Origin of the sequence: Microcoleus sp. Pol1C5 (assembly GCF_036701115.1) — a bacterium.
Taxonomy (GTDB): domain Bacteria; phylum Cyanobacteriota; class Cyanobacteriia; order Cyanobacteriales; family Microcoleaceae; genus Microcoleus.
On record NZ_JAUBQE010000004.1, the window covers coordinates 1 to 115,343 of the forward strand.

Genomic DNA, 115,343 nt, shown 5'->3' on the forward strand with positions numbered 1-115,343 from the left:
TATCAAAATCAAAGAAATCATTTTCGCTTGTCTGCGATCACACTATAAGTTTATCATACCTTGATTCAGCAACGCCGATTAATAGAAAGAGCAAGGAAATTCGGGGTAAGAGCGAGTGCCATATGCTATGCTTTAAAAAAAATGAAAATTACGAGAAAAAAAAGAATTTCGTTATAAAGAAAGGAATAGGGAATAAAGAATAAAATACTACCAAACACGCTCGTAATTAATTAAACTTCATGGTAGTAAAACCCTTGTGTTTATTGATGAATCAGGATTTGAAGAGTTTCATGCTTGTGTTTATGCGTGGTCAAAAAAAGGAAAAAAAGTATATGGGGATAGACAAGGAAAACGGGGAAAAAGAGAAAACTTAGTAGCAGGAAGAAGAAAAGGAAACAAGGACTTGATTGCACCTATGGTCTTTACTGTCCGCTTAAATGCAGAAAGTTTTGAAGGGTGGTTAGCTTTATATTTATTGCCATCTTTAACAATACCATCAATATTAATCATGGATAATGCACCGATTCATCGTAAGACAGCAATTAGACTCCTGGTGGAAGAAGCAGGTCATCAGATACTTTTTTTACCAAAATACTCTCCTGACTTAAATGATATTGAGCATGATTTTAGTGCATTAAAGAGAGCTAGAATGTATTCGCATTCTGCCACATCTCTTGATGAGATTATTCGCGCTTATTGTGCAACTTAATGTCTCATTTTTATTTGAAACAACTATAGAAGGAAGTTCGGCAACGGATTCTGCAACGGATGTAAAGGATAGAAGGAAGAAGGAAGTTCGGCAACGGATTCTGCAACGGATGTAACGGATGTAAAGGACAGAAGGAAGAAGGAAGTTCAGCAACGAGCACTGTACAAGATGTAACGGATGTCAGGAAGAAGGAAGTTCGGCAACAGATTCTGCAACGGATGTAACGGATGTCAGGAAGAAGGAAGTTCGGCAACGGATGTAAGGGATGTCAGGAAGAAGGAAGTTCAGCAACGAGCACTGTACAAGATGTAAGGGAAGTCAGGAAGAAAGAAGAAGGAAGTTTCTAGAGTGCACAATGCGAACCTGTTGACGAGTGTCAGCCACTTTTTTTACTGGTGACTCTGCCCGCACGGATCAAGAGATATGGGTAGAAGAAACGGGAGCAACTGTCAATATGCTGGCTGCTGCTGCAGTTAAAAATTGATTTTTTTGAAGTCATTTAACATTGGCAATTAACCGGGATTTCCCATCTGGACAATGTATTGGAGAGCGTTTAATCACTCTCTTCCAAAAAGGTTTGTACTCGACCGCTTGGTCGCAAAACAACTCTAATTTTCGGGTTTTTGCCATTAGAAACGGCAGAAACAAACGGCTCGCCGACTAATGGCATATTAGCTTGCTCGATATAATCTGCTGCTGCTTTTCCCATCGGCACAATACTTTGAACTGACCCATTTTCATCGATCAGCACGCTGTATTCCAAAGTTTGTTCCATTCCTTCTGGAGGCTTCCAGCGTTCCTCAAAGTAAGTTCTAGCTTCTGAAACTTGAGGAATTGTATCAAATAAAGTGCGGTTTTTTTGGCTTGCCGCAGCCTGGTTGTTGTCCTCGGACTCGGTGGTTGGTTGAGCGTCCTCAAGCGGTGGGAGTTCGGTACTGGCGGGGGGGACAATCGGCTCGATGGGGCTGGGGAAGGGCTGCGGCGGGGGAACGGGAAATCGGGAAGCCGACAGGGAGGGCGGCAGGGGGGGCGGTACGGCGGGAGCTAGTCTCGGCGGTAGGGGGGGCAGCACGTAGGGTACTGGTGCGGGTGCTTGGGGGGCGGAAATGGGCGGTTCTTCGGGGGCGGGAATAGTGATTGTTTGCCCTTGAGGGAAAGCTGGGGCGCTCTGTGGGGCGCTGGCTGCGCTGCCGTTGGGGGGAAATAGCAGGGCTGGCTGCTGGATGGGGCTGGGTTTGTTGGTGGGGGGAGTTGGGGCGAGGGCGATGGGGGGCAAGCTGGGGCTGGGGGAGGCGGCGGTGTTGATGGGCGGGGGCGGCAGGGGCGGTAAAGTGGGTGTGGCGGCGGGTGTTGGTGCTGGGGGTGTCGGTAGGGCGGCAACAGGACTGGGGGAGACGCCGGCAGCTAACTGGGGGTTTCCTGGATTGGGGGCTGTGGCGGTTTGGGGGGAGGTGGCGGATCGATCGAGCATTTTGATAATTCCTGTCGTCAGGCCCGCGCTGGCAACCATCATTGCTGCCACCTTGAGCCAGGGTGAGGACAGAGGTCGTCGGGGCTCGCGGTTGAGGTTGGGAAGCGCCATCACTTCGGCGGCGCAGTCATCCAGTGCTGTGGCCAAGTCAAACAGTTGCAGGGTGCTCAAGGGAACTACTGGCCCGGATTCTACGGCGCTTAAAGAGCCTAAAAACAAGTTGTGGGCAAGCAAGCCGCGGGGTTCTAAGCGGGGGGGAACCGGAAGGTAGGAGGTTGGGAGAGAGTAGGGGTTTGAGGTTGCTAGTTCGGAACTGTTGACGGATCGATCGAATATGACGGCGTTACGCGCGACTTCTGGCGAGTCTGATCCGGCAGGGATACGGCCTGTTTGAGATGTGAGGTTGTTTTCCCAATCGCGGGATTCGCCGAGCAAGTTTTGGACGTAGTTGCTGACAGCTTCGTGGAGGGTTTCGAGTTGAATTCGATCGCCCCTGAGAGTAACGTGTTGGGTATCTGGCAGCCTGGGGTCGTCGAGTCGCAGCTCGAAACTTAAAGATTTAAACACCGGTTGGCCCGCCCAGCGAGATAGAGGCGAACTTTTGGCTGTAATTTCCAGCGTGCAAGTGGGGGGCGTGTACCGTTTGAGAACCATAGCAGAAAGTCTGTTGACTGTGGACTGTGGACTGTTGACTGGTGAGTGTTGACTGTTGACTGTTGTTTAATTCTTAGAGCCGAAAGTCTGTTGACTACTGACTACTGACTACTGAGTGTTGTTTAATTTTTAGCACGGTCTAGAAGAGCCAGCCAGAGGCGGCGGTGGCCACCGGGACTGCTGTAAAACAGCAAATCGATCAGGAGTTTGAGGGCTAAATCAGTTAGTTCTCGCGCCGATAAATTTTCTGCATCTTCCATGCGCGAGCCATAAGTGTTGCTGAACCTGTCAATATAATCTCCCAGCAAAGCGATGGTGTGAGGTTCGCGGTTTTGCTCTGCCATTTGTTCTAGCAAAGCAACAGCGCGCCGGATTAAAGCTTGGTGCTGTTTTGCCAAATGACAGCTTATCAAAACGAGCGATCGAGCTTCCTCCACATCGAGTTTTTTGCGCCCTCCGTGGCCTTTCCGCAGCGGGTTAGATTGGCGCAGCCGCCACAAAGCTACCCGATCGGCTACCATTGGCTCTAAATTCAGTTCGGCTGCTACCTTGAGCATCGCCTCGGAGCCAATTTCTGCCAGTGCTTCTAGGGCTAGCAGCACTAAATCCAGTTGGGCTTTAATGTTGTCCAACTGGGTAGGTTCTGGTGCTTTTTGGGTCAATTCTTCCCAGTTGGGAGATGGGCCCGTTTCGTTTCTGGGAGCGGAGGACTTTACGGTCGAGCGCATGGCTTCAGCACGGGAAATTAAGACTGGTTGAGGCAGGATATCAAACAGTATGCACTGATTAAAGCTTTTGGGCCTGTGGGCAACAGCACATCTGTTAAGTTGTCTCCATAGCTCGTTGCTTTGATTCCGGCAATCCTAACTGTTGGACGGAGTTGCGGGCTAAAAGTTGCGGCTTCAAGTTCGATCGATCGCGATCGGCAAAATCCATAGATTTTTACCCCTAACCATGCTACGCCGCAGAGTGACCGAAATCAAATCTGTGCTTTGAAACTATCGGGACTTATATCAATGCAAAGATCCTAGCGCTCTCGAATGCTACTTATAGTCTGTCGCTACTTATAGTCTGTCAGATTATAGTTGTCATTGCTTCATCTGGCGCCATCTATGGATATTACGGAGCAATTTGGTAAAAAAGTTAGACATTTCAGAAAGCTCAGAAATCTTTCCCAAGATCAGCTTGCAGAACTATCGGAATTACATCGCACCTATATTGGTTCAGTTGAACGAGGTGAAAGGAATATAACGCTACTTAATGCCAGCAAAATAGCCAAGGCATTATCCGTTAGTCTAGCTGAACTGGTAACTGCTGATGACTGAAAGAAGACTAGAGCAAATTTTAGCAAGATACCAAAACTCATTTACCGAAAAAATTTATGCAGAAGAGAATGAAGAACACGATATTTTAATGGATGTGTTTGGTATTTCTCCAATAATAAAAAAAGAAAATAGGCAATATTGGGGACGTGAGTTAGGTATGTGTTGGCAATTGTTAGTTACTGAAACGTGTAAAACATATTGCAGTAGCTTTCAGCCAGCATTTAAAGTTGGAAGCGATGAGCCGTGCGATCTGATTGTTGATGGGTACGCAATAGATACAAAATATCGTATTGGTTCAGGAGACTCTGGAACACTGAAAAAGTTCAAATCTTATGGCCCACTACTTCGTACTTATAATTACGAACCCGTATTTTTAATTCTCAGACAAGATAATTTGCCCGCAGCTATTACAGCGTGCCAAGTAGGGACTTGGAAAGTCTACACTGGGGACAATTCGTTTGAGTTCATAAAAACAATAAGCGGGTTTGATTTAAAGTCATTTCTTATTGAAAAAGTGGGAGAATTCCCTGTATACCGCTGAAACTATCAAGGCGCTTGTTGATAATCTCTATGTAGTCAGGTACTATTTCAATGCCAATATACCTAATGCCAAATTCTTGCGCCGCCAGCAATGTGGTTCCCGATCCTGCGAAAGGATCGATTAGAATAGAATTTTCCAAACGCGGTACAAATATTTCGACCAGCTTTCTCATTAGAGCGATTGGTTTAACGGTGCAATGGACGTTAAACTCCTCGGTTTTCTCACGCTGTATACCTTCTAAAATATTTGACTGAAAACCACCGAACTGATCTTTAGTATAAAATAGACCAGTACCATACTCCTGTAGAGTTTCCAAGTAATTATTGACCAGTGGTTTTTGAAGTACGCAGATTGCTTCCCATTCATTCCTCAGACAACTGTGCCAACCATCCCATTTTTCAGAATTTTCATATCCTTTCTTCTCTAACTGTTGTTTAATATTGACACCTTTAGGGATACCACTCGATCTTTTATAAACAAGAATATCTCTCGCATAGAAACCAGCACTTTCAAGTGCTACTTGTACGTGAGCAACAGTCCGCGTGCTGTTGAAAACTAAAACTGTCGCACCCGGTTTGCAGATCCGAAAAAGCTGCTCGCCCCACTCAAAGCACCACTTTTCATAATCCAGAGTGTTGTTACGATTCCTTTGATACCATTTTTCGTTTCTGACTCCACCTGCTAAACCACTGCCATAGGGAATGTTTTTAACAAGGGTTTTATTTCCCTTGCCATTGACTTTTTCAATACGCCTTTGAATTTCTGAGTCATCCCATTTATGACCAATAAATTCATAATTATAAGGTGGGTCAGTGATACACGCTGAAATATAATTTTCTGGCAATGTCTTCATTACTTCACGACAGTCGCCCACCAAAACTTCATTTGAGGGATGTTTTTTCATTAGTCAGGCAGTTACTAAAGTGGTAAATCAACTCTTAATTAGGCAACATTTGCAGTATAGTATTCATTCCGGTTGCATCAGTATGATGATATGTTCGTTGCGACTTGTTGTGCTGCCGAGAATTATATAATTACGAGTCAACCGGAAATGCGTAAATCCTGACTATTTCAAATAAACCACCGTCACACCTGCACCTCCTTCTTTTTGACTAGCCAACTCAAAGCGGGAAACCTGCGGATGATTCGCGAGGAAATCGTGAACCCCGCGCCGCAACTGTCCCGTACCTTTGCCGTGAATTATCCACAGGACTCCGTATTCCACGGCTTTGGAAAGAGCTCTGTCTATTTCGATTTCTGCGTCTGAGACTCTCGCGCCCCGTAGGTCGATCGTATTATTAGCAGTGCGAATGGCGATTTCGGGATTGGGTTTTGCAGGTTCCGCCGCTGCTTGTTTAGCTTTAGCCGTAGCGAGTGCTTGTGCTTGGGCGGCCGCCTTGGCTAATTGAGCTTTAGTTTCGGGTTTTTGACCGTCGAGGGATTCAATTTCTCCTAGTTTGACAGTCATTTTCATAATCCCAAACCGAACGCTCAACTCTTCGTTAGCGTCGGGGCCGCTGAGGACTTCGGCGGTTTGGCCCAAGCTGGGAATGCGGATGCGATCGCCCACTTTCGGCATAAAACCCGGTTTGGGTTTAGCCGGTTGTTGGCGAGAGGGCAGGTGTTTTTCAGAAATTTGATTTAAGGTTTCTGTCGCTTGTTGGGCATTTTGAGCCGTCTGGTTGCCCGACTGCAAGCGACGAATGATTTGAGCAATTTCTGATTTTGCCGACCCTATCGCCTCATTTACTGCCACTTCCTGAGCTATTTTTAGTTCTCGCTCCCGCTCTTGCAAAGCGGCTGCTTTTTGAGAAACTTCTCTGTGCAGTTTTTCGGTTTGGTGTAGCAGTTGAGTTGCTTCTCTGGCCTTGGTTTCCTGTTTCCGGCGCTGTGCTTCGAGTCCAGCAATCACTTGATTGACATCTTGAGAGGCTCCCCCGACATAGGTTTGAGCTTCTTCAACAATTTCTGCTAGCAAACCGAGTCTTTTGGCAATAGTGAGGGCGTTGGAACGTCCGGGAATTCCCCACAGCAAGCGATAGGTTGGCTGCATGGAATTGTCGTCAAATTCTACTGAGGCATTTTCAAAGCGGGAGTCTTGATATTTGAGGGCTTTGAGTTCGCCAAAGTGGGTAGTTGCAACTGTTAATAGGGAATGTTGGGCGAGATATTGCAACAGGGCGATCGCCAATGCACTGCCTTCTGATGGGTCTGTCCCCGCTCCTACTTCGTCTAACAAAACTAAAGATTTGGGAATTGGGAATTGGGAATTGGGAATTGGGATTTGGGGTTGGGGAATTTGTAATTTAGGTTTGAGAATTTGCAGAGCAGAAACAGTGTTCTGTGTATCTGTGACTTCTTGGTCTTGCTGTTGGGAATTAGTAATTGGAAGGTTTGAATTTTCTTCCCCTTCAGGCTGCGATTTATTGTGTAAAACTTCTAAAATGCGGCTGATGCGGCGGATATGACCGGAGAAAGTAGACAAACTTTGCTGCAAAGATTGTTCGTCACCTATATCGGCCAAAATATTGTCGAACCAAGGCAATTCTACGGGTTCGCGGGCAGCAACAAACATTCCTGCTTTCGCCATTAAAGCTGCCAAGCCCAAGGTTTTGAGGGTGACAGTTTTGCCGCCAGTGTTGGGGCCTGTGATGGCGACGACGCGGATGTGCGGCCCGATCGTTAAATCGACCGGCACGACTGGAAAGCCTTGCTCGTGCTGTTGCTGCCAAACTAATAAAGGATGGCGCAACTGGCGCAGGGTAATTGGCGATCGCAGGTTGCGAATTAATAATTGACTGTTTTCTGAGTTTTCCTCATCTTCTTTTTCCTCATCTTCTTTTTCGGGATTTTTTGGTGCTAATTCTGGCTCTCCCAATTCGATAAATTTCGGCGGATTTGCTTGCAGCCAAAAACTATAACGCGCTTTAGCTGCTGCTAAATCTAAAGTTGTAACTACCACCACCAATCTGTCTAAATCGGGTTTTACTGCTGCGACTTGCTCCGTGAGGGCGCGGCGGACTGCTTCTTCTTCGGCTTGTTCTTGCCTGAGCAACTGCCGCATTTGGTTGTTAAGATTGACTGTGCTGTGGGGTTCTACGTACAGTGTCGCGCCGCTGGCCGAGGAGTCGTGAACGATGCCCGGTATGGCATCTTTTTGGGGAGCTTTGACGGGAATGACAAAGCGGCCGCTTCTTTGGGTAATTAGCTGTTCTTGTACGGCGTTGGATTGGCGCTGCAAAATCCCCTGCAATATTTGATAAATGCGATCGCGCAACTGCCGCATTTGAACTCTAATTCCTGCTAATTTAGGAGTGGCTCTGTCTGCTACTTGAGCGCGATCGTCTATACAGCGGTGGATTTCTTGCTCTAGTTCGGGATAAGTCCGCAATTGGGATGCCAGTTCTTGGAGCGTCGGCACATCTGCCTGAGAGTCAATTATCCGGCGCAATTGCCTTGCTCCGGCGAGGGTAGTAGCAATTGCCAGCAATTCTTCGCCGCTGAGCAAACCTTGCAGTTCGGCTCGCTGCAGAGAAGTGCCGATGTCTTGGATTCCTTCAAAACTCAAAGCACCGCCAGCGCGGCTGTCTAACTGATAAGCTTCCTGAGTTTGAGCTAGGAGTTCTGCTGTTTGAGCTTGAGTTGCCGGAATTTCGAGGTCTAGGGCGGCGGCGACGCCAAGTTTGGTGGCCGCGAAGGTAGCCAAGTGCTGACACAGGCGCGGCCATTCTAATAGTTCTAGTGTTTCGGCTTGAATCAAAGTTGAGGTGGTGTTGGTAATTGGCATTCTCAGGCGCTGACCGAGAAGGTGAATTTAACGATACTATTAATTGATTTTAAAGTTTTTTATTGTTTCCTGGCGCAATTTGAGAAAGTATCTGCGATCGCCCTCAGCAGTCTTTCGGCCGAAAGCTCTGATGTAACATTAATTACGAAGGACAAAATTTGCATTTTTGCATTACTCGTCTAAAATTATACATTCTCGTGATACCAGTCCCCAAACAATATGCAACTTTAGGCAAGCTCCCAACTATTATACAGTAAGTCATTCCCAATTTCTTCCTCTAAAATATAAAATCTAAAATGGTATCAGCTATTTTGGGTTTTGAGGGAGCGGGGATGAGGTGTTTTTTGATGGAATTGAACTATTTTGGAATTTTAAATCTGTCAGCGCAATTCTGGCGGTTGTATCCTAAAAAGTAATTTCTGGAGGTGGTAGAAGTATGGCAAAGATTCTGGCGATCATCGCGGATACTGTGACTTTTCAAGTTGTCCAAGAGTTACTCAGCCAAGAGGGACATCAGGTGAGAGTTGTTCCCGACGATAAGAAGAGTTTAGAATTGGCGAGGGAATTCTCCCCCGATGCGATAATTTGCGACGGGACTTCGCCTCAAATCAACTTTTTGGAGGTGTGCCGGCTGGTGAAAGCCGATTCCCTACGGGATAGCTTCGCTTCACGAGAATTGGCGACAGCCTATTTTATTCTGCTGACAACACCGGACCAATTTGATGAAATTCAAGAATTGGATGTGCCCTTTGACGATTTTCTGTTTAAACCGATAGTTAAGCACGAATTATTGGCGCGGGTGCGCGCGTCTAAGCGATCGCACGAGTTGAGGGCGCGGCTGGAGTTAACCCGGCAAGAATTGCAACTGTCGCGCGAGCGAATTCTGCAAAGTGAAAAAATGTCTAGTTTGGGCGAATTGGTGTCTGGGATAGCCCACGAAATTAATAACCCAATTACTTTTATTTACAGCAATCTAACTCACGTCCAAAGCTACACGACCGATTTAATAGAACTGCTGCGATTGTATCAACAAGAGCTAGTCAATCCCGGAGCGGAAATTCTGCAAAAACAACAAGATATGGATGTGGAATTCGTACTCGACGATTTATTAAAAATTGTGAGTTCCATGCGTACCGGGAGCGATCGCATCCGCCAAATAATTTTGTCCCTACAGGATTTTTCCCGCAGCGATCGATCGGGCTGGCAGTTATTCGATGTTTCCGACGGTTTAGAAAATACTCTGTTGTTGTTACAGCACCGCTTGCCGGCGCGTGAGGGAAGGCGAGACATCAAGGTGATGAAAGAATTCGGCAATTTGCCACAAATTGAGTGTTATGCAGGTCTGCTCAATCAAGCTTTTCTGAATATCATCAATCACGCGATCGATGTTTTGGAAGAATCTGCTCAAGAGTTGGCAGAGTTGGAATCGAGCAAATTTAAGCCTGTGATTTTGATTAGCACTCAGGTGGTCGATGCTCAGCGAATTTCTATTGAGATTGCTGATAACGACATGGCAATTAGCAAAGATATCACAGCGCAACTTTCTGAGCCATTTTTGGTTTCCCAACCTGCGGAACCACCGATATCACCGGGACTTGCTCTCAGCTATCGGATAATTGTAGAGCAGCACAAAGGAGAGTTCAAGTGTTTTTCCGAACCGGGTAAAGGCACTAAAATTCAGATAGAAATTCCGCTGCGTCATAGTTAATTAACAGTATTTACAGTTGGTGGGGCGGGTTTTAAAATTTGTTGGTTTTAGCCGGAAATTGTTGTGAATCCGCCCCTACAATGACTGCACTTTTTTAAGGTAAAATTTTGTAGAGGGAATGGCAGAAGTTATCGAAAAGAGACTTGAGTTGATATTCAAGAGATTTGAAGGAGATAGGAAGAGAATAGAAATATGAATAATTCCATCGAGAGGGGCAACCACGGGAGATTGCCCCTACAAAACACGGTTATGTAGATGTTGTGTGTCTAGCAGTGGAATAACTAAAGGGAGACTTGCGCGCCTTTAGTATCGAGCCCGATCGCCCTTACCTCAGCCTTTACCCCAAATTCCCCCCAAGCAGCCGCCATCGCTTTCTCAACCGCAACAGCGTTAGCCACATCCGTTAAAGCTAAAAGCGTTGGCCCGGCACCGCTAATTACCATTCCACAAGCCCCTGCATTCACGGCGGCTTGTTGCACCGCTTCATATCCCTTAATCAGAGATTGTCGGTAAGGTTGGTGAATCTTGTCTTGGAGGGCGCAGCGCAGCCAGTTTTCATTGCCAGTTTCCAAAGCCCGCACTAGCAAACCGAGGTGTGCGGCATTAAAAATCGCGTCAGCCTTACAGTAATCTGCTGGCAAAACTCGGCGGGCTTCGGCTGTAGACAGTTCAAAATCGGGGATGGCTACCACGGCCACAATATTGTGATGCCAGGGAATATCGCAAATCTCCCAGGAACCCCCCTCGTGCCCCCCCTGAGTAAGGGGGGGTTGGGCGGGTGGATTGCTAGCAGCGAGGCGACAACCTCCGAGTAAAGCGGGGACAACGTTGTCGGGATGGCCTTCAAGTTCGATCGCCAATTGCATCACTTCCACTTGACTTAAAGGCGCACCGGCTAATTCATTTGCACCGACTAACCCACCGACAATAGCTGTGGCGGAACTTCCCAAGCCTCTAGCCAGCGGCACTTGCATATCTATATGTATGGTTACAGGCGGCGGCGATTGTTGGAGGCGATCGTATAACTTGAGAAAAGCTTGATAAGCGAGATTGCTGTCGTCTGTCTTGACTTTGGCGGCTTCTTCACCCGTAACAGTAATTTTTAGTTTCTCGGTTGCTGAGGGTTCTAGTCGGGAGAATTGGAAGCGGTTGTAGAGGCTTAAAGCGGCGCCGATGCAGTCGAATCCGGGGCCCAGGTTGGCGGTTGTGGCGGGTACGGTGACGGTGACGGTGGAAGTTTCGGGCATTTTTTGAATGGTGGATTTGGAATGTTTAACCGCAGATGAATGCGGATGAACGCCGAGCGCAGGTATTATACTATGTTTTCAAAAGCCATTTATTCTTGCAGCATTTCAAGGTGCTTGAGGGCATCTTGATAATCGTTGGTATTGCCGTCTTTTTGATAGAGTTCGGCTGCTTTATGATAATCGGCGATAGCCCCCGGTTTGTCTTCTAAGAACTCGCGGGCTCTGGCGCGGTTGTAGTAGGCGTCGCCGTAGTTGGGGTTGATTTCAATGGCGCGATCGAAATCTGCTTTAGCTGCTTGATAGTCTTTGAGATTGCGGCCGTGGATGATGCCGCGTTTGTTGTAGGCTTTTGCGTAGTTGGGGTTGAGGCGAATAGCTTCGGTGTAATCAGCGATCGCACCTTGAATATCTCCCGCCTCTGATTTGGCTAAAGCACTATTGAATAAATCTTCAGCAGGATTTTGGACAAAACTTCTTTGAACTATTAAAGCTGAAGATTCCGCAGAAACCGCAGGGGATACATTACCCAAGATAGTCAAGATTCCTATAGTAGCAATTAAATTGTAAAATGATGATTTCATAATTTAGGCAAAAATTTGAGCTACAGAACAACTAAAACCGGGCAACAAAGGGGAAGTTAGTTCATCATTGCTCAACATTGTAGCAATGAGCCTTAAACTTGCTTGTTCCCTGCGATAAACTTCTATTTGCTGCAACCGCCAATTCACAATCCAGTATTCCTGTACTCCTCGTACCGAATAGAGTCGGAGTTTCAAATCTCTATCCCGTCTTTCATTGTCTGCACCGGGGGACAATACTTCAACAATTAACTCGGGTGCGGCGGTTAAATGGCCTGCTTCGTCTAGCAAGATAGCCAAGCGTTCATTGCTGGCCCAAACTAGATCGGGAATAACGTTATCAGCATCCGTGAAAATGATACCCGGATTGATTCCTGCTCGTCCTAAATTAGTCTCTCGCGACCAAGTATTAAGTTCTTGGTAGAGGTTGCCTATAGCCTGTTGATGACCCCAATGCGGTGCTCTAGTCACCAATAATTCTCCATCAATAATTTCGTAACGAGCGCCGTTATCGGGCAATAGTTCTAAATCGGCGGTAGTCCAGCGTACTTTATCAGATATTATCTGGTTCATACAAGCACTCTTAATAGGTGATACAAACATTCTAAACGATCGAGCTTCTACGCGATCCACGGCTTGAAACAATCGGGCTACACAGAGTTTCGCCTGCAAAAAGCGAGACTCAGAAATAGTGAAACCCGCGCCTAGGCGGGTTTCGTTTTTGTAGAGGCGATTTCGCATCGCCGAATTGTCCGTTCGCCCAATTTAAAATTATTTAAAATTTCAAATCGCCCGATTACTTCAAAATAGTTTTAGAAGCAATCCGAGTTTTCTTGCGATCGGCTTCACTCAATTGTTCGCCAGACTGCAAACGAGTAGCAGAAGTTTGCAGCACAGTGGCGGCACTTTGATCGCCCATTTGCAAAGCAGTTTTAGCGGCAGTTTGCAGCATTGTCGCCGCGCCGGCGCGATCGCCCTGTTGCAATCGGGTTTCTGCGAGTTGAGTTTGGCGGTATTTAGCCAAAGCTAAAATGTGCTGCTGTACCATCGGGTTAATTGCCGGCTGATAAACTTTCAGGACATTAGCGGAAAGTGCAACAGGATCGGAAAGCAAACTTTGACCGACAGTCGGATCGTCGTAGCGAATTTGCAATTGCCCGATCGTCTGTGTACCCTCGGGCAACTGTCCAATATAAATATTAGCCAAAACTACTCGCTCTATATCCTTCATTAAATCTCCCAGGCGCACCATAAAGCGATCGCCCTCTTGCTGTACCGGTAATTCGATCGTATCCGGGGAAACTTGGGCGATCGGTTTGAGTTCGGCTAACCGTACTTTTGGCATTAGCGAAAATAGCAAATAAGCATTAGTCAAACCTACACCTTGGATGCGAGTAAATAGTTTGCCAAACTCGTCAACCGCATCTTCGGGACGCTGAATGTGAGCCAGAGCACCGCCGCCAGCATCAGCAATCTTTTCCAAAATATCCTGGTTCCAGTTATCGCCAAATCCTAAAGAATTTAAAGTCATGTTGTAGTCGGCAGCCAATTTAGCCAACTTCAAACAGCGGCTGTCGTCGCCGTGTTCGTTTTCGCCGTCAGTCAGCAGAAATGCTTGAGATATAGCTTCTTTTTTGCCTTTGCCCAACTCTTCAATACCTAACTTAATGCCCTCATCAATTGCTGTGCCACCGGCCGAGCGCAATTGCTCAATTTGCCGTTTAATGCTGCTGGGATCTCCTACAATTTGATTGGGGACGAGGACTTTGGCTTTATGATCGAAAGCCACCGCGCAAAAGCGATCCCCAGGCTTCAACCTGTCTAGCAACCGTCCGGCGGCTTGTTTGACGGTTTCCAAGGGGCGTCCGCCCATAGAACCGCTGTGGTCGAGAATCAGGCACAGGTTTAAGGGTACGCTGGAGTCGATCGAGCTTGCCGTCGCAGACACCGAAATCGCTAGCTGGCGCTGCGTTGAGGGCGCAGCAGCGTCAAGGTTAGGGTCGTTTAAAACCGGGAGCAAACTAACTTTCATGCGGGATACCTAAAGATTGCGTTAGTATTTCTTTAAGAATAGCTCCATCAGTTCAGGCAACATTTCGGTTATATGAACACACCAATTAAAGCTGTGCAATCGCCATACTACGGGGAAGGGAACTCTCGGACGCCACCTCCCGATTTGCCATCCCTGTTGCTGAAGGAGCGGATCGTTTATCTGGGGATGCCTCTGGTGCCTGCGGTAACAGAACTAATTATCGCTGAACTGTTGTTCTTGCAGTACGAAGACCCGGATAAGCCGATCAAAATCTACATCAACTCGACCGGCACTTCTGGTTACAGTGGCGAACCCGTCGGCTTTGAAACAGAAGCCTTCGCTATCTGCGATACGATCAGGTACATTAAGCCGCCTGTGCACACTATTTGCCTCGGTTCGGCAATGGGGATGTCTGCGATGCTGTTAGCGGCTGGTACAAAAGGCTTTCGGGCGAGTTTGCCGCACGCTTCGATTGTGTTGCACCAACCCAAGGCTTACACGCGGGGTCAAGCAAGCGACATTCAAATTCGGGCTAAGGAAGTGCTGGCAAATAAAGCGACTATGCTTGAGATTTTTGCAAGCTGTACTGGCCAACCGATCGAAAAGATTACTAAAGATATGGATCGGTTGCTGTACATGACGCCCCAGGAAGCTAAAGAATACGGTTTGATCGATCGCGTTCTTGAAAGTTCGGAAGAATTGCCGAAACCGCTGCCTGCAGGAGTCATCTAATTCGGTTATTGCTTATTAGTTATTAGTTATTAGTTATTGGTTATGGTTTAGTGGTCATTATAGCCAAAAACTAAAAAACCTGAAATAACAAGTAACAAATAACTAATAAACCAGAACCAATTGCCCGCTCACCAATTACCAACTAAACGGAGTTCCGAATTATGCCTATAGGTGTGCCAAAAGTTCCCTACAAAATGCCGGGTGGTTATGATACTCAGTGGATTAATATCTACGATCGCCTCTACCGGGAACGGATTATTTTCTTGGGCAGGGACGTTGACGATGAAATTGCCAATCAAATCATCGCTGTGATGCTCTATCTCGATTCGGAAGATTCAGGTAAGGATATTATTTTGTACATCAATTCCCCAGGTGGGATGGTGTCGGCAGGCATGGCTATTTTTGATACCATGCAGCACATTAAATCGGACGTGGTGACGATTTGTGTGGGCTTGGCTGCTTCGATGGGTTCTTTCCTGTTAGCTGCCGGTGCGAAGGGGAAACGGTTAGCTTTGCCTCACTCGCGAATCATGATTCACCAGCCTTCTGGGGGCACGCGGGGACAAGCAACGGATATTCAGATTGAGGCGAAAGAGATTCTGCGGCTGCGCCACGAACTCAATAATATCTATGCTAAGAATACTGGCAAGCCGATCGAGAAAATCGAGAAGGACATGGATCGCGACTATTTCATGTCCGCTGAGGAAGCTAAGGAATACGGCTTGATTGACAGAGTGATCGAAGAGCGTCCGTAAGTTGTTTGTTCGCCTCAGTAGTGCGGGCAACCCTCGCACTACAACCTAGTTCGCAGTAAATTTTGGCAGAATCTTTACATTTAAGGATTCTGCCATATTTAATGGTATTATAAACGCTCATTCATGCTAAATGGATATTGCAGACTATTACCGACAGTTAGGACTGAGGTCTGGCGCGAGTTTATCGCAAGTTAAGGCCTCTTATCGGCAGTTAGCCAGACAGTATCACCCCGATGTGAATCCGGGAAACGAACAGGCTAAGAATAAGTTTATTGCTATTACTGAGGCTTATAAGTTCCTGGTGAATGTTGCCCCCCACCATGTTGCGGGGTCGAAAGTTGCCAACTCAACTGTGCCGCCTACTTCGACACCGCCGGATCAGAGGGTGAAAGCTCAACCGCAGGCAGTTAAAGTGACTCGAAAAGAGGCCGCGGTTCAATCTAATGCGGATCTGTCGGCGGTGGAACAAAAGTTAAAGCAAGATGCTTATGTTGAGTTGCAACAGTTGCTGAAATATCAGAGGTTCCCGCGGGCGATCGCCTTGATTGAGGGTTTGGCCCAGCGGGTGCCCGAAGATTTGGAGGTGCGTCAGTGGCAGGCGATCGCCTATCAGCGCTGGGGACGGCATTTGATTGGAGAAAGGCAGGTTGATAAGGCGAGAATTTATTTAAAAAAGGCTGTGAAAACTGACCCTCACAATCGGGCTTTGTGGGCAGAAGTTGAGCGGGATTTTCGCCGGCTGGAAGAGATTTATTGAAGCGATGTTGCGTCCCCCTTTTTCAGGGGGTCTGCGTCGTAAATTTTTAATTTTTCTAATTTTTCTAAAATAACTTGGGTATTTTCAGGTCTGTTTTCCGGTAGCGGTTCGATCAATTCGTCGATCGAGTCTAGGAGTAACGGGTCAATATCTACAGCCTGGTTCCTCCAATTAATTTTACCAGTTTTTTCATTAACGGGAAAGTCGATCGGCTCTATGCCTGTTAATAAATGTACAAAAGTACGCCCTAGGGCAAAAAAGTCCGATGGCAAGCCTGCTTTACCTGCAATTTGTTCCGGTGCGGCGTATCCAGCAGAACCTATGGGTGCCGTCTCTATGTCTGCTTCTGTGGCGGCGCCGAAGTCAATTAATCTCAATTTCCCATTGGCTTCAACCATCAGGTTGGATGGCTTAATATCCCGATGCACTACATGATATTTGTGGATTTCCTGCAAAATATTGGTCATTTGTCGCAGCCAATCAAGAGCTAGCTTTTGAGAAACGTACTGTTTTTTAGTTAAGAATTCTGCCAAGTTTTCTCCGGTAATTTTTTCCATCACCAAACAAGACAATTTCTGGAAGTTATGGGGGAGTTTAATTGGGAAATAACCGTCAGGTTCGACTTGGGGAACTGATCCCTTTCCGACCAGCCAAATCAAAACTCGCGCTTCTTGCTTGAACACGCGAACTAAATCGGGATTGTGGGTGTGTTTCAAGACTTTTAAAATTTTGACAGTTCCCCATTCGTTTTCCCCGGTTCCCAAATCTTCGACTTCAAAAATGTCTGTGGGTCGTGCGGGATTGGGCGATCGCACTGGTTTAAGGATACGATAGCGATCGCCAATTAACAAATCCGTGCCACAAGCCTGACAATTTTGAGCAGCAGCAGGATTTTCGCGTTGTTCGCAGTGAGGATTGATGCAATAAATCATCTGTCTTGATACGTCCAGGACTGACGGATTTAACGAATTGAATCAATTATTAGCATAAAACCCAGCAGTTCTGACCTTACTACTGGGTTTATATTTACCGCCCATTTGCGCACGCTATCACATTTAAGTCAAGGATTTAAGATTAATAGCATCGCGCTCTACCGATTGAGCTACCCCCCTGCGTTTGGTAGAGGGGGCTGGATATGAGCCAGCAACCTCGATGATGTGATTTTCCTGACATTCGTTTTAGCGATCGGCGGTGAATGCTGAGTTTAGAGTAATAGCTTGCTGTTAAATTTGTACGCAATGCTGCCTCTGCCAATTGGGCTACCCCCCTATTTTGGGCCTATTTTGCGTAGGAGGGACAGGAGTCGAACCTGCACTATCACATTTGTACGGTTTAAGTTGAAGTTTTAGATTGAACTTGTACTCTGTTTATATCTTAAACCATAACTATCAAAAAAGCAAGCTCTTAGCGGAAAATAAATTGAAAAATTCGCTCTCCCACTCTCTGTTCCTCTACTTCAGAATTGTTAGCTTCTTCGCGGGCGAACATAACAGCTTGCTGCAAGATTTCCACCCTTTGCAGCAACTCATTGATCCGCCGCGCTGGCAAAGCTCCAGAAAACTTGACAGTCCGCCAATAGCCGATAGTAATATCTTCGTAATAAACATCGACTTGAGCCGGATGGTGTTCGGTAGCTTCAGCTTTAACGTGATTGCGCGGAGTTTTAAAAGTCTTGAGAGTTTGCACCGGTTCTGTGGCCCAACAGTCTGCCGAAGCATCGAAGTTCCAAGTCTCGGAAGCATCTAAGACAGGAAGTTTTTTGATAAATGCTTGCAAATCTGCTAACTGCTTTTCAATGAATAGCAGATAGCTGACGGGAACTTGGCTCAAAAGCACATTTCCGTCTACAGTTACGTCCGCGCGGGCGCTACAATTTGTCCAATCTTTGGTGGCGGTTACGTCGAAGAGTTTGGTCAAAACTTCAGTCGTTTTGCGGATAATCTCTTCGGCTTTGACTTCTACTTTTTTGGACTCTGGCGGCAGTTGTTCGCCTTCTTCGTCTTTGGGACGGTAAGTGCGGGAGATTCCAGAAAGCACAGCGGGCTTCTGGAGAGCTTTTTGAGCTTCTGCCAGTTCTTGAACCGAGCGGCTTTTAATGCCTTTTTCGATCGCAATAATCTGATTTAAGCGTGCCATTGTTCGATTTTATTGACGCTGAACTCATATCAAGCCGGGTTAATACTGATAATCAAATGTTTTGTCCTGTGGCTTTTGGGGCTTTGAGAACCCTTCGTCCTCAGTACAAACCTCACGATCGTTCTTTAACCAAACTTGCTCATTATGTAGTATGACACACTTCAAAATAAATTACAAGCTTTCTTTTCTAGGCGCGGTGCCAAGAGATCCCGTCGCTACCGTACTCAGCAGTTTATCTCTCAAAAACTCGGCAAAATCTCTAGCGTCGCTGCGGATCAAGTGAACCCCGTCATTGGTACGCCATTCTCGCTCTTTCGGGGGTGGCAGCCACTCAAAACGGTCGGACGGAAACAGCTTTTTAGCCAATTCTTGGACTTTTTTTCTCCTGATTGCAGCGTTAACTCGTGACTCTTGCGGTATGTCAAATAAAACTACTTTTGCCCCGCTATTTTTGTTGATTTCTGCGATTTGAGTTTTAATAAACTCAGCTTCTTTTTTTATAGCTTCTGCATCTTTTTCAGACAAAGGTTGACTTTGAATATCAACTATCGTTTGGATAGCTTTTTGCGATAATTCTGGAGTAAGATTTCGACCTTCCAAGCTATCTAGTGCCTCTCGCGTCATTTGTTTTAAATTCTGCTTCGAGCGACTTTTTAAAGAATCAATAAAAACGCTAATCGGACGGTATTCCTCTCTCATCATAGGCAGATACTTACGCATCCAGTAAAAAATAGGGTGATACAAAGAATCAAGTAAGTCAGCATCTCTTTTGCGAACAATAGTATCATTAATTTCTACCAAGATAATAGGAGGCTTGCTTTTACTTCTTTTAACTATTTCTAAACCTGTTTGGCTCGCTCCTCCCCCCAAAGCTATGCTTTTTACGCCCTCTCCAATTTGTTTTTCATTAAGGTTGGCAGCTAGGGAACTACCTACGATTACCATTCTCAGATCTGAATCATCCTGATATACATACCTTTGAGCTTTGACAATATTATTTTGAATCAGGCTAGCTCCGTCAGAAGCTGGCAAAACTCCGCCGCTGACGAGCACTTGATAAAAACTCATTATAAACAGAAAAATTAGTAGCGGGCGCAAAATCGGTCGCAAATGGAATTTGACAAACATAGAACACCTTCTAGAATTGGAAATAAATAAATTGTTTCGAGCTGCCACTGTTGAGGAAGATCATTGCTAGCATAATTCCTAAAGCTAAATCTTGATAAAGGCTCCAGACTTTTTGGCCGTTTTTATTTGAATCCTGTTTCATGCGATTTTGCCAAGTGGGAAAATGGGGAATGTGATAAATCACTACTGGTAGCGAAAAAATTAGCGTCGGAATAATATGACTCCAACCGGGCTTGACTTTATAGTTGCGAACTAAAGTAACTACGAAGTCAACCGCTTCTTCAAATCGAGGCAGCTTGAAAAGCAGCCATCCCACGGAAACAAAAGAGAAAATTCCTAAAACGCTAAGGCTGTCCAATAATAATTGCTGCCAGATTGGTTTGGTTTTTGCTTGATTTGGTTCTTGCAATTTATTTTTGGATTTGTCGAACCCAAAAAAGCGTTCTACTGCTAAACCTAATCCGTGATAAATTCCCCAAACTGCATAACTCCAAGCAGCCCCATGCCATAATCCTCCTAAAGTCATTACTATCATTAAGTTAACATAAGTTCTGATCTTTCCTTTGCGGTTTCCGCCGAGGGGAAAGTATAGATAATCTCGGAGCCAAGTTGATAGGGAAATGTGCCACCTTCTCCAGAATTCGGAGAGGGAACGAGAGATGTAAGGAAAGTCGAAGTTGTCAGGAATTTTGTAGCCCAAAGCGGCTGCAAAACCGATCGCAATTAAGGAGTAACCGGCAAAATCCGCGAAAATCTGTATTGAGTAGCCAAACAGCAGTGTCAGGTTGGTAATAGTTCCAAATCCTTGATAGTAGGGAAAGCTGATCCAAAAGGTATAGTCTTTTAAGTTGTCGGCGATGACCATTTTTAGGAAGTAGCCGACAACGAGCGAGCGAAAAATGAAACTCCAAGGAATATCTTTAAAATATTTAGGAGCAATCTGCGGATAAAATGTCTGAGATTTTAAAATCGGGCCTGACAGTAAATTGGGGAAAAAGCCAATAAAAAATGAAGTATTGAGCAGGTGTTGGCTAAAGTTTGGCGAGACGTAAGCGTTTGCTGCAGTTTCGCTTTTGTTTTTTTGAGTCAGTACGTCTACGATTAAACTTATGCCTTCAAAGGTGTAGAAAGAAATGCCAATTGGTAGAGGCAATTTTAAGAATAAATAAGCAATGCTGCCTTCGGAACGAGCAATATTAAAAACATCGGTAACAAAGTTAGTTAGCAAACCAGAGTATTTAAACAAGCTCAAAATTAATACATTGAGAACGACTCCCGATAAAGCCCAAAAAAATCGCTGTTTTTTGTCAGAAATTCGGGCAACTTGAAAGCTGACTGTAGCGTTGATAATAATGGAAAGTAGCAGGATCAGCAACAGTGCGGGAGCGCTCCAACTGTAAAAAATAAAGCTGGCAATTATCAGGATGGGAACCTGCACTTTTTGCAACGGAGGGAAATAATATATGGCGAAAACAATCGCAAAAAATACTAAAAATTCAATACTGTTAAATAACATAATTTATGATTTTGCTCTTTTACGTAGCCTGTGACCCACTATATCAAGCGCTTGGGACTCATGGCAAGAGTGGCCCAGAACCCGCTCGCGATCGCGCATCCTACCAAAGTGTAGCAAATATCACTCTTTGTTAGCGCTGCGACTACCTCTTGAGATAGATGCGGAAATACCTCCCAGGTCGTGTTGTCACATTGAGAAATATTTCTTAACATATAGATAACAAAGGGAATCCGAGGAGACACCAAAAATCCTTAAGCCCTTGGGGTGCCCAGGTTAATCAGATTTTTCGCAAACAAGGGCTAAATCAATGAACAAGCTGCAAAACTCCGAAGTTTCAGCATTTTTGCCCATGCTCCAAAAAGGCATTTGGCTGTTTGGGATTCTCTCCTGGATATTCGGGCTGACAGATAGAACTATTGCACTATTATCTGACGGATATTTGTCGGCGATCGATATTGTCCAGCTATTTACAGCATCCTTTTTCTTCATTAGCTGGCTGTTGTTAAGCCCGTTTTTGGGTCTTAACTCCCAGAGTCAGCCGAAGGAAGAAGCATCTCCCTAGTTTTTAATTGGTAATGTTAGTTTCTCCATCGCTCTTTGTTTCTTCTGGGGCAAAGCGGGCCGGCCAAATGCGATCGCAAAAAAACAACGTTCCCGCCGTCACGCACAGCGGAATCGCTAACAGATTCAACAGCGGAATGCTCACCAAACCCAAACAAACCAAACCAAAACTCCCGCTGGCCGGCAAACTAGCCCAAATGATCTCCAACTTCTCCTGAAAAGGTCGCCTCCGCCTCTCCAAAGGTGCATCTAAAAAGTCCAAACAGACAATAGTCGCACCCAAAGCTACGCCACCCAAGCTGCTAAGAATAGAGCCGATGCCAGGGATAAAATGCAGCAGCAGCAGCGGTATGCCGAGGCTAAACAAAATTTGTAGTTTTCGCAGTTCAAAGGCGATCGCCCTTTGAATATCCCCAAAACTACTCGCCAAATTCATTGGTTCTTCTGCGGGCAATTGACCGTTCCGCAGAAGTTCCAATTGTTCCGAAAGTTTGCCGTACCAAGGCGAACCTAAAATCACGCCAAACTGCACTAACAAAAATCCAATTATCAGCAAAAGTCCTGACACTAGGAGTACCCGCAGCAGCCAGCCGAAAGCAACTGTTAACACGCCAAGAAAGCTCAGCCAAGCTGGAAAACTCGCAATTAGAGTATTAAATCGGACGGACAAATCGGCAACCAAAACGTCTATCCCTGCCAAACTGGGAAATAGCAAGCTTAAATAAAGACCGATACCAATTATAAAATTTAGCACCACGGGAACTAATACATAAGTCCATAGCTTGGGAGTTTGCAAAATCAGCGTGAAAGCTCGCAAAGGATAGGTGAAACCTGCCAGGAGTCCAATTGGTGCGGTAATGGCGGCGTGGGCGGGGTTTGAATTGAGCTGTTTAGACATATTTTCTGCTTTTGAGGACTTGACTCTATTTTCTATTATCCACTTTCCATTATTATTAATGATGAGGATTTATCGCAGGTTGCCCAAAAGTGAAGCTTTTTATTTACCATACCCCGGAACTTACGCCAGCCGACAAAATGCCGGCTTGCGCGATCGCAGTTGATGTGCTGCGGGCGACTACGACAATGGCAACTGCCCTGAATAATGGGGCGGAAGCTGTCCAAGTTTTCAGCGACTTAGATAAGCTAATGGCCGAGAGCGAAAAATGGCCCGCAGATAAGCGGATTCGCGCCGGAGAGCGAGGCGGCGGCAAAGTTGACGGATTTGATATGGGGAATTCCCCCTTCGACTGCACGCCAGAAAAGGTGACTGGGAAGCGAATTTTTATCAGCACAACTAACGGTACTCGGGCTCTGCAGCGAGTGCAAGCTGCTGCAACTGTGTTAACGGCGGCTTTGATTAACCGCAAATCTGTGGTGCAGTTTTTGTTAAATAAACAGCCGGAAACTATTTGGATTGTGGGTTCTGGTTGGGAAGGTAGTTATTCGCTGGAAGATACGGTTTGTGCTGGTGCGATCGCCCAAAGTCTGCTAGCAGAAAGCGGTATTCCTGCGAGCGATTTTGCTGGTAATGATGAAGTATTTGGGGCTATTGCTCTTTATTTACACTGGCAAGATCGGTTGCATGAATTGTTGGAAAAGGCAAGTCACGGCCAGCGCCTCCTCGGTTTAGGTGTTATTGAAGATTTAAAATATTGCGCGCAAACGGATACTTTAGATGTGCTGCCTGTGCAGCGAGAACCGGGAGTTTTGGTTAAGTCGGATTTTAAAATTCCTCAAGCTAATTTCTGGGATCCCTCATCAGAAAAAACGGCGAATTGAAATTTTCGGCGAATGCAGTATTAGTAAGGTGCGCCTAGGCGCACCCTACAGAAATTAGTAGGTAGTTAGTGAACAATATTTTTTTTATCAAGTAGAATTAAACATACTTGGTAGGGACAAAACATTGTTTTGTCCCTAGTCTATTGCAGCCAATTGAGAATTGCTGGATTCACCGCCGAAGCGCTGAATTAAACACTCGGCAATTCTGGCGGCTGCACCGGGTTCTCCCATGCGCCGCAAGCCATTTTCAGCGATTAGCTGCAACCTGTCGGGGTCGCGGAGCAAAGACTGCACGGTGCCTGCAACTTCAGCAGGATGTTTGACTAAAATTAATGACGGGCCTAAGAGGCGACTTTGAGCTTCTGCAAAAGCTGGAGTAAATTGCGGGCCGTTTCCGGGAATGGCGATCGCCGGTTTTCCTAAACCTACAAATTGTTCTGTAGCAGTCCCGGCCATTGCTATTGCTAAATCGGCTTCGTACAAACAATCGTTAAAACTTTGCTGAGTCAAAATCATCGTGGCGTTTCTCTGCACAAATGTCAAGGGCAATAGCAAATTAGGAGATTCTTTCCGAATTTCTTGACCGCTAGAAATAGGAGGTCGCAAAATACTTCCTTCTCGCCGCTGCGTTCTAGTTTCCCCGTCTTGTCGCCAGCCGAAAAATTCTAAACTAGGTCGCAAAGCTTCTAAGTTTAACTCTGGAGAAATGGCTCCGAAAAATAACAATTGGCGATCGGCAAACAGCGACAAAATTCCGGCTACAGCCTCTACTATTAGCAGCCAATTAGCATAGGCTTCCGGCGCTCTAGAACCGGGCAGTAAGGTGATGACGAGCGATCGCGACATCTCCCGAAACTCGGCGTCAGGGCCGTAAAAACCGGCGGGGTTTTCCGGTTCGAGTCCGTCCATCATAGGGTTTCCGAGATTGTAAGCGGGAATTCCCAGCTTTTGTAAAGTCTCGGCGGTTAGCGCGTCCCTGGCAAAAACGGCCCGACAGCGCGATCGAGTCATCAACCAGCGCTCCCAAGGCAAATAAACCGATCGCGGGCAACCCCACCAACCCAAGACTCGGGATTTGCGAGCCAGAGGCCCGTTCTCGTCGCGCAAATAATACTCTGACTTGGCAGTACCGACGAACGCATAGGGCGCGCCGCTGACCCAAGCAAACAGCAGCGGTACAATATCCCCGCAGGCTAAAATAACGCCGTCTTGATTCCCAGACTGTTGTTGGGTCCGCACCCAAGCGCGGATGGCTTTAAACTGAGCGATGGTCAACTGAAGCAGGCCGCCTTTGACATCGCGCAAAAATTCCCTCCCGTCCATGTAAATAAAGCCGCCCGAAGGCATTCGCTGCACCGGGCCGATGATGCGGGCGTTTTCTAGTTGAGCGAAAGCTTGCCCTTCACCCACTAGTGGAAACACGGCTAATTCTGGCGGATGCGGGTGCTGTTGCAGTTCCTGCAAGATGCGAAGGGCGATCGCGTCTTCTCCGTGGCCGTTACTGAGGCAAAGTAATTTCAATCCCAACTCTCTCAAAAACTGTCTCTGAATATATAGAAGCAAGATTAGCCACAGGATGCAAGGTGGTATAGCCGAAGGAAGAAGTAAGTGGAGCGACGATCGCACGAGGCGGGGACTTTTTGGTAAAATAGCAGATTAAACTCCTATTTTATAGGTAAAATCGGATGGTACAAACCCTGCCAAAATCTTTGACACTCCAAGAGTTTCTGAAGTTGCCAGAAACCAAACCAGCCAGCGAGTACATTGACGGTGCAATCATTCAAAAACCGATGCCTCAAGGAGAACATAGTGTCATTCAAGGCGAGTTGACAAGTGCTGCTAATGCTACTCTCAAACCTCAAAAGGTGGCGCGAGCATTTCCCGAACTACGGTGCATTTTTGGCGGTCGAGCGATCGTTCCAGACGTGAGTGTATTCACTTGGGAGCGCATTCCCCGTAAAGAAAATGGTGGTGTGGCAAATGTGTTTGCGATCGCCCCGGATTGGACAATTGAAATCCTCTCCCCCGACCAAAACCAAACTAAAGTTACTAAAAATATTTTACATTGTCTCAAACACGGAACTCAAATGGCTTGGTTAATCGATCCAGAGGAGCAATCGGTTTTTGTATATCGACCGACTCAATCAACGGAGGTGTTTGACGAACCAGAAGAGTTATTGCCTATGACATCTTTTGCCAGGGAATTGCAACTGACAGTAGGAGAATTATTTGGTCTATTAGAGTGATATCATGTCCGATCGAGCGACCGGACATGATATCACTACTGACCACTGACTACTTCCCCTCGATATATTGCTTTAAAGTATTCCGAATTTGTTTGAGCTGAAATCCCTTAGCAAGTTGGCGCAGCTTCGAGATAAACGGTACTAATTTAGGTTCTAAACTCTCCAGCTTAGCACTCTCCTCAAAAATTTCTTCAATGTCGCCCATAGCAGCGAGTTTCAAAATTTTTGCTACCGACTCAGAAGCCGCAGGTAACAGAGAAGAATAAGCAGGAAAATCCGATGCGGGTGACAAACAGAGAGTTTTGCGCTTTTTGTTTTCCGAAGTTTCCCCGTAAATCCATTCTAGCCCCAAATGCACGCGCAACTGTGCCAAAAAGTGATTTGCTTCGATCGGCTTGGGAAGAAAATCATCGCACCCTGCAAGGAGTCTCTCTTGCTGCGCCGCATCGAAAACGCTAGCTGACATAGCGATTAACACGATATTTTTTACCTCCGGTAACTCCCGCAATCTCCTAACAGTTTCTAAGCCATCCATTACAGGCATCCCCAAGTCAATAAAAATCACATCCGGTTGAAATTCAACTGATTTGTACAGGGATTCTTGACGGTTTTGTGCTTCTGCAACTTCAAATCCCAAACGCCTCAGCAACCTGCACAACAAATCGCGATTTAGTTGATTTTCATCCAGGATTAGCACTTTCCGCTTGTTGCCAACAAAACCAACAACCCAGCGTTTTTCCCGCAAAGGAGACACCTCTAAGTACCGTTGGACTGCGAGCACTTCTAAATCCAGCCAGAAAGTGCTGCCTTTTCCCAAAGTGCTGTTTACACCAATTTGGCTGCCCATCATTTTTGCTAGTTTCTGGCTGATCGAGAGTCCGAGACCCGTACCTTCAACAAATGTATTGCCTCCTACTTGGTGGAATGGCAAAAATATTTCTTCTAACTTGCTTTGGTCTATTCCTGTGCCAGTATCCTCGACTTGAAAGCGGATTTTTAAAGTGTGTTTGGCTGCGTTCGCATTTTGGGCGAAGCGCAGATAATTTTCTTTCAGTTCCGAACTCAAAATCGATAATTCATAATTTTCGCCTTGCCCTCGACTCCAGGCCTGTGTGCCTACATAGCCGACTTTAAAAGTCACACCTCCGCTGTTAGTAAACTTAACGGCATTGCTGAGTAAATTTATGAGAATTTGGCGCAATCTTTTTGGATCTACACAAACGCAGCTAGGCAGGGGAGATACTTGTTCGTAATTGAATAAAATTTCTTTTTGCGAGGCCCGCATCTGAAAGAGATCGGCAATGTTTTTGGTGAAATTTAGAAAATTTAACTCTTCTGGGTAGAGTTCCATTTTTCTAGCTTCGATTTTGGAAAGGTCTAAAACATCGTCGATTAGCATCAGCAGGTGTTGACCGCACTGTTGAATATTGCTGAGACTTTCTTGCTGATCGGAGTTTAAGTCTTTGTCGGTTTTCAAGATTTGAGCATAACCTAAAACGCCGTTTAAAGGCGTGCGTAGTTCGTGGCTCATGTTGGCGAGAAATTCGCTTTTAGCGCGGTTGGCGCTTTCTGCGACTTCTTTGGCTTGTTGGAGGGCAGATTCTGCAAGTTTGCGATCGGCAATTTCGGTTTGTGCTTGTTGAAATAGCGTCGATTGCTGGATCGCGATCGCCAATTGCACGCACAATTGCCGGAGGGATTCTATTTCTGAGGAATCCCAGGGACGGGGACCCCTGCAATCCTGGGCGATTAGCAGTCCCCAGAGCTGATTTTTTGCGGTCAGTTCGGTCTGGGAAATGTTTTCTCGTGCTTTTAAAATCGGCACTATTAAGTTAGCTTTTACTTCCAATCCTTCGAGAAATTTAATGTGGCATTCCGTCAAATTTTCTAGGTAAATATCTTCCATCGATCTAATACCGCCTTGCTGATAAACCTCAACAAATTTCTCTTTAAAACAGCCATCAAGATTGTTAAAATTTTGCAGCGAAATTCTATTTTTTGCCACTGATTCCACAACGACAAAGCCACTCCAGTCGGGATTAAAACGGTAAATAACTGTGCGGTCTGTTTGCAAAAAGTGCCGCACTTCTTCGACAGCAGTGCTGAGGACTTCTTCTAAATTGAGAGAGGAGCGAATGCGATCGAGCATGGCAACTACCAGCCGTTCTCGCCTTAATTGGTGCTGCAGGGCCATCTCGGCTTGTTTGCGTTCGGTGATGTCGGTAATTACTCCCACTAACCCGATTAAATGACCAGTTTCATCTTTAATGCCGTCGGCGCGAAATAAAGTTGTTACCAGTGCGTTGTTTTTAGTGTTGATTTTGAGTTCGCCTTGCCAAGATTTGCCTTTACGGATCGTTTTAAAAATTTCTAACAGCACTTTAGTTTGGGGGTAAATTGCTGTTAATCCGCCTGCTGTGTTTAGTTCTTCTGCTGTGTAGCCGTACTGTTGAATAAAGGCTTGATTGTGGTAGAACGATCGCCCTGTCAAGTCAGCAATGCCGATCGCATCGCTGGTGCTTTCCACTGCTTGAGTAACTCGCAGCAAATCTAATTCTGCTTGTTTGCGATCGCTAATATCAGTAATAGTGCCGATATAGCCTTTAATCTCCTGCTTGTCTCCGATTTCTGCAATTGCCTGACCTATCACCCAGATTACCCGACCATCTGGATGCTGAAAGCGGTATTCTGATTTAAAAGGTATTTTCTCAATAATTGCGCGATGCCATTCATTTTTTACCCGCTCGACATCATCAGAATGTATGGCATTCATCCAGCCCATTTCTGCTGCTAATTCTGCCTTTAATCCCGTAATTTCGCTCCACCGTTTATTCACGTAAAGGCAATTTCCCAAGGTGTCCGTATGGAATATGCAAACTGGCGATGCTTCTGCTAAAGTCTGGTAACGACGCTGGCTCAAGCGCAGGGCGGATTCTACCTGTTTTCTATTAGTTATATCGCGGACTATAGAAATAATTTCGCCACCGACAAGCATTGTCAGCGACAATTCTTGAGGGAACTTACTACCGTCCAGGCGCTGACCGATAGCTTCTATATTGCAGTACCCTTTTTGCAGGAGCATCGGCATTATTTGTAGTTCAAAAAATATATTTTCTGCTTTGCTGTAGAGCATTTTCCATTCCTTCCCATACAGTTCGCTAGGGCTGGTCAAACCGTACATTTTGAGATAAGCGTCATTGGAATAAATACATTCTTTATTATTATTAAAAATGGCGATACCGTCATAAGCAGCGGCCATTGCTACTGCTTGTCGCTGGAGTTGGGACTCTGCTTGTTTACGAGAGGTAATATCGTGACCCACTGAGTAGATTAAACCTTCTTCGCTAAATGGCGAGGATGTCCACAGGAAGCATTTGTAAGAACCATCTTTGCAGAGATAGCGGTTTTCAAAGGAGATACTGGAGGTACCTGCTATTAGTTTGGCTCCTTCGGCTGCGGTAGCTTTTCGATCGTCTGGATGAACAAATTCGATCATCGGCTTGGCAAAAAGCTCACCACTACTGTAGCCTAGAACCGTTGACCAAGCAGGGTTAAATCGTCTAAAATAGCCATCGAAACCTACAATACAAAGCAAGTCTAAGGAGATGGTAAAAAAGTGATCGCGCTCTGTTTGGGCTTGCTTTAATTCAGTAATATCCATCACTAAACCGTCCCAGAGAATATCGCCCTCGCTGCCAGATTTGCTTTCATTATTGAGCCTTTCCGGTCTCGCCGCTCCTTGCAGCCACTTAACTTTTCCAGATGGCAAAGTCTGTCGCCACTGCTGCTGCCAAGGTTCCAAGGTAGCGGCAGAAATTTCGATCGATGATTCTAAATCTAAGAAATCGTCTGCGTGAATTCCGCTGAAAATCAGTTCCGCATTTTGCTCGATTGCTTCTGCTTCTAATTCGTACAGTTGGCGACTGCCTGAAGAGACGTAGGGCAAAGACATTTTTCCAGTTGCTGACCTTCGTAATTGATAAATTGTTCCCGGTATGTTAGCTACCAATTTTTGAAAGCGAGCTTCGCTTTGTTCCAGGGCTTTTTGTTGCTGTCTGTATTCCGTAAAATCTCTAATTGTACCCACTATTACTTTACTGCCGTCTGCTATTTGAAAGACGCTTTTTTTTGTAGAAATTATGTGTTCTATCCCGGCAGAGTCTGTGAATTTTTCTTCGGTTTCCAAGCAGACACCCGTTGTCAATACTTCTTCATCTTTTGTCCAAAAAACAGCAGCTTCTGATTGGGGGAAAAAGTCATAATCTGATTTGCCGATCAGTTCTTCCCGCGATTTGCCGACCAACTGACAAAAAGCATCATTTAATATCATCCAGCGGTGTTGCTCGTCTTTGACAAAAATTGGGTCGGGCGTAGCATTTATGGTGTGGTTTAAAAATTCTTCTGACGCTTTCAGTTTGGCTTCGTAGCGGTAGCGATCGCTCACGTCCAACACAACTTCGATTATCCGGTCGATAGACCCGTCCCGGCGACGGATGCAGCGCAGGGAAACTCGCGTGTGAACTATTTCGCCGTTTTTTCTGAGCCACCTTTTGTCTAAGATGTAACCGTCGAGCCTACCTGCTAACATCTGAGAAAAATTTTCACAATTAGCCTCCAAATCCTCTGGATGAGTCAACTCTAGCCAATTCTTTTGCACGAGTTCGTAGCGCTCATAGCCCAGCAAATTGCACAGGGCATCGTTAACTTCTATCCAGTGGCAATTTAGAGGAATTTCGCTGTCAATAATTGGAGCGATGATGGCAATGCCGATCAGGGAATTTTCCACCACCGAGCGATATTTTTCTTCACTTTTTCGCAAAGCATCTTGACTGTTCTGGCGTTCTATGGCGTAACGGAGCGATCGAATTAACAGTTCGCTGTCGATTTTTCTTTTTACCAAATAATCCTGTACGCCGACCGAAATCAACCGCAGGGCAAGTTCTTCGTCGTTTTGGGCGGTCAGAACTACGATCGGCACATTTACCCCGTACTCTTGTACCCGAGCCACCGTCTCGATTCCCACACTATCTGGCAGTGAAAGGTCTAATAAAATTATGTCAAAAGTTTCTTGATTCAATCGCTCCTGCACTTCGCTGAGGCGCTCTACTTTCGTCAGCACTATACGCTGCGCGCCGCCTATTTCAGACAGCAAATCTTCAATCAGCTCAGCTTCCTGAGGGTTGTCTTCTACTAACAGAACTTTAAAGCAGATAGGAGGCAAAGCTAAGTTAAAAACTGCTTTCATAATATTTATTAACCAACAAAATATTAAACTAACTTGAATTTTACCTTTTATTTTAAGGGCTGTCATTCAATTCACGTACACATACATCGAGCGTCAGATTGGGGAGAGTAAGCAAGCGCTACAAAAAATATGTTTTAATTAAGATTTTATCACGCACCAACTCGACTGTCAACGGAAAATATTTTTTATTCTAACTGACATTTATACCACTTAAAAAAAGAATGCAACTGTAGCCTATCTCCCCACCAGGATAGTCACAGTTCTTCCAAATTATTCAATCTTTTCATCGGCCCTATTAAATAGTATCAACTTCTAAATTATATCTTTTAGGTTAGGATTTCTAACATATAAAGTATTTAATTTTACCTAGCTTATAGATTCTACCTTTTGCATAAATTATAGCAATTCTCAATAAAATGAGGTACACACCGATCGCAACTGATGCCCTATGCCCTATGCCCTATGCCCTATGCCCTATGCCCGCGAAAACACCTCATGTTACTGAGAAAGGCTATATGTCTCAATTAAGCGAGAGTAAAGTAAAAAGTTGAACCTTGCTCCGGTTCCGATTCCACCCAGATAGATCCGCCGTGAAGTTCCACAATCTTTTGACAAATTGCTAAACCAATACCTGTCCCCGAATATTCTCTTTGAGTATGCAAGCGCTGGAAAATTTGAAAGATACGTTTTTGATGCTGGGGAGCAATCCCAATTCCATTATCGGAGACAGAAATCAACCAGTTTTCCTCCTGTTTGCAAGCGGTAATATGAACCACAGGCGGTGCATCGTGGCGATATTTAATCGCATTGCTGACTAAATTTTGAAATAGCTGTACGAGTTGAGAAATATCCCCCATTACCGCAGGTAATTCGCTGTAGGTGACAACGGCTTTAGTCTCACTGATCGCCCCTTGCAGGTTCGCGAGTGCTTGCTCGACTGCGTGATTGCAATCTGTCATTTCAAAAGGTTTCCGACTCCGGCCAACGCGCGAATATTCGAGTAAATCGTCAATTAAAGTTTGCATTCTGGTGCAGCCCTGAACAATATTGCCGATAAACTTACTACCTTGGCTGTCGAGTTGGTCTTTGTAGCGTTTTTCTAAAAGTTGAGCGTAACTGGCAATGGTTGCTAAAGGCGCTTGCAAGTCATGAGAAGCCACATAAGCAAATTGTTCTAGTTCTGCATTTGAACGCGCCAATTCTTGGTTAGATTTTAATAGAGCAGATTCAGCGCGCTGGCGGTGGGATATCTCTTTTTGGAGTACCAAATTTTGCTCTTGCAGAGCTTTTTCTACAGCGAGCCGGGTGCTGATTTCTTGTTGCAAAATTTTATTTTTGTCCTGAAGAGTTTTTTCTACTGCTAAGCGACTCGTGATTTCTTCTTGCAGCAGCATATTTTGTTCTTTTAGCTGCTTTTGTAAATTCCGTAGGCTGAGGTGACTTTCGATGCGGACGAGAACTTCTTCAAACTGAAATGGCTTGCTGATATAGTCAACAGCGCCCACAGCAAATGCGTTTACTTTGTCAAATACTTCATCTTTAGCGCTGATAAAAATTACCGGGATTTCGCGAGTTTTTGCTTCTAGTTTCAAGTGCTGACAGACTTCGTAGCCGTTCATTTCCGGCATCATTATGTCGAGCAAAATCAAATCTGGTGGATTAGAATTGCAGGCTCTTAGAGCCATTTTTCCGTTAATCACGCAGCGGGGGGTGTAGCCCCTCTGAGTCAACATCGTAGACAACAGACGCAGGTTTTCTGGTGTATCGTCTACTACTAAAATGTTTCCTAACGGCGTCCCTGGTTGGTGATTGTTCATTAATTATTTCCCAGTTCCTCTTTTCTTCACAAAAAATGTTTGCAGCTATTTTATTTAGGACTTACGGAAAACACCCGGTTTCTAGTAGGAATATTGGGGAAATAAAACGAGGAATCCGCTCATAAACCGGGTGTTTAGCCGTTTGTGAACAAGCAAGTCCTGTTATTATTCCTTTACCAATCCTCAAATCCCCAGCAGCAGAGTCAAAGCATTATTGTCCCAAGTCAATCCTTTGTCTAAAACGTTAAATCCCGCGACTTTGCACATAGCTTCTAAAGCAGTAGCTGTAGGCAGCCACCAGCACGCCGCAAAGTTGTTCATGTCAAAAACTGCTTTCTCAGTTATCCCTATAAGTTGGTTGTTGTTGATGTATGTCCGCCAATAAGCTGTTAAAATAGCTCGTTCTGCGTCGTCCAAAGCGGGAATAAACATTACTCCAGAAGCGGGAATTTCATAGCGTCCCAACTCATTTTCTATCACTTCTTGAGTAATAGCTGAAGTGAAAATTAAATGCTCGCGAGTTATCTGACGCAAAGCAACTAAAATCTGCAACGGATGGGGGTGATGGTACAAAACTCCTGCACAGTGAACTACATCGTAAGGCTCGCCAATGTCTGCAAGCTGAATCTGAGTGATATCTTGATTGATACAGTCATAATTAGCAATATTTAAACTTGTCATGTGATTGTGAAAATCTTGCCACCAGTGCATGGATGCCGGCATGGCATCAATCATTGTCAGAGAAACTGCACCGTATTTGCTAGCTACAGAAACTTTTTCGCTGACAGTTCCCCACAAGCCACCGACTTCTGCAAAAGTCTTGCCTTGGGCGACTCGGGCAATGTAACGATCGCGAATATCCTTAGCTTCTAACTCTAATAATAGAGTAGATTCCCCTGTTTGACGCTGTTTTTCTAAAATCTCCTCTAATTTTTGGGAGATTTCTGGATCTTTGGGTCTAATTTCTAATGCCATCAAGTACAACATTATGGCTTCGTTACGCCGATCGCTCTCAGCAAACTTTTGGGCGATTTCGCAGTAAAATTCAGGAGCGTGCAGCGGCTGCATTTCGTGGTGATAGTAGCTAGTTGCTAGATCTGAATCTACCGGAGTTCTTTTAATTAGAGCCTTACCTAACTTCATGTAAATTTTCGGTAGAGACGGGTCGATTTTAAGCGCACAAAGGTAGGCAGAAACAGCATCGTTCCATTCGTGACTTTCACTCAAAGCATCGCCTAAATTGTAATAAGACCAAGAAATACGGGGATTAAGTTCAATAGCACGTTGATAAGCGGTAGCTGCGGCTTTCCACTGTTGAGTTTTTAACAGCACTTCTCCTAAATTGTGGTAAGTCCAAGAGAATTCTGGATTGAGTGCGATCGCCCGCCGATAAGCGAATGTTGCTTCTGCAAACTTTTGAAGTTTAACTAAAGTCAAAGCTAAGTTATAATGAGACCAAAATAAATCTGCATTTAGGGCGATCGCCCGTTCGTATACAGCCTCAGCTTCTGACCAGTTTTCTAGTTTAAAAAGAGCATCTCCTAACTTGTGAAAAGCTGCGAAGAAATTCGGGTCTACTTCAGTAGCGCGCTGGTAAGCCGCAGCGGATTCCGACCATTGCTCTAATCGATCGCAAGCTGCACCGATGCTGTAGTAAGACCAAGAATAATCCGGGTTGATTTCCACAGCCGTGCGGTAGGCGATCGCAGCTTCTTGCCATTTTTCTAAATTGAGCAGCACGCTGCCTAAGTTGTAGTATGACAAAAAAGAATTGGGATTTAAATCAATACTTTTTCGGTAGGCAGCCTCCGCTTCGCGCCAGAGTTCCTTAGCTTGTAAAACATTGCCTAATTTGTAATAAAACTCCGAAATATCCGGCTGGAGTTTAATAGCTTTGCGATAGTTAACAATAGCTTCGTCCCACTGTTTTAAGTCGCTAGCAGCTTCTGCTATTTTACAATAAGCTTCGCAACAACTAGGGTTTAAAAAAATGGTACGGTGGTAACAAACTAGCGCTTTTTCTGGCTTATTTTGGACTAGCAAAGTATTACCTAAATCTAGATATTCTTCTGCTATTTCTATTGGTTCCACAATAAGTGCTTGATACCAACAGTCTGCTGCTTCTTCAGCTTGACCGACTTGGGTAAATATCCGGCTCAAATTACGGTAAAATCCTGCAAAGTTTGGTTGCAGGGAGATGGCTTTTTGGTAACAGGCGATCGCCTCTTGCCACTGTTCCAAAGTAGCGCAGAGAGTGCCGAGGTTAGCAAAAGCTTCGGCAAAATCGGGTTGCAGGGCGATCGCAACTTTATACCAATACCTTGCGTCTTCTAGTTTACCCTGAGCTTGCAGCGCCTTTCCCAAAGTCTTGCAAGTCTCTGCAGAGTTGGGTTCAGATGCCAAAACTTGTTGGCAAAGTGCGATCGCTCGATCGAAGTTGCCTGTAGCTAAATAAAGTTCTGCCTGTTGCTGAAAATTCACCTGCGCTGTTTCCGAATTCATTTTTTATTTTCCTTTTGAGTAATCATTCCATGTAAAATTATATGCTACACTTTGCCAAAGTTCAAGTTTTTCTAAGTAGATATACGGAAGACAAAATAATGCTGAATGTCCGCCACATTAATCTAAACTATATAATCATAGGTTAACAGCGAGCTAAATAATGTCAACAGTCAATCAAACACCGCTAATCAGCGTAATTATACCTGTATATAATGGCGATCTCTACATCGTACAAGCGGTAGAAAGCGCCCTCTGTCAAACTTTTACTAACTTGGAGATTATAGTTGTAGACGATGGTTCGACAGATCGCACGCAGCAAGTATTGCAGCCTTATTTTGACAAAATTCGCTATATATACCAGGAAAATCAAGGAGTAGCAGTCGCCAGAAATATTGCTTCCCAACTAGCGCAAGGCGAGTTTTTGGCATTTCTAGATGCCGATGACTATTTCCTACCATCCAAGCTAGAGAAACAACTAGCTTGCTTTGACGCTGACCCCACCTTAGATATGGTGCAAACAGGTTGGTCGATCGTCGATGAAAGCGGGCGAGAGATTTCTGCTGTCAAGCCTTGGCAGCAAGCGTCTAAATTAGATTTAGAAAGCTTTATTTTATATAAATGCGTGCGGCCGAGTGCGATAATGCTGCGCCGAAAGTGGTGGGTAAAATTGGGCGGTTTTGATTCTCAGTTTCCACTAGCAGAAGATTTAGACTTTGCCTTGCGTTTAGCTTTAAAGGGGTGCAAAGCAGTTTGGCTAGAAGAAACACTTACCTGTTATCGCCAGCACAATTCTAATCTCATGTCAATCGGTTTTCGCGTAATGAAGAATATAGAAATAGTGATGAAAAAATTCTTCGCTCGACCCGATTTGCCTCAGTCAATCCGGAAGTTAAAAAACCCAGAACGCTATCAATGCTTAAAGTGGCTGGCATGGCGGATGTATCGCGACGGTCATCTAGCAGAGATGGCACAGTGTTTAGAAGAGTCATTACAATATACGCCTTTTTCGCCAACAAAAACAGTTTTGAATTGGCTAGAAAGTTTTCAGATGGCTTCGGAAGAATATGGTGAAAATTTTGACGCTTATTCGCTGAGTAAGTTAGCGGAATGGCAAGAGATAATTCTGATGGTGATGACTAATCCACCCCAATCTCAACAGAGTTCTCTTCCCACAGCTTCACCACCGCATGAAGCGAAGCTATCCCGTAGGGAAACGCACATTCTACTCTACAACACCGACGATCCGGGCGTGGGAGGATTAGCGCAGTATAATCATGCCATTCTTTGTCAGTTAGCCTTGTTAGGCTATCGAGTCACTTGCGTGCAAACCAAACATTCTAGCCCCTTGCTGGAGCGAGAACGAGAGTTAGGTATAGAGCATTTGTGGCTGGATTTTAGCGGTCATAAAGATTTACAGCGTGTGTTAAGAAATACTCAGGATGCACGAGAGCTTTTTGCTAGCAATCAACCGGATATGATTATTTTTAGCGATGGTTGGCCCTTTTCCAATTTTGCAGCTAAACAGGTAGTTATTGAAATGGGAATACCATACATGATGGTGATTGGGTTAGTTATGCCAGAACACGCAACTTTTGCCTGCGGGGATGTAGTGCCTTATGTAGAAGGAGTGCTCTACCACTGCCTGCAAGCTAGAGCCTTGATTGTTGGCGCTTACGAACATTTGAATTTATTATGCCAAGATTTCAAGTTGCCAAAAGAGCGAGGACAAGTGATTTACTTGGGGCGTTCTCCCAAATATTTTGCACATCCTAATGCTGCGGCTCGTCAACGCCTGCGACAAGAAATAGACATTCCTGAAGATGCGATTGTCTGTTTCACATCGGCTCGATTGGCATCGATTAAAGGGCATCGATATCAAATCGAAGCAATCAAGCAGTTGCAGCAGTCTCCTGTGTGGTCTAAACTGTATTTTGTGTGGGCAGGAACTGGTGAGGGAAGCGCTGACAATGTAGAAATAGAATTGACGGAAACTATTAAAGAGTTAGAGGTGAGCGATCGCGTAAAGTTGATCGGACAGCGCTGGGATATCCTAGATTGGCTGGATGCTAGCGACATATTCATTTTGACTTCTCTGGCAGATGCAGCGCCTTCTCTTGCAGTCATGGAAGCGATGGCTAAGGGATTGCCGGTAGTTGCAACGGCTGTGGGCGGTATTCCTGAAGGGCTTGGCGATACTGGGAAATTGTTGCCCAATCCGAATACCGATCCAGAGGGAACCGCTAGGGAATTGGCGAAAACTGTAGAAGCTTGGGCGATGAATCCAGAATTACGGCATCAAATCGGTCAAGCTTGCAAGCAGCGGGCCGAAAAACTATTCAAAGAGGAACGGATGTTGGCAGAGTCGATGGAGGCGATCGAAAAAGCTTTAGTTTGCGATGATAACCAAACAGATCAATTTGTTACTCAAAAAGAGGTTCAGAGGTCAATAACGAAGATAGAAAGCCGGGTGCATTACAGCTCTTTAGTGTGGAATGCTTGGCAGGCTTACTGTCAAGAAGATCTAAGCAGAATGCAGAAGTCGCTTCAAGAATCTTTGAAGTACACACCTTTTTTGACTACAGAAACGCTATTAAACTGGGTCGAATATTTTGGCAATTTCTCGTCAGCTAAAGGGCATAATTTAGATACATATTCTCTAATTAATTCAGCAGAATGGCAACAATTAGTCGAGCAAGTACAGGGTATTGAATCTGTATTTTATGCACGCTAAAACACCAGATTTACCTTGAAAATTCGGATTGTTGTCAGCAGTAAAATTGCATCTGCCTTCTGCCTGACATCCGTTACATCCGTTATATCCCTTACAGAACCCGTTGCCGAACCCTTCCTTATCACCGATAAAACTCATGTCAATGCCTAATTCGACACCGCGAGTAAGTGTAATTATTCCAGCATATAATGGCGATCGCTACATCGCGCAAGCGGTAGAAAGCGTCATCAGCCAAACCTATAAAAACTGGGAAATTATCATCGTAGACGACGGCTCAACCGACGACACCCGCCAAGCGTTGCAGCCTTATGTTGAAAAAATTCGCTATGTTTATCAGGAAAACCAAGGAGTAGCTGCCGCCCGCAACCGAGGAATTCAGGAATCCCGAGGTGAATTAATTGCTTTTTTAGATCAAGATGACTTTTTATTGTCAGATAAGTTAGCTGGACAAGTTGCGTTATTTGACGCTCAGCCATCATTAGGAATTGTTAATAGTGGCTGGCGAATGGTTAAAGAGCAAGGCGAAAGTATTTTCGATGTCAAACCCTGGGAATACTTGCCTCAGCTAGACTTAAAAACCTGGATTGTTTATCTGCCACTACTTCCCAGTGCGATGATGTTTTCGCGGCAGTGGCTGGAACGAGTGGGTGGCTTTGATTCTCAGTATGATTCAGTAGATGATGCCGACTTAATCTTGCGTTTAGCACTATCTGGCTGCGAAGCTGCTTGGTTGCCTGAAGTGACAGTATGCTACCGCCAGCACGGGCAAAATGTGTCCATCCAGAGAGCGCTAAAACAGGCAAACCTTTGTATTAAATTAAAGCAAAATTTCTTCAGTAGAGCCGACTTGCCAGAGGACATCCGCCAATTAGAAAATCAGGCGTTGTATGAAGCTCTGACATGGATGGCGTGGCAACTTTACTACAGCGGCTATCCGGCAGAAATGACTGACTATTTGCAAAAATCTTTAGATTATACCCCGTACTCCCTGACAGCAACTATAGCAGATTGGGTAAAGCGCATCACTGAAATTGCTAAGACCTACGGCTGCAATATCGATGCCATTTCTCTCAGAAAATTACCAGAATGGAAACAGTTAATGGCTAGTATTATTACTCCCAAAAAAGTGCGCGTCAGTGTCATCATCCCGGCTTACAACTGCGAGCGCTACATTGTCAGAGCCGTAGAGAGTGTTCTGGGCCAGACTTATCAAAACTGGGAAATTATCGTCGTAGACGACGGCTCAACTGACAACACTCGCCAAGTTTTGTCACCTTACCTCGATTTAATTCAATACATCTATCAAGATAACCAAGGAGCAGCCATTGCTCGAAATCATGCTTGCAAATTAGCAAAAGGGGAATTTTTAGCTTTTCTAGATGCTGACGACTTCTTCTTACCTGAAAAACTAGAAAAACAAGTAGCTTGTTTTGACGCTGACCCCACATTAGATATGGTGCAAACAGGTTGGGTTATCGTTGGCAAAAACGACGAAGGCATCTATGGAGTCAAGCCTTGGGAAGAAGAACCAAAATTAGATTTAGAAGCCTTTGTTTTCTACAAATCAGTGCGTCCCAGCGCCATGATGCTGCGGCGAGAGTGGTGGGAACGCTTGGGCGGTTTCGATCATCGCTTGCCACCAACCGAAGATTTAGATTTTGCGCTACGTTTAGCTTTAAAAGGCTGCAAGTCAGTTTGGTTAAAAGAGATATTAACCTGCTATCGTCAGCACGACAGCAATATCATGTCTAACGGCTCCAAATTAATGAAAAATACGGAAATTTTGATGGAGCAATTTTTCGCGCGGCCAGATTTGCCTCAGCACATCCGCGACTTGAAACGCGCGGAACGTTACAAGTGTTTCGTATGGATAGCATGGCGGATGTATCGCGACGGATATTTGGCAGAAATGGTCGAATGTCTGGAAAAATCTCTGCATTACACTAATCTGACAGGTACTGAAACTGTTTTTAATTGGCTGGAAACTTTTAAGGGAGTTTCGGAACAGTACGGCTACCACTTTGATGCCTATGCTTTAACCAATTTACAGGAATGGCAAGACATAGTGGCGATCGCAGCGAACAATCCTTATCAGTTCCAATCGGCTCCCAGTTCGACTTCTCGGCAGCCAAGAAAGCACGTACTCCTGTACACAGAAGACTCAGGAGTCGGCGGTTTGGCTCAGTTTAACCACTCGCTGATGTGTAAATTAGCTGCGGATGGCTACCGAGTAACCAGCGTTCAAAGTCAAGCTTCTAATCCTTTAATTACCGAACAAAAACAGCTAGGTATCGAACATCTTTGGCTAGAGTTCGACACGATGAAAGAGTTTTTGCGAATAGCTTACAATTTGGATGATGCTCAAAAGATTTACGCCCAGGCTCGACCGGATTTAATTATATTTAGTGACGGGTGGCCGATGGCTAACTTTGCAGCAAAACAAGTTGCGATCGAGCAAAATATACCGTACATAATCAGTCTGGGTTATATCAATCGCAATTATGAAACTTTCGATCGCGGCGATCAAATTCCCTATTTCGATGCAGTTGCCTACCAGTACCTGGTAGCCAAAGCAGCAGTAGCAGTTTCCCACGAGAATTTAAACTTGTTCCAAAGTCTATTTAAAGCGCATCTAGAACGGGGAAAAGTAATCTATTATGGCAGACCAAATAGTTATTTTGAGCCTCCGAATCTTTCAACTCGCCAACGCCTGCGTCAAGAACAAGGAATCCCCGAAAATGCTGTTGTTTGTTTCACGGCGGCGAGATTGACTCCCATTAAAGGATATCAGTATCAATTGCAGGCGATCGCCCAATTGAAAAATCGTCCAATTTGGTCCCAAATTTACTTTGTTTGGGCCGGACCTGGGTCTACTACTCACGACAATCTGGAACCTGAATTAAGAGCAACTGTGAGCCAATTGGGAGTAGAAGAACAGGTTAAATTCTTAGGACAGCGCTGGGATATTGCCGATTGGCTAGACGCCAGCGATATCTTTATTTTATCTTCCGAAGCTGAGGGAATGCCACTAGCAATTATGGAAGCAATGGCGAAAGGATTGCCCGTAATTGCCACAGCAGTCAGCGGTATTCCCGAAGAATTGGGAGACACGGGAAAGCTACTGCCCGATCCTACAATCGATCCAGCAGGAACAGTAAAAGAGTTAATAGAAACGGTCGAAATATGGGCCGAAAATCCCGAAGCGCGCAGGCTTGCAGGACAAGCTTGCAAAGCGCGAGCTCAAGAACTATTCAAAGAAGAACGAATGCTTCGGGAATATGGAGAAATAATTGAACAGGCATTTGTAAGTGATGAGAGCGACAGTTTCTCTATAAGTCCGAAACTCCAAAAGCAGGTACAGCAAGTGGATAGCCTGCTGAAATACTATTATTTAGTGTGGAAAGCTTGGGAGGCTTACGAGCGGGGAGATATGTCCGAGATGGTGAATAATTTGCAATCTGCTTGGGCTTGCACACCTTATTTTACCACAGAAACTATCTTTGATTGGGTAAAAAATTTTGGTATTTTAGCTGCGGAAAAAGGAGTTCCGTTCGATACCAACGAGCTGATTAACTCCCGCTCCTGGCAACAAGTGATAGAATCAATACAGGGTTTTGAAGTGTTGTCATCTGTTCGTTAAAACTGAGCTATAGCAGCATTCTCAGGAACGGGCAAGATGCCCATTCCACCAAACACCAACCAAAGAAAAATATGCAACTTAAATTCAAGTTCCCACGTATTCATAAACTGCTGCCAATTGGTTTAGCTATTGTCACTGTTCTGTTAATAGCCTATTTGGCACAGCCAAGAGCGATCGCCCAACTGCGATCGAACGTGACAGTAGATTTTGGACAGCCTGCCACCGGTACAATTTCCATGAGCGGCATCCTGCACGGAATCGACACTGCCAAACCGCCGGATAGCTCGATAAAACCCTTGCAGCCGAAACTTTGGCGGGCGGGGAGACTCGATATTTACGATCGAGTAATCGCCAGCGGAGCCGAGTTTCAGTTAGTAGTCAGCGACTTGTGGGGCTACGGTAGCAATCCCAATGGCTGGCCATATCAAAATTACCCCGCGTGGGAAGCATTCATCAGACAGTTAGCCCAGCAAAATAAAGGCAAAAAAATTATTTGGGATGTATGGAATGAACCAGATTTGAAAGATCCATTTTGGAAGGGAAGCAGAGAACAATTCTTTGAAACTTACAAAAGAGCTTACAAAATCTTGCGGGAAGAATTGGGACCGTCAGCCATGATTGGCGGGCCGAGCATCGGCCGCTACAGCAAAGAATATCTCGCCGCTTTTTTGGATTACTGCAAGGCTAACAAACTTGAAGTAAACTTCCTCTCATGGCACGAACTTAACGACACGATGATTTTATTTGTTGACGATCACGTAATTGAGGCTAAACGCAATTTTCAGCAAAGTCCCTCTTACAAGGAACTGAAATTGCAAAAAATTTACGTCAATGAAATTGTGGGGAACTTAGCGCAGTACCAGCCGGGGGAAATCTTAGGTTATTTGTATAACTTAGAGTATGCAAAAGCTGACGGTGCTTGCAGAGCTTGTTGGGAGAGCAAAGGGCCAAATAAAGTTAGCAATTGCTTCAACAATACGCTGAGTGGGATGGTCACGCCTAATACTTTTGAGCCGAGAGCAGCTTGGTGGACATACAAAGCTTATGCTGAGGGAGTTAATTCGCGGGTGCGGAGCTGGTCAAATAACAATCGCCTTGTCGCTTTAGCCAGCAAGTCAAATTCTGAAGGTAAAGCACAGATACTTTTAGGTTATTTCGATCCCAATTTTTCCTCAGCAACAACGGTAACATTAACCCTCGGCAATTTGGAGCAGCTAGGTATTCAAAGGGGTCAGAAAATCAATCTAAAATTAGAAAAAATTCCCAACAATCAAGAAGGAGCCGTGCCACAGCTTGTCACCGTTAAAGAAGAAAGTTTTTCGGTGGGTAGTGGCAGCTTGGCTTATGTTATCCCTAATTTCAACGTCCACGAAGGCTACTTATTGACGGTTACTAAGTGAGCTAGCTATCCTATTTAATTGCGGACAAGTTGTAGGGACACGGCCGTGCCGTGTCCTTATAAATATATAGCCGTGTTCTTACAAATATATAGATTTTAGCTGGGATTATTCAAAGATTTTTGCACCGATTCCAACCACCCTCGGACTGTTTGATTTTCGGATTGGGGGTCGTAGTAACACCCTAATTCATCGAGGATGAATGCTTCTAAATCGGCTGGGGCGATCGGCATTTCTAGCAGTTTGCTGAGTTCTTGCGATGCAGCTTCAACACTTTCGGGTGGTTCGCTGCTGCGGTAGTTGTTCACTACCTCGCTGGGAGTGTCAGCTTCTAAAGGCCAGTCTTGGTGAAAGTAGGAACTAAAAAATTGGGTTAAATGAGGAAATTGATTGATCATTGGGGATAAGCAGTGAGAATAAAGTATCCGGGAGGTAATTTGGCGCTGCGCTGGAGGACGATTCTCAGGCTAGTTGTCGAAGTTGCTTTGGATGCGCGGCGACGCAGAGTAATGCCAATGATTCTGTTGGCATTGTAGTCGATCGTATAACGATTGCCTCGACTTTTCACCCAGGAGTCGATCGCACTTTGATTTCTGTTCATTGCTTCTGCAATAGCCGCTTCGGCGACAGAACGATCAGTAAAAGAAGATGCTGCAGAAATTCTCGTTTCGCTTGCGAGTCGCTGTGCTAGTTGTGCTTCTGTTTTAGCAACGTGTCTCTCTAAAGTGTGCCCTCCTGCTGATTCGTGAAAGTCTAATCCGCCGCCCGGTATGTTCGGAACAAAAGCTAGGGTGGTTGGTGCTATAGTTAAGCCTTCCGGTGCAACAACCGTGGCATAAACACCAGCTATTGCCGATTGGAATAATATAATTATTGAGGCGATCGCACAGAGGATACCTAAAAACTTTTTTAGGCGATCGAGTTGATTTTTCATTGCTGTTGAATCTATTTCTTATATTTAGTATAGGTACTTGTTGGTGTTTTGTCTATTTCTTAATCGACTCTTAGTAAGTTGGAAAATGCGCTGTATTCAAATATACGGTTCGCAGTACCCACCCTACTGCTAGTTAGAAATTGCGCGCAGCATTCAAATACACGCTGCGGTTGCGCGCACCCTAAAATTATTTATAATAGTTCGTGATTTCTGCGGTTTACAAAGCTTCACTCACTATGAGAAAATGTTAATAATTCTTTGAAAAAAATCCTGATGATTGATGATAAGTTACTTTATTATCTTTAAAAATGTGAAAAAATGCAAGTAGTTATCCTAGCAGGTGGCCTCGGTACTCGTCTCAGAGAAGAAACAGAATTTCGTCCCAAACCCTTAGTTGAGGTGGGGGGGCATCCGATTATTTGGCACATCATGAAGATCTATGCACACTACGGTTTCCAAAACTTTATTGTGTGCTTGGGCTATCGCGGCAACATGATTAAAGAATATTTCCTAAATTATGAAGCCATGAACAATGACTTTACTATCTGTCTGGGACGCCAACATACCATCACTTATCACGAGGAACATCTCGAACAAGATTTTAAAGTGACACTAGCTGAAACTGGCGCCGCAAGCATGACAGGAGGGCGGGTAAAACGGATCGAAAAATATATCGATCGCGAGAATTTCATGGTGACATACGGCGATGGAGTAGCCGATGTCGATATTGAAGCCTTGATGGATTTTCACAAATCTCACGGGAAGCTGGCAACTGTCACTACATTTCGCCCGATTTCTCGCTTTGGAATTTTGGAGGTAGACAGCGATAGCCGCGTAGTTCAATTTACTGAAAAACCTCAAATCGACGGCTGGATCAGTGTTGGATATATGATATTTAACCGCCGGGTATTTGAGTATTTGGGGGGAGATGATTGTATTTTAGAACAAGAGCCGATGCAGCGTTTGGCGGCAGACGGACAGTTGATGGCTTACCGTCATGAGGGCTTCTTCTTTGCGATGGATACTTTTCGAGAGTACAAGTATTTAAACGAACTTTGGGATGAAGGGAAGGCTCCTTGGAAAGTGTGGAAATAAATTAGTTTGGGGGCGAGATTTAATTTCCGCCCCACACAAGGTTGACTAAAAATTACTATAAAATTACCTCCTAAATCCGGTTGCTTCGTAGATCTTTCGTGAGTTATCGCAAAAATCGTAGTAACTGGGTTTTTATAGATCCCTATCCGTGGGAAGTGAAACTTTTCCAAATAAGGTAAAACTCACTATAAAATAATTATAAAAAATGGATTCGCAAGAAATTCTCAACAGCACAAAAACTTACCTACAAAAGTGCGTTGCACCCCACGCGGAAATTATCGACAGCGACTCGGAAGCGCTAAAAACAGCAGTTGCGGGATTGGAAGATCGATCGCTCTTAGCGTTGCGAGTTCCCCAAAAATGGGGCGGCGCTGAAATTGCACCGGAGATTTTTTACCAATATCAAGAATTGACGGCTCGATATTCCGGCGCTTTGTCTTTCCTGCAAACTCAGCACCACAGCGCAACTGCAATGCTTGCCAACAGCGACAATGAAATGCTAAAAAGCAGATACTTGCCCGCGATCTCCCAAAAAGAGTTACGCTTGGGTATTGGGTTTTCGCATTTGCGGCGATCGGGCAATCCGGCAGTCACCGCAACTCCCACAAAAGCGGGCTATTTACTGTCAGGAAAAGTTCCTTGGGTAACAGGTTTTAGATTGTTTCAAAAGTTTATTGTAGCCGCGGTACTTCCTGACGAACGCGCTGTTTTCGGTTTAGTGCCTTTTGCCAATATTGAACGCGAATCGGGGAAAATAGCTTTTAGCGAAATCATGCAGTTAATCGCCATGAACTCGACTAATACTGTGACAGCCACTCTCGATAATTGGTGGCTGCATGAATCGGAAATAATTTCAGTTAAACCGGTCGGCTGGATTTCGGAAAACGACAGCAAAAATATACTGAATTTTGTCCCCGGTACTTTTGGCTGTATTCGAGCGGGATTGGATGTAATAGCAGCAGCGGCTGCTGTTAAGAATTCACCTTTGATAGCGGCGGCTTCCGAAAAATTAGAGCAAAAGCTCGATCGGCTAAAAGAGAAGCTCCAACAATCTCAACATAGCTCGAAAGCAGAACAATTAGCCCTGCGAGCTCAAGCCATTGATTTAGCGGTGCGTTGCGGGCACGCGGCGGTTGCAGTTTCTAGCGGTGCTGCTAACGGTGTGCTACACCCCGCCGGGAGAGTTTACCGAGAAGCTTTGGTGTATACTGTTTCCGGACAAACAAAGGATGTTATGGAAGCAACGCTCGATCGACTAATCGAATTTTAGATTTTATATTTTATATTGAGCTTGCAAAAGGTCAAAAACTCAACTTTGTTTAATAAATAATAGATATATTTAATCTGATGACAAACAACTTCAACTCAAATAACTTAAAAACTATAGCCTACAGCCAAATTATAGACTTAACCCATGTAATTCATCCAAATATTCCCATTTGGCCAGGAGATCCAGCCACAGAAATTGCCACAGTATCTCAAATAGACACAGACGGGTATTTCCTGCGAAAATTCTCAATGGGAGAACACAGCGGCACTCACATCAATGCACCCAACAGCTTTTATGCAGGAGGCGCCAGCATTGATAGTTATTCCCCGCAGTCGCTAGTTTCCCCTGCAATTACGATCGACCTCCGAGATCAAAGTCTTGCCAATCCCGACTACACTTTAACAATTGATGATATATTGACTTGGGAACGGCAGCACAAACTTATAGAACCGGGAAATCTAGTTTTATTGTATACTGGCTGGGAAGAAAAATGGGATAATCAGGGAGCATTTTTCAACCGAGACGATCGCGGAATTTGCCACTTTCCCGGATTTGGTAAAGCAGCCACTCAATTTTTGCTAGAAGAACGCTCTATCGGGGGAATTGGAACAGATACCCACGGAGTCGATACCGGGCAAGATGAAAGTTTGGCGGTTAATAAATTGGTATTGGAAAAGCAGCGAATAGTGCTGGAAAATCTGGCAAATCTCGACTTGTTACCTGCGGCTGACATCACTTTAGTTATCGGAATATTGCGCCTTTTGGGAGGTTCTGGTTCGCCCGTATCGGTGTTAGCTTTTGTTGCTTAGTACGGTCAAACTTACATCTTGTACCATTCTCAAGAACAGGCAAGATGCCTGTTCCACAAAGAGTGAAGTTTCTTGTGGAACAGGCATCTTGCCTGTTCCTAAATAGGTAATTGAGAATAGTGCAATATCTCAGGTAAAATTAGAGTGAGAGAAGTCGAGTAAAAACAATAAGATTAATGACAGAACTGCCCAAGGATCTCAACGAGGCGATCGCCCAATCCCGCATTGCCACCGCCGCTGCCCTCTCGGACGGCAAAAATCTACTGCAAGTCGAATTAGTATTTCCAGAAATCGCCCTGCAAGCACAGTCTATCACCCTACAATTCCTCCCAGAATTTGAGGAAATCTACCCTGGAGTCAAAGTCTTTTTTCCCGACGCCGGTGCGGCAGCCCTCGCGCGCCGCGACTGGGGAGAAACACCGTTTAAAGTCACTGATTTGGGCAGCAGTCGCAGCCCTGTTGAAGATAAAATAGCACCGGAAGATCAACTTTTCATTTTGATCAATCCAGCAGCCGTAGAAGTTGCCCAAGTCGAAAAAATTTACATAGCTGCGGCCGGTCGCCCAGTAATTCTACTCAACCCGCGCCTGGAAGATGTTGCCACTATAGGTATAGGCTATGCGGGCCGCCAATTGCGGGATCGATTCCTCAGCAAAATTGAATCCTGCTACTACATCAGATCCCTAGACACTGCTGCTTTATTCCGCTGCTACCCCCAATCGTGGCAAGTGTGGCTAGAAACAAACAACGAATACGAACTAATTTCTGAAACTGCCCAAAAACCAGTCGGAGACGATTTAGAGCGGATTTTAGCCAAAGCTCTCGGAACCGACGATCCTGACTCCACCACACCTGCCAAACCTGTAAAAAAGAAAGGTTTTTTGGCAGAACTCCAGACATTCCTCAAAGCTTTGACTCAGTGACAATCGTTAAGGCTCGATCGTATTTTAGGGTGTGTCAGCTAGGATTATTTTCGACTTGATCGGTCGGCTAATCGCTGATGCACCCTAAAGCGTGAAATAACTCAAAGCTTTGCCTCAGTAACAGCAGTTGCAGAAGCACAATTAACAGCTTGCCTGTGTTTCTATCCGTAGCTACGCAAACAGGTAGTCGCGAGCTTTACACGACATTTATACAAAGCAGTATAATGGGTGACACCCCTCCACCGTAAAAGAGGGGAGGCAAATAGCAGCAAAATCAGATGCTATAAGCTAGAGATGGGGCTTTTGAGTCAGGGAAGCGGATAAACACAATGGAGCACCGGCGCATTGTTATCGGGGACGTACACGGGCATTACGACGGGTTAATGACCCTGCTAGAGGCACTTGCCCCCAGCTCGAACGATCGCGTCTATTTTTTGGGAGACTTAATCGATCGTGGCCCCAAAAGCGCTCAGGTATTAGATTTTGTGCAGCAAAGCCCCTACCAAACTCTGTTGGGCAACCACGAACAACTGATGCTGGAGGCTTTGTCGGGGACGCCGATGGATATGCGAGCGTGGCAATCTTGGCTCTACAGTGGCGGCGATGCGACAGTAGCGAGCTACAGAGATACAGGGATGATGCCGTACAAACACCTAGAGTGGCTGCGATCGCTCCCCACGCACTTGGACTTAGGGGACATCTGGCTGGTTCACGCCGGCGTTGACCCCCATTTGTCGATCGATGAACAGTCGATCGAACAACTGTGTTGGATTCGCAAGGAATTTCACACCATGTCGAAACCCTATTTTCCCAATAAATTAATTATCACCGGTCACACGATCACCTTTACCTTTCATGGGGTCAGACCGGGCGAATTAGTCAGGGGCGAAGGGTGGTTGGATATTGACACGGGTGCTTATCATCCCAAAAGCGGCTGGCTGACAGGATTTGACCTCAGCTACCGCAGAGTTTATCAAGTAAATGTATTTAACAATCAAGTACGAATTTTGCCGTTTGACGAAGTTGTCAGGCAATTGAAGCCGCAGCCGATTGCACCCCCGAAACCTGCGATCGATTCTGTTGTTCCACAGCAGTGTTAAATCAAGTTTTCGTTGTAGGGTATGTCAGCTTAAGTCCGATCTATTAAATCGAAATTAACTTGCTGCTGACTTACCCTAGTAACTGGATTTGTTTTTTAACGAACCCCGAAGACGCGAAGATCGGGAAGTAAGAGAAGAGAAGAGAAAATAAGAGAGTGCCTGACTGATTTACATTTGCTAGGAACCTAAAAGCCTGCGGATTTCTAGCCTGTAATCCTCATTATCCAAACCTTCACCACTAGCAAGATCGGGATCTATAGCCTGCGAAATAGCAGCAATGCGATCGGCAGTAGCCGGGTGAGTGCTCAAAATGCTCGGAGGAGAAGGCTTGTTGAGCAACTTTTTCATAAAATCAACCATCCCAGATTGAGCGTAGCCCGCTCGCCCCATAGTTTGCAATCCCAACTGATCGGCTTCATACTCAGCTTGGCGGCTGTGGGGACGCCGCAAAGCCAATTCCACCCCAATCTGAACCGCCTGAGATCGATCGAGCCCAGTCGCCGAAGCTACACCTGAAGCTATGGCCATTTGACGCATTTGTTTAAGCGCGTGGCGAGCATTAATGTGAGCGATTTCGTGGGCGATCACACTTGCCAATTCTGCCTCATTGTCCGCCGCTGCCATCAACCCTTTATTCACATAAACAAAACCGCCCATAGTTGCAAAAGCATTAATCGTGTCGTCGTCAATCACTTGAAAAGTATAAGGAATATCGGGGCGAGTGCTTTCTTGAGCGAGCCGCTGACCGATGCGGTTGATATATTCTGTAGTGTCCCGATCGCGGTCAATCTTAAACTCGCTGTTGGTTAACTGCTGATTAATTTGTTGGCCAATAGTTACCTCTTGGCGATCGGACATATTCGACAATTGAATAACTTGAATGCCCCGAAAAATCAGTTCAGGCAAAGAAAATGCTTGAGTCGGTTCCGGGGAAACCACCCCGATACCCGCAGCCACAATCAGGGACAGAAACAGATAAATCCCCCGACCGCAAGTACGCCGGCAAGTCAACCAAAAACTTTTTAACATGAGTGATACGTGCCAGAAGTTAGATAAAATTGTAGGAAAAACTCGAAAAGTCACTAAATAGGCAGACGTAATTTGAGGCTGCTTAGTTGCTATTCTAGCTTTTTGTCAATTTTGAACGGCGCCACCAGCTTTTGGGCGATCCAGCCAAGGCTAACCAACCGCCGTTAACTGCCTTCTGGGTTAAGTGCCCCAGTCATGCGGATTTTGGGCGATCGTTGTGGTAATATCTTTTAGCTTCAGGACTTACGCATCAATAAAGTATGTCATTGCCAGCGGTAGCTCAGCAATAGCAGCATCTGTTTTTCATCGATGTCTGCGTAAGTCCTGAGCTTGTAAACATACTCCTGTCGCTATCAGTATAATAGGCGATTTATGAAAATTTTGGATTCTCAAGGCCGGCTGTTCGGCAAACTCAGCATCCTAGACGTAGGTGCCGCTCTAATCGTACTGCTAGTTGCAGTCGGAATCTTCTTCTTTCCCGGCACTTCTGGCGGTTCCGTCGCTCAAGTCGGCACCAGTGTCAAACCTGTAGAAATTGATGCAATTGCGATCGGTCTCAAAGGAACAAACGTTCAAGATTTGTTCAAAGCAGGCGATAAAATCAATGTGGTGATCCGCAATCAACCCTCCGGTCAGATTACCATCAAATCTGTCAAAACTCTCACCAGAACCCTAGCAGTTCCTCAGCCCAACGGCACTCTGAAAGCTCTCCCCGATCCCAGAGAAGAAGAAGCTTTCAGCAAAAATATGATGTTTACCTTAGAGGGAAAAGGTCAACTTACTGAAAATGGCCCGGTTTTAGGTAATACGAAAGTCAAAATTGGCACTACGCTAGAGCTTGAAGGCAACAAGTACATTTTCAACGCCAGCGTTATCGACGTGCGAGTCAAAGAATAATTAGTAGTCAGTTGTCAGTTGACAGTTGACAGTTGTCAGTGGTCATTGGTGTCAAATTCAGACTAAAATTCATGATAAATCTCGCTTATAGCAGAGTCTAGATCACCCCTAGCCCCCCTTAAGAAAGGGGGGGACAAGATTATTGTCAAAGTCCCCTTTATTAAGGGGGATCTAGACTTGGATATAAACGAGAGATACAGCGGTCTTTAGGATTAAGTTGACATCTATGGGTAGTGGGAAATTAATCTTCCTTCTTCCCTCGAATCTGAAACCTCTATCCGTGACATCCGTTTGCATCCGTTAAAAAATCCGTTGCCGAACTTCTTCACCCTTCCGAAAGCAATTTTAAGTATTGCCGAATTAAGCCAATCGTGACAGCGGGAATTTCTAACTGCGGAGTCAAACCTACATTTTCCAGAGGTTGAAAAACTTTGATTGCTTCGGGGTTGAGGTTGGCCAACCGCTGGCCGATATCGGGTCCGGTAAACTGCGATTTTTCTCCCCAAATAATCGCTGTCGGTGTTGTTAGCTGAGTAATGTACAGCGACAAATCAAAGCACAAATCTCCCCGCACAAAAGACAGGGCGGCATATTCTGCATTTGGTTCCAAAGCAGATGCGAGGTAAGCATCTACAATTTCTTGGTAAACGCGACGCGAATCGGCAAATTGTCGTTGTTCTAGGAAGCTACGGATGCCGCCGTCTGTGGCGATTCCGGTACTGTAGAGCAAGCGATCTAAAATCGGCGTGTTGACTAGCTTAGCGAAGAAACTGCTGCCGTAATCTTGTCCGAAGTCAGACAAACCGCTGGGTATGGTCAAAATTAGGGATTTGAAGAGATCCGGCCGTGCGATCGCAGCTCGAATCGCGATCGCCCCTGTTAGCGAAGAAGCAACCACTTCTGTCGGACTGCCACAAGTTTTTTCGAGAAATTCGATCAAAGTTGTGATATAATCTTCTACCTGATAATTTCTTGCCGGATGTTCCGATCGCCCCCAACCGATTAAATCAGGTGCTAAAATTCGATATTCTGCCGCAAAAGCCGGATAAACTTTCGACCATTCGTAGGCACTCGACCCGCCACCAAAACCGTGAAAAAATACTAAGTTTGGTTGATTTTCCGAAGTTGAGGTCGGCAACCCCATCCAAGGCATTTTTTCAGCAGTGTAGTAGACCATTCTGCCGAGAGAAGTAACTATTGATCGCTGACCGAAGCCGAGGGGCACAAGCATAAACTAACCTCAATCGCTGTTATATTTTAGATTCTTTTGAGCCGCCCCATCTTTGTTTAAAAAACTTGCAAAGCTGGTGGCGTTTTTGTAAAGATTGAGTAATGATTTAAATCTATTTTAGTACAGGTGAAGCGTGAAACTACAGACAGCAAGTAAGTTTTGCGATTTGGGCAATTCGGCTGTGTAGTTATCCTTACCCTTGCAAACTACCGCCGATCGGAGATAATAGCAAAATGATGGGTAAGACCCCTCACCAAAATAGAGTCTGTTCGCCAACCCCGAAACCAGGCGCTCGGAAAGGAGGACTATTAGAACTCGCTTTCAGGCAGGCAGCAGGTTGGCAGACCCTGGCCAATGACAAATCATTAATCACGATATTTTGCGGAGCAGTGGCTTTTGAGGTCGAAAGTCTTTGTTGGAGGGCGGGCAATGGGGTTTCGATTCCTAATTGCAGGTTTGGCAATCACTGGCCTCGCCGTTATCAATTCCAAAACAGAAGAAACAACTAATCTCAGGGAGGTCTACTAAAATGCAACTGCTCAGAAAACGGGATCGCGAGGGTTTTATGGTTGATGCAAAAAGTCTTCAATCTGACGGGTTTGCAGAATTTGACACAGCCTGTCGAAGCATGGATTTAAACGACAAAAAGTCTTTTGTCGCCACTCCAGAACGCTCAGGTGCAGGGTCAGAGGTGCGCTCGCGCGCCACAACAGTACCTGCGATCGTCCGCGTAGCTTTAGAAGACTTGAAATGCTTTGAAGTAGTAGAACACCAGTTTGCACATTGGGGGGTGACTTTTAGCAATGCCGTCGCCATCCAACCTTCAAACCCAGCCTTTTTCACGGGTTCTGGAGCAACAGTGTTAATGGGTGCCCCCAAAAGCGGACTGATAGAAGTAACTTTTAAGTATCCAGTTCGCTGGGTTTCGGGACTTGTCACCAGTTCGCGACGAACTGTTTTATCTGCTTGTGACATTGACGGCAACCCAATTGTTCAGGATGAAATGCCGGCGCCCAATCTGGTCGGGTCTAATTCTCCGATCGCCCCTAGGGCTCCCCTGCGCGTAAAAGCTCGGAATATTCATAAAATTACTTTTTACGCTTTTGACGGTCAGCTAATAGTCGATGACTTGATGTTTGGATTTTAAAGCCATGCCATAAGTAGCATCCCAAGTCTGCAAACCTTCGAGAAGGGCATTGCGGACTAAAGCTTCTGGTTCCCGACTCAGCATCAGCCGAAAACACTCGGCAGCGCGGGAACGGGCGATCGAACTTTTGACTGAACTCACAGGACCAAACCCACCCTTATTCACCAAATCGGTCATTTGTCGCACTGCAATCAAACGCTTCACGGGGTCAGCATCAGTCAAATCCGCCAGAATGCGATCGAGCGCCACTTCATCTTTTGCGGCCCCCAGACTCAACCCTTGCCGCAGCAAAAGTCCTGCAATCGCGAGCGTGCCCAAATTCTGCAAAATCACGCTCAAAGCCATCCAGTGGCTCTCGGAGTCCGCCCAAATCGCCAAAGTCATGTAAGCGCCCAAGGTAGCAATCCCGCCCGTGCCCACGGCTAAAACGAATCGGCGGTTCGGGCCCTCCCAAAATTGCTCGCCTTTTGCTCGCAGCAATTGCCAGTCCCACGACTGCCCTCGGTAAACCAGCATCATCGCTGCTATCCCCAGACCGGTGGAAAACAGTAACTGACTGTTCCACCACCCCCAAACTGCTGCCAGGGTGACAACGGCCAGCCAACCTTTCGATCGAGTCAAATGCTCTAGCAGCCACTTGAGAAGAGCAGTAGAAACCACAGGCGATCGGGCCCAGGAGGTCTTACCATCTGCCCTCCTACGCCTTGTTTCGGCAGTCCGGCCTGTGGCTGTTGGGGTTCCCGGCGGGCGATGATCGTCCGAACTAAATTCCCTCAAAGCTTGACCATCAGTTATTTCTAAAGACAGGTCGCTCAAGGGGAGATTGCCGAGTTCCAAAGTGCGATCGGACACTTTCACAGGCGATCTATTCAGCTTGGTTGTAGTTTTTTTAACTTGATTCATACTGACTCTTTTGAAAAATAACTTAAAGTTATCCAGCCTTTTTTAGCACTGATTTAGATTCTCGGTAAACAAGAGTCTAAGACTCTATGATACCCGAAATTCAAACCCGTGACGAGTACCGCAACTGCGCGGAATTCCGAGAAATCCTTACCCAAAATAGAGCTATTGAAGATTGTTGAGAAAAGCACCACAGGCTAACAGGGAATATTTCTGCATCACTCTTGAGACAGAATGGCGCTCGGAGTTGGCATGATGGCAAAAAATCGAAATTTTTTAATTTCAGAAAAGAGGGGAATTTTGAGTGATTGAATTCGTCTGCCAAGAAATGCACGACGAAAATTTAGCCTTTTGCCCGCAGGCCCGGACTCTGGCTGCTACCCCGGTGTCAGATGAGGCTGGGCTCAGCTTGACCAGCGGGACGAACCGCAGCCTCCGGGCGGGCCGAGAATCCAGACACAGATAGTATTGTTGGATAATTAGCAGGAGCATTCCTAAACTGCTAAGATTTTTGAATTAATGGGAGTTGAGGAAGCCCATCATCCGGGTTCAAACCGGTAAAGCAGCAAGGCAAACAACCGATAGATCGTGTTCGGCAATTGCGGAGGCTGGAAAAACAGCGGCTTTTGACCAAACTCAGACAGAACTGCTGCCCCAAAGTGTGTCTGCGGAGGTTAGGCTAGTGAAGAGAGGAAAAGAATAGTTACGATCGAGACTTGATTAGTCTACCTTGTAACTTATTGCTCAGTTGTCAAGCCCAACAGTTTTGCATTCTCTGGCAAGCGAGACTCTTGGCACTTCCAACAAGTGGGGAACTCGACCGTCAAAGAACTTGGGTTTGATGGTAAAGCCCTTAGTAATATGTAAACACCTTACCGATAACTCGCCGGAACAATCTTGCAAGAAAACCCATGTCTAGTATGCAAAACCAATTCACGGTTCACTTCTGGGGCGTTAGAGGTAGCATAGCGTCTCCCGGGGCAGAAACAGTACGTTACGGGGGCAACACGCCCTGTGTAGAAATGCGAGTGGGTGACAGTCGCCTAATTTTCGATGGTGGTACTGGATTGCGGGTTTTGGGACAAACTCTCCTGTCCCAGATGCCCGTAAAAGCTCATATGTTTTTTACTCACTCTCACTGGGATCACATTCAAGGATTCCCCTTTTTTGTCCCAGCTTTTATTCCTGGGAACTGCTTTCACATCTATGGGGCTATTGCTCCTAATAAGGCTACTATCCAGCAGCGCCTCCACGACCAGATGCTGCACCCCAATTTTCCGGTGCCCCTGCAAATTATGGGGGCAGACCTGAAATTTAACGATATAGAAGTTGGCAAACCGCTGGAACTCGGAGAGATTAAGGTGGAAACTGCTTTGTTGAACCATCCGGGGGAAGCTATAGGCTACCGCGTCAACTGGCGGGGGTATGCGGCTGCTTACGTGACTGATACCGAACATTTTCCCGATCGTTTAGACGAAAATGTGCTGTATTTGGCTCAGGATGCTGAGGTGCTGATCTACGACGCTACTTATACCGATGAGGAGTATTATGCTGAGAAGAGCAGCAAGGTCGGCTGGGGACATTCGACTTGGCAGGAAGCGGTGAAGGTGGCAAAGGCTGCTAATGTCAAAAAGTTGGTGATTTTTCACCACGACCCGCTGCACAATGACGAGTTTTTAGACAGGGTGGGAGAACAAGTTGCTCAAAGGTTCCCGAACAGTTTGATGGCGCGGGAAGGTTTGTCGTTACAATTGCTGCCTCCTGATAACGATTTGTCTGAAGCGTCGGTGCAAGCGCCTCAAGTGTCTGTCTGAGGGATTTGAGCTTGTCAAATGCTTCTGAAATCTCGATCGGTGAAATCTGAAATTTAAGCGAGGGCTGACCTCACTCAAAGACGGATACCGTGCCACGTACTCCTGTCGTGGAAAACCAAAAAGTTTAGACCAAAGTTCAAACTTCCAGATTTATCTGTGGAGTCAATTCTAAAATCTAAAATCTAAAATCTAAAATCGACTGGCGATCGCAATCTGGCTAAGTATGTCAAAATTTTAAGCGTGTGGGTAACTTCTTCTTGTACCGCTGCTCTGACTCCAACTTCTGTTGCCTTGGGAAACTTTGATGGTTTGCACCTAGGGCATCAACAAGTCGTGCAGCCAATTTTAAATCGATCGCTGGGGCCAAATTCTGCGACGGTTTTTGCGTCGGCAGAAAACTTGCGTTCAAACGCTGGCACAGCTCAAAATTTGGAAAGCGAACCTCCGGCGACCTGCTACAAAGACTCAGCAGCACCACCCGATGGAGCCGACAGCGGCCGTAATTATGATGGTTTGATAGGCCAGACGAAGGCAGAGGGGAACAGCCTCTCTGGTCGCGATTATGATGGGGTCGATCGGCTTTACGGCACTGTGGTGACATTCGATCCGCACCCGCAAGAATTCTTTACGGGTCAACCGAAAAAACTGCTGACGCCTCTGGCAGAAAAGGTAGAATTGCTCGCAGCAATGGGCGTCGAGCAACTTGTGCTGCTGCCGTTCGATCGAGAATTGGCGGCTTTGACTGCTTGTGAGTTTGTCGAGGAAATTTTGGTGCGACAACTAAAAGCCAGTCGAATTAGTGTGGGGGTTGATTTTCGGTTTGGGCGGGGACGCGCTGGGACGGCTGTGGATTTGCAGTCGATCGCCGCCGGTTACGGTATTGATGTTGCTCTTGTACCGCTGCACAATTGCGGTGAGGGCGATCGGATCAGCAGTTCTGCAATCCGCGAAGGTCTGGCATCCGGCGACCTCCCAAGAGCGAATCAGTTGCTGGGGCGACCTTACAGTTTAGTCGGAACTGTGGTTGGCGGACAGCGGCTGGGCAGGATGATCGGATTTCCCACTGCTAATATCGAACTGCCGCCGGAAAAATTTTTGCCACGTTTTGGCGTGTATGCGGTGCGAGTTTCGGTGAAGCATGGATGGGAAAAGATGAAAGAGGAAAGTTCTTCCTATCAGCGGGAAAATCCAAAATCTCTAATTCCCGGCGCAGCATCAAATTTATCTTTTGTCAATGGGGTGATGAATGTTGGCTGCCGCCCGACAGTAGACGGGCTGCAACCCACTGTGGAAGTTCACCTGTTAGATTGGTCGGGGGATTTGTACGGTCAAACCTTGAGCGCGAGTTTGGTAGAGTTTTTGCGGCCAGAACAAAAATTCGCTTCTATGGATGATCTCAAAACTCAAATTCAGGCAGATTGCGATATTGCTAGAAGCCTCTTAACTGCTAAAGTCTAATAATTATGTGATCTAGAACGGCCGATCGGTTTTAAAAATGGTGCAAGATGAGTCAGACTAAATTCTAGTTGTACAAATCCGCAGTCCGCAAGGCAAAGACTCAAGATTTTGGCAATTTGATGTTTGATCCACAATTAGCAATTAGCAATTAGCAATCAGGGATATGAGACAACATATTGAGCGGCTCAAACAAAATCTAAGCAAAACTATGGTCGGCAAAGCGGATGCTATTCGCTTGGTGCTGGTAGCCGTGTTTTCGGGTGGGCACGCGCTGCTGGAAGACGTGCCCGGTGTGGGAAAAACGCTGCTGGCGAAGTCTTTGGCGCGATCGATCGATGGGAAGTTTCAGCGGATTCAGTGCACTCCCGATTTGTTACCGACGGATATCACGGGTACTAATATTTGGAATCCGCGCAGCGGAGAGTTTGAGTTTTTGCCCGGGCCAGTTTTTGCAAATGTTTTGCTTGCCGATGAAATTAATCGAGCGACGCCGCGAACTCAGTCAGCTTTGCTGGAAGTGATGGAAGAAAAGCAGGTGACAGTAGATGGAGTTTCTCGGAATGTTCCGGCGCCGTTTTTTGTGATTGCGACTCAGAACCCGATCGAATATCAAGGCACTTTTCCGCTGCCGGAAGCGCAGATGGATCGGTTTACTTTGTCTTTGACTTTGGGCTATCCCGCTGCGGTGGAAGAATTGCAAATGTTGGAACGGCTTTCTAATAGTTTTGCAGTGGAAGATTTGCAGCCTTGTATTTCTTTGCAACAGGTGCAGGAATTGCGGCGTTTGTGCGCTGCTGTGAAGGTGGAAGGCTCTTTGAAACAGTATATGGTAGATTTGGTGCGATCGACGCGGGAAGATGAGGAGATTACTCTGGGGGTGAGTCCCCGGGGTGCGGTGGCTTTGCACCGGGCATCCCAGGCTTTGGCATTTATGGAGGGCCGGGATTTTGCTACTGATGATGATGTTAAGTATGTGGCGCCGCACGTACTATCTCACCGTTTAATTCCGGCGGGGGGAAGGAGGGCTAAGGCAATTGTTGATCGATTGTTGCGCTCTGTTCCTATTCCTTAAAAAGTTTGTAAGTAGGTCGTTCTAATTAAATAAACAGGCAAAATGCCTGTTCCACAAAGAATGATTTTTATTATGGGATAGGCATGATGCTCGCCCTCGTTATATCAAATCCGGTGGCATCGGAATTAATATTACCCACCATCAGGAAACGGCACGGCCGTTTCCCTACCATTAATAGGGCGAGAGTTACATCCGAGGGGGGCTAATGATTATTTTTGGGTAGGGAAACAGCATTGCCTTACTACTTTTTTAATCACGGCTTAATAGCACTATCAAACAGCGCGACTAATTTTTTGGCCTCTAAATCAACATTGTGTTGTTGAGCAACTCTCTCGGCTCCTGTTTTCCCCATTTGTTCTAGCTTTTCTAAAGGTGCTTCCAATACCGCGCGCATTGCTACGGCTAATGCTTCTGCGGAACCGGGAGGAACTAACCAACCGCAAACACCGGGTTCTACGAGCTCCGGGATGCCAGCAACATAGGTGCTAATTACGGGCCGATTGAGAGCGAGGGCTTCCATAATTACGACGGGCAAACCTTCAGCAAAACTCGGCAATACCATTGCCCGTGAAGCTAAAATCTCTTGCTGAACTCGATCGCCACTGGCCCAGCCGGTAATTTCTATATGATTTTGCAGGCCGAGTTGCAGAATCTGCTTTTCAATATCCGATCGCAGCGGCCCGTCTCCTACCAGTACCAACTTAAATTCTAAGCCTTGAACAGCTAGCAAGTTAGCAGCTTCTAGCAATAACAAATGACCTTTTTGTTCGCTGAGTCTGCCAATGCAAGCTAAGCGGGGTGCTGCGGGTATGGGGACGTAGGGTGCAGCTAAAAATGCAGCATCTACGCCGCAGTGTATGACGTGAATTTTTGACCAAAAAGTGCGATCGCACCACCGAAAAAGCTGACTTTTACCGAAGGAACTAACTGCTGCTACAAAGGTCGATCGTTTAATTTTTTCGTCTAACGAAAGAATTGTGGCTTTATCAAATTCTTCAGGGCCGTGAACGGTGAAACTGTAAGTGGGGCCGCCAAGCACGCGGCACAGCATTGCAACTGTTGTCGAATTTGTCCCGAAGTGAGCGTGAACGTGTGCTGTACCCGATTCTGCAAACCAATTTAAAAGAATGCAAGCTTCTGCTAAATAAGCTAGATGCAGCAAAATCCCCCGTTCCGAGTGCCAGCCAACTTTGAACATTAACCGCACAGCTTCGATGAATCGAATGGGCCTAGTTGCAGCAACGCGAAGCAAACCCCACGCTAACCCCTTTACACCAACTCCTAAGATTACTTTAGTCAATTCTTGCTCTAGTTTGTCGGCTCCATCAACGAGTTCTGACTCGCACGATCGGATGGAAAAACGTGCGACTTTCATGCCGCAATTTTCAACGGCTACCACTTCTCTGCGGACAAAGCTGTGGCTGACTTTGGGATATTGGTTGACTAAATAAGCGATGTTCATGAACGGGGAGAAAATTTTATGGTAAAACTTAGATTAGTTTAGCCTTTGGCAGTAGTACGTGGGCAACAAATTTAGCTGATTTGTTGAGCTTATTTGAGCAGGGGCGGAGGGCGATCGCTTTTGGTGGGATGGCGGAAGTGACAGCGGGGCGATGTCTATTCCGGCGAGAGGAAATCAATCCACACATTTTACATTTTTAATACAATAGTTAGGACTGTTTTTAGGTAGTAATCACAAACCCTTGATTTTCCCGCGAGCACATCGATCACCATCAAAGCCTTTTTTTAAGGTTCCCAATCAAAAACTGTCTGAAGTATTTTCATATGCAAACCACTCCCAATCAGGTTTAACAGCCGCCAGATTGCCTCAATAATTGGTAATTATTCAATGTGCAATTCCATCTAATTTCCTATTGTCACCTAAATTTCCCCGAAAATCACCAGCCCGAAAAATAATCGCCCAAATCCCCAAAAAACCAGCAACTCTCACAACTCTCACAACTCCCTCAACTCTCGCCACCAACGATTTTTCTGAGGCGGCTTGCTCTGCCTCTACCCAAGATGACAGCAAATAAGGTAAAGTAAACGGCACAAGAGTCTAGAACTCTCCAACAACCGCAACTCGGCAAACCAGCCCCTGGCCAGCAAAACTCGCCAGTACAGGCGGCATTAACCGCTAACCGTCAACCCCTAATAACCCAGAAAAATGCAAACCTACTACTACGTTTTAGCCAGCCAACGCTTTTTGCTAGAAGAAGAAGCCCTAGATGAAGTGTTTAAAGAAAGAACTCGCAACTACAACGAACAAGAAAAACAAATAGACTTCTGGTTGGTTAAACAGCCGGCTTTCCTAGAAGCACCGACAATGGCAGAAGTTAAAGCAAAATGCCCTCAGCCAGCCGCCGCTATTATTTCTACCGATCCCGTCTTCATCACCTGGTTGAAACTGCGATTAGAATATGTACTGACAGGTGAATTTCAAGCACCATCAGCAACTATTCCCGATGCCCTTGCATCCCTACAGACAGCATGAACAAAATAGCAAAATATCAGACAAAACAACTAACAATAATTAGGGGTAAATTGTACAAATTTATTTTGTCTCTCCCCCTATTTTCTGCTACTTCGATCGCCCTGTTGGTATTGACAATTTTATCGAGTTCTGTTAAAGCTCAGTCGAGTTGCGAACCGCCGCAGTCCGACGAATATCTACTGTTAATTGTCACCCCAACACCCGAACAGCAAGAAAGAGCAAAACGCTCTTTCCCTGGAAATACTAACAACACAGTTTGTCGGTACATCAATGACACGGTGACGCGAGTTGGTGGCTTTCGCGACTCGCAAATCGCCAGCGATTGGGTTAAATACATCGAAGATGTTGTTGGATTGCAAGCTTACGTAGTACGATCGCCCGCAGCCGCGCTACCCCAAAATTTGCCAGTCTACAACCCTCAGCCAGCACCAGGTTCTGAACCAATCACCAATCCTTCAACCGGCAATCTTGCCTTCAATCCCCAACCCCTCGGCCCTGGTTATGCAGTGTTAGTCGATTACTTCAACCAACCGGAATTAGCCGCCGAAGTCAGGCAAGCATTAGGCACGCAAGTAGGGTTAGCTTCCTACGGCCAGCGTCCCTTTTTATTCGTCGCTTATACAACGGATCAAAACGCCGCTACTGCTGCTGTAAAAGCATTGAGCGATCGAGGTTTTTGGCCGATGTTAGTAGACAGCCGCCGAGTTACCGTAATTGCTCCCGCTGTTCGCTAAAAGATAACCTACCCCACGATTATTGGGATCGTGAAATCACTACTACACCCAAAGTCCTAGCAGAGGGGGACTCATAACAATTATTTATTGTTGTTGTTGGGATTCTAGCGGGCTGCTTCCTAACTGACTTTCTGCCCGCTTTTTTGCTTCCATTGCCGCTCCGTAATCCGGTTTGTAGCGAATTGCTTTGTCATAGGAGGCGATCGCATCTTCGTATCTTTTTACCGCTACAAGTGCATTACCGCGGCTGTACCAAGCTTCGGAGTAGTCTTGCTTGACATAAACGGCTTCGTTGTAAGACACTAGCGCATCTTCGTACCGATTCAAATTGTACTGAGCATTCCCTCTATTGTACCACGCCTGATATTCTTTCGGATTTAAATCTAAGGCTCTGTTATAACACTCAATTGCTTGTTCATACTTGCGTAATTCGTGGTACGACCAACCTAAATTGTACCACGCTTGATAATAATCCGGTTTTAATTTTACAGCTTTTTCGTAAGCTTCTACCGCTTCTTCATGTCGGCGCATTTTTAGCAAAGCGATGCCTTTACTGTACCAGGCTTGATAAAAATTTGGCTGAAACCGCACGGCTTTTTCGTAGGCTTCAAAAGCTTCTTTATTTTTGTTTAATTCTAGGAAAACATTGCCTAAGTTATACCAAGCTTCAAAATTATCGAATTTAATTTCAACTGCTTTTTGATAGGATTCTACGGCTCGATCGTACTGTTTTAATTTTTGGTAAGCTTGTCCCCGATTGTACCAAGCACCGTACAAATTTGGCTGAAACTGTACCGCTTTTTCGTAGGAAGCGAGCGCTTCTTCGTACCGCTGCGAATCTAACAGAGTATCGCCTCTGCCTTCCCAGGCGGCGGCATAGTCGGGCTGGATTTTCAAAGCGTTATCAAAAGATGCGATCGCCTCTTGAGACTGTTGCAACTTCTCCAAAGCATAACCGCGTCCCGTCCAAGCTTCCAGGTATTCCGGCTTTAATTCTATGGCTTTATCATAAGCTGACTGCGATTCTCGATATTTTTTCAATTCATATAAAGTTTTGGCTTTTTCCTGCCAAACTTCCGCGTAGTCCGGTCTGAGAGTTATTGCTCGCTCGTAAGCTGCCAGAGCTTCTTCAAATCGGCTTAAATTGTAAAGAGTATTGCCTCGGTTGTACAGGTCAGTTGCATTTGCCGCATTAAAAGTATTTACACCATAAATTGATGCTAAGATAGTGACACCTATTAAACTAGCGATCGACAATATTTTTAAATAGAGTTTTTTTCGGGATTTTACAGGCTTATTCGCAGCAGCAACCGGAGGCAATACAGGGACTGTACCGCTGAAATAATTTTTCAATTCTTTAATAGCTTGCAGCGTTTCACCGGCACTAGAATAACGTTGCCGAAAATCGTACTTTACCATCTTATCTAAAATCTTCGCAAATTCAGGACTGACTGATGTTTTGTCCTGCCAAATAATTTCCTCTGTATCGGCGTTTCTTGGCATTTGGTGAGGATTGATGCCCGTAAGGAACTGAATTGCGATCGCACCTGCGGCATAGATATCGCTGCTGAGTTTCGGGTTGCCGTGAGCTTGTTCGCTGGGCATATAACCGGGAGTACCTATGCTGACACTCAAGCTATTTTTGATCTGAGGATTGGTGATTTGAGTAGTAATTTCTTTGACTGCCCCGAAGTCAATTAAAACTAACTTTCCGTCTCTATCTCTGCGGAGGATATTGCGGGGATTGACATCGCGGTGAATCACATTTTGCTGGTGTACGAAATCTAAAATTTCCAGAAGTTCTTGCAATATACAAATGACTTTATCTTCCTGCATGACTCCCGCATTCCCAGGAGAAGCGGGCGTAATTTCTTGACTTAAATCGTGACCTTCTATAAATTCTTGAACGAGATAGAACTCTTGGTTCTCTTCAAAAAAAGCAAAAAGTCGGGGAATGCGATCGTGATTTCCCAATTTGTACAAAACTTGTGCTTCGGTATCGAATAAACGTCTTGCTACCTGTAGAGTTTCCGGATCAGTTGCTTGAGGTTTAAGCTGCTTGACGACGCAGAGGTGATTGCCTGGTAGCTGCTTATCTTCAGCTAAGTAAGTTTGAGCAAATCCGCCGCCTCCCAAGTGACGGATAATGCTGTAGCGATTGCTGAGTGTTATTCCAAGCATGAGATTTACCTAATATTTCCTAGTCTTTTGGAGAATTAGCTTCCAACCAAGCTGTCAAATCTTCCGCATTTGAAAAATCTAATATAGTCTCTCTAATTTTTTTAATTGGTCGAACGACCACTGGGGAGTTTGAATTTCCATAAAATAAATTTCCGGGTGAAATCCATGATGCAGTTCTTCAATCATTAATTTAGTTCCATTTGCTGTCTTTCTTGTTCCCTCCCCTTACGAAGGGGAGGGTGAGGGTGGGGTTCTACATTTTTCCTGGCATTGGGATGCTCCCACTTTAACTTAACTTTGAACTGATTTCAAAATTTCATCATCGACTGAAAAATCTATCTCAGCTTTGTCCCGCCCCGAAACTACATAATCATTCTGAAAAGAATCTTTCAATCCAGAAAGTAAGTCAAATTCTGGCTGCCAGTTAAGATCGGTGACAGCTTTATTAACTGAAGCGAAAAAGTGCTGCAATCGCATCGGAAAAGCTTTCTTTTTGCCGAAGTCAAATTGTTTCGGATCGTAGTGTACAATCTTAATAGCATCAGAGGATTTGCCTGCGGCTTGAATGCAGGCGCGTGCTAAACCGTCAAAGGTGACAAATCGATCGCCCGAAACGTTGTAAATTTGCCCGATCGCCCTTTCGTTACCCAAAACCGCCGCCATTGCTTTAGCCAAATCCTGACAGTGCCCCAACTGCGTGAAGTGCATTCCGTTACCGGGAATCGGAATCGGTCGATCGCGCACAATGCGATCGAAAAACCAAGCCTCTAAATCATTATAATTTTGGGGGCCGTAAATGTAAGTCGGGCGAATCGAAGTCCAAGGCAAACCCGATGCGGCCAAGTAATTTTCGGTTTCGCATTTACCCAAATGCCGGCTTTTAGGATCAGTAGCGTCCCCTTCAATATGAGGCATTTGATCCGACTTCAAATAAACCCCCGCAGAGCTCATGTAAACAAAGTGCTGCACCCGCCCTTTAAATATTTCAGCTAAAGGCTTTGTATCGCTGAGTTCGCGGCCGTTGTTGTCAAAAACCGCGTCAAACTCGACCGTCGATAACTTTTCTTGCAGTTGTTCAACATTTGTGCGATCGCCCTGAATCTGTTTTACGCCCGCAACCGGTGCAGGCTTGTTGCCCCGGTTAAACAACACCACTTCATGCCCTTGTGCTGCTAAAATCTTAGTAAGATAAACCCCGATAAACCGAGTACCGCCCATCATTAAAATTCGCATTATTTTCGATGCTCCTTACAGTTAGTGTAAACATCTTACAATAAAGTTATGCCTTACGGAGAAACCAGTTTTTTTAATAAAACACATATTAACAGCGATCAGCCCTGGTACGAAAAACCGGAAACCTTGAGTTTTTATGTGCAAGTCCTGAAACTCAGTTTTGTGCTTTACTAAAGTACGCTCGCTCAAAATAAACATAATTTTAATTTGCCTAAAATACCCCTATGCAAGTTCCCCGGCTGCATCCAGAAACAATCGAAGAAGTTAAACAAAGAGCCGACATAGTAGACGTTATTTCCGGTCGCGTCGTCTTGCGTAAACGCGGCAAAGAATTTGTAGGTTTGTGTCCTTTTCACGATGAAAAATCTCCCAGCTTTACCGTCAGTCCCGGCAAACAAATGTATTATTGTTTCGGCTGCGGTGCAGGTGGCAATGCTTTTAAGTTTCTCATGGAACTGGAGAAACGCCCTTTCAGCGAAGTAGTATTAGAATTAGCTAAAAATTATCAAGTTCCCGTCAAAACTGTCGAACCGGAACACCGACAAGAATTGCAGCGGCAAATTTCTCTGCGGGAACAACTCTATGAAATCTCAGCACTAACAGCCAACTTTTACGAACACGCTTTGCGACAAACCCAAGGAGAAGAACCCTTAGCATATCTCAAATCAGAGCGCCAGCTCAGCGAAGAAACTATCCAACAATTTCAATTAGGTTATGCACCCCAAGGTTGGGAAGCACTTTACAGTTATTTAGTAGAACAGAAAAACTATCCGGCGCAGTTAGTCGAACAAGCTGGATTAATTGTACCCCGAAAAAATGGCGGCAGCGGTTATTACGATCGCTTCCGCAATCGCATTATGATTCCCATTCGCGACACCCAAGGCAGAGTCATCGGTTTCGGCGGCAGAGCCCTCGGCGACGAACAGCCGAAATACCTCAATTCTCCCGAAACAGAACTGTTCGACAAAGGCAAAACTTTATTCGCCTTAGATACAGCGAAAACAGCAATTAGCAAAGCCGATCGCGCAGTGGTGGTAGAAGGGTATTTTGATGCGATCGCACTTCATGCCGCCGGCATCTCCAACGCCGTCGCTTCCCTCGGCACAGCGTTAAGTTTAAACCAAGTGCGGCAGTTATTGCGGTACACTGACTCCAAACAAATTATCCTCAACTTCGACGCCGACAAAGCAGGAACTCAAGCAGCAGAACGCGCTATTGGAGAAATAGAAAAACTCGCTTATCAAGGAGAAGTTCAACTGCGGGTGCTCAACATTCCCGACGGCAAAGATGCCGACGAATATCTCAAAACATACTCCCCAGAACAATATCGAGAATTGCTCGAAAATGCTCCGTTGTGGATCGACTGGCAACTGCAACAAATGCTCGTCAATCAAGATTTGAAGCAAGCCGATACTTCCCAGCAAGTTACCAAAAAAATCATTAACTTATTAACTAATATCACTGACGACAATCAGCTAGCACATTACCTGCAAAAATGCGCCGAAATTCTCAGTAAAGGAGATTTTAGACTCACAAAAATGATTGCTGAAAACTTGCTCAATCAAGTAGTCAGCGATTGGGCAAAGCGGCAGAGTCAAGACGAATCTTTAACAATGCCCCTGTTAATTAGAAACAAGCTGAAGCCGAACAAACAATATAAAAAACAGCGTGCAAGCGGCGAAAACAAAAGCTCAAAATCCAGCTTGTCTGCCGTAGCCCGCAGTCTTTTAGAAGAAGCAGAAGCGCAATTATTGCAGATTTATTTGCACTGTCCCGAATATCGCCAAGATGTCAGAGAAGCAATAGAAGCTAGAGACGTGCAGTTCAGCCTTTCTCACCACAGATTTTTGTGGCACCAGATTGTGAATGCTGAAATATTGCACAAAATGTCTTTACAAGTAGCGCCTTCAGAGTTAATATTGAAATTGCAAGATAGCTTCATTGAATATCCGAATCAACTAAATCAAATCTCGCATTTATTTCACTTAAATGAGTTCTCAGAAAGAAACGTTTATCGCGCACCTCTAGTCATTAGATCTGCCCTCGCCTGTATCGAGCAAATTATCAGCATGAAGCGGCGCCGAATTGCACTCAATATGTGGGAAAAAGCCAAAGCCGCTAGCAGTGGCCAAGAGGCTATAGAATATCACCAACTCTTCTGTGCCGAACAAGAATGGCTCAAGGAATTAGAGCGGCTGCGTCAAGTTAATTTTTACGATTTAACTTCTGTGCCTTGGGGCTAATACCCTTTTAAATTTTAGATTTTAGATTGGGGATGACTCGTTCGATATAGGTTGGAAGCTTGCCTGCGGTTACATTTTTTTAACTGATATAAGTAATAAAGTCCTTACTAGAAGCCTGTTTGTACTAAGGACTTTATTCCTTTATTCAACGAGCCTTTTAATAATCGCAAAAAAGAGTTTCGCGAGTATCTCTACCTGTTACTGGATTAGTACCTTTTGCCACTTTACAAAGTTTTTCTATCATATCGTCTCGCAGCAGTGTCTCAGTAAAATCTGCACCGTCAATGATAGCTCCTTCCAGCCTGGTATTGTAAGCGAAAGCACCCTCAAGGATAGCATTAGTTAAATTTGCTTTCATCATGCGAGCCAAATCTAAAGTCGCACCCGTGAAATTAGCGCCTTCTAAATTTGCTTCTTCCATATTGGCAGCAAAAAAGCTGACACCTCGCAAATCTGCATTAGTAAAATTGCTGTTGCGAAGATTGGCTTTATTAAAGCTGTCGTCAGTTAGAACTTGGCCAGTAAAGTCAGCGCCGACTAGAATTTCTTTATCGTGATCCAAAGCGAAAGCAGGTGCGGGATTAATGCCGATCGCCCCAGCGGCAATTACTGCTAAAATAACAAAACTCAGCAAGAAAGTATAAATATGTTGGCGAATTCGAGAAATCATCATACAAGTTCAAGCTAATGGGCAGTCGTGAAAGTTCAGAATTGAATTCTACCAGAAAGAGCGTCAAGCGTAGCTATCCCGTAGGGAATCGCCCGCTCGCGACGGCTGACTCCAATTTCCCCCAATCCCCAAACTCTCGCGATATCGGCACATTGGGAGAAAACTTAGTCGCCGACTGGTTGCAGCAGCAAGGTTGGGAAATCCTACACCGCCAGTGGCACTGTCGCTGGGGAGAGATTGACATCATCGCACTCGGAAGAGATGAAGAAAGCGAAATCAACAGAGGTCTTCCCAATCACACATCCCCAACATTAGCATTTGTAGAGGTAAAAACTCGCCGCCGGGGAAATTGGGATGCTGGTGGAATGTTGGCTGTTACTAGCACAAAACAAACCAAACTTTGGCAAACAGCCGAAATATTTTTAAGCACTCATCCAGATTTAGCCAATAATTATTGTCGCTTTGATGTCGCCTTAGTCAGGTGCGAACCTTCACAACAAAACACTAAGCAAATATTACCAGCATTATTAACAGCAGCGAACTCTCAATCCGCCGTTGCAGGAAACTACCGACTCACCCTGCAAGAATACATTCGCTCGGCTTTTAGCAATTAAAAAAAATATATAATTAAAAGTTAGAGGGTAAAATGTCAAAGCAATGCCACTAGGTAATTTTTAATTGTTAACTTGCCTAGGTTGTCGCACTTTTCTCTCTTGAGCTTTAACGGAGCTGAAAAAAGCGTTCAATGTTTTCCCGCTTTCCCCTTCTCTCCCTCTGCTGTTCTATCATCACAGTTAATTTATATGCGTAGCAATCTAGGCCAGAGTTTCCGGGCAATATCCCAGACCCTTGACAAACTGCTGGCGAAACGCTTCAATTTCTTTGCGGTCAGGGCTGCCGTGACAAACCACTGCCACTTGGTAGCGACGCATCACGCTCAGGGGCGACTGTCCGGTTTCCAAACTCCAAAGCGCCATTTGCAAGCGAATTTCAGGATCGTAAGGAATCCCGAGTTCGTTCATAAAAGCCCGAAAATCCCCGTGCATTTCGGGTGTTAAATATTGGCTCATCTTCACCTTTACCACCCAGCCGTCAATTTGGTGAATAACAGTGATAAATTGCAAGGGAAGATGATGAGCCGTGCGTAGGTAATCCACGACTCTCAGAGTAAGGCTAGTATTGGCGATGTAGTAGAGGTATTCCATAACGATCCTTATGAGCAAAGCTGATGCTACACCTCTATCCTCGCGGGCTATACCCGCCACCACAAGGGGAAAAGCACCCGACTTTGGATGGGGGTTTTTACCCAATTTGTTACCCAGTTGACAGATCGATCGCACAGGAATTCACTCGATGACAGAGATGGACTGGTCTTTGGACGGCTACGACTACGAACTTCCGCCCTCACGCATTGCCCAAAATCCCGTAGTGCCGAGGGACAGTTCTCGCTTGCTGGTTGTAGATTCTCCCAGCAGCCACCAACACCGGATTTTTAGGGATTTACCCGATTTGCTGGAACCGGGCGACTTGCTGGTACTCAACAACACCCGCGTGCTGCCAGCGAGGCTCTACGGGCACAAACCCAACGGCCCGGCTGTGGAGATATTGTTGATGGAAGAACGGCAGCACAACTGTTGGCTGGCTTTGGTCAAACCGGGAAAACGCTTAAAGTTGGGAGCAAAAATTGAGTTTGATCCCATCGCCCCTGGCTGTGAGGACTCGACCACAGCTCCTTGCTGTTGCCTTCCCGATGCCACGATGCCCGATCGTCGTCGATTAACTGCAACAGTTATAGAGAGGGACGACGCAACAGGGGGACGGCTGTTGGAGTTTGACATCCCCACAGATGAGAATCTGGCGAAGTTTTTGGACGAATACGGCCACATACCCCTGCCGCCCTACATCGAAAATTCCCAAGCTTCAGCGGAACAGTACCAGACTGTTTATGCCGAGAGGCTTGGGGCCGTGGCTGCTCCCACAGCAGGCCTGCACTTCACCGAAGAATTGTTCAGCCGCTTGGAACAGCGGGGAATAGAAAAAACTTTTGTCACCCTGCACGTCGGAGTAGGGACGTTTCGCCCGGTGGAGGTGACAGACGTGACGGCTCACAAAATGCACGGCGAATGGGTGGAAGTACCCCCCGCCACCGTCGAGAAAATCCGGGAAACTCAAGCCCGAGGCGGGCGGATTATTGCTGTGGGTACAACAGCAGTGCGAGCTTTAGAGGGAGCCGCCGCCGCGAGTGGCGATTTTTCCTTGCAACCTTTTTGCGGCCCGACCAATTTGTTTATCTACCCTGGTTACAAGTGGCGGGTTGTAGAGGGGATGATTACCAATTTTCACTTGCCCCGCTCTACTTTGATGATGATGGTAAGTGCGATGATTGGAAGGCCTCGGCTGTTGGATTTGTACCGAGAAGCGATCGAGCAACAGTACCGCTTTTATTCCTTTGGCGATGCCATGCTGATTTTACCAACAGCAAAAAAGGATTGATCGATCGGGCATCGGGTTCGCCCCATGCCCGGTATTCCGTTTCTATTCTTCCTCCTCTTCTTCATTGCCGGGATACACGAAGCTGTTGGAACGTCCAGTCAGAACAGATTTGCCCAGAGACAGAGCTTTCTGAGCTGCCACTACAGCTTTGCGCTTCCATGTGGCCTTACGCATATTCTTCTTGGATTTGGAGGTTTTCTTCTTAGGGACTGCCATGACGCTAAATACTTTCTGCTTGCTTATATAGACAAACAAACATTCTAGCCGATTTTGCCGGCAATGCTTACTCAAAAAACGGCAATAACTGCTCACCAACCAATATCAAGTAGTAGGGTGCGTCAGCGATTAGCTTCTGGAAAAATAGACAAAATCCCCTAGATAACGCACCCGCAGCAGCTAAAGTTCGTGAAAGTGGTAGATCACGACGCCAGTTACGGCATCGTTCTCGATACTCACATAACCCGTTTTGAGCATTGCCGTGAAAGCCTCTTCCACTTCGGCAAAAGTAGCGCCGGTTGCCATCACCCCTTGGGTGACAGATAATCTTCCGTTCTTGGTATAAGCTGCCTTCAGGAGTTTAACCCCTAACTGGTCTGGAGTTGGCTTGGGATATGTCGCGGCGATCGCCCCGCTGACTGGATATAGCGGTATACCTTCGCGAGATACGCCGAGTTTGCCCCTGAGACTGGCATTGCGTTCGTCCACCATGTTCGGCAGCAGCAGCAAGTCAAACAATTGCCCAAACCCAAACAAGCCAAAGGTAAACAGCCACAGCAAACCACTACCAATCTTGCCGTTGTAGAGGCGGTGGAGTCCGAATGGGCCGAAAAAACAAGCTGCCCATAAAAGGTAACTAACACCTAAATTGCTCATTTTCTGACCGTCCTGCCTGGTTATTCTAAGAATTGGAGTCCCTTTATACATTTTGTACTTTCTATCTGGTGTTTAAACAGCTTGACATGGGAATTTATTTGTGTGGTAGCCTAATAAACTGACAAAAGGCAGAATTTGGTTTCCCCATACCTTCTGTCTGGAAGCCCATGAGTAATTTTGCGTAGCAATTCTTAACGCCAGCAACATATTTGCGCGGGCGAGAGCTTGGTAAACTGGAGGGCGTGGAAATTACAGCAGCTTAGACCTGGATTCCACTATGGTTTCTTGACGGAGCGCCAAAGCAAGCGCGCCGCCAGCGCTGGCCGGACATACACGAGCGCGATCGCCCGCAGTACCCGACAATGGAAACAAGCGAGTAGTTATAAGCAGAAATCCAATAAAAATATGGTAGATTCCCTCAAAAAACCCACTTTTGAAGAACTGCGGCCGGGAGTGAAAGCCCCAGCCAAAGAAACTATTCTCACGCCGAGATTTTACACAACAGATTTTGACGAGATGGCCAAAATGGACATCTCGGTAAATGAAGCCGAACTAAAAGCAATTATTGAAGAGTTCCGCGTTGACTACAACCGCAACCACTTCGTGCGTGATGCCGAGTTCGATCAATCTTGGGAACACATCGACGGCGAAAAGCGCCAGTTGTTCATTGAATTCCTGGAACGCTCTTGCACCGCTGAGTTTTCTGGCTTCTTGCTTTACAAAGAATTGGCACGCAAGCTCAAGGACAAAAATCCAGTGCTGGCCGAAGGTTTCTTGCTGATGTCGCGGGACGAAGCGCGGCACGCCGGATTCCTCAACAAAGCTCTCTCGGACTTTAATTTGTCCTTGGATTTGGGTTTCTTGACAAAGAGCCGCAGTTACACATTCTTTAAGCCGAAGTTTATTTTCTACGCGACTTACTTGTCTGAAAAGATCGGTTATTGGCGCTACATCACCATTTATCAGCACTTAAAAGCCCATCCTGAAGATCAGATTTATCCGATTTTCCGATTCTTTGAAAATTGGTGCCAAGATGAAAACCGCCACGGAGATTTCTTTGATGCGGTGATGAGAGCTCAGCCTCAGATGTTGAACGATTGGCGCGCTAAGCTTTGGTGCCGTTTCTTCTTGCTGTCAGTGTTCGCGACAATGTATCTCAATGATATCCAGCGCGCCGGTTTTTATCGATCGCTCGGACTCGATGCTCGCGAATACGACATCGAAGTGATTAAAAAGACCAACGAAACAGCAGGCCGCGTATTCCCCGTCATGCTCGACGTGAACAATCCAGAATTTTATGAACGGCTGGATGTTTGCCTCAAGAACAATCAGCAGTTGACAGCAATTGTTGCTTCCGATACTCCGAAATTCTTGCAGTTCTTCCAAAAATTGCCTTTGTATTTGTCGAACGGCTGGCAGTTGTTGAAGCTGTACTTCATGAAAACAATTGAATCACCTTCAGTACAGGGCGCTGTGCGTTAAGTTTTGATTTTTCATCCTCTGTGACGGCGGTTCTGCGACAAGCGGAGCCGCTTTTTTTTAGGTATCCAGATTGACCGCAAAAAGTTATTGCCCCCGACTTACACTCGCCCGGAATTGGAATTGATGCTGGTTTTTCATAAAATTTATCGCCATTCCCCCTGAAGCGTAAAAGCCGCCCAATAATAAGGAGAACGCCACTCTTCCTGCTTCAACATTTCCAGTTGCGCCGCCCTCAATGCTGCTGCTGGCGTTAACCCTTTTTGCAGCATTCCCTGATAGAAACTCGACATTAACTTAGCCGTTCCTTCATCGTCCACACTCCACAAACTCACCACCACTCGCTGAGCCCCTGCATACATAAATCCCCGTGTCAATCCTACCATGCCCTCGCCTTGAACGATCTGCCCCATTCCGGTTTGGCAGGCACTTAAAACTACTAAATTTGCAGCTAATTTGAGATTGAAAATATCAGTAAGTCGGAGGAATCCGTTTAAAGGATTTCCCTTTTCATCTACTAGGGACAAGATGATTCCTGACAGTTCCGGATGAGCGCTATTCGCTAAACCATGAGTGGCAAAATGAATGATTTTATATTGGTTTAATTTCGGGCTGGTTGCGACGGCGCGGCTGGCTTCAAAATCCAAAGATTCGGTGCGAGAATTGGCAGGAACTAACGCTTGAATGATTTGAGCTTCTTGGCGAGTGAATTTTAAACGGCTCAACTGTAAGTTATTGGCGCGACCAGAGCGGCTTAAACCGGGGTTTACTGATTCTATTGCTTGCAGATTAGTTGCGGTTGACTGGTTTTTGACTCGTTCATCTTCCGGGCTAAAAACTGGATCGGCGAGAATCGCTAAAGTCCGAGTAGGAGGTTGTCTGTCACTGTAGTTTTGTCTTAATATTCCCAAGGTGGAAGCAGAAGGCAGCAGCACGATTTCATGGTCTACTATTAAAGGCGGATTCCCATTTTCACCGGATTTTCCAGGGAGTGAGAGGGCAGCAAAGGGGAGGTAATTGAGAACGCCATCGCCAACAATCAGCAGGCGCTTTTGAGCTAGTTGTGCTGCTGCCGGCTGTAAGATCATTTGACTGATAGCATCGTTGGCTTGGGCGACTTGATTGGGGCTGTTTCGGGAAGTTGGAGCGGTGACAGCATTGCGGAATTTTCTGGCAGTTGTCTCGATTTCAGCAGCTTTTGGTAATTCATAACTGGTGATGCTGGTTTTGGTGACAGCCCAGAGATAGCTGCGCTCTTTTCCTAAAGAATACTGGAGTAAAATTGTATTCTCATCGAGGATTTGTTGTTGAATTTGTGCCAGGGTTAGGGGTTGCGGTTGGGTGAGGGCTGCGTACCGGGGGCTATTCGCGCGGATTTGTGTTTGAATGTCCTGATATTGTGCGATTAAAGTTTGCCGTTGTTGTTCTAATTCTGCTTCTTGGGTGGGAGTGTGCTTGGGGCGATTGAGAACTTCGACGCGCCGTTTTTCAAGGGCATCGAGTTGCTGTTGCAAACTGCGTTCTCGCTGCAATAATTCAGGGGCGACATTTTGGCGAATATCGGCATTTGCTTCTTGCAGAAGTTCGAGGAGACTGCGGGCGCGGGAACGTTCGCTGGCTTCAAAGGCTTTGGTATCATAACCAGATCTGGGTTGCGTTTTGTGCAGTTGCATTAACAGGTCAATGTAGAACTGGTAATAGTTTTGTACGGTGGCAAAGTATGAGGTGCGGAGTTCAGGGCTGGCAATTTTGGTGCGGAGGCTTTCAATAATTTTGAGGGAGGCTTCAATGTTAGTGAGGGCTTCAGTGAGATTGCCTTGCTCACGTTTTGCATAAGCTATGTTGCTGAGGTTGTTGGCTTCTCCACTGCGATCGCCTACTGCGCGACTTAGGGGAAGTGACTGGCTGTAATACTCTAGCGCTTTCTCTTTTTCTTCCAAATCTGAGTAGACACTGCCGATGTTGTTGAGGGTGCGAGCTTCCCCACGGCGATCGCCCACAGCCCGATACAGGGGAAGCGACTGGCTGTAATACTCCAGGGCTTTCTCTTTTTCTTCCAAATCTGAGTAGACACTGCCGATGTTGTTGAGGGTGGTAGCTTCCCCACTGCGATCGCCCACAGCCCTATACAGGGGAAGCGACTGACTGTAATACTCTAGCGCTTTCTGTTTTTCTCCCAAATCTAAGTAGACTAAGCCGATATTGTTGAGGGTGGTAGCTTCTCCGTTGCGATCGCCTACTGCTCGATACAGGGGAAGGGACTGGTTGTAATACTCTAGGGATTTCTGTTTTTCTCCCAAATCTGAGTAGACACTGCCGATGTTGATGAGGGTGCGAGCTTCCTGTGTGCGATCACCTATTGCCCGACTCAGGGGAAGCGACTGCCCCAAATACTCTAGTGCTTTCTGTTTTTCTCCCAATGCTGAGTAGACAGCGCCGATGCCGATGAGGGTGACGGCTTCTCCATTGCGATCGCCTACTGCTCGATACAGGGGAAGGGACTGGCTGTAATACTCTAGCGCTTTCTGTTTTTCTCCTAAATCTGAGTAGACAGTGCCGATGTTGTTGAGGGTGCGAGCTTCCTGTTTGCGATCGCCTATTGCCCGACTCAGGGGAAGGGACTGGCTGTAATACTCTAGCGCTTTCTGTTTTTCTCCCAAATCAGAGTAGACACTGCCGATATTGTTGAGGGTGGTGGCTTCCCCACCGCGCTCGCCTACTGCTCGAAACAGGGGAAGCGACTGGCTGTAATACTCTAGAGATTTCTGTTTTTCTCCCAATGCTGAGTAGACAGCGCCGATGTTGGTGAGGGTGCGAGCTTCCTGTTTGCGATCGCCTATTGCCCGACTCAGGGGAAGCGACTGGCTGTAATACTCTAGCGCTTTCTGTTTTTCTCCCACTTCATCGTAGACTTTGCCGATGTTGTTGAGGGTAGTAGCTTCCCCACCGCGATCGCCTACTGCCCGAAACAGGGGAAGGGACTGGCTGTAATACTCTAGGGATTTCTGTTTTTCTCCCAAATCATCGTAGACTCTGCCAAGAACCAGGAGACTAATAGCTTGTGCTGAATTGTCGCCCGCTTCTCGATACAGCTTTAAAGCTTCTTCAAGCTTAGCGATCGCTTTTCTTAAAGATTCCGCCGTCCCCTGCTGAAACATTTGCACCCCTTCTGTCAAGGCTCTTTCAGCAGCAGCAGCCGCAGGATTTCCCCCTCCCTGCTGCGATACCCCTTGACTAATTTGAATAACACTGGGTGCAGCTACCGCCGGGACTCCTAGCAAAATCAGAGCACTTACAGCGAGTCCGTAACGCCCCCAAACCCAAAGTGTGATATTCATAAATACCTGCTCAAACAAGACCTTGTTAACCGGTATCATAGTCGATCGCAGCTTGTCAGGTGCGCTTTCCCAGACTGCGTGCCGATTGCGTCGGGGGCATATTGTGCAATCCCGCCGCTGCACGTAGTGCCGCATCCTCTAAGGGCGATCGACCGCATCGGATTTGCCTCCTCGAAGATTAAAAGTCATAATTGTAATTTTTACGCTATTCTCAACTCAGTATTTTTAAATTAGCGATCGCTCCCAAACCTAGCCTCTACTATTTTTTGATGTTTTATGAACGCCAACAAAAAACAATCCCACAAATCAATTTTTGTTTTTACCCTGGGAATGCTCGGTGTGTTCCTCTTTTCCTTAACACTCCGATTTTGGGAACTAGAGCGATTTAACACTTTAGTAGTAGAAGAAGGAAGAAGGAAGACTGTTGACTGTTGACTGTTGGCTGTTATTCATGGCAAGCCGGATGCCCGATTGCCGTATAGGTTTTATCAGCAATTAATCAAACTTGATATCATAACGGTTTTTCATAAAATTTATCGCCATTCCCCCTGAAGCGTAAAAGCTGCCCAATAATAAGGAGAACGCCACTCTTCCTGTTTCCACATTTCCAGTTGTGCCGCCCTCAATGCCGCCGCTGGCGTTAACCCTTTTTGCAGCATTCCCTGATAGAAACTCGACATTAACACAGCAGTTCCTTCATCATCCACATTCCATAAACTCACCACCACTCGCTGAGCCCCCGCATACATAAATCCCCGTGTCAATCCTACCATGCCCTCGCCTTGAATGTTCTGCCCTAATCCGGTTTGACAGGCACTTAACACTACTAAATCTGCTGCTAACTTCAGATTGAAAATATCAGTAAGTCGCAAAAATCCGTTTAAGGGATTGCCCTTTTCATCTACCAGTGACAAGATGATTCCCGATAGTTCCGGGTGAGTGCTATTCGCTAAACCGTGAGTGGCAAAATGAATGATTTTATATTGGCTTAAGTTCTGACTGGTTGCTGCGGCGCGGCTGGCTGCAAAATCCAAAGATTCGGTGCTAGAATTAGCTGGTATTAACGCTTGAATGATTTGAGCTTCTTGGCGAGTGAACTTTAAACGGCTCAACTGTATGTTATTGTCGCGGCTAGAGCGGCTTAAACCGAGATTTACTGATTCTATTGCTCGGTGATTGGCGCTATTAGACTGGGTTCTGACTCGTTCATCGTCAGCGCTAAAAACTGGATCTGCGAGCATTGCTAAAGTCCGAGTTGGGGGTTGTCTGTCATTGTAGTTTTGTCTTAAGATTCCCAAGGTGGAAGCGGAAGGCAGCAGCACAATTTCATGGTTTGCTATTAAAGGCGGATTCCGATTTTTACCGGGTGTTTCGGGGAGTGAGAGGGCGGCAAAGGGGAGGTAATTGAGAATGCCATCGCCAACAATCAGCAGGCGTTTTTGAGCGAGTTGTGCTGCTGCGGGCTGTAAAATAATTTGACTGAGCGTCTTGTTAGCTTCAGCAACTCGATCGGGAATGTTTCGGTAGCGCGGGTTAGTCACTGCATCCCGGAAATTGCGGGCGGTTTTTTCGATGTCAACCTGTTTGGGCAATTCATAACTGGTGATACTGGTTTTAGTCACAGCCCACAGATAGCTGCGCTCTTTCCCTAGAGAATACTGGAGTAAAATTGTATTCTCATCGAGGATTTGTTGTTGAATCTGGGTCAGGGTTAAAGGTTGCGGTTGGGTGAGGGAGGCGTACCGGGGACTGGTGGAGCGGATTTGTGTTTGAATGTCCTGATATTGTCCTAGTAAAGTTTGCCGTTTTTGGTCTAATTCTGCTTTTTCTGCGGGGGTATGATTGGGGCTGCTTATAGTTTCGATTCGCCGTATTTCTAAGGCATCGAGTTGCTGTTGTAAATTGCGTTCTTGCTGCAACAATTCCGGGGCGACACCTTGGCGAATATCGGCGTTTGCTTCTTGAAGAAGTTCCAATAAAGTGCGGGCGCGGGAGCGTTCGCTAGCTTGAAAGGCTTTAGTATCATAACCAGAATTGGGTTGCGTTTTGTGCAGTTGCATTAACAGGTCAATGTAGAACTGGTAATAGTCCTGCACGGTGGCAAAGTATGATATGCGGAGCTCGTGGTTGGTAATTTTGGTGCGGAGGTTTTCGATGATTTTGATGGAGGTTTCAATGTCAGTGAGGGCTGCGATTAAATTGCCTCGATCGCCTTTGATATTAGCCATATTGTAGAGGGTGAGAGCTTCCCCAGGACGATCGCCCACAGCGCGAAACAGCGGCAGGGCTTGGTTGAAATATTCTTCTGCTTCCTGCTGTTTTCCCAATTCTGAGTAAGTAGTACCTGTATTGTTGAGGGTGAGGGCTTCTCCACGCCGATCGCCCGCTTTTTGTCTCAAATCGAGGGCTTGTTTGTAGTAGTCTAGGGCTGTTTGTTTTTCTCCCAAATCTGAATAGACTAAGCCAATATTGGTGAGGGTAGTTGCTTCCTTAGCCCGATCGCCCATAGCGCGGAATAAGGGAAGGGCTTGGTTGAAATACTCTAAAGCTTTCTGTTTTTCTCCCAAATCGTTGTAGGCTAAGCCGATGTTGTTGAGTGTGGTGGCTTCCCCAGTGCGATCGCCCAAAGATGTGTCGCTGTTTGCAGGTATGTTCGAGATGTTGCTGAGGTTGATACTTGCTTCAGGGCGATCGCCCATTTCCCGAATTAGGGAAAGGACTTGCTTATAGTAGTCGATGGCTTGCTGTTTTTCTCCCAAAGCATAGTAGACGGCGCCGATATTGTTGAGGATGACGGCTTGTTTAGGGCGATCGGCTACAGTCTGATTCCAAGAAAGGGCTTGCTTGTAGTAGTTCAGGGCTTGCTGTCTGTCTCCTAATCTATTAGTAATGAAGCCCATTTGATGCAGCGTGTAAGCTTCCTTCTCCCGATTTCTAAGCATTTGATAAAGCGAACGCGCTGCATCAAACTTTTGCAATGCCTCCTGATAAGATGATGCTGTTTCCTGAGCGAATAGTCGCCTAGCTTCCTGAACCAATCGCTCGGCTTCATCTGTTTTTAGATTTAATAGTTCTTTGTTTTTCTGAATTAATCGCTCCGCTTCGCCATCCGGGATTTGATTTCTACTGAGATCGAGGGTTGTCAGATTTACCAATCCCGCTAAAGGTTTGACATCTGCGATTTGATTTATACTGAGGTCTAGGGCGGTCAGATTTGTCAATCCCGCTAAAGGTTTGACATCTGCTATTTGATTTGATGCGAGAAAAAGCAGTATCAGATTTGTCAATCCCGCTAAAGGTTTGACATCTGCGATTTTATTCCCACTCAAATAAAGAAAATTTAACTCAGTCATTCTCGATAAAGGTGTCACATCTACAATTTGATTAGATGCGAGGGACAGCCCTGTTATATTAGTCAATCCAGCTAAAGGTTTGACATCTACGATTTGATTGGCTTCGAGGAAAAGCTCTGTCAGATTAGTCAGCCCCGATAATGGTTTCACGTCTGAGATTTGATTGAAATTGAGGACGAGAAATCTCAGATTAGTCAGTCCCGATAAGGGTTGCACATCTGTTATTTGATTTAAACTGAGGTTGAGCTTTCTCAGATTTGTGAATTTTGATAATGGTTTGATATCGACTATTTGATTGCGAATCAGGGAAAGTTCTGTGAGATTAGTCAGGGTTTTTTGAGCGCGATCGCACTCTTGTGTTTTTGCTTTTGATAGCAACACCTCCACCGTATGTCTGGCTTCAGGGGTCAAATTCTCTTTGTTGGTACAGAAATCAGCAAAACTTTCAAATGTCTGGGGATTTGGCGCGGCGGCAGATCCCATCAGGATAGTCGCACCTACAGCTAAGCCCCAACGCCCCCAAATCGAAAGTATGGGATTCATAAGCACTCGCTAAAAAAAGACATGATTAGCTGCTATCATAATCTATCGCACCTTGTGATGCACCCTTTTCCTTCCGGCTTGCCAATTAGATGGGGAGCATTTGGTGAAACAATAGTCGCTACTGCTTCTCGCTGCACTCTCCAAGCATTATTAGAAGCCGGGTTTAAGAAACCGGGTGTTTCCCAAAAAACTGGTTTCTCCTAAAAAATTCGGTTCTGCACAAGTCCTATTTTACGTTACTCTCAACTCAGGAATTTTAAATTAGCGATCGCCGTCAAATTTAGTATCTATTATTTGCTGCTGTTTTATGAAAATCAAGAAAAAACAATTTAACAAATCGAATGTTATTTTTTCCCTAGCAATGCTCGGTGTGTTCCTCCTATCCTTAACTCTCCGCTTTTGGGAACTAGAGCGATTTAACACTTTAGTATTTGACGAGGTTTATTACGCTAAATTTGCCAACAATTATCTCACAAAAACTACTTTTTTCAACGCTCACCCGCCTCTGAGCCAGTACATAATTGCGATCGGCATTTGGATCGGCACTCACCTTCCTTTCGGCAAAACAGCCGTCAACAGTATGGCAGGTTCCCTGCTTTCCCCTTGGGATTACCGCTGGCTGAATGCTCTCACAGGTTCCTTTATTCCGCTAGTTGTGGGAGCCCTGGCTTATCAGCTAGTTCGGCGCCGCACCTTTGCTTTTATTGCTGCTTTATTTATCGCCTGCGACGGTCTGTTTTTAGTTGAGTCTCGCTACGCTCTGAACAATATTTATCTAGTTTTGTTAGGAATTTTAGGTCAGTTATTTATTTTAAAATCCGTAGAAGCCGAAGGCAAAAAGCGCTGGCTTTGGCTGGTACTCGCCGGAATAGGTTTCGGCGCATCTGCTGCTATCAAATGGAACGGATTATGGTTTCTTTTCGGTACTTATCTAATTTTAATCTGTGCTTGGGCAGTTCGTTTTATCCAGGTAAACAGAGGAAATGAAGAACAAAGCCGCGAGGTAGATTCACCTATAATTCCTGCCGAAAGCCCCGTACAAAAACTGACTAAACTTAACTTTATAGAAGTAGGTTTAACTCTAGCTGTCATTCCTATTCTAGTTTACAGCATCTCTTGGATTCCTCACCTTCACTTTAATCCAACTCCCAATTTCTGGCAGATGCAAACGGAAATTTTGACTTATCACCAGCGGATTAAAAGCGGGCCTGACGTGCATCCTTACTGTTCCACCTGGTACAGTTGGCCTTTGATGCTGCGCCCCATAGTTTACTTCTACAAAACTGCTAGCAGCAATGCCCAACCAGATCCAGTTTTGCCGCCTTTACCTGAAGGTGCAACTCAGGCAATTTTTGACGTTCACGCAATGGGAAATCCATTGCTTTGGTGGCTGTCAACCTTAGCTTTACTGCTAGTAATAGCAGTTTTAGTTCACCGGATTTTGGTGTGGCTGCAAACGCGCAGCGAGGCTTCTGTTGACACGATAGAACAGCAGCGGCCGATTTTATTTCCGCCGACTGCTGAAATGTGGCTGGCGTTATATTTAGTAGTTAATTGGGCTGCTAATTTGCTGCCTTGGGTGAAGGTGACTCGCTGCATATTTTTGTACCATTATATGGGCTGTTCTGTGTTTTCAGCCTTAGCACTTGCTTGGTGGGTTGACAGGTGGCTGCATAGCCCTCAAACTCGACTCCGAGGGATGGGGGTCACAATTATTTTTCTGGTTTTGGGTGCTTTTATTTTCTGGATGCCTATCTATTTGGGACTGCCTTTGTCGCAAATGGAATGGAAAATTAGGATGTGGCTGGCGTCTTGGGTTTAAGCTAGAAATAATTCTTTTATTAACGGGTTCTCCGGCCCGTTCCACAAGAAAATTAAGTTTTGTGGAACAGGTATCTTGCCTGTTCCTAACAAAGGTGCAAGATGTAAGTTATAACATTTATTACCAAGTTGAGTTGGCAAAAGCGAGCATTATTTTTGATAGAGTGCTCGATAAACTGGTTCGCCCCGTTTCAGAGTAGCAATTTCTCTTTCAGTAGCAACAGGTAGGGGATTTTCTGCTAGCCAGTTGTCGCCGTTTTGACGTTTAAAACTCGGGTGAGATGAAAAGCGATCGCACATTTCTCTTTCTACTTCCTCAATATCTGACTGGATAAAAACTTCGCCGCCAATTGCCAGATAAGTTGCCAATTCATTAACTAATTCTTGCTGCACCACCCGGCGTTTGTGGTGCTTTTTCTTGAACCACGGATCGGGAAATTGAATGCTAACTCGCTGCAAAATACCTGCGGGTAAAGTTTCTAAAATTGGTTTCAGGGAACTATTCGCATTGCAAAACAAATAGTGCAAATTTGTCAAGCCTTTTTCGTCCCGCCAAAGATTCGCCTCTTCTACCAGAGGTTCCCGAATTTCTAATCCTAGAAAATTCCAGTCTGTTTGGATTTGGGCCATGTGCCACAAAAACCGTCCTCTGCCGCAGCCGATATCTAAATGCAGCGGTAAATTTAAGTCGGCATAGATTTTAGTCCAATCCGGGGGACTTGCAGATGCTTGATATCTAATTGATAGGGGATTGACGTGTTCCCGCACTCTTACTCTTGCCAATTTTGCTGTCTCCTGAATGTATTTTTTAACCGCTGATGAGGGCAGATTAACGTGGATTAACGCAGATAAATATTGATTTTTGCGAGGTTATTCAATACTTTTTAATTAATGAGCAATCTTAAATTGCAGAGGGACAATTTTAAACTGCTCATTATTGCATTATGCCTCTGGTTCCATGCCTGCTGCTCTTAATTGTGCAGCTAGTCGATCGGCCCGCTGCCGTTCCCTTTCTACCATCTCTGCTCCCCACAATAACATCTCTCCGCTTTCATCCCACCAGCGCAGCCAATATCCGGTTCTTTCGGCTTTTGTTCCTTGCCAAATACCTAGAAATAATCCAACTCCTTCAATCCAATAACGATTGTTTGAATCCGGCTGCTGTACTTGATATCTTCCTAATGAATTCAACTGATAGACTTCGATAACTCCGGCGGCAGGTTCAAAAAGTGCATATATTGGCACTCGCAATACTTGCTCGTAAAAAAACCATTTTCCCGGCGGATACGTTGGTTTTATCGAATATTCATCGTTGGGACTAGCTGACAAAAATTCCATCACAATCGCCGGGACTTCTCCTTCTAAGTTGGGAGTGTAACTGCGGCGAATTTCTTGACTAGAAAGCGGCTGGACGTTGCGGGCATAAAACCAATCTGGAGCTTTGATAACTAGCTTGCTGTCTACTGTCGCACAAATTCCCATGTTTGGGGCAACTAATATTCCTGTTACAATTAGCCCTGCAATTTCTAAGATTTCCCGCAAGGCGGCAGCGAGCAAGGGCTGGTCGATATTTTCCACAGGTTCCTCGTCTAAAATGAAGTCGTCGGGCAATTTTTCCCAGGTAATTTTCAAGTCTGCTATACTGGCTGTCACGGTATTTTACCTCTTATTGATACTGCTATTACTAAGACTGCTGGAGTGCGGTTTGCAATACTTCTCGGTGAAAGAGCGATCGCCCTACTATAAATTTTATCCTGTCTGGCGATAAGGCGTCGCCGTTGGCATAGTGTTCGATCCAGGTTTTGCTGATTAAATAAGGATCTTCTGGCAATTCTGATAATAAGTATCCCGGCATTTCTAACTCGTCCATCAATTGACTGACTTTCGGGTCGTAGCTGAGGGCAAAACAGCGGCATTCTTCGGATGCTGCCATAATTAAACTGTGGTAGCGCATCCCGATCGCCATTTCGACTCCCCGGAACACTCCTTTCAATTTTCTCGGGTCGTCTAAACTGAGGATGCGGCTCCTTTTCGGCAGGGCTTCGTGCAAATGTTTCGCAATTTCTAAGTCGTGAGATGCTTGAAAAGGCAGCAGCAAAATTAAGGTGCGAGTTGCTTTTTGAAAGTCAACTAAAGCTTGAGTTAAAATTGACAAACGCGCTGGAGTTAGTGTAGAATGAGAACGCAAACAAACAGCTACTCTGGGTGCTGGCAAATCCCACAAACCAGACACGGGAGAATTCTCCAAAGCCCACACGGGATCGGGCGCTAAAGTAAAGGGAATTTGCCAATCTGCAAGTAAAGTAGCTGAACCTTTATCCCTCACGCTGACGGCGGTGCATCCAGCAAAACAGCGCTGAGATAACTTGCGAGTCATTTCGCGCTTCAAAGGCCCAATTCCCTGGGCCCAAGCAACTGTTTTTAAGCCCATCCGCTGCGCTAATCCCATCAAACCCCCATAATAGAAAGGGCTCGCAATGCTAGTAGCGTCTTGGATTAAACTACCGCCGCCCCAAATTAGCGCATCGGATGTGCGGAGTGCTTCGAGAACTTGGAACGCATTCATGCGATCGCGCGCAGCTACCCCGTACCGCTGATTTGTCTCGACAGGATTGCCAGACAGGACGATCGGCGTCACGCCATCTGGTAACATTTGCAGTAGCGATGCCAACAGCGCCTCGTCGCCGCCGTTGCCTTTACCGTAATAGCCGCACAAAATTGCTCGCATTTCTACTCTTTTCTTTGTTTGTAATGGGGAATCTAACGATTTTAGATTTTAGATTTTAGATTTTAGATTTTTTTGATATTTGAGATTTGAAATTTGATGCTACTACCAAAAAAATGCTACTGTCATCAAGCTTCAAGGCTTTACGTCATCAGTCAGCTCAAATCGCAAATCTAATAAAATCTCAACTCGCTAATCTAAAATTGTATGACGCATCATACTTTATATGACAGTGGCGTAAGTCCCGATCGATAAATCTTTCATCTTCGTTATCGATAAATCTTTCATCTTCGTTCACAATACAAAAAATGCACGCTTTGTCAATTCCCACCTGGATTATTCACATATCTAGCGTCGTCGAGTGGATTGCCGCCATCTGGTTAATTTGGACTTACGGCGAAGTCACTCAAAACCGAGCTTGGTGGGCCCTTTCCGCCGGAATGCTGCCCGCTCTCGTCAGCGCTATGTGTGCCTGTACATGGCACTATTTTGACAACTCTCCCGCCCTAGAATGGATCGTTACCCTGCAAGCGGCGATGACTCTCATCGGCAATTTTACTCTGTGGGCGGCGGCTTGGTGGATTTGGCGATCGGCTCAGCCAGCAGAGAAAATTAAAGATTAAAAAAAGGAGAAACGAAGTGAAAAATAGCACTGTTTGGGTAAAATTTGTCGCAAGTTTGCTGTTGTTGACAGCCGGATTTTTGCTCCCCAGCAAAGCCAGTAACATTCCCGTACAAGTCGCCCAACAGCCTAACTGCAAAAATCCTCAAACCACGCTAGAGATGAATGTCTGTTCCAGTCAAGAGTTTGAGGCTGCAGACAAAAAGCTCAATCAAGTCTATAAGCAACTGCAAGCAAAAATCAGCAGTAGACAAAAGCAGAGATTGACTGCGGCACAGCGTACTTGGATAAAATTTCGAGATGAAAATTGTGATTATGCAAAAGGGCAGTTTGAAGGTGGTAGTTTGGCTGCTTCTACCTACGGTTATTGCAGAGCAAGAGTGACGCAAGAACGGATTAAAGATTTGGAAGGTTATTTGAAACAAGCAAATTTGTAAAAGTTTGATTGCGAGCGAGAATAATTCACCCATTCGATCATCAATACCGCGACAACCTCATCTTTTGCACTTCGAGAAGCCCCAGCACAAACCAGATCAAGAGCGATATAAAGCTTTGTTTTTTATTTTACGCTTTGACACGCCAATGGTGTAGAATCTAAATTCTCAAATCTTATATTTTAAATCCCTATGTCCTTCGTTGGTTTGCACATTCACAGCGATTATAGCTTACTAGATGGGGCGTCTCAGCTACAGCAGCTCGCAGAACGGGCGGTGGAATTGGGTATGCCCGCGATCGCCCTTACAGACCACGGGGTGATGTACGGCGCGATCGAGCTAATCAAAGTTTGCCGAAATAAAAATATTAAGCCGATTATTGGCAATGAAATGTATGTCGTCAACGGCGACATTGAAGTCAAAGTTCGAGGTAGAAGAAAATACCATCAAGTTGTTTTAGCTAAAAATACCCAAGGTTATAAAAACCTCGTTAAGCTAACCACAATTTCCCATTTAAAGGGAATGCCTGAAAGAGGTATTTTTGCCCGACCTTGCATTAACAAGGAACTGCTAAAACAATACTCCGAAGGTTTAATTGTTACCAGTGCTTGTTTGGGCGGCGAAGTTCCCCAAATGATTCTGCAAAACAAGCTAGATGCTGCCCGTGAAGTAGCCACCTGGTATAAAGAAGTATTTGGGGAAGATTACTATATAGAAATTCAAGACCACGGTTCCCCGGAAGACCGGATTGTTAATGTTGAAATCGTCAAAATTGCCCGTGAACTCAAGATTAAAATAATTGCCACCAATGATTCTCACTATATTTCCTGCAACGACGTAGAAGCACACGATGCTTTGCTGTGCATTAACACCAACAAACTGATTGAAGAAGACAAGCGGATGCGCTACAGCGGCACTGAGTATCTTAAGTCTGCAGACGAGATGGCGCAACTGTTTCGAGATCATTTGGATGATGAAACAATCAAAGAGGCGATCGAAAATACCCTAGAGGTCGCAAATAAAGTATCGAGATACGAGCTCACAGGAGAAGCTCGAATTCCCACAATTCCAATTCCCCCAGAACATACAGCCGATACTTATGTAGAAGAAATATCCTGGCTGGGACTCTTAGAACGCCTCAAAGCCCGCACCAGAAATGAAATCCCCCCCGTCTACAAACAAAGACTAGAATACGAACTGAAAATGCTTCAGCAGATGGGCTTTTCGGAATACTTTTTAGTAGTTTGGGACTACATAAAATATGCTAGAGACAATGATATTCCAGTAGGGCCAGGACGCGGTTCTGCCGCAGGTTCTCTAGTTGCCTACGTCCTCAAAATCACCAATATAGACCCCGTACACCACGGATTACTATTCGAGCGATTTCTCAATCCAGAACGCAAATCCATGCCAGATATTGATAGCGATTTCTGCATAGAAAGGCGAGACGACATGATTAAATACGTTACTGAAAAATATGGTAGCGACCGCGTAGCGCAAATTATTACTTTCAACAGAATGACATCAAAAGCTGTATTGAAAGATGTTGGGAGGGTGTTAGGTATTCCCTACAAAAAAGCCGACGAAATGGCAAAATTAATTCCCGTGTCCAGGGGAAAACCGGAAAAACTTAAAGTGATGATTTCCGATGACACACCTGCACAGGAATTTAAAGACAACTATGAAAATACAATTTGCATAAATGCAGAAACTGGTACTGAAGTCCCAGTTCGTCAGTGGATTGACATGGCAATTCGTATTGAAGGAACCAACAAAACCTATGGGGTTCACGCGGCAGGTGTGGTAATTTCTTCAGAACCGTTGGATGAACTTGTACCGCTGCAAAAAAATAATGAGGGTGCTGTAATTACCCAATATTTCATGGAAGATTTGGAATTTTTGGGGCTGCTGAAAATGGACTTTTTGGGATTAAAAAATTTAACAACGCTTCAGAAAACAGTTGATTACATTAAGCAAACCCAAAATCTAATTGTCGATCCCGAAATGCTACCTTCTGATATAGAGCGCAGAGCTCAAGAGACTTTTGGCAGAATCAAAAAGTTACCTGATGATGTAGATAAAACTTATAGACTTTTAGAAAGGGGAGATTTAGAAGGTATTTTTCAGTTAGAATCCTCTGGAATGCTGGATGTAGTGAAAAAACTCAAACCTTCCTGTCTGGATGATATTTCTTCTATTTTGGCACTTTACCGACCTGGGCCGCTGGATGCAGGTTTGATTCCTCAGTTTATTGACTGCAAGCACGGTAAAACAGTTGAGTACGATCATCCGCTATTAGAACCGATTTTAAAAGAGACTTACGGAACGCTTTGCTTTCAAGAGCAAATTATGCGGATGGCTCAAGATTTGGCGGGCTATTCTTTGGGTCAAGCTGACTTGCTGCGGCGCGCAATGGGCAAGAAGAAAGCTGATGAAATGCAGAAGCAAAAAGAAACGTTTATCGACGGGGCAACTAAGAATGGAGTCAGTCAAAGAATTGCTGATAAACTGTTCGCGCAGATGCTGCAATTTGCGGAATACTGTTTTAATAAATCCCATTCAATGGCCTATGCGTATATCACGTATCAGACGGCATATTTAAAGGCGAATTATCCTCTAGAATACATGGCTGCACTTCTGACTGCTAACAGGGGCGATCAGGATAAAGTACAGAAATATATTGCCAATTGTCTCAAGCTGGGTATTGAGGTTGAGCCGCCAGATGTTAATAGCTCGGAACTTACTTTTACACCGCTGCCCAAACTGATGACTGGAGCTGCAAAGGATAAAATTTTGTTTGGAATTTCTGCGGTGAAAAATGTGGGAGAAGCGGCGATTGAAAATATTTTAGCGGCGAGGCAAGAAGGCGGTAAGTTTAAATCGCTGGCTGATTTGTGCGATCGCGTAAATCTCCATTCAGTCAACCGCCGCGCTTTAGAAGCATTAATTCAATGCGGTGCTTTTGATAAAATTGAACCCAACCGCAATCAATTAGTACACGATCTCGAAGGGGTTATTAAATGGGCGCAAGAGCGCAAAAGAGACCGAGAAAGCGGTCAAGGTAATCTTTTTGACTTGTTAGGTGCCAATAGCTTCGGGAAGTCGGTCAATACCTATGAGTCGGCGCCAAAATCTAAATTGGTACCAGATTATGAAAAACAGGAGAAATTGCGTTTAGAAAAAGAACTGCTTGGCTTTTATGTATCAGAACATCCCCTAAAGTTTCTCATGCAAGTAAACGAAGACCCCGATGTGGTGACTCTCGAACAGTTAGCAGATAAAAAGGGGAAAGTATCAGTTATTGTCATGCTCAGCGCTATCAAAATGGTAGTGACAAAAAAAGGCGATGCGATGGCAATTTTGCAATTAGAAGATTTGACACATCAAATAAAAGCTGTTGTGTTCCCCAAGGCTTACGAACAAGTAAAGCCTTACATTGTAGAGAATGCTATCTTACAGATTAGTGGAAAAATTGAGAAAGATGGCGAGGAAATTCAGATAATTGTAGACACTGCAAAGCCGGTTGAAACAGTAGAGGTTGCAGAGGAAATCGAGAGGGTTCAACTGCAGACACCAAACTCTTGGGCGACGGAACCGGAAACACCAAACTCTTGGTCTGCGCAACCGGAAACACAAAATTCTTGGGCGGCGGAACCAGTCAACGTTGTACGATCGACAAAACCTGTCGAAGTTTTAGAAATGGTGATTGTCAAGCTGACACCGCAGCAAGTACAAGACGGCAAAAAACTCAATTCCCTCAAAGCTATTTTGCAAGAACTTTCCAATCGTGGAGAAGGTGCTAGCGTTTCTGTCGGCGGAATTGTTGTCGGTGAATATTCCTGTCAACCCCTTCGCATTAACCGTCAATTGTGGGTGCAAGATGGCGAGGGAACTGTTAGCCGTCTCAAGTCGGCTGGATTTGATGCTTGGGTGTTTCCTCTCAACAATCGCGGGGATGCTGCGGTGTTTCGAGAAATGCGATCGCAACTTAATGTACATTCTTGGGCCAGTCGCTTACTTGACACTAACACCGATCGCCTTCACAAGTATGTCACTTATCTCGCCCAACTAAACAGACGCGCGCCAAATTAACACTTCGCCGCCATCCCCACCGGTGACTAAAGTTTGACCGTCAGGACTAAAAGCCACCGGATTGCACCCAGCCAGACTGCACAAACATTCTCCTGTTTCCAGGTTCCAGAGTTTAACCGTACCGTCTCGGCTGCCGCTAGCCATAGTTTCGCGATCTGGACTAATCGCCACCGAAATCACCGCATCAGAATGCCCCCTCAAAGTATTAATCAATTCCCCTGTATCGGCATTCCACAATTTAACAGTAGCGTCGGCACTTCCACTGACAATCATCTTTCCATCTTGACTAAATGCGATCGCATAAACCCAATCTGAATGACCGACAAAAGTCCGTACACTCTCCCCAATACCTACAAGCCACATCTTTATAGTTGTGTCAGCACTGCCGCTGGCAAGCATCATACTTTGAGGGCGAAAACTAACAGATAAAACCTTATCAGAATGTCCCGAAAGTTTTTGAACCAATTCTCCGTTGCGCTGGTTCCACAACTTAATACTCTGGTCGCCGCTAGCACTCGCAATCGCTCCAGAGTCGCAACTAAAAGCCACCGAGTACACGGAGCCGTAGCGATGACTGTATGGCGAACCAAAATCGCTGTAAAATTCGCGAATCATCGCCTTTTTATCCAGCTTCCACTCAATGACTTTTCTGTCAAAACTGCCACTAACCAGCATTCTCCCGTCTGGGCTGATTGCCACAGCATCAACCGTTGCGGAATGACCGAAAAAAGTATGGATGAATTCACCTGTTTGCAGGTTCCACAGCTTAATTGTTTTATCGTCGCTGGCGCTAGCGAGAATATTGCCTTGAGGATTAATAACCACAGCATTAACCGGGGCTGAATGGCCTTGGAGAATGCGCTCGCACCGCCAGTTATTAGACGACAATAATCTCGGATTGCCAGCGGATGGTACAACATGAATCTTCTGGGGCGGCGCGGCAGAGACGGCGGTTGCTGTATTTGGCTGCGAGTTAGTTACTGGCGAATTAATAGCGATTTTGGCGGGCGAATTATAACAGATTTGAGAGCGGGGATATTGCCCAATATTTACCAAGTCTTGCAATACTTCAGCAGCGGATTGATATCGCTCTCGTACTGAATCTTTGAGCAATTTATTCAAAATAGTTGCTAATTTTTGGCTGACTTTTATGCCTTTTTGCGCCAAGTGCGATCGCCAAATCCATTTGCATTCCAAAGCATCGAACAAATCCTTCAATACCGCCCCAGTTAGCAGGTGAATGCAGGTAACGCCCAAACTGTAAAGGTCGCTCGCCGGATACGCCTTGCCGCTGCGAATTTGTTCGATGGGCGCATAGCCTGCAGTTCCAGTTATCGTCCCTGTTTGCGCCTCAGAAAGGCCGGTAATGTGCTTAGCAACTCCAAAATCTACTAACACAAACTGACCCCCCCTGGCCTTCCCCTGTACAGCAGGAGATTCAGCGACAATTAGCCCTTTCATACCAGCAGAAGATTGAGGTAAATTTGCCCGTCCTTTTCCTTTACCCGGATTTGAGGTGCTATATCCCGCTGCTGCCCACAAGGTTTGGGGAGTTCTCCGCACAATATTTTCCGGCTTAATATCCCGATGAATCACCTGCTGCTCGTGAACAAATTGCAAAACAGGCAACAAATTGATCAACAATTCCCAAATCTGTTCCTCGCTAAAAGCTCCCTGCTGCTGCAACTCCTGAAACAAATTATTTCCCTCGATTAACTCTTCCACAAGATACAGACGTTTAGCTTGTTCAAAAGAAGCCAGCAAACTTGGAATCTGCGGGTGTTCTCCGAGTTCGTGCAATCGATGAGCTTCTTGTTTGAACAGTGCAGTTGCCTTTTCTAATTCAGCTTTTTCTTGAACTTGAGGGAAAAATTGTTTGATGGCGCAGGGAGTTTTCAACCTATCTTCATCGACAGCTAAAAAAGTTCTGCCAAATGTTCCTTCACCGATAGGTTGAATGGCGCGGTAACGCTCTTTCAGTAGCAATTTAGAGCCGCACGCCAGACAAAAATTGGTTGAGTCAGCATTCTGCGGCTTTTGGCAATGGGGATTGAGGCAATAGCTCATCTTTTTTCCGGCCTGGAGATTCCCACCACAGCTAAACTTAGCAACATGGTAGTCTGTTTCCACTCACGCCCAGAGCACCATTCTCGATAATACCTGAGAAACTCGCTTTCTAAACCCAAAATCTCGGCTCTCAGGTTGAGCCCGTGGCAAGAAACCAAGGTGAGGACACTAGAAGTGCTTGATGTGAGTTTCCATATATTCTAATGCTTTCCTAAAATTTTGCAGGTTGGCGGCTCACAAACTGATATGTCAACAGTTAACTGTTAACTACGGCTATTGTGGAGCATTTATGCGGAGAGTAAAGACAAAGCTGAGACGATCCCGGCTATTCTCCCCCGTCTAAAAGACACTCTTGCTCCTCGCCGCCCTTCTGTGAGGATGCTTTGGCTTTAATCACTGCTTCTCTAAAGCCTAAGACTAATAAAATATTGGCAAGTGTTAAGAATAGTTCCGCAGAACCGTGCAGCCAATCGACATTTGCTAAGGATTCGTTGTAGGCAACTTTTGCGTAAATTGCGGCGGGAATCGTCACAGCCACAAAAACGAGAGTGCCGTAAAATCCCATCAGAGCTAAACGGGGTGTTTTTCCCGATCGAGTCAAAAACCAGAGAAATCCCAAGTATGGAAATAGAGACAGAACAAATAAAGTTTCTTTGGAAATCATTAGTAATTGGTGAGCGACCAGATACTATGATAAATTAAAATATCAAAAATTAGTGTGAATAATTTTTAACTTTTAATGTTGAGTTTTTAATATTTAATTAGACAGATGCACCCGTTTCTATAAAACCGCTATAGAATCACCCAAGACCATAGCTCTTAACCCAAGCTGCAGCAGGTCGGCGTTATTCAAAAACCCTCGCCCACGCGCAGACAAAACCCGTAACTTTTCCCCTAACACCGTTTTTAGCATAACACATTTTTCACCGTGCCAGTCTGTTATTTGTCCCTCACTGCAAAGCTACCCAGCAATTAGAAATAGAGACTGTGCCAAACTTTTCTGTCTGCTAGGCATCAAGCAAGCATCGTTCACAACCTCTAAATCCAAGTCGTTATTTCTATCTGCTGCCAGAATTTCCTTCAGCTTAGCATCAAAATCAAAACACGGGCCGCAATCCCAAACTTTGAGTTCCAACCGTCCGTTGAACACCTTAATTTCCAGTTGAACAGGAGTTTCTACTGGCAGATTTTTGTGAGCGTGGCGAACTGCATTAGTGAAACCTTCAGCCAACGCCAACTGCAAGTTCCACCAAACTTCATTGGGGAGCGATATATCTTTCAACTGTTCAAACCACAACAAAACTTGGGTTAAAGCATTGACATCTGTGTTGACTTGCAGGCTAATATGTTGAATACAAGTTTCATTCAGCTCTTCTTCCTGCTGTTTTTCAGTCTGCCAATCCCAGGTGTTTAATAAATTCATTAACCCATCTAAAATGCTAGCTTTTTTTATATTTTGGGAGCGATTGCGATTTTCTACTTCGTAAGTTTTGCTCAGCGACAAACAATTCCGATTGTCGAGAGTCCGGGTGTAACTGATCTCGTCTGCAATCTGCCACATGAGTTTGATCCCCCTGCCGCCTTCTGCAAGTTGATCTATGCTGTTCGACATCTATTTTCCTCGTCTGAAAGTATTAGCTATACCCAATTTTCCCACCCGCCGAGACATTTGGTATTTTTTTTATACTTGCTTGCTCGGTATTATTTCGGGGATCATACAAAAATGCTATCTTCTTTATAGAAGGCAGCGCATCAGCAATATGTCTTAAGAGTCTAAGCCAATTGGCTTATTTACCTATCGCCTGTACGGAGAACGATCGCCCTCGGCAGCAAAATCCAACTGCATCGCTTACAAATACTTATCCGTTGTCCGAGTCTGCCACTTGTCGCAGCCGTTGCAAGCTCGCGAATCCCTGGTATTGAGGGAATCCTGCAGTTCGCCGCTCGCTGCAAGGGAGCCTTGATGTGCTGGCTTTCATCCCCAACGCCTAAGTAATATCCGCGAGCGCGATCGAACCTTACACCGTCGATTCACGTCCATCCACTAGACTAGGACTTACGCAAACAACCCTGTTTCTGCTTAGAATATTGGGTTTGGCAGCGAGGAACTAACGAGGAAACCGGGTTTTTGGTCCCCCGCACGTAAGTCCAGCAGACAAATCGGTGATGAAAGGCAGTTACAGGACTTACCCAGACTATGACCAAAATCAAACTGAAAATTCTGACTGCAGCTATAATGCTACTCCCATTTTGCGCCGCACTTCCCTTGCAAGCTCAAAATCTGTCTCTAGTCAAGCGGCTGCTAGAAACCAGAGGATGTCCCGGATGCGACTTATTTGGCGCTTCCTTGAGCCGTGCAGATTTGTTTGGGGCTTCCTTGAGCCGCGCCACTCTCAGCAGGGCCGACTTAGTTGATGCCGACTTGACTGCGGCTGACTTAATGGAAGCTAATTTAAACAACGCCAACATGAGAAACGCCTTTTTGGCTGACGCCGACCTCAGCAAAGCCGACATGAGCAGGGCCGACATCAGGGGAGCTAACTTAGAAAATGCTAACCTCAGCGAGAGTTTTCTGCGAGACGCATCGCTCCAGTTGGCTAACTTAAAATGCAGTAATTTGAGCGCGGCTAAACTAAGTAGAACCGACCTGAGAAATGCCGATTTAAGCGGTGCAAATCTCAGCGGTGCAGACCTCCAAGAAGCCGATTTAAGCGGTGCAAATCTCAGCGGTGCAGACCTTAGATCTGCTGACTTGAGGGATGCGAGATTGAACAAAGCTAATCTCACAGATGCCAATCTCTGCGGGGCCCGGATGCCCAACAGAAAAATATCTCGGCGAGGCTGCGAAGTTAAGAAAGAACAAGCGATAAGCACGAACAATTACTGCAATTACTGCTATGCCTTGAATGACTGGTGGCTGAATGTATTAAGGTTTTACTAAACGGTATCATCGCCATAATTGCTCCGCTTCAGGTATGTACTGTTAGAAGTACGAGCAGGCGGTACAGATATTAAACTAAGCCTGTTACCGCCAATAGCTTTTATCTACTGTGAAGAACCTAAAAATTGGCTCAGTATTTGCAGATATTCTGCACCCCCGATATGGGCCACATTAGTGTGACCTCCATCAGGAACTATGTACAACTGTTTGGGCTCAGGTGCTGCCTCAAACATTTTTTTGCTCATTTCGACTGGAACTACATTGTCAGCAGTCCCGTGAATAAAAAGCACGGGCATTTGCAGGCGATCGACTTTTGAAAGAGAATCAAACCGCTGTGTCAGCAACAAATCTATCGGAAACATCCAAAACAGCCCTTTTTGGAAATTAACCATCGCCCGCGTCGAAGTAAAAGAGCCTTCTACGATTAACCCAGCCGCCTCCGGGTGACGCACGGCTAGATCGATCGCGATCGCGCCTCCCAAAGAATGACCGTAGAGATAAATTTGATTCGGGTTAATCCCCCGCTGTTTCACCAAATAATCCCAAGCAAGTTGAGCATCCTCATAAACCTGAGATTCACTCGGAAAATCGCCCTGGCTTTTTCCATAACCACGATAATCCATCACAAATACCGACAAACCTAATCGATGAAATCGATAAGCGTGTTCGACATTTGCTCCCACATTTGAAGCATTGCCGTGCAGGTACAAAACTACCCCCCCTAATCCCTTGTTAAGGGCGGGAACCGTAGCGATGGCCCGTTTGTCACTTTGGGGGGTAGCCAGAAATGACTCCCCCTTTCTTGCTCCACCCCTTGCTAAGGGGGGGCTGGGGGGATTTCCCGAGGCAGGAATCCACCACCCGTGCACGCTGTTCACCGCGCCTGTTTTAGTTGGAATTGGCAACCAGACATCTTGATATTTCAACTGAAAATCATCTGGCGTAGTTTCGATCGCCCGCGCGGGAAAAAAGATAAACTTACCTTGTGCTACAAATAGGAATACACAAGCAGCAGAATAAGCAACGGCCAAAACTATCCCAAAAGCTATTAGCGATTTAGACAAAAGGAATACTAGCAACTTGTTCATAGATAGAGCACGCGGGAAATTAGAGATCGCTCAAAAGCTAATGGCAAATGATTAATTCAGACAATTAGCCAAGATCGATTACTAACTTCCGCCGCAGCATTCCGCCGATTTTCAAAAATTAATCCAATTCCGGGTGGTGTAAGTGCCAATTCGTAGACTGTTCGTAAGCGTGAGCTACTTGAAACAACCGAGATTCTTGCAAAACATTACCAATCAGTTGTATACCCACGGGCAGTCCTTTATCATCAAATCCGCAGGGCAAACTCAAAGCTGGCAAACCAGCAAGATTCACGGGAATAGTCATCAAATCTGACAAATACATACTCAGGGGGTCATTGAATTTTTCGCCTGCTTTAAATGCGGTAGTAGGAGCAGTGGGACAGACTAAAACATCAACTTGAGAAAAAGCTTTTTCAAAGTCTTCTTTAATCAAAGTCCGAACTTTTTGAGCTTTTAGATAATAGGCATCGTAATATCCAGCCGAGAGTACGTAAGTGCCGATCGCAATCCGGCGTTTAACTTCTGCACCGAACCCTTGAGAGCGAGTTTTGGCATACATATCCAAAAGATTATCGGGGTCTGGAGACCGGAAACCGTACTTGACTCCATCATATCGCGCCAAATTCGCCGAAGCTTCCGAGGGAGCAATGATATAGTAAGTGGGCAAACCGTAGCGGAACCGGGGACAAGAAATTACTTGAATTTCTGCTCCCAATTGTTGAAATTGTTCGATCGCCTTAGTAACGGCTTCTTTAACCCCCGAGTCCAGCCCTACACCAAAAGTTTCTTTAATTACACCAATTCTAATCTGACCCTTCGGTCGCAAACTGGGTCTCAAAGCTTGGGCATAGTCAGGAATTGGAACATTCAGACTCGTGGAATCTCTCGGATCGTAACCCGCGATCGCCCCCAACAAAATCGCCGCATCCTCAACAGTCCGGCCAAAGGGCCCGATTTGATCGAGAGAAGAAGCATAGGCGACCAAACCGTAGCGAGAAACCAATCCATAAGTCGGTTTCAGCCCCACCAAACCGCAAAAAGCAGCAGGTTGGCGGATTGAGCCGCCTGTATCCGAACCCAAACTCACGACACATTCTTCGGCGGCTACCGCTGCGGCAGAACCGCCAGAAGACCCTCCCGGCACGCGCTCCAAGTCCCAAGGATTCGCGGTAACTTGATAGGCAGAAGTTTCTGTCGAGCTCCCCATTGCAAACTCGTCCATATTCGCCTTACCCACAATCACCGCACCGGCTGCTTGGAGTTTGGAGACGACAGTGGCATCGTAGGGAGGAACAAAATTCTCCAAAATTCGAGAGGCGCAGGTTGTGGGAACGCCCTCGGTACACATATTATCTTTAACGGCGATCGGGATGCCGGCCAACAGGCCAATTTGCTCTCCGGCTGCGATTTGGGCATCCACTTTATGGGCCTGCGCCAATGCGCTGTCTGCCGTCACGCACAGAAAGCTTTTCAACTTCGGCTCTACCTGGGTAATTCGGTCTAATGCTTCTTGAGTAATTTCCACAGCAGAGCGTTCTTTATTGACCAGTTGTCGGTGCAACTCGCGGATGGATGCCATGCTCGTACCTTTATCATTTCTACTTTGAGACAATACAGTTAATATAACTGGCAATTGTACCTGCTTACAGCCCGAAGGCAAAGTCGGCTATTTTTGTGGCGAAAGTTCGATCGCGCGATCGGTCATTTTATATACAATAGATTAAATTCCCAGAATCCCACCAGACACAAAATAGCGATCGAGTTTTTTACCTAATCTTTTAACAAACCAAGAATGCAACTGTATCAGGACTGATGAAAAAAGTGGTTTGATGCGAGATTTATATGAGTAAGGGGTAATGTGTGCAGTGCGACCCTACATAATTAGGTTCTGCCTCCAAGAATGTGTATGCAAGATCACAATCATTAGGAAATCAGTCATTCCCAATTCTGTAATCTAAATTTTAAAATATTAGAACCCAGCTTATCTTTGACGAAACTTAGTATTTATGGTATAAAAAAATGTATATAAAATACACTACTTCTATATTCTTACTGCTTTATTCCGGCAAATATATTCAGATAAAATTAAATATGTACTAATAATATAGTACCAGTTTTGTGAGAGATAATTTATTTTAAAGACATATCTTGAAGCATCTGTAGCTGAGTTGAACGAGATTACTCCCCTCCTGGCTATCCAGAAAAATCAACTGAAAATAAAAAGTTACGACAAATATAATATTAGATTATGACAGCACATCCCCTAATAATTATAACCAGATTATGAAGGGAAATTTTTAGTCAAAAATTACTGAAAGTTATCAGTCATCCGAGTGAATTAATGGCGAGTGTGCGATCGAAGAAAATAGCGATCGACCTTTTCCCATACACGCCCATTGTGCCAGAGGTCAAAAAGCCTGTCAGAAATCTGGGGTTCACAAAAAAGCTCGAAACGCTCACCGCCACGCCGAGGTATCCTGTTGCGCGCACCTGCAAAAAAACAGCAGTCCTTCCTCAAGTGCGACTAGCTGCGTGCATCTGGGGTAAAAAAAGCTACTTATTTGCCCGAACGATCCCCAGGAAAATAATTTCATCCGGAATTATCCCCAAAACCAAAGATATATGGTAAGAAGTTCCCGATGCCCCGTTGGAGGAATGCCACCTAAAGCTCACTTAGAATCCCACCTGACGGCAGAGGAACTCAAAATTCGCTACCGGCAGGCACAAAACACCACAGAGTCGCGCCGCTGGCACTTGCTGCTGTTAGTTTCCCGAAATTGGACTATCAAACAAGCAGCCCAAGTCGTAGGCCTCAACTACGACTACGCCAAAGAAATTGTCCAGCGCTACAACCGAGAAGGGCCTAACTCTGTGAGAAACCGCAGCGGAGACCGCCAGCCCCCTCCTGCGAAATCCTTGCTAAATCCTGAACAGCAAGAAGAACTGCGACAAGCGCTGCAAGGCTCTGCCCCCGACGGCGGAGACTGGACAGGCCCCAAAGTAGCTCGCTGGATTGCCGAAAAAATCGGTAGCGATCATGTCTGGCCCCAACGCGGCTGGGATTACCTCAAGCGGTTGGGTGCTGACTGGCGACGGCGGCGCAAAAAGTAGATAGTTCCCAATATTTAAAGGGGGTTGATTGCTTTGGTGCGATCGCTCCCTTTATTTTGGTTATTTTGCCACATTGGGGCGATCAAAACCATTTTAGATTTTAGATTTTAGATTTGTTCTTCAATCTAAAATCTAAAATCTAAAACCCTTTGACTGATGTAACAATAGCTGCTTATATTGAATGTGGTGGTGTTGAGGATGTTAAATATGCGAGATATTAGGTGTTTTTTGTCGATCGCCAACAAGATGGCGGCAGTAGTAGCCGGCATTGGACTGGTTCAGATGTTAACCATCGCAACTTCATTCTCTCAGTCATCTAACCCGCGTTCCTTAGACGAACTCTACAAAATTCGCGATCGGCTGATCACCGAATTAGAACAACCCTCCTCTCCCTCGCCAGAACCAACTATCCTCTCCGGCTTAGTTCCCTTCGCCGCCAATCCTCAAGAACAACTGCTACAGCAGTTGCAAGCGGTGGAAGCTCAAATATTAGTAGAACAGAGGGCTAACGACAACTTACAGCAAGCAGTCCGTTTAGCCAACAGAGCCGTAGAAACTAAACGGCAGCCAAATCAGTCGATCGAATCTTCGCAGCAAACTCAATTTTTTTGGAACCAGGCCCTCAACAACTTGCAGGAAGTTCCTCAAAATTCATTTTTAGCTTCGCTCACTGCCTCAAAAACTCAAGAATACCGGGAAAATTTAACAGCAGCAACCTTTCAAGTGCAGCAAGCAAAATCTGATTTTTTGGGTGTGCTTGCCCGGGAAAGCGGTTTGTCGGCTCAAGCTTCGATCGGTGTTTGCAACCTTTCTAGAGAGTGCGTAAACCTCCGGGGCGATGTGCCTCCTGCCAGTCCGGCCAGCTTAATTAAATTGCCGATTGCTGTTGCCCTGATGCAAAAAGTCGAAAAAGAAAAAATTAGTCTGAACCAGGAAGTATTAGTCAGTCGCGGTAATTTCACCGAAGACGCATCGGCAAAGATTAGGTCCAATCGCAATTACCCGCTACAGCTACTGTTAGAAGAAATGATCTATCGCAGCAGCAATATCGCCACCAATCAACTAATCGATTATTTGGGATCGGATTACATCAATCAATATTTAGATAATAGCGGCTACGAAGTCACCCGCGTCAACTTCAAATTAATGGGGGAAAGAATTATGCCCTCCAACCCCGGTTCTGGTCGCAACCGCCTGACTGCTAACGAACTCACCGAAATGATGGTGCAAATTTACAACGGCGAAACACCCGGTGCTAAACTATTAATAGAAACTCTCAACCGCCAGTACGATCACGCTCTGGGATTTGCTGCCTTGCAAGGAACTAAAGCTCAGTGGTTGGGCGAAAAAACCGGCCAAAATTCGCGGGTGCTCGGCACAACTTTAGCGATGAGCATTGACGACGAGGCCTATGTGATTACTGTGATTGACAGCCGCAGCGGCGAGCTACAAATGCGCCAGTCTATTTCTAAAATTGCCGATTACATTGTCCAAAACCCCAGCTTTTAACCGCTGGAATATACAATTTATAGCGGGGGACAACGCACCGCCCAAACAGTTAAAAAATGCCGCATCAAAAACTCAGTGTTTCCGTCAAAGGCAAAGGGTTTCCGATTCTCTGCTTGCACGGCCATCCAGGTTCCGGCGATTGTATGTCGGTATTCACAGAACACCTATCAAAACGCTTCCAAACGATCGCCCCTGACTTGCGCGGATACGGCAACAGCCGCACCTCAACTTTCTTTGAAATGACCGATCATCTGGTCGATTTAGAAGCACTATTAGACAGATTAGGAGTCGATCGGTGTTTGGTAATCGGATGGTCTTTGGGAGGGATTTTAGCGCTGGAATTAGCCATGAAATATCCCCAGCGAGTCACCGGTTTGATTCTCCTTGCATCGGCAGCCAAACCGCGAGGAAGTCACCCTCCCATCTCTTGGCAAGATAACCTTTACACAGGTTTAGCCGGAATTATCAATTGGGCGATACCCGGTTGGCAGTGGAATATTGATACTTTTGCTAGGCGATCGCTCTTTCGCTACTTGATACAGCAGCATAACGCCACCCCTTACCGCTACTTAGCACAGGCAGGTACCCCCGCCTACCTTAAGACTTCCCACACGGCCACCAAGGCGTTAAATACCGCTCTGAGGGCTGGATACGATCGACTGATCCACCTGGGCGACATTCAATGTCCCAGCTTGGTGTTGGCAGGAGAGGGCGATCGGCACATCACCTCAGCATCCAGTTTAGAAACCGCCCGCCACCTCCACGATTGTCAGTGGCAGTGCTATCCCAATACAGCCCACTTGTTCCCTTGGGAAATTCCCGATCGGGTACTCGCAGACATCGATCGCTGGATTGAAAGTCACCCCGAAGCAGTTGGCAATTGCGAGTGTTGAGTTTTGAGTTTGTCACAAGCAATTTATCACGCAACACTAAAGAGTTTTGAAGTTATAACTCACAACTCAAAACCGCACAGCGTTGCGAGGGAAGCGTAGCCCTCTCAAAACTCAAAATTCCCCCTGCTTCTACTGACCGCTCAAAACCGGCCACAGCCCTCCATCACCAAGCTTTCCCAAATCTTCTGCAACAGTTAAAGTAATTGGTTTGCAGCGGTGAATCGAAACACTAACACCTTCTGCCCCTTCATTTTCTATGTCTTCTACATATCCTGCTTTTGCAGCTTCCGCCTCTCCCTGGGTTAAGAACGGGCCAAAATAGTAAATGCACCGCGGCGCTGAAGTTTTAACTTCAACCCACCAAGCCAATCCGAAAAAGTTGAGCAAGCTAATCAAGAATTCTTTCATCTGCTTTTCTAATGTATTTGACGGTGTTTTCAGGGTGCTGCGAACACGCCTAGGCTTTTGTTATTTACACGTGGCTAACTGCTGCCAAGAACCGATCCAAAACTATTTAAAGGTGATATTTAAATAGATGGATGTCGAATTCCTGTTTGAACCTAGGGGCAAGGCCCCTTCTACTTTCGCCTAAACAAGTAACGACAGTCGATCGGCTATCCTTACTTGTTCAAGGTGTGATGCCACTCCATTCTCGGCGGCATTCACAATAAGCTACTCTGTTGTGCTCTTTTTTTCAACCACCTTTACGATCCGTGTACGTGAAACTTTTTGGGCCCACGCTGGCGGTAAATTTCGTATAAAGCCATCCCCGTTGCTACCGAGACATTAAGGCTAGGAGTATTACCCCTTAAAGGAATTGAAACTAATCCGTCACATCCGCGCTGTATCAAAAGGCTCAAACCGTCAGCTTCACCACCCACCACTAAAACAGTGGGTCCGGAGAACTTGACTGTCTCTATAGATTGACCGACGCCTGCTGCAGTGCCATAAATCCAGAATCCAGCCTCTTTGAGTTCTTCCAGCGCCCGATTAAGATTGACAACCCTCGCCACGGGCAGGCTTTCCAATGCCCCTGCTGCCACTTTTCTTACTGCCGAGGTAATCCCAACAGCCCGCCGCTGCGGAATCACCATGCCCTGAGATCCCAATGCTTCTGCGGTGCGAATGATCGCCCCTAGATTGTGCGGGTCGTTGAGTCCTTCTGCTACCACAATTACTGGATCTTCGCAAGCAGACTTAGCCTTCGCGATCAGTTCGCTCAAATCCAGGTATTCGTAAGCTGATACTTGAGCGGCTACGCCTTGGTGGTTTGCTTTGCGCGTGATGTAGTCGAGGCGCAAATCGTCAACTTCGTCAATGATGCTGCCGTTGGCCTTGGCTTCGGTTAACAAGCTATGAAAGCGGGGATCGTAGCGCAGGTGCGGAACAACCCAGATCCGGTTGAGGACTTGGTTTGTTTCTAAAGCTGCTTGCACCGCATGGCGGCCGTAAATCATGTCGTCTGTGTCTGCGTCTGGTTGCACGACTGTATTTGAGGCACTGTCAACTGGGCGAGTGTCTCTGTCTTTATCTCTGTCTCTGAAATGGTTGCCCCGGAATTCCTGCGGGCTATTGTCTTTGTCTCTGTCTTTGTAATAATTGCCCCTGGATTCCTGGGGGCTGCTGTCTCTGTCTCGGAAATTGTTGCGGGCCGGCTGCGGGCTGCTGTCTCTGTCTCTGTCTCGGAAATTGTTGCGGGCCGGCTGCGGGCTGCTGTCTCTGTCTCTGTCTCGGAAATTGTTGCGTGCCGGCTGCGGGCTGCTATCTCTGTCTCTGTCTTGGTAATAATTGCCCCTCGATTCCTGCGGGCTGCTGTCTCTGTCTTGGAAAGTATTATTTCTGCGAAGGGATGGTTGGCTGTCGGAATCGGCTCTCCGTTTGAAAATTGCTCTCACGGGCATTTCTCGCGATTGCGGGGCGAAGGTCGATCGCTTTTGAGGCGCGTCTACTCCACGAGTGTCGGGACGGGGCTTGCGTTCAAAGCGGGGAGATGATGGTTGTGAGTCCTGACGGCGACCTTCGCTTTTGAATGGCTTGCTGTCGGAATTTGATCGCGAAAAGTTGGGTTTGGTAAATTTTCTCATTGGTTTCTTGTGGTCAAAACGTTTTGGCTGAAGGCTAATCGATTGTAGATTGTAGATGTGAGATTCTTGATTGAGGGAGCAATCTTGGGGCTTTGAGATTTTAGATTGTCTAGCGAGGGAGCAAGGATTTTGCTGTGTTCAAATTGCTAGTTAATAACTGATAAATCCTGTTTTGCCGATCGACATTTTTGCGGTTTTATGTTAGCCGTGCCAGGATGGTTAATTAATCCCTCCCCATGCCCAACTCTTAACAGCTAAATCCTTTAAGTCTCAAGATCTAAAAGTGCCAAAAGTTCGGTCAATCTTTCGGGATCGGTGAGATACAAATATCCGACCAAGGTTTCTAAGCTGCTGGCTTGTTGGTATATCTCTGGATCTGCTCGTTTAGAACGGCCCGCTGCAGCATTGCGGCCGCGCTTGACAATTGCTAATTCTGTACTGTTCAAGTAAGGAGAGAGCGATCGCAAATGACGCGCTTGAGTTTCGGCTCGTACTTGCCCCACCACTAATTCGTGATAAGCTTGCAATCTTTTGGGTGGGACTAAGTACGAACTCCGAACGTAGAGTTCGTACACTGCATCTCCCAAATATGCCCAGGCTGCGGGCGAAATTCTTTCTATTTCTGCTGGTGTAGCCCTCGCAGGATGCACTCGATTTAAACTGATATCCGTCAGACTCAGTTTGAGTCCGTCATCTGCGATCGGCGACATACTTTTTTAAATAAAACTTCCGCACAGCTTGGTTTTTCTAGTCACTTACTTATTGCGTCTTTCGCTACTTCAGCAATTATAGCTTTCCCAGGAGTGTTCGCTGTCAGATCACGAAGCGAGATATATAGGCAAAGCTTGGCGCGACGATGGCACTCCTAAAAAAGGCTTTTTACCAAATCGGGATGCTCTAATTTTTATACCATTTTTCCGCGTTTTTGCCACACATATTTTACTGCCCATCCACCGAAACTCTAAGCATCGGGGAAATAGCGGCTGGCGCGTGTCGCAGCTTCTGGGACAATTGGTATTGTTTTACCAGCACACAAATAAAAATTTGCTATCCAGCGTTGAGAACCGGATAGCTAATTTAATTCACTTTGGCGTCAAGCATCCTTGACGTTTTTTACCGCCTCATCAACCGAAGGCTGCAAAGACAAAAATTTCTCTAAGCGAACCAGTTTAACAGTCTGAGTTACGCGGGGATTTGAGACAATTTGCAATGTCCCTTCCAAGGTTTGGGCTTTTTTGACAAGTTGCACAAGTGCGCCCAAGCCTGAACTATCCACAAAGTCTATCTGAGACAAGTCCAAAATTACGTGTTTTGGGCCCTCGTCAATACATTTGCTTATTACCTTCCGAAAAGTGGCCTCAGAAAAAGCGTCCAGCAGGCCCGTCAGGCGAAATAACTGACAGTTATTCCTGACTTCGCGAGTGCCTCTGAGGCTAACGGTCAGGGTCAATGACTCAGGAATGACACCCTCCTAGCTAGATATGGCTTAAAGTCGAGGCTTCATTATAGGAGTTTTTTGGTCTTTTGTCTACAGTTTTTTTTGTCAGTGGTTTTTAGTTTCTTGGAGGCAGCAGTCATTAACGGTTGACTGCTGACTGCGGACTATTTACTGCTGGCTACTTTCTGATTGTCTCGCATTGACTGCACGAATCGATCGAACAAATAGTCAGCGTCGTGCGGACCCGGACTGGCTTCTGGGTGGTACTGCACTGAGAACAGTGGCAGAGTTTTATGCTTCAATCCTGCTACGGTGCGATCGTTCAAATTGAGATGAGTAATTTCTACTTCGGGGGCTAGGGAATCGGGGTCGATCGCAAAACCGTGATTTTGGCTAGTAATTTCTACTTGCTCAGTTAAACCCGCTGGATGATTCAATCCCCGATGGCCGAACTTAAGTTTAAAAGTTTCTGCACCCAAGGAAAGTCCCAAAATCTGGTGTCCCATGCAGATGCCGAATACGGGTTTGTCCGACTTTAACAAAGCTTTCGCAGTCGCGATCCCTTCCGTTACCGCCGCCGGATCTCCGGGGCCGTTGGACAGAAAAATGCCGTCCGGGTTGTATTTGAGGATTTCCTCCGGCGACGTGTCAGCGGGGACAACGATGACCCGACACCCGTAACTCGCCAGACGCCGCAGGATGTTGCGCTTGATCCCAAAGTCTAGCGCTACCACCGTCCACATTTTGCCGTTAGCAGGTTTAACTGTAGGACTGAACTCCCAAACCGAGTCCGTGGCTTCAGACCACTCGTAAACCTCGCGAGTGGTGACTTCCTGGACTAGATTCAGCCCGTCCATGCTGGGGGCGTCCTGTACTAGCTCCAAAAGCTCTGCTTGGTCGAGAATCGTGGTCGAAATGCCACCGTTGATCGCTCCCACCGTGCGAATTTTGCGAGTGAGGGCGCGGGTGTCTATCCCGTAAATGCCGGGGATATCGTACTGTTTCAGGTAGTCTTGCAGAGATTGCGAGCAGCGCCAGTTGCTGGGGCGGCTGCATACGTTCCGGGCGATCGCACCTCGAATTTGTGGGCGCGAGGATTCTTCGTCTTCGAGATTTACCCCGGTATTGCCCAATTCTGGATAAGTAAAAGTTACAATTTGACCGCAATAGCTGGGATCGGTCAATACTTCTTGGTAGCCCGTCATTCCCGTATTAAATACTACCTCGCCAACGACGGTGGCGTCAGCGCCAAACGACCAGCCGCGGTAAGCAGTACCGTCAGCCAGGACTAGGAGAGCGGGTTGTGCAGTTGAAAGTGACATGGCATCCTTAATTACTTTCGTTTGGTTTCATTCTTACCACTGCCAGGGATTTGATGCTAGTCGGCAATGTACAGATATTATTTTAATTTGTGCAAGGGTTCGGAAAACCAAGGCACTTATGCCGGAGGCAGAAGCAAGAGGTAATCAAAAAGCTGCAACAAGTGCAAATTTTCCATCTCCCCCCGCGCCAGCAATTTATCTGCCAGCAGCTTAGGTGGCGGGCGGAAATTCTCTATCTATACCAAATCTATACCAAAAGGCAGTTGTCGCTGTTACGATCGAGCTACAGCGTTTAACCAAACTATGGCTAGTAAATCTCCCTTGCCTTTACTCTCAAACTTATACAAGCATCTACTGAACTCTCAAAAACTGTGCAAACCGTTACTGGTTGTAACAACTGTTATTTCTCTGAGCAGTTCAATTTTAGTAGGGACTGTTGCCAACTCCTCGCGAGCAGTGGCTCAAGAAAGTGAGGGATGCTTCATGCGGAGCTCGTCAGGCCGAACCGTCAACCTCAGCCAATCAGTCTGCGGTTTTCTCCCCAAAGAATTGACTCCCAGCACTTCGGCGGCTGCAAAGTCGGGAGTGTTTCAGGCAAAAATCAAACGCCGAGAGGCTAATATCCCGGTCATAGAAGTCACGTTTAACGGCAAACAAAAGTTCGAGATGATGGTAGATTCTGGAGCTAGTGGCACAGTAATTACACCAGCAATGGCTAAAGCCTTGGGCGTTGTTCTCCAGGGAACAGTGCAAGCACAAACTCCGAACGGAGTGGCTACTTTTCCCCTCGGTCGCTTGACTTCTATGGAAGCTGGGGGTCTGGCCGTTAACAATGTAGTTGTCGCAGTCTCGCCATCCCTAGATATCGGACTGTTGGGTCACGACTTTTTTGGTAATAAAGATGTGACTATTAAGCAAGATGTCATTGAATTTCGATCGCGCTCTTAAGAAAAACGAAGAAGTCCGAGGGAAGAAGTAAAGAAAAATTGAAAATTCAATAATTTTTCTTGTTGGTTAGTTAAAACAAAAAATTCCTTCTTCCTTCTTCCTTCTTCCTTCTTCCTTCTTCCTTCTTCCTTCTTCCTTCTTCCATCCGTTACATCCGTTGCAAAATCCGTTGCCGAACTTCCTTCTTCCATCCGTTACATCCGTTGCAAAATCCGTTGCCGAACTTCCTTCTTCCTTCATTTCAAAAACTCAATCAACTGCTGCAACTTCAACCAAGATTCGCCGCTCCATAAAATATCCTTAGCCATAGAAACTCCTGCTGCGTGAGAACCCATAGGAATTGCACCTCCCACCTGAAAAGCCAAAGACGCATTCAAAGCTACAACATCCATTTGTGCGGGCGTACCTTTGCCTTGCAAAACGTTCCGCAAAATCTCGGCGTTTTCCTCAACATTTCCGCCTTTTAACGAGCCGATCGCACTTGGTGTCAATCCTACCTTTTGGGGGTCTAAAGTAGTCAGTTCGACTTTGCCATCAGACAAAACCGCCAAATCAGTCACATCACCCAACCCCGCCTCGTCCAATTTTTCTCTGCCGTGAACGACTACAGCTAATTCAGTTCCCAACTCGCCCAAAGCTTGAGCAATAGTTGATACCAGACTAGGATCGAACACCCCGATTACCTGCCCTGTAGGGCGCATAGGATTGACAAGGGGCCCTAATAGGTTAAAAATAGTCCGCACCTTCAAAGTGCGCCGGAGCGACGCTACAGCCTTAAGTGCGGGATGCCACCCAGGCGCAAATAAAAAGGTGATGCCTACTTCGTCTACCGCAGCTTTTACCTTCGCGGCATCGGCGTTGAGGTTGACTCCCAGTGCTTCCAACACGTCAGCAGAACCCACTTTGCTTGATGCGGAGCGATTTCCGTGTTTCGCGACTCGAACTTTGCCGGCGGCGGCCACAAAAGCTACAGCAGTGGAAATGTTAAACGTAGAAGCGCCGTCGCCGCCGGTGCCGCAAGTATCAATTAATTTGAGATTGGAGATTGAGGATTTGGGATTTAAAACGCTCTCCGATTCGCCTGCAAGCGACTGATAATGCAATACCTGAGCCATTCCTGCCAATTCTGGGGCAGAGATGCCTTTGGCTTGGATGGCCGCTAAAATTGCTCCTGAGAGGACGGGGGGAATAGCTTCTGCTAGCCATCCCTGCATCAAGTCGGCTGCTTGGGCGCGTGAGAGAGATTGTCTGTCTAATAGTTGTTGCAGGAGGGCTGGCCACACAGGAGAATCCGCCGTCTGGGTTGAAGCTGGGGATAACTCTGGCGTTGCTAGGAGAGGAGAATCTGTCATTTATTAGTTTTTAGTCAAATTTAGCTCGATCGAGCTTTGCGGCCAAACCGAGAATCGATCGGGATTTTACCAGACTTGCCGACCACATTTTGCGCGATCGGACCCAGATTTTTGCCCAAATGCCAACACCGCTACAGAAAATTTCCCCCCACAGCAGCAGAATATGAATTTTTTGATACAACAATTACCCTATTGTTGTGCCAACTTTACATAGAAACTCCATATCGTACAACTGCCAGCAGTCTGCTGTATTATCTATCAGCAATAATACTTAAGAGTAAGTCAGAGCAGCCAAAGACCGATAAAAGTTTCCGACAGGAGTTGTGGAGAGCAAAAATTTTAGACATTAGGAGAACCCCAGATTCATCTGTGGAGTCAATTCTTTAATCTAAAATCTAAGATCTAAAATCGATTGACAGCAAGGACAGCGAGCGTTTAGCTCTTGTATGCGGGTTAGTTGCCTCGGAGAAGAGTCGATCGTACTCTCACCCAAATCCTAAAAATAGGCTGTTGCGGTTGTAGAAGTCGCTGCCTTTAATTGTAACAACATCCTTGCTACTAACTTATTTCAGGGTATTCAACTGCTAATATATTCAGAGAGATTTCCAGGAGCGGGTTTTGCTCGAACACCCGCACCGCAAGCCGATCAATATGCCAATGCGAGCGTGACAGCCACTCAAGCCTCAACTAAATACCGGAGCAGCTAAACTTTCTGCAGCAACTACTAACAACTAACACCCCAGTAGGACAGATGAATAAACACACTCGTCTCCGGCTGCGACACACCATCTTTTAGCCTAACTAATGGCTCAAATTTAACAGGCGGTAGACCAAAATATTCAACTCACACACAAGAGCAGGGTATTGACAAGTGGGAAATCAAAAATTAGGAAATAAAGCGATAGAATGCCTGAATGTCGCGGAGGCACTGCACCAAATGGAAGCAAAATATTATAGTATGTTTGAAAATGCTGTGTCGGGTATTTTTCAAACAACCCAGTCCGGTCGCTACATCAGCGCTAATCCAGCTTTGGCTCGCATCTACGGATACAATTCCGCTGCCGAACTGATGACCTGTCTGACTGATATTAGCGATCAGCTTTACGTCAATCCCGATCGCCGCGATCAGTTTGTTTCTGCTTTGCAAGAACAGGGCATCGTATCCGATTTTGAGTCGCAGATTTATCGGCGGGACGGAACAATAATTTGGATTGCTGAGAATGCGCGGGCTGTCTGCGATGAAGCAGGGAAATTGCTCTACTACGAAGGTTTTGTAGAAGATATCACCCAGCGCAAGCAAGCAGAATCTGCACTTCGAGAAAGCGAAGAACGACTGCGCTTAATAATCGAAGGCGTTAAGGATTATGCTATATTTATGTTAGATCCTGATGGGTATGTAGCTAGCTGGAATTCTGGTGCCGAACGCATTTTGGGATACAGAGCTCATGAGATAGTAGGCAATAATTCGGAGTGTTTTTTCACTAAAGAAGATCTTGAAATCGGCAAGCACAAAGAAAAATTAATCCGGGCGGTGGCAGAAGGTCGATACGAAAATGAAGGCTGGCGGCTTCGCAAAGACGGATCGCGATTTTGGGCGAATATTATTGTTACTCCTTTGCGCGATGAAAGGGGAAAGTTGCAAGGCTTTTCTCAAGTAATGCAGGATATTACTGAACAAAAGCGGGCGGCTGAAGAAAAGATGCAGTTGATTGCTTCTTTGCAGGCATCGGAAAAAAAGTTTCGCACTTTGTACGAATCGACGACTGATGCGGTAATGCTGTTAGACGAAGAGGGTTTTTTGGATTGCAATCCGGCGACTTTAAAGTTATTTGGATGCAGCACTGAGTCGGAGTTTTGCGGCAAGCATCCTTCGGAGTTCAGCCCGCCGTTGCAACCGGACGGACAAGATTCTATGAGTCTTTCTCAAGAGCGAATTAATACGGCTCTGCGATCGGGAAATTGCCGTTTTGACTGGAGGCACTGCCGTTTGGATGGTTCTGAGTTTCCTGCGGAAGTGCTGCTAACTTCTATGGATATCGGCGGCAAAATAGGGCTGCAAGGCGTGGTGCGCGATATCACTTATCGGGTGCAGGCTGAGGAGGCCCTGAAGCAGGCTAATGAGGTATTGGAATGCCGGGTTAAAGAGCGGACAAGTCAGTTGGAAGAGGCTATTAAAAAGTTGAGATTGTCGGAAGAAAAGTTTTCTAAGGCTTTTCGGTCGAGTCCAGATCCGATGATTATTACTACTTTTGCTGAGGGTCGTTTTATTGAAGTTAATGATAGTTTTCTGTCGATGACTGGTTACGATTTAGAAGAAACGCTCTGGAATACAGTACCGGGGTTAAATATTTGGGTAAGACCTGAAGACCGACTTAATTTTAGGCGAAGTTTGCACGAACAAGGTGTTGTTCGCAATCAGGAATGCGAGTTTCGGATGAAGTCGGGATCGGTGGTGGTGTGTTTGCTGTCAGCAGAGTTGATTAATTTGGACGGCGAACTCTGTATGCTGGCGGTGATGACGGATATTACCGATCGCAAACACGCCGAAGAAGCCCTACGGGAAAGCCAGCGGGCCCTGGCGACGCTAATGAGCAATTTGCCGGGGATGGCCTACCGTTTTCGCAACGATGCCGATCGCAGTATGGAGTTTGTCAGCGAAGGTTGCTATCAGTTAGCCGGCTATTCTCCTGAAGAATTTATCGGCACTCGGCAAATTTCTCTCTCGGAACTGACTCACCCGGACGATCGCGATAATTTGTGGAATGCCGTACAAGTTGCGTTGCAAGAAAATCGACCTTATCAGCTAAATTACCGAATTACTTCTAAAAATGGCGAATTAAAATGGGTTTGGGAGCAAGGTTTGGGAGTGTTTTCCGACTCCGGAGAATTGATAGCTTTGGAAGGCTTAATTACTGATATTTCCGAGCAGAAACGCAGTGAAGAAGCTTTGCGGCGATCGCAAACCGAGTTAACCCAACAAAAACTTCAACTCGAAAATACTTTGCACGAATTGCAGCAAACTCAAGCTCAATTGATTCACACTGAGAAAATGTCTACTCTGGGTCAAATGGTAGCCGGTGTTGCTCACGAAATTAACAATCCCGTTAGCAGCGTTTGCGGCAATCTCGTCCACGTTGGTCACTACACAGAAGATTTGCTGAATTTGCTCGATATGTACCAGCAGCACTGCCCGCAGCCACCTGCAGCAATTCAAAATAAAATTAAGGATATCGAATTAGAGTTTCTGTTAGAAGATTTGCCGAAAGCGATGTCTTCGATGCAGGTTGGGGCCGATCGCATTCGGGAAATCGTGCGATCGCTCAGAAATTTCTCCCGCAAAGATGATTCTCAAATGAGCAAAGTTAACCTGCACGAAGGGATTGAAGGAACGTTGCTGATTCTGCAAAGTCGCCTGAAAGCCAGAGGCAACTATCCCGAAATTGCGGTAATTAAGGACTATGGAAATTTGCCTTTGGTTGAGTGTTATGCCGGCAAAATCAATCAGGTATTTATGAATTTGATCGGAAATGCGATCGACGCGATCGAGGAATACAACGAAGGGCGTTCAGTTGCCGAAGTCAAAGCTAACCGCAGCAAGATTAAAATTAGGACAGAAGTCCAAAACTCTAATGCTGTAATTAGGATTTCTGACAACGGCCCCGGTATGCCAGAAGAAGTTTCCCAGCAGTTATTCGAGGCTTTTTTTACCACCAAACCCGCCGACAAAGGCACCGGTTTAGGTTTGTCAATTTCCTACAAAGTTGTCCAAGAACACGGTGGTAAACTTAGTTGCGTGTCTGCACTCGGCCACGGAGCCGAGTTTATCATAGAATTGCCGATCGAACAACCGATCGAACAATCCTAAAGTGCGATCGGGGCGATCGGATCGAGATAACGAGTCGGGTTTTGTAGTGAGGACTAAAGTCCTCATAAGACTCGATCGGACTAAAGCGGTAAGGTGCGGTATGCATCGATCCCTACATAAAGAAATTTTGCGTAAGTTATGTATCGCTGAAACCCTAGTTTTTATTGCTTCTTCCTTCTTCCTTCTTCCTTCTTCCTTCTTCCTTCCATCCGAAGAAAGCGAATTCGTTGCCCAACTTCCTTCTTCCTTAATTACACATTTCCCAATAAATTCGAGCCACCTTATCCCCCGGATTTTGCCGCAAACAATCCGCAAAAAGTGCCGAAGCTTCCCTAAAACTCTTCATATTGTACAAAGACAAAGCCTCAGTAAATAGTTCTATAGTCCCTAACTTCCCCGCTTTAACTTCCGGCAAATCTGCATCAAAAACTTCATAAACAGTCACCCATTCAGACTTACCCTTAACCTGAACTTTATCAATTACCCGAATCGCATAATCACCCGGATTCCTCAAGCGATCGAATGTCTGCTGAGTAATTAACAGCGACACCCCATAATTTTTCGTCAAACTTTCAATCCGAGAAGCTAAATTAACCGCATCACTAATCACAGTACCGTCCATCCGGCTTTTTCCCCCTACTATACCCAGAATCAAAGAACCAGTATTGATTCCCACCCCAATCTCAACTGGCACATAACCCAGAGAAGCGCGATCTCGATTGTACTCAGCAAGAGTATGCAGCATGGCAATTCCCGCTTTCAAAGCATCATCCGCCCCCTCGCTAAACAAAGCCATAATTGCATCACCAATATATTTATCAATAAACCCTTTATTTTCCACAATCAGCGGTTCCATTCGACTCAGATAAGAATTTATAAATTTGAAGTTTTCTGTCGGTGTCATTTGTTCCGATAGAGTAGTGAAATTGCGGATGTCAGAAAACAAAACCGACATTTCCAACTCCACCGCTTCTCCCAATTTAATATCAACAATACTGTCACATCCCAAAAAAGCTAAAAACTCCTTGGGTACAAAGCGACTTGTCGCCTCCGCAATTTCTAATTCTGCATCCAGTGAAAGTTCCAAATTGCAATTGACCTCAAAGAGATCCTCAATAAACTTTTTGCGCTCTGCCTCAGCTTCTTTGCGTTCCGTGATATCTTGAAGAGTGTTGATAGCATAAACAATATTTCCTTGTTGATCGTAGATGGGAGTAGCGAATATTTCTAGGGGAATAATCTTGTCGCCTTGATGAACTTCTGCATCGTCAGCAGTAGCACTTTCCCCCTTCAACGCGCGTACGCTGGGCAAATTCTCCGTAGGATACTTTTGATTTGTACCTGCTTGATAGAGTTGATAAACCTCTGACAATTGCTGGGAACTGGTATCCGGCACAACTCCTTTACCAAATATCTCTTTTGCTTTCCGATTGATGTAGTAAGGTTGGCCGTCCGCATCCAGCACACCCACACCAATCGGCATGGCTTCCAAAAACTGTGTCAACCGATTTTCATTTTCGTGTAGTTTAGCAATGAGTACGGTTTGCTGGCTGTTTAACTCGGCTAACTCCTGATTTATTTGCTGAAGTTGAGCATTTTGTTGTGTGAGTTGTTTATCTTGAATATAACTATTTAGCGCTTCTCTAACCGTCAATTTCAAGTCTTCAGCTTGCCAAGGTTTGGTAATATAACGATATAATTTTGCCGAGTTGATAGCATTGGCTATCGCCCCAATATCTGCTTGTCCTGTCAGCATAATTTTTATAGTTTTAGGCGAAATTAGATGAGCCTGTTTTAACAGCTCATCTCCCTTCATATCAGGCATAATGTGGTCGGAAATAATTAAAAGAATTTCATCCCCATCCTCTAGCAATTCTTCAATTAACTCTAATGCCTCTTGCCCACCTTCAGCAATTTCGATTATATAATCATTGCCAACAGCCTCTTGCAACTCTGCTTTGAGGCTCCTGAGTACAGTTTTCTCATCATCAACACAGATAATTACCTGTTGGCTCATAGTTTAGATAAACCAGATTTAATAGTTTCTAGCAAATCGGATTCCAACCAAGGTTTAGATAAGCAAGAATGGAGATTAGCCTGTTTTTTTGCTCGCTCAATTGCTACTTCATCCGCTTGACCAGTCAGCAGGATTTTAATAACATTGGGGTATTCCTTGTGAATGCGAATTAGTAGCTCATCTCCCTTAATACCGGGCATTAACCAATCCGAAATAATCAGAATAACGTGGGCTTGTTCGTCAGAAAGTTCGCTGATTACATCTAAAGCCTCCTGAGCATCTTCAGCTCCTTCATAGGTGTAGGCATTTCCAAACTCTTCTGCTAGCTGCGTCCTGAGACTGTCTAATACCATTCTCTCATCGTCAACGCACAAAATAACTGGTTTAGACATCTATTTTTTCTCCTTTTTAATTGTTATTAGTAGCAAAAGTAGTAAAGTGTATTAGTAAACCTCATCTTATCTTAAGTTGTCACAAGTCAACGGCTCGCCAAATCCTCTTCCCCTGCCCAGTAGTCGAAACCAAGCAATTTATCTGTGTAGCAGCTTAGCTGAGCATAACGCATGGTACTGCTGTTTTACATCCGTTTCCTGTTGAATCGGAGTTAGGGGCCTCAAAACGCTTTAACTTTGGAAATACTCCCAATGGGGTAGATTGCAGCTTAGGCGGAACCAAGCAAAATCCGACCTACTTACTACTTTATATCG

At 45.7% G+C, this 115,343-nt stretch carries 89 protein-coding genes and 1 pseudogene; 40 read left to right on the forward strand and 50 right to left on the reverse strand.

The annotated features are described in order from the left end of the window. Nucleotides 1-69: 69 nt before the first annotated feature. Nucleotides 70-709, forward strand: a pseudogene (locus tag QUA23_RS03210) (IS630 family transposase); the annotation flags it as partial. Between the two features lie 553 nt (nucleotides 710-1,262). On the opposite strand, the gene QUA23_RS03215 reads toward QUA23_RS03210, so the two are convergent. Together QUA23_RS03215 and QUA23_RS03220 are read right to left on the reverse strand one after the other, a co-directional pair. Beyond that, complete coding sequence (locus tag QUA23_RS03215; RefSeq protein ID WP_333073166.1) at nucleotides 1,263-2,834, reverse strand: DUF4335 domain-containing protein; 1,572 nt, start codon at nucleotides 2,832-2,834, stop codon at nucleotides 1,263-1,265. Between the two features lie 122 nt (nucleotides 2,835-2,956). Beyond that, complete coding sequence (locus QUA23_RS03220) at nucleotides 2,957-3,562, reverse strand: DUF3038 domain-containing protein (RefSeq protein WP_333073168.1); 606 nt, start codon at nucleotides 3,560-3,562, stop codon at nucleotides 2,957-2,959. A 384-nt stretch (nucleotides 3,563-3,946) separates the two neighbouring features. Between QUA23_RS03220 and QUA23_RS03225 the strand changes: the two genes are divergently transcribed. Next, nucleotides 3,947-4,159 carry a helix-turn-helix transcriptional regulator gene (locus QUA23_RS03225; RefSeq protein WP_333044298.1) on the forward strand — a complete coding sequence of 71 codons (213 nt, stop codon included), beginning with the start codon at nucleotides 3,947-3,949 and terminating at the stop codon, nucleotides 4,157-4,159. Continuing rightward, the gene (locus tag QUA23_RS03230) at nucleotides 4,152-4,700 is read left to right on the forward strand and encodes a hypothetical protein (protein ID WP_333073169.1); all 549 of its coding nucleotides are present in this window, start codon (nucleotides 4,152-4,154) and stop codon (nucleotides 4,698-4,700) included. The genes QUA23_RS03225 and QUA23_RS03230 overlap by 8 nt, the downstream gene beginning before the upstream one ends. On the opposite strand, the gene QUA23_RS03235 is transcribed toward QUA23_RS03230, so the two are convergent. Continuing rightward, on the reverse strand, nucleotides 4,663-5,604 hold the full coding sequence (locus QUA23_RS03235; RefSeq protein WP_333073171.1) for a site-specific DNA-methyltransferase: 942 nt from the start codon (nucleotides 5,602-5,604) through the stop codon (nucleotides 4,663-4,665). The two genes, QUA23_RS03230 and QUA23_RS03235, sit on opposite strands and share 38 nt — an antisense overlap. A gap of 162 nt (nucleotides 5,605-5,766) precedes the next feature. Then, entirely contained in the window at nucleotides 5,767-8,460 is a 2,694-nt protein-coding gene (locus QUA23_RS03240) for an endonuclease MutS2 (protein ID WP_333073424.1), read from the reverse strand. A 463-nt stretch (nucleotides 8,461-8,923) separates the two neighbouring features. Here QUA23_RS03240 and QUA23_RS03245 point away from each other — a divergent pair, with 463 nt between their 5' ends. Continuing rightward, nucleotides 8,924-10,195, forward strand: coding sequence for an ATP-binding protein (locus tag QUA23_RS03245; protein ID WP_333073172.1), 1,272 nt, complete (start codon nucleotides 8,924-8,926; stop codon nucleotides 10,193-10,195). 281 nt (nucleotides 10,196-10,476) lie between these two features. Here QUA23_RS03245 and thrB read toward each other — a convergent pair whose 3' ends face one another. From thrB to QUA23_RS03265, 4 genes are all read right to left on the reverse strand, one after another. Then, nucleotides 10,477-11,442, reverse strand: coding sequence for a homoserine kinase (gene thrB, locus QUA23_RS03250; RefSeq protein WP_333073173.1), 966 nt, complete (start codon nucleotides 11,440-11,442; stop codon nucleotides 10,477-10,479). 89 nt (nucleotides 11,443-11,531) lie between these two features. Then, nucleotides 11,532-12,023: a tetratricopeptide repeat protein gene (locus tag QUA23_RS03255; RefSeq protein WP_333073174.1), complete on the reverse strand. Its 492-nt coding sequence runs from the start codon at nucleotides 12,021-12,023 to the stop codon at nucleotides 11,532-11,534. A gap of 3 nt (nucleotides 12,024-12,026) precedes the next feature. Then, the gene (locus tag QUA23_RS03260; protein ID WP_333073425.1) at nucleotides 12,027-12,593 is read right to left on the reverse strand and encodes a Uma2 family endonuclease; all 567 of its coding nucleotides are present in this window, start codon (nucleotides 12,591-12,593) and stop codon (nucleotides 12,027-12,029) included. Nucleotides 12,594-12,816: 223 nt separating this feature from the next. Further along, entirely contained in the window at nucleotides 12,817-14,052 is a 1,236-nt protein-coding gene (locus tag QUA23_RS03265) for a VWA domain-containing protein (protein ID WP_333073175.1), read from the reverse strand. A 72-nt stretch (nucleotides 14,053-14,124) separates the two neighbouring features. Here QUA23_RS03265 and QUA23_RS03270 point away from each other — a divergent pair, with 72 nt between their 5' ends. The 3 genes from QUA23_RS03270 (at nucleotide 14,125) to QUA23_RS03280 (ending at nucleotide 16,296) form a co-directional block, all read left to right on the forward strand. Next, nucleotides 14,125-14,784 (forward strand): ATP-dependent Clp protease proteolytic subunit, encoded by a 660-nt coding sequence (locus QUA23_RS03270; protein ID WP_333038231.1) that lies wholly within the window; start codon nucleotides 14,125-14,127, stop codon nucleotides 14,782-14,784. A gap of 161 nt (nucleotides 14,785-14,945) precedes the next feature. Continuing rightward, on the forward strand, nucleotides 14,946-15,539 hold the full coding sequence (locus QUA23_RS03275) for an ATP-dependent Clp protease proteolytic subunit (protein ID WP_190741966.1): 594 nt from the start codon (nucleotides 14,946-14,948) through the stop codon (nucleotides 15,537-15,539). Nucleotides 15,540-15,669: 130 nt separating this feature from the next. Further along, entirely contained in the window at nucleotides 15,670-16,296 is a 627-nt protein-coding gene (locus QUA23_RS03280; protein ID WP_333073177.1) for a J domain-containing protein, read from the forward strand. Here QUA23_RS03280 and QUA23_RS03285 read toward each other — a convergent pair. The 4 genes from QUA23_RS03285 to QUA23_RS03300 form a co-directional block, all read right to left on the reverse strand. After that, nucleotides 16,290-17,228 (reverse strand): serine/threonine-protein kinase, encoded by a 939-nt coding sequence (locus tag QUA23_RS03285; protein WP_333073178.1) that lies wholly within the window; start codon nucleotides 17,226-17,228, stop codon nucleotides 16,290-16,292. The two genes, QUA23_RS03280 and QUA23_RS03285, sit on opposite strands and share 7 nt — an antisense overlap. Before the next feature lie 472 nt (nucleotides 17,229-17,700). Next, complete coding sequence (locus tag QUA23_RS03290; RefSeq protein ID WP_190732936.1) at nucleotides 17,701-18,432, reverse strand: DUF7873 family protein; 732 nt, start codon at nucleotides 18,430-18,432, stop codon at nucleotides 17,701-17,703. 171 nt (nucleotides 18,433-18,603) lie between these two features. Next, complete coding sequence (locus QUA23_RS03295) at nucleotides 18,604-19,560, reverse strand: hypothetical protein (RefSeq protein ID WP_333073179.1); 957 nt, start codon at nucleotides 19,558-19,560, stop codon at nucleotides 18,604-18,606. A gap of 10 nt (nucleotides 19,561-19,570) precedes the next feature. Continuing rightward, entirely contained in the window at nucleotides 19,571-21,076 is a 1,506-nt protein-coding gene (locus tag QUA23_RS03300) for an MBOAT family O-acyltransferase (RefSeq protein WP_333073180.1), read from the reverse strand. Nucleotides 21,077-21,383: 307 nt separating this feature from the next. Here QUA23_RS03300 and QUA23_RS03305 point away from each other — a divergent pair, with 307 nt between their 5' ends. Continuing rightward, nucleotides 21,384-21,638, forward strand: coding sequence for a hypothetical protein (locus QUA23_RS03305; protein WP_333073182.1), 255 nt, complete (start codon nucleotides 21,384-21,386; stop codon nucleotides 21,636-21,638). A gap of 3 nt (nucleotides 21,639-21,641) precedes the next feature. On the opposite strand, the gene QUA23_RS03310 is transcribed toward QUA23_RS03305, so the two are convergent. After that, entirely contained in the window at nucleotides 21,642-22,535 is an 894-nt protein-coding gene (locus QUA23_RS03310; protein WP_333073183.1) for an EI24 domain-containing protein, read from the reverse strand. Between the two features lie 89 nt (nucleotides 22,536-22,624). Here QUA23_RS03310 and QUA23_RS03315 point away from each other — a divergent pair, with 89 nt between their 5' ends. Further along, complete coding sequence (locus QUA23_RS03315; RefSeq protein WP_333073185.1) at nucleotides 22,625-23,416, forward strand: 2-phosphosulfolactate phosphatase family protein; 792 nt, start codon at nucleotides 22,625-22,627, stop codon at nucleotides 23,414-23,416. A 135-nt stretch (nucleotides 23,417-23,551) separates the two neighbouring features. Here the strand turns inward: QUA23_RS03315 and QUA23_RS03320 are convergent, their stop codons facing one another. Then, nucleotides 23,552-24,937 (reverse strand): lipid-A-disaccharide synthase-related protein, encoded by a 1,386-nt coding sequence (locus tag QUA23_RS03320; protein WP_333073186.1) that lies wholly within the window; start codon nucleotides 24,935-24,937, stop codon nucleotides 23,552-23,554. Between the two features lie 164 nt (nucleotides 24,938-25,101). Between QUA23_RS03320 and QUA23_RS03325 the strand changes: the two genes are divergently transcribed. Continuing rightward, nucleotides 25,102-25,662, forward strand: coding sequence for a Uma2 family endonuclease (locus tag QUA23_RS03325; RefSeq protein WP_333073188.1), 561 nt, complete (start codon nucleotides 25,102-25,104; stop codon nucleotides 25,660-25,662). A 49-nt stretch (nucleotides 25,663-25,711) separates the two neighbouring features. Here QUA23_RS03325 and QUA23_RS03330 read toward each other — a convergent pair whose 3' ends face one another. The 3 genes from QUA23_RS03330 to QUA23_RS03340 all read right to left on the reverse strand — a co-directional run bounded on the left by QUA23_RS03330 (nucleotide 25,712) and on the right by QUA23_RS03340 (nucleotide 35,226). Next, nucleotides 25,712-30,907 (reverse strand): PAS domain S-box protein, encoded by a 5,196-nt coding sequence (locus QUA23_RS03330; RefSeq protein WP_333073190.1) that lies wholly within the window; start codon nucleotides 30,905-30,907, stop codon nucleotides 25,712-25,714. 524 nt (nucleotides 30,908-31,431) lie between these two features. Continuing rightward, nucleotides 31,432-32,724 (reverse strand): ATP-binding protein, encoded by a 1,293-nt coding sequence (locus tag QUA23_RS03335; RefSeq protein WP_333073191.1) that lies wholly within the window; start codon nucleotides 32,722-32,724, stop codon nucleotides 31,432-31,434. A 183-nt stretch (nucleotides 32,725-32,907) separates the two neighbouring features. Beyond that, entirely contained in the window at nucleotides 32,908-35,226 is a 2,319-nt protein-coding gene (locus tag QUA23_RS03340) for a tetratricopeptide repeat protein (protein WP_333073192.1), read from the reverse strand. 160 nt (nucleotides 35,227-35,386) lie between these two features. Here QUA23_RS03340 and QUA23_RS03345 point away from each other — a divergent pair, with 160 nt between their 5' ends. The 3 genes from QUA23_RS03345 to QUA23_RS03355 all read left to right on the forward strand — a co-directional run bounded on the left by QUA23_RS03345 (nucleotide 35,387) and on the right by QUA23_RS03355 (nucleotide 42,997). Then, the gene (locus QUA23_RS03345; protein WP_333073194.1) at nucleotides 35,387-37,957 is read left to right on the forward strand and encodes a glycosyltransferase; all 2,571 of its coding nucleotides are present in this window, start codon (nucleotides 35,387-35,389) and stop codon (nucleotides 37,955-37,957) included. Nucleotides 37,958-38,093: 136 nt separating this feature from the next. Beyond that, the gene (locus tag QUA23_RS03350; protein WP_333073196.1) at nucleotides 38,094-41,597 is read left to right on the forward strand and encodes a glycosyltransferase; all 3,504 of its coding nucleotides are present in this window, start codon (nucleotides 38,094-38,096) and stop codon (nucleotides 41,595-41,597) included. A 71-nt stretch (nucleotides 41,598-41,668) separates the two neighbouring features. Next, nucleotides 41,669-42,997, forward strand: a complete 1,329-nt coding sequence (locus QUA23_RS03355; RefSeq protein WP_333073199.1) for a GH39 family glycosyl hydrolase — start codon at nucleotides 41,669-41,671, stop codon at nucleotides 42,995-42,997. Between the two features lie 95 nt (nucleotides 42,998-43,092). Here the strand turns inward: QUA23_RS03355 and QUA23_RS03360 are convergent, their stop codons facing one another. Both QUA23_RS03360 and QUA23_RS03365 read right to left on the reverse strand, forming a co-directional pair. Beyond that, nucleotides 43,093-43,392, reverse strand: coding sequence for a contact-dependent growth inhibition system immunity protein (locus tag QUA23_RS03360; RefSeq protein WP_333058810.1), 300 nt, complete (start codon nucleotides 43,390-43,392; stop codon nucleotides 43,093-43,095). Continuing rightward, nucleotides 43,389-43,928 carry an RNase A-like domain-containing protein gene (locus QUA23_RS03365; RefSeq protein ID WP_333073202.1) on the reverse strand — a complete coding sequence of 180 codons (540 nt, stop codon included), beginning with the start codon at nucleotides 43,926-43,928 and terminating at the stop codon, nucleotides 43,389-43,391. The genes QUA23_RS03360 and QUA23_RS03365 overlap by 4 nt, the downstream gene beginning before the upstream one ends. Before the next feature lie 318 nt (nucleotides 43,929-44,246). Here QUA23_RS03365 and rfbF point away from each other — a divergent pair, with 318 nt between their 5' ends. From rfbF to QUA23_RS03390, 5 genes are all read left to right on the forward strand, one after another. After that, on the forward strand, nucleotides 44,247-45,023 hold the full coding sequence (gene rfbF, locus QUA23_RS03370) for a glucose-1-phosphate cytidylyltransferase (RefSeq protein WP_333073204.1): 777 nt from the start codon (nucleotides 44,247-44,249) through the stop codon (nucleotides 45,021-45,023). Nucleotides 45,024-45,228: 205 nt separating this feature from the next. Beyond that, complete coding sequence (locus QUA23_RS03375) at nucleotides 45,229-46,293, forward strand: acyl-CoA dehydrogenase family protein (protein WP_333073206.1); 1,065 nt, start codon at nucleotides 45,229-45,231, stop codon at nucleotides 46,291-46,293. A gap of 77 nt (nucleotides 46,294-46,370) precedes the next feature. Next, complete coding sequence (locus tag QUA23_RS03380; protein ID WP_333073207.1) at nucleotides 46,371-47,102, forward strand: cyclase family protein; 732 nt, start codon at nucleotides 46,371-46,373, stop codon at nucleotides 47,100-47,102. A gap of 176 nt (nucleotides 47,103-47,278) precedes the next feature. Beyond that, nucleotides 47,279-48,025 carry a DUF1995 family protein gene (locus QUA23_RS03385; protein WP_333073209.1) on the forward strand — a complete coding sequence of 249 codons (747 nt, stop codon included), beginning with the start codon at nucleotides 47,279-47,281 and terminating at the stop codon, nucleotides 48,023-48,025. 329 nt (nucleotides 48,026-48,354) lie between these two features. Continuing rightward, nucleotides 48,355-49,125 (forward strand): metallophosphoesterase family protein, encoded by a 771-nt coding sequence (locus QUA23_RS03390; RefSeq protein ID WP_333073211.1) that lies wholly within the window; start codon nucleotides 48,355-48,357, stop codon nucleotides 49,123-49,125. A gap of 177 nt (nucleotides 49,126-49,302) precedes the next feature. On the opposite strand, the gene QUA23_RS03395 is transcribed toward QUA23_RS03390, so the two are convergent. After that, nucleotides 49,303-50,154: a M48 family metallopeptidase gene (locus QUA23_RS03395; RefSeq protein ID WP_333073213.1), complete on the reverse strand. Its 852-nt coding sequence runs from the start codon at nucleotides 50,152-50,154 to the stop codon at nucleotides 49,303-49,305. 372 nt (nucleotides 50,155-50,526) lie between these two features. Between QUA23_RS03395 and QUA23_RS03400 the strand changes: the two genes are divergently transcribed. Continuing rightward, a complete protein-coding gene (locus tag QUA23_RS03400; RefSeq protein ID WP_172188290.1) occupies nucleotides 50,527-51,051 on the forward strand; it encodes a DUF4330 domain-containing protein in 525 nt (174 codons plus the stop codon). Nucleotides 51,052-51,376: 325 nt separating this feature from the next. Here the strand turns inward: QUA23_RS03400 and QUA23_RS03405 are convergent, their stop codons facing one another. Then, nucleotides 51,377-52,282, reverse strand: coding sequence for an alpha/beta hydrolase (locus QUA23_RS03405; RefSeq protein ID WP_333073216.1), 906 nt, complete (start codon nucleotides 52,280-52,282; stop codon nucleotides 51,377-51,379). Nucleotides 52,283-52,847: 565 nt separating this feature from the next. On the opposite strand from QUA23_RS03405, the gene QUA23_RS03410 reads away from it, so the two are divergent. Further along, nucleotides 52,848-53,429, forward strand: a complete 582-nt coding sequence (locus QUA23_RS03410; RefSeq protein WP_333110293.1) for a hypothetical protein — start codon at nucleotides 52,848-52,850, stop codon at nucleotides 53,427-53,429. Here the strand turns inward: QUA23_RS03410 and QUA23_RS03415 are convergent. After that, nucleotides 53,397-54,332 carry a hypothetical protein gene (locus QUA23_RS03415; protein ID WP_333073220.1) on the reverse strand — a complete coding sequence of 312 codons (936 nt, stop codon included), beginning with the start codon at nucleotides 54,330-54,332 and terminating at the stop codon, nucleotides 53,397-53,399. The two genes, QUA23_RS03410 and QUA23_RS03415, sit on opposite strands and share 33 nt — an antisense overlap. 301 nt (nucleotides 54,333-54,633) lie before the next feature. Here QUA23_RS03415 and QUA23_RS03420 point away from each other — a divergent pair, with 301 nt between their 5' ends. From QUA23_RS03420 to QUA23_RS03435, 4 genes are all read left to right on the forward strand, one after another. After that, on the forward strand, nucleotides 54,634-54,795 hold the full coding sequence (locus QUA23_RS03420) for a hypothetical protein (RefSeq protein ID WP_333093758.1): 162 nt from the start codon (nucleotides 54,634-54,636) through the stop codon (nucleotides 54,793-54,795). 445 nt (nucleotides 54,796-55,240) lie between these two features. Beyond that, entirely contained in the window at nucleotides 55,241-56,143 is a 903-nt protein-coding gene (locus tag QUA23_RS03425; protein WP_333042449.1) for an MBL fold metallo-hydrolase, read from the forward strand. A 240-nt stretch (nucleotides 56,144-56,383) separates the two neighbouring features. Further along, nucleotides 56,384-57,601 (forward strand): bifunctional riboflavin kinase/FAD synthetase, encoded by a 1,218-nt coding sequence (locus tag QUA23_RS03430; RefSeq protein WP_333073222.1) that lies wholly within the window; start codon nucleotides 56,384-56,386, stop codon nucleotides 57,599-57,601. Nucleotides 57,602-57,764: 163 nt separating this feature from the next. Then, nucleotides 57,765-58,673 (forward strand): MoxR family ATPase, encoded by a 909-nt coding sequence (locus QUA23_RS03435; protein ID WP_333073224.1) that lies wholly within the window; start codon nucleotides 57,765-57,767, stop codon nucleotides 58,671-58,673. Nucleotides 58,674-58,926: 253 nt separating this feature from the next. Here QUA23_RS03435 and QUA23_RS03440 read toward each other — a convergent pair whose 3' ends face one another. Continuing rightward, nucleotides 58,927-60,135: a glycosyltransferase gene (locus QUA23_RS03440; protein ID WP_333073226.1), complete on the reverse strand. Its 1,209-nt coding sequence runs from the start codon at nucleotides 60,133-60,135 to the stop codon at nucleotides 58,927-58,929. A 384-nt stretch (nucleotides 60,136-60,519) separates the two neighbouring features. After that, nucleotides 60,520-60,726 carry a hypothetical protein gene (locus QUA23_RS03445; RefSeq protein ID WP_333073228.1) on the reverse strand — a complete coding sequence of 69 codons (207 nt, stop codon included), beginning with the start codon at nucleotides 60,724-60,726 and terminating at the stop codon, nucleotides 60,520-60,522. Between the two features lie 114 nt (nucleotides 60,727-60,840). On the opposite strand from QUA23_RS03445, the gene QUA23_RS03450 reads away from it, so the two are divergent. After that, nucleotides 60,841-61,167 (forward strand): MgPME-cyclase complex family protein, encoded by a 327-nt coding sequence (locus tag QUA23_RS03450; protein WP_333042436.1) that lies wholly within the window; start codon nucleotides 60,841-60,843, stop codon nucleotides 61,165-61,167. Beyond that, the gene (locus QUA23_RS03455) at nucleotides 61,164-61,901 is read left to right on the forward strand and encodes a hypothetical protein (RefSeq protein WP_333073230.1); all 738 of its coding nucleotides are present in this window, start codon (nucleotides 61,164-61,166) and stop codon (nucleotides 61,899-61,901) included. Before QUA23_RS03450 ends, QUA23_RS03455 begins: the two co-directional genes overlap by 4 nt. A gap of 84 nt (nucleotides 61,902-61,985) precedes the next feature. Here QUA23_RS03455 and QUA23_RS03460 read toward each other — a convergent pair whose 3' ends face one another. Together QUA23_RS03460 and QUA23_RS03465 are read right to left on the reverse strand one after the other, a co-directional pair. After that, nucleotides 61,986-64,082: a tetratricopeptide repeat protein gene (locus tag QUA23_RS03460; protein WP_333073231.1), complete on the reverse strand. Its 2,097-nt coding sequence runs from the start codon at nucleotides 64,080-64,082 to the stop codon at nucleotides 61,986-61,988. 291 nt (nucleotides 64,083-64,373) lie between these two features. Beyond that, a complete protein-coding gene (locus tag QUA23_RS03465; protein WP_333073233.1) occupies nucleotides 64,374-65,315 on the reverse strand; it encodes an NAD-dependent epimerase/dehydratase family protein in 942 nt (313 codons plus the stop codon). A 224-nt stretch (nucleotides 65,316-65,539) separates the two neighbouring features. Here QUA23_RS03465 and dnaG point away from each other — a divergent pair, with 224 nt between their 5' ends. Beyond that, nucleotides 65,540-67,558: a DNA primase gene (gene dnaG / locus QUA23_RS03470; RefSeq protein ID WP_333073234.1), complete on the forward strand. Its 2,019-nt coding sequence runs from the start codon at nucleotides 65,540-65,542 to the stop codon at nucleotides 67,556-67,558. A gap of 157 nt (nucleotides 67,559-67,715) precedes the next feature. Here the strand turns inward: dnaG and QUA23_RS03475 are convergent, their stop codons facing one another. After that, nucleotides 67,716-68,231: a pentapeptide repeat-containing protein gene (locus QUA23_RS03475; protein WP_333042425.1), complete on the reverse strand. Its 516-nt coding sequence runs from the start codon at nucleotides 68,229-68,231 to the stop codon at nucleotides 67,716-67,718. A 14-nt stretch (nucleotides 68,232-68,245) separates the two neighbouring features. On the opposite strand from QUA23_RS03475, the gene QUA23_RS03480 reads away from it, so the two are divergent. Next, nucleotides 68,246-68,842 (forward strand): YraN family protein, encoded by a 597-nt coding sequence (locus QUA23_RS03480; RefSeq protein ID WP_333073235.1) that lies wholly within the window; start codon nucleotides 68,246-68,248, stop codon nucleotides 68,840-68,842. A gap of 201 nt (nucleotides 68,843-69,043) precedes the next feature. On the opposite strand, the gene QUA23_RS03485 is transcribed toward QUA23_RS03480, so the two are convergent. Continuing rightward, complete coding sequence (locus tag QUA23_RS03485; RefSeq protein WP_006632408.1) at nucleotides 69,044-69,433, reverse strand: hypothetical protein; 390 nt, start codon at nucleotides 69,431-69,433, stop codon at nucleotides 69,044-69,046. A gap of 148 nt (nucleotides 69,434-69,581) precedes the next feature. Here QUA23_RS03485 and queA point away from each other — a divergent pair, with 148 nt between their 5' ends. Next, nucleotides 69,582-70,721 carry a tRNA preQ1(34) S-adenosylmethionine ribosyltransferase-isomerase QueA gene (gene queA / locus QUA23_RS03490; RefSeq protein WP_333073236.1) on the forward strand — a complete coding sequence of 380 codons (1,140 nt, stop codon included), beginning with the start codon at nucleotides 69,582-69,584 and terminating at the stop codon, nucleotides 70,719-70,721. Nucleotides 70,722-70,763: 42 nt separating this feature from the next. Here queA and rpmF read toward each other — a convergent pair whose 3' ends face one another. Further along, nucleotides 70,764-70,937, reverse strand: coding sequence for a 50S ribosomal protein L32 (gene rpmF / locus QUA23_RS03495; RefSeq protein WP_006632406.1), 174 nt, complete (start codon nucleotides 70,935-70,937; stop codon nucleotides 70,764-70,766). Nucleotides 70,938-71,117: 180 nt separating this feature from the next. Continuing rightward, nucleotides 71,118-71,594, reverse strand: a complete 477-nt coding sequence (locus QUA23_RS03500) for a TM2 domain-containing protein (RefSeq protein ID WP_333042421.1) — start codon at nucleotides 71,592-71,594, stop codon at nucleotides 71,118-71,120. A gap of 405 nt (nucleotides 71,595-71,999) precedes the next feature. Between QUA23_RS03500 and acsF the strand changes: the two genes are divergently transcribed. After that, nucleotides 72,000-73,076, forward strand: coding sequence for a magnesium-protoporphyrin IX monomethyl ester (oxidative) cyclase (gene acsF / locus QUA23_RS03505; protein WP_333073427.1), 1,077 nt, complete (start codon nucleotides 72,000-72,002; stop codon nucleotides 73,074-73,076). Nucleotides 73,077-73,219: 143 nt separating this feature from the next. Here acsF and QUA23_RS03510 read toward each other — a convergent pair whose 3' ends face one another. Both QUA23_RS03510 and QUA23_RS03515 read right to left on the reverse strand, forming a co-directional pair. Further along, nucleotides 73,220-76,411: a tetratricopeptide repeat protein gene (locus QUA23_RS03510; RefSeq protein ID WP_333110295.1), complete on the reverse strand. Its 3,192-nt coding sequence runs from the start codon at nucleotides 76,409-76,411 to the stop codon at nucleotides 73,220-73,222. A 533-nt stretch (nucleotides 76,412-76,944) separates the two neighbouring features. Continuing rightward, nucleotides 76,945-80,307, reverse strand: coding sequence for a CHAT domain-containing protein (locus tag QUA23_RS03515; RefSeq protein WP_333073240.1), 3,363 nt, complete (start codon nucleotides 80,305-80,307; stop codon nucleotides 76,945-76,947). A 307-nt stretch (nucleotides 80,308-80,614) separates the two neighbouring features. On the opposite strand from QUA23_RS03515, the gene QUA23_RS03520 reads away from it, so the two are divergent. After that, the gene (locus QUA23_RS03520; RefSeq protein ID WP_333073241.1) at nucleotides 80,615-82,129 is read left to right on the forward strand and encodes a phospholipid carrier-dependent glycosyltransferase; all 1,515 of its coding nucleotides are present in this window, start codon (nucleotides 80,615-80,617) and stop codon (nucleotides 82,127-82,129) included. A gap of 149 nt (nucleotides 82,130-82,278) precedes the next feature. On the opposite strand, the gene trmB is transcribed toward QUA23_RS03520, so the two are convergent. From trmB to csaB, 3 genes are all read right to left on the reverse strand, one after another. Then, nucleotides 82,279-82,911 (reverse strand): tRNA (guanosine(46)-N7)-methyltransferase TrmB, encoded by a 633-nt coding sequence (gene trmB / locus QUA23_RS03525; RefSeq protein ID WP_333058842.1) that lies wholly within the window; start codon nucleotides 82,909-82,911, stop codon nucleotides 82,279-82,281. Nucleotides 82,912-83,070: 159 nt separating this feature from the next. After that, a complete protein-coding gene (locus QUA23_RS03530; protein ID WP_333073243.1) occupies nucleotides 83,071-83,781 on the reverse strand; it encodes a Uma2 family endonuclease in 711 nt (236 codons plus the stop codon). A 31-nt stretch (nucleotides 83,782-83,812) separates the two neighbouring features. After that, nucleotides 83,813-84,856 carry a polysaccharide pyruvyl transferase CsaB gene (gene csaB / locus QUA23_RS03535; protein WP_333073245.1) on the reverse strand — a complete coding sequence of 348 codons (1,044 nt, stop codon included), beginning with the start codon at nucleotides 84,854-84,856 and terminating at the stop codon, nucleotides 83,813-83,815. A 305-nt stretch (nucleotides 84,857-85,161) separates the two neighbouring features. Between csaB and QUA23_RS03540 the strand changes: the two genes are divergently transcribed. The 3 genes from QUA23_RS03540 (at nucleotide 85,162) to QUA23_RS03550 (ending at nucleotide 90,001) form a co-directional block, all read left to right on the forward strand. Beyond that, nucleotides 85,162-85,476: a DUF2499 domain-containing protein gene (locus QUA23_RS03540; RefSeq protein WP_172186134.1), complete on the forward strand. Its 315-nt coding sequence runs from the start codon at nucleotides 85,162-85,164 to the stop codon at nucleotides 85,474-85,476. Between the two features lie 16 nt (nucleotides 85,477-85,492). Then, nucleotides 85,493-85,912 (forward strand): lysozyme inhibitor LprI family protein, encoded by a 420-nt coding sequence (locus QUA23_RS03545; RefSeq protein WP_333073249.1) that lies wholly within the window; start codon nucleotides 85,493-85,495, stop codon nucleotides 85,910-85,912. A 189-nt stretch (nucleotides 85,913-86,101) separates the two neighbouring features. Further along, nucleotides 86,102-90,001, forward strand: a complete 3,900-nt coding sequence (locus tag QUA23_RS03550) for a DNA polymerase III subunit alpha (protein WP_333073251.1) — start codon at nucleotides 86,102-86,104, stop codon at nucleotides 89,999-90,001. On the opposite strand, the gene QUA23_RS03555 is transcribed toward QUA23_RS03550, so the two are convergent. The 3 genes from QUA23_RS03555 to QUA23_RS03565 all read right to left on the reverse strand — a co-directional run bounded on the left by QUA23_RS03555 (nucleotide 89,978) and on the right by QUA23_RS03565 (nucleotide 93,680). Further along, nucleotides 89,978-92,068 (reverse strand): serine/threonine-protein kinase, encoded by a 2,091-nt coding sequence (locus QUA23_RS03555; RefSeq protein WP_333073252.1) that lies wholly within the window; start codon nucleotides 92,066-92,068, stop codon nucleotides 89,978-89,980. The two genes, QUA23_RS03550 and QUA23_RS03555, sit on opposite strands and share 24 nt — an antisense overlap. A gap of 325 nt (nucleotides 92,069-92,393) precedes the next feature. Then, nucleotides 92,394-92,732 (reverse strand): DUF3593 domain-containing protein, encoded by a 339-nt coding sequence (locus QUA23_RS03560; protein ID WP_333073253.1) that lies wholly within the window; start codon nucleotides 92,730-92,732, stop codon nucleotides 92,394-92,396. 297 nt (nucleotides 92,733-93,029) lie between these two features. Further along, nucleotides 93,030-93,680: an ATP-binding protein gene (locus tag QUA23_RS03565; protein WP_333073254.1), complete on the reverse strand. Its 651-nt coding sequence runs from the start codon at nucleotides 93,678-93,680 to the stop codon at nucleotides 93,030-93,032. 585 nt (nucleotides 93,681-94,265) lie between these two features. Between QUA23_RS03565 and QUA23_RS03570 the strand changes: the two genes are divergently transcribed. Further along, nucleotides 94,266-95,009 (forward strand): pentapeptide repeat-containing protein, encoded by a 744-nt coding sequence (locus QUA23_RS03570; protein ID WP_333073257.1) that lies wholly within the window; start codon nucleotides 94,266-94,268, stop codon nucleotides 95,007-95,009. 104 nt (nucleotides 95,010-95,113) lie between these two features. On the opposite strand, the gene QUA23_RS03575 is transcribed toward QUA23_RS03570, so the two are convergent. Further along, complete coding sequence (locus QUA23_RS03575; protein ID WP_333073260.1) at nucleotides 95,114-96,097, reverse strand: alpha/beta fold hydrolase; 984 nt, start codon at nucleotides 96,095-96,097, stop codon at nucleotides 95,114-95,116. Between the two features lie 118 nt (nucleotides 96,098-96,215). Then, nucleotides 96,216-97,676 carry an Asp-tRNA(Asn)/Glu-tRNA(Gln) amidotransferase subunit GatA gene (gatA, locus tag QUA23_RS03580; RefSeq protein ID WP_333073263.1) on the reverse strand — a complete coding sequence of 487 codons (1,461 nt, stop codon included), beginning with the start codon at nucleotides 97,674-97,676 and terminating at the stop codon, nucleotides 96,216-96,218. Between the two features lie 1,076 nt (nucleotides 97,677-98,752). On the opposite strand from gatA, the gene QUA23_RS03585 reads away from it, so the two are divergent. The 3 genes from QUA23_RS03585 (at nucleotide 98,753) to QUA23_RS03595 (ending at nucleotide 101,610) form a co-directional block, all read left to right on the forward strand. Next, nucleotides 98,753-99,208 carry a helix-turn-helix domain-containing protein gene (locus tag QUA23_RS03585; protein WP_333073429.1) on the forward strand — a complete coding sequence of 152 codons (456 nt, stop codon included), beginning with the start codon at nucleotides 98,753-98,755 and terminating at the stop codon, nucleotides 99,206-99,208. 207 nt (nucleotides 99,209-99,415) lie between these two features. Then, nucleotides 99,416-100,717, forward strand: coding sequence for a serine hydrolase (locus tag QUA23_RS03590; RefSeq protein WP_333073265.1), 1,302 nt, complete (start codon nucleotides 99,416-99,418; stop codon nucleotides 100,715-100,717). A 56-nt stretch (nucleotides 100,718-100,773) separates the two neighbouring features. After that, the gene (locus QUA23_RS03595) at nucleotides 100,774-101,610 is read left to right on the forward strand and encodes an alpha/beta hydrolase (RefSeq protein WP_333073266.1); all 837 of its coding nucleotides are present in this window, start codon (nucleotides 100,774-100,776) and stop codon (nucleotides 101,608-101,610) included. A gap of 129 nt (nucleotides 101,611-101,739) precedes the next feature. Here QUA23_RS03595 and QUA23_RS03600 read toward each other — a convergent pair whose 3' ends face one another. The 5 genes from QUA23_RS03600 to carA form a co-directional block, all read right to left on the reverse strand. Further along, nucleotides 101,740-102,018 (reverse strand): DUF1816 domain-containing protein, encoded by a 279-nt coding sequence (locus tag QUA23_RS03600; protein ID WP_333073268.1) that lies wholly within the window; start codon nucleotides 102,016-102,018, stop codon nucleotides 101,740-101,742. 296 nt (nucleotides 102,019-102,314) lie between these two features. Further along, the gene (gene rlmB, locus QUA23_RS03605) at nucleotides 102,315-103,694 is read right to left on the reverse strand and encodes a 23S rRNA (guanosine(2251)-2'-O)-methyltransferase RlmB (protein ID WP_333073271.1); all 1,380 of its coding nucleotides are present in this window, start codon (nucleotides 103,692-103,694) and stop codon (nucleotides 102,315-102,317) included. A 263-nt stretch (nucleotides 103,695-103,957) separates the two neighbouring features. Next, nucleotides 103,958-104,404 (reverse strand): Mini-ribonuclease 3, encoded by a 447-nt coding sequence (locus QUA23_RS03610; protein WP_190662113.1) that lies wholly within the window; start codon nucleotides 104,402-104,404, stop codon nucleotides 103,958-103,960. A 383-nt stretch (nucleotides 104,405-104,787) separates the two neighbouring features. Beyond that, on the reverse strand, nucleotides 104,788-105,144 hold the full coding sequence (locus QUA23_RS03615; protein ID WP_015176627.1) for an STAS domain-containing protein: 357 nt from the start codon (nucleotides 105,142-105,144) through the stop codon (nucleotides 104,788-104,790). Between the two features lie 152 nt (nucleotides 105,145-105,296). Further along, nucleotides 105,297-106,454 carry a glutamine-hydrolyzing carbamoyl-phosphate synthase small subunit gene (carA, locus tag QUA23_RS03620; RefSeq protein WP_333058866.1) on the reverse strand — a complete coding sequence of 386 codons (1,158 nt, stop codon included), beginning with the start codon at nucleotides 106,452-106,454 and terminating at the stop codon, nucleotides 105,297-105,299. Between the two features lie 303 nt (nucleotides 106,455-106,757). Here carA and QUA23_RS03625 point away from each other — a divergent pair, with 303 nt between their 5' ends. Further along, on the forward strand, nucleotides 106,758-107,402 hold the full coding sequence (locus QUA23_RS03625; protein WP_333073274.1) for a retropepsin-like aspartic protease: 645 nt from the start codon (nucleotides 106,758-106,760) through the stop codon (nucleotides 107,400-107,402). Here QUA23_RS03625 and QUA23_RS03630 read toward each other — a convergent pair. The 3 genes from QUA23_RS03630 to QUA23_RS03640 are packed head-to-tail and all read right to left on the reverse strand — an operon-like array spanning nucleotide 107,399 to nucleotide 108,938. Then, entirely contained in the window at nucleotides 107,399-107,593 is a 195-nt protein-coding gene (locus tag QUA23_RS03630) for a hypothetical protein (protein ID WP_333073275.1), read from the reverse strand. The two genes, QUA23_RS03625 and QUA23_RS03630, sit on opposite strands and share 4 nt — an antisense overlap. Nucleotides 107,594-107,638: 45 nt before the next feature. Then, on the reverse strand, nucleotides 107,639-108,754 hold the full coding sequence (gene trpD, locus QUA23_RS03635) for an anthranilate phosphoribosyltransferase (protein ID WP_333073276.1): 1,116 nt from the start codon (nucleotides 108,752-108,754) through the stop codon (nucleotides 107,639-107,641). 10 nt (nucleotides 108,755-108,764) lie between these two features. Further along, entirely contained in the window at nucleotides 108,765-108,938 is a 174-nt protein-coding gene (locus QUA23_RS03640; RefSeq protein WP_333073278.1) for a hypothetical protein, read from the reverse strand. Between the two features lie 687 nt (nucleotides 108,939-109,625). Here QUA23_RS03640 and QUA23_RS03645 point away from each other — a divergent pair. Continuing rightward, nucleotides 109,626-112,619: a PAS domain S-box protein gene (locus QUA23_RS03645; RefSeq protein WP_333073280.1), complete on the forward strand. Its 2,994-nt coding sequence runs from the start codon at nucleotides 109,626-109,628 to the stop codon at nucleotides 112,617-112,619. 247 nt (nucleotides 112,620-112,866) lie between these two features. Here the strand turns inward: QUA23_RS03645 and QUA23_RS03650 are convergent, their stop codons facing one another. Further along, complete coding sequence (locus QUA23_RS03650; RefSeq protein ID WP_333073282.1) at nucleotides 112,867-114,636, reverse strand: adenylate/guanylate cyclase domain-containing protein; 1,770 nt, start codon at nucleotides 114,634-114,636, stop codon at nucleotides 112,867-112,869. Beyond that, nucleotides 114,633-115,028, reverse strand: coding sequence for a response regulator (locus tag QUA23_RS03655; protein ID WP_333073283.1), 396 nt, complete (start codon nucleotides 115,026-115,028; stop codon nucleotides 114,633-114,635). The genes QUA23_RS03650 and QUA23_RS03655 overlap by 4 nt, the downstream gene beginning before the upstream one ends. Between the last annotated feature and the right edge of the window lie 315 nt (nucleotides 115,029-115,343).

What these genes read in the sequence shown, in the direction of transcription:
- QUA23_RS03215 (WP_333073166.1), bottom strand. Translation starts at nt 2,834, where the DNA reads ATGGTTCTCAAACGGTACACGCCCCCCACTTGCACGCTGGAAATTACA.
- QUA23_RS03220 (WP_333073168.1), bottom strand. Translation starts at nt 3,562, where the DNA reads ATGCGCTCGACCGTAAAGTCCTCCGCTCCCAGAAACGAAACGGGCCCA.
- QUA23_RS03225 (WP_333044298.1), top strand. Translation starts at nt 3,947, where the DNA reads ATGGATATTACGGAGCAATTTGGTAAAAAAGTTAGACATTTCAGAAAG.
- QUA23_RS03230 (WP_333073169.1), top strand. Translation starts at nt 4,152, where the DNA reads ATGACTGAAAGAAGACTAGAGCAAATTTTAGCAAGATACCAAAACTCA.
- QUA23_RS03235 (WP_333073171.1), bottom strand. Translation starts at nt 5,604, where the DNA reads ATGAAAAAACATCCCTCAAATGAAGTTTTGGTGGGCGACTGTCGTGAA.
- QUA23_RS03245 (WP_333073172.1), top strand. Translation starts at nt 8,924, where the DNA reads ATGGCAAAGATTCTGGCGATCATCGCGGATACTGTGACTTTTCAAGTT.
- thrB (WP_333073173.1), bottom strand. Translation starts at nt 11,442, where the DNA reads ATGCCCGAAACTTCCACCGTCACCGTCACCGTACCCGCCACAACCGCC.
- QUA23_RS03255 (WP_333073174.1), bottom strand. Translation starts at nt 12,023, where the DNA reads ATGAAATCATCATTTTACAATTTAATTGCTACTATAGGAATCTTGACT.
- QUA23_RS03260 (WP_333073425.1), bottom strand. Translation starts at nt 12,593, where the DNA reads ATGAACCAGATAATATCTGATAAAGTACGCTGGACTACCGCCGATTTA.
- QUA23_RS03265 (WP_333073175.1), bottom strand. Translation starts at nt 14,052, where the DNA reads ATGAAAGTTAGTTTGCTCCCGGTTTTAAACGACCCTAACCTTGACGCT.
- QUA23_RS03270 (WP_333038231.1), top strand. Translation starts at nt 14,125, where the DNA reads ATGAACACACCAATTAAAGCTGTGCAATCGCCATACTACGGGGAAGGG.
- QUA23_RS03275 (WP_190741966.1), top strand. Translation starts at nt 14,946, where the DNA reads ATGCCTATAGGTGTGCCAAAAGTTCCCTACAAAATGCCGGGTGGTTAT.
- QUA23_RS03280 (WP_333073177.1), top strand. Translation starts at nt 15,670, where the DNA reads ATGGATATTGCAGACTATTACCGACAGTTAGGACTGAGGTCTGGCGCG.
- QUA23_RS03285 (WP_333073178.1), bottom strand. Translation starts at nt 17,228, where the DNA reads ATGATTTATTGCATCAATCCTCACTGCGAACAACGCGAAAATCCTGCT.
- QUA23_RS03290 (WP_190732936.1), bottom strand. Translation starts at nt 18,432, where the DNA reads ATGGCACGCTTAAATCAGATTATTGCGATCGAAAAAGGCATTAAAAGC.
- QUA23_RS03295 (WP_333073179.1), bottom strand. Translation starts at nt 19,560, where the DNA reads ATGTTTGTCAAATTCCATTTGCGACCGATTTTGCGCCCGCTACTAATT.
- QUA23_RS03300 (WP_333073180.1), bottom strand. Translation starts at nt 21,076, where the DNA reads ATGTTATTTAACAGTATTGAATTTTTAGTATTTTTTGCGATTGTTTTC.
- QUA23_RS03305 (WP_333073182.1), top strand. Translation starts at nt 21,384, where the DNA reads ATGAACAAGCTGCAAAACTCCGAAGTTTCAGCATTTTTGCCCATGCTC.
- QUA23_RS03310 (WP_333073183.1), bottom strand. Translation starts at nt 22,535, where the DNA reads ATGTCTAAACAGCTCAATTCAAACCCCGCCCACGCCGCCATTACCGCA.
- QUA23_RS03325 (WP_333073188.1), top strand. Translation starts at nt 25,102, where the DNA reads ATGGTACAAACCCTGCCAAAATCTTTGACACTCCAAGAGTTTCTGAAG.
- QUA23_RS03330 (WP_333073190.1), bottom strand. Translation starts at nt 30,907, where the DNA reads ATGAAAGCAGTTTTTAACTTAGCTTTGCCTCCTATCTGCTTTAAAGTT.
- QUA23_RS03335 (WP_333073191.1), bottom strand. Translation starts at nt 32,724, where the DNA reads ATGAACAATCACCAACCAGGGACGCCGTTAGGAAACATTTTAGTAGTA.
- QUA23_RS03340 (WP_333073192.1), bottom strand. Translation starts at nt 35,226, where the DNA reads ATGAATTCGGAAACAGCGCAGGTGAATTTTCAGCAACAGGCAGAACTT.
- QUA23_RS03345 (WP_333073194.1), top strand. Translation starts at nt 35,387, where the DNA reads ATGTCAACAGTCAATCAAACACCGCTAATCAGCGTAATTATACCTGTA.
- QUA23_RS03350 (WP_333073196.1), top strand. Translation starts at nt 38,094, where the DNA reads ATGTCAATGCCTAATTCGACACCGCGAGTAAGTGTAATTATTCCAGCA.
- QUA23_RS03355 (WP_333073199.1), top strand. Translation starts at nt 41,669, where the DNA reads ATGCAACTTAAATTCAAGTTCCCACGTATTCATAAACTGCTGCCAATT.
- QUA23_RS03360 (WP_333058810.1), bottom strand. Translation starts at nt 43,392, where the DNA reads ATGATCAATCAATTTCCTCATTTAACCCAATTTTTTAGTTCCTACTTT.
- QUA23_RS03365 (WP_333073202.1), bottom strand. Translation starts at nt 43,928, where the DNA reads ATGAAAAATCAACTCGATCGCCTAAAAAAGTTTTTAGGTATCCTCTGT.
- rfbF (WP_333073204.1), top strand. Translation starts at nt 44,247, where the DNA reads ATGCAAGTAGTTATCCTAGCAGGTGGCCTCGGTACTCGTCTCAGAGAA.
- QUA23_RS03375 (WP_333073206.1), top strand. Translation starts at nt 45,229, where the DNA reads ATGGATTCGCAAGAAATTCTCAACAGCACAAAAACTTACCTACAAAAG.
- QUA23_RS03380 (WP_333073207.1), top strand. Translation starts at nt 46,371, where the DNA reads ATGACAAACAACTTCAACTCAAATAACTTAAAAACTATAGCCTACAGC.
- QUA23_RS03385 (WP_333073209.1), top strand. Translation starts at nt 47,279, where the DNA reads ATGACAGAACTGCCCAAGGATCTCAACGAGGCGATCGCCCAATCCCGC.
- QUA23_RS03390 (WP_333073211.1), top strand. Translation starts at nt 48,355, where the DNA reads ATGGAGCACCGGCGCATTGTTATCGGGGACGTACACGGGCATTACGAC.
- QUA23_RS03395 (WP_333073213.1), bottom strand. Translation starts at nt 50,154, where the DNA reads ATGTTAAAAAGTTTTTGGTTGACTTGCCGGCGTACTTGCGGTCGGGGG.
- QUA23_RS03400 (WP_172188290.1), top strand. Translation starts at nt 50,527, where the DNA reads ATGAAAATTTTGGATTCTCAAGGCCGGCTGTTCGGCAAACTCAGCATC.
- QUA23_RS03405 (WP_333073216.1), bottom strand. Translation starts at nt 52,282, where the DNA reads ATGCTTGTGCCCCTCGGCTTCGGTCAGCGATCAATAGTTACTTCTCTC.
- QUA23_RS03410 (WP_333110293.1), top strand. Translation starts at nt 52,848, where the DNA reads ATGGTTGATGCAAAAAGTCTTCAATCTGACGGGTTTGCAGAATTTGAC.
- QUA23_RS03415 (WP_333073220.1), bottom strand. Translation starts at nt 54,332, where the DNA reads ATGAATCAAGTTAAAAAAACTACAACCAAGCTGAATAGATCGCCTGTG.
- QUA23_RS03425 (WP_333042449.1), top strand. Translation starts at nt 55,241, where the DNA reads ATGTCTAGTATGCAAAACCAATTCACGGTTCACTTCTGGGGCGTTAGA.
- QUA23_RS03435 (WP_333073224.1), top strand. Translation starts at nt 57,765, where the DNA reads ATGAGACAACATATTGAGCGGCTCAAACAAAATCTAAGCAAAACTATG.
- QUA23_RS03440 (WP_333073226.1), bottom strand. Translation starts at nt 60,135, where the DNA reads ATGAACATCGCTTATTTAGTCAACCAATATCCCAAAGTCAGCCACAGC.
- QUA23_RS03450 (WP_333042436.1), top strand. Translation starts at nt 60,841, where the DNA reads ATGCAAACCTACTACTACGTTTTAGCCAGCCAACGCTTTTTGCTAGAA.
- QUA23_RS03455 (WP_333073230.1), top strand. Translation starts at nt 61,164, where the DNA reads ATGAACAAAATAGCAAAATATCAGACAAAACAACTAACAATAATTAGG.
- QUA23_RS03460 (WP_333073231.1), bottom strand. Translation starts at nt 64,082, where the DNA reads ATGCTTGGAATAACACTCAGCAATCGCTACAGCATTATCCGTCACTTG.
- QUA23_RS03465 (WP_333073233.1), bottom strand. Translation starts at nt 65,315, where the DNA reads ATGCGAATTTTAATGATGGGCGGTACTCGGTTTATCGGGGTTTATCTT.
- dnaG (WP_333073234.1), top strand. Translation starts at nt 65,540, where the DNA reads ATGCAAGTTCCCCGGCTGCATCCAGAAACAATCGAAGAAGTTAAACAA.
- QUA23_RS03475 (WP_333042425.1), bottom strand. Translation starts at nt 68,231, where the DNA reads ATGATGATTTCTCGAATTCGCCAACATATTTATACTTTCTTGCTGAGT.
- QUA23_RS03480 (WP_333073235.1), top strand. Translation starts at nt 68,246, where the DNA reads ATGGGCAGTCGTGAAAGTTCAGAATTGAATTCTACCAGAAAGAGCGTC.
- QUA23_RS03485 (WP_006632408.1), bottom strand. Translation starts at nt 69,433, where the DNA reads ATGGAATACCTCTACTACATCGCCAATACTAGCCTTACTCTGAGAGTC.
- queA (WP_333073236.1), top strand. Translation starts at nt 69,582, where the DNA reads ATGACAGAGATGGACTGGTCTTTGGACGGCTACGACTACGAACTTCCG.
- rpmF (WP_006632406.1), bottom strand. Translation starts at nt 70,937, where the DNA reads ATGGCAGTCCCTAAGAAGAAAACCTCCAAATCCAAGAAGAATATGCGT.
- QUA23_RS03500 (WP_333042421.1), bottom strand. Translation starts at nt 71,594, where the DNA reads ATGAGCAATTTAGGTGTTAGTTACCTTTTATGGGCAGCTTGTTTTTTC.
- acsF (WP_333073427.1), top strand. Translation starts at nt 72,000, where the DNA reads ATGGTAGATTCCCTCAAAAAACCCACTTTTGAAGAACTGCGGCCGGGA.
- QUA23_RS03510 (WP_333110295.1), bottom strand. Translation starts at nt 76,411, where the DNA reads ATGAATATCACACTTTGGGTTTGGGGGCGTTACGGACTCGCTGTAAGT.
- QUA23_RS03515 (WP_333073240.1), bottom strand. Translation starts at nt 80,307, where the DNA reads ATGAATCCCATACTTTCGATTTGGGGGCGTTGGGGCTTAGCTGTAGGT.
- QUA23_RS03520 (WP_333073241.1), top strand. Translation starts at nt 80,615, where the DNA reads ATGAAAATCAAGAAAAAACAATTTAACAAATCGAATGTTATTTTTTCC.
- csaB (WP_333073245.1), bottom strand. Translation starts at nt 84,856, where the DNA reads ATGCGAGCAATTTTGTGCGGCTATTACGGTAAAGGCAACGGCGGCGAC.
- QUA23_RS03540 (WP_172186134.1), top strand. Translation starts at nt 85,162, where the DNA reads ATGCACGCTTTGTCAATTCCCACCTGGATTATTCACATATCTAGCGTC.
- QUA23_RS03550 (WP_333073251.1), top strand. Translation starts at nt 86,102, where the DNA reads ATGTCCTTCGTTGGTTTGCACATTCACAGCGATTATAGCTTACTAGAT.
- QUA23_RS03555 (WP_333073252.1), bottom strand. Translation starts at nt 92,068, where the DNA reads ATGAGCTATTGCCTCAATCCCCATTGCCAAAAGCCGCAGAATGCTGAC.
- QUA23_RS03560 (WP_333073253.1), bottom strand. Translation starts at nt 92,732, where the DNA reads ATGATTTCCAAAGAAACTTTATTTGTTCTGTCTCTATTTCCATACTTG.
- QUA23_RS03565 (WP_333073254.1), bottom strand. Translation starts at nt 93,680, where the DNA reads ATGTCGAACAGCATAGATCAACTTGCAGAAGGCGGCAGGGGGATCAAA.
- QUA23_RS03570 (WP_333073257.1), top strand. Translation starts at nt 94,266, where the DNA reads ATGACCAAAATCAAACTGAAAATTCTGACTGCAGCTATAATGCTACTC.
- QUA23_RS03575 (WP_333073260.1), bottom strand. Translation starts at nt 96,097, where the DNA reads ATGAACAAGTTGCTAGTATTCCTTTTGTCTAAATCGCTAATAGCTTTT.
- gatA (WP_333073263.1), bottom strand. Translation starts at nt 97,676, where the DNA reads ATGGCATCCATCCGCGAGTTGCACCGACAACTGGTCAATAAAGAACGC.
- QUA23_RS03585 (WP_333073429.1), top strand. Translation starts at nt 98,753, where the DNA reads ATGCCACCTAAAGCTCACTTAGAATCCCACCTGACGGCAGAGGAACTC.
- QUA23_RS03590 (WP_333073265.1), top strand. Translation starts at nt 99,416, where the DNA reads ATGCGAGATATTAGGTGTTTTTTGTCGATCGCCAACAAGATGGCGGCA.
- QUA23_RS03595 (WP_333073266.1), top strand. Translation starts at nt 100,774, where the DNA reads ATGCCGCATCAAAAACTCAGTGTTTCCGTCAAAGGCAAAGGGTTTCCG.
- QUA23_RS03600 (WP_333073268.1), bottom strand. Translation starts at nt 102,018, where the DNA reads ATGAAAGAATTCTTGATTAGCTTGCTCAACTTTTTCGGATTGGCTTGG.
- rlmB (WP_333073271.1), bottom strand. Translation starts at nt 103,694, where the DNA reads ATGAGAAAATTTACCAAACCCAACTTTTCGCGATCAAATTCCGACAGC.
- QUA23_RS03610 (WP_190662113.1), bottom strand. Translation starts at nt 104,404, where the DNA reads ATGTCGCCGATCGCAGATGACGGACTCAAACTGAGTCTGACGGATATC.
- carA (WP_333058866.1), bottom strand. Translation starts at nt 106,454, where the DNA reads ATGTCACTTTCAACTGCACAACCCGCTCTCCTAGTCCTGGCTGACGGT.
- QUA23_RS03625 (WP_333073274.1), top strand. Translation starts at nt 106,758, where the DNA reads ATGGCTAGTAAATCTCCCTTGCCTTTACTCTCAAACTTATACAAGCAT.
- QUA23_RS03630 (WP_333073275.1), bottom strand. Translation starts at nt 107,593, where the DNA reads ATGGAAGAAGGAAGTTCGGCAACGGATTTTGCAACGGATGTAACGGAT.
- trpD (WP_333073276.1), bottom strand. Translation starts at nt 108,754, where the DNA reads ATGACAGATTCTCCTCTCCTAGCAACGCCAGAGTTATCCCCAGCTTCA.
- QUA23_RS03650 (WP_333073282.1), bottom strand. Translation starts at nt 114,636, where the DNA reads ATGAGCCAACAGGTAATTATCTGTGTTGATGATGAGAAAACTGTACTC.
- QUA23_RS03655 (WP_333073283.1), bottom strand. Translation starts at nt 115,028, where the DNA reads ATGTCTAAACCAGTTATTTTGTGCGTTGACGATGAGAGAATGGTATTA.